Here is a 112,208-nt window from a genome sequence, read left to right on the forward strand (position 1 = left end):
CAGGCCCACGGAGCCGGGCGCCATTAACGGCGGCATGATGGGCAGGGACGGGGAACTGACCAGCCCTGTCATTACCGTCGACGTTGAGGACATCGACGCTACGCTGAAGACAGTCGAGCAGCTGGGCGGTTCCGTGGTGAAGGCCAAGGAAACCATTCCGGGCATGGGCCACTACGCCTACTTCAGGGACACCGAGGGAAACATCCTGGGGCTCTGGGAGAACCTCCCGGCCGACGCCGGCGGCGCTACGGGCTGACCTGCTCCTCGCCGAAGCGGCCGCGGGCCTCCACCGGGATCAGCGGTTTCTGGGCGCGGATCCTGAGCTCCTGCACCGCCCAGGTGTTGCCGTCGGGGTCGCTGAACCCGAAGAAGGTGCCGCCGTCACGCTCGTCGAAAACGGTGATCTCGCTTGCTTCCACGCCCCGGCTGAGCAACTCGTCGCGCGCGGCCTGGGCGTCCGCCACCACCAGCTGCAGGCCGCGCATGGAGCCCGGCGCCATCTCGTTCTGCGAGGGCAGGTCCCCGATGACGATCGAACACCCCGAGCCGGGTGGCGTCAGCTGGACCACGTGCATGTGCTCGTTCTGCGTGTCGTGGTCCAGGTTGAAGCCGACCTTGTCCCGGTAGAACTCCACCGCCCGGCCGATGTCGCTTACGGGCAGCACAACCACTTCGAGGGTCCAGTCCAAGGCACGTTCCTTTCAACGATTCAACGGCACGAATGATCTGCAACCCGGTCCCGGGCGCCGTAGCAAGCTTGCCCTGCCCGGACACGCCTTGGCTAGTATCTGGGCTGGAACCGGGGCGCATGGAACCGGGGCGCCGGCACCTGGGCGACACCCGGCCGTCACGGCATCCCGTTCCCCAGCCACAGCGCCAGGACCGCCAGCGGAAGCGCGAGGACAACCACCGCGGCGCCGGCAACCGCAAACCCGCCCCAGCGCACGCGCAGGTTCAGGCTCTGCAGCCGCTCGTGCCACAGGAGCGTGGCGAGCGATGCCCACGGCGAAATGAGCGGACCCAGGTTCACGCCGATCAGGAGCGCGCCCAGCCTCAGCGGCGATCCGGCCGCGGGCTCCAGGGCCAGGTAGGCGGGGAGGTTGTTGGCGATGTTGGCGGAACCGGCGCCCAGTGCCGCGAGGCGCAGCAGGTCCGGAAACGTCTCGCCGGCCCCGGCGGCGGGTGCCAGGGCCTGGGTGAGGCCGTGCGCGTGCAGCGTCTCGACCACCATGAAGAGCCCGGCGGTCAGCATCAGCGGGCGCCACGGCAGCATCGACCAGCGCAGGGCTGACGGCCGCCGCACCACGAATATGGCCAGCAGGAACCCGGCCGCAAGGGCGGCAGGAATCGCGACGGGGACACCGGAAACCAGCGCCGGAAGCAGCACGACCAAGGTGCCGGCCGATGCCCGGAGCAGCGTCCGGTCGCGTGCCGCGTGGACAGGCTGCGGCCCGTAGCGGCCCCGCAGGTCCCGGCGGAAGGCCAGCCACAGCAGCAGTGACGGCACCACAACACCGACGGCGGCAGGCGCCCACATCAGTTTGGCGAATTCCAGCGGGCTGAGGGACATGCTCGACTGCGCCAGCAGGTTGGAGAGGTTGGAAACCGGCAGGAACAGGGACGCGGTGTTGGCCAGCCACACGGTGCTCAGGGCAAACGGCAGGGGCGGGATCCTCGCGTGGACGGCGAGCAGCACCACCACGGGAGTCACCAGCACCGCGGTGGTATCGAGCGACAGAAAGGCCGTGGCGATGGCGGACAGGGCAAGCACAAAGAGCCACAGCAGGAAGACGCTGCCCCGGCCCAGCGCCGAAACGCGGTCCGCCAGCACACGGAAGAGTCCCGCATCATCAACCAGCTCCGTGACGAGGGTCATCGCCACCACGAAGGCCAGGATGGGGGCCGTGCGTCCCGCCAACGAGCCGAACGCGGGCCACGGCAGCAGGCCGGCGGCAAGGCAGCCGGCCCCGGCAAGCAGCATGCCGCCCGGCAGCAGGTAGCTCCGCACATTCTTCGGTATTCGCAGGGGTGCCACCGCCCAATCTTCGCACCGAACGCTATCGGGGCAACCACGCAGCCCGAGACGGTAAGTTGGTACCCATGAAGTACGCCCAGTCAGTCCTGGACCTCATCGGCAACACCCCCCTCATCAAGCTCAACCATGTCACGGAGGGCATCAAAGCCACCGTCCTGGTGAAGCTGGAATACGTGAACCCCGGCGGATCCATCAAGGACCGTATCGCGGCGAAGATGGTCGAGGAAGCCGAGCGCGACGGCAAGCTCAAGCCAGGCGGCACCATCATCGAGCCCACCTCCGGCAACACCGGCGTGGGCCTGGCCCTGGTGGCGCAGCAAAAGGGCTACAAATGCATTTTCGTGGTCCCGGACAAGGTGGGTGAGGACAAGCGCGCTGTCCTGGCGGCCTACGGTGCCCAAGTGGTGGTGACGCCCACCGCCGTCGAACCTGACAGCCCGCAGAGCTACTACGGCGTGTCCGACCGCCTGGTCACCGAGATCCCCGGCGCGTACAAGCCGGACCAGTTCTCCAATCCCGCCGCGCCGCTGAGCCATTACGAAACCACCGGCCCCGAGATCTGGCGGGACACCGACGGCAAGGTGACGCACTGCGTCATCGGGGCCGGCACGGGCGGCACCATCACAGGTACCGGCCGGTACCTCAAGGAGGTGTCGGCGGACCGTCCGGAGTCCGACGGCGGCCGGGTCAAGATCATCGGGGCCGACCCCGAAGGCTCCGTCTATTCAGGCGGCACCGGCCGCCCGTACTTCGTCGAGGGCGTGGGCGAGGACATGTGGCCGGCCAACTACGACAAGACCGTCCCGGACCAGGTCCTGGCCGTCAGCGACGCCGACTCCTTCGAGATGACCCGGCGGCTGGCCCGCGAGGAGGGCCTGCTGGTGGGCGGCTCCTCCGGCATGGCCGTGGTGGCAGCCCTGCGCACCGCACGGGACCTGCCCGAGGACGCGGTGGTGGTGGTGATCCTGCCCGACTCCGGCCGCGGCTACCTCGCCAAAATCTTCAACGACCAGTGGATGCGCTCCTACGGCTTCCTCTCCGGCGGCGAGGAAGCCTCCGTGGGCGAGGTCATCAAGTTCAAGACGGGCGAACTGCCGGATCTGGTGCACATCCACCCGAACGAGACCGTCCGTGACGTCATCAACATCATGAATGAGTTCGGTGTCAGCCACATCCCTGTCCTCTCCGCGGAGCCGCCCGTGGTGATGGGTGAAGTCCTGGGGGCCGTCGATGAACGGACCCTGACGGCCAAGCTGTTCCGCGGCGAGGCCAGGCTCACGGACAAGATCGCCGAGCACATGGGGGAGAAGCTGCCGGTGATCGGCTCGCTCGAAACCATCTCCGCCGCCCGCGAGCTGCTTTCCGACGTCGACACCGTGATGGTGACATTCGTCGGCGCGCCCATAGGCATCCTGACCCGCCACGACCTGCTCGCCTACCTCAGCCACTGATCAAGGAGCACCATGTCTGAAGAGAACCAAGGATTCAACACCCGCGCCGTGCACGCCGGCCAGGCCTTCGAGCCGCGCACCGGAGCCGTTGTTCCGCCCCTGCACTTCAGCTCGACCTATGCCCAGGACGGCATCGGAAATCTGCGGGACGGCTACGAGTACGGCCGCGGCGGCAACCCCACCCGCGACGCCCTGCAGGAACAGCTGGCGGCGCTCGAGCGCGGTACGCACGCCTACTCCTTCAGCTCGGGGCTCGCGGCCGAGGACTCCCTGATCCGTGCCCTGATGCGCCCCGGCGACCACATCGTGCTCGGCAACGACGCCTACGGCGGCACCTACCGGCTGATCAGCCGCGTGCTTGGTGAGTGGGGGATCGGCAACACCCCAGTGGACATGTCCGATCTCGACGCCGTTCAGGCAGCGGTTGCCGCCAACAGGACCCGCTTTGTCTGGGTGGAGACCCCATCCAACCCGATGATGAAGATCACCGCCATCGAGGCGCTCGCCAAGGTGGCGCACGACGCCGGGGCCCTTCTGATCGTAGACAACACCTTTGCGTCGCCCTACCTGCAGACCCCGCTCGACCTGGGTGCCGACGTCGTGGTGCACTCCACCACCAAGTACATCGGTGGCCACTCCGACGTGGTGGGCGGTGCGATCGTGGTCAAGGACGCCGGTCTGGCCGAGAAGATCGGCTTCGTGCAGTTCGCCGTCGGTGCCGTCTCCGGCCCGATGGACGCCTTCCTCACCACGCGCGGGCTCAAGACCCTGGGCGTGCGAATGGACCGGCACAGCGACAACGCCCAGGCCGTGGCCGAATGGCTCCTGGAACGCCCCGAGGTGGAGGCCGTCCTGTACCCGGGTCTGCCCTCGCACCCGGGCCACGAGCTGGCGAAGAAGCAGATGAAGAAGTTCGGCGGCATGATCTCCGTGCAGTTTAGAGGCGGCGAGGCCGCTGCGCGGAAGGTGGCCGAGTCGACGTCGGTGTTCACCCTGGCGGAATCCCTCGGCGGCATCGAGTCGCTGATGAACTATCCGTCCGAGATGACGCACGCCTCGGTCAAGGGGACCGAGCTGGCCGTCCCCGTGAACCTGATTCGGCTCTCCTGCGGCATCGAGGACGTTGAGGACCTCATCGCCGACCTTGAGCAAGCATTCACGCACATCCAGTGACGGCCGCTTTTCCTTCAACCTCTATTAGTGGTTTTTTGTGCTCGTGTCTAGTCAAGCTGAATAAGTCCAACGATTTTGACAATCCCTGGCGTTGGCTACATGATTCATCTGGATTTGAGAAATGTTCGATTGGAATCATGACTCGAGTTCCTGAAATTCACTTACAAAACAAATGGGGAAAAATGAAAAAGCTTGTTGCTTCTTTGTCGTCAATCGCTATTGTCGGCACGGCACTCACTGCGGGTGCGGTTGCGTTGGCGGCTCCCGCAAATGCCACTGCAATGTACCGTTGCCCGAACTCCAACGTGTGCGTCTACATTGAGCGGAATTTTCAGGGCGGTATCCAAGCAATCTCTGGCTACACGCAATACCAGACCTTGGCTTCGGGGTTTGTGGACAACACGGGTAGCTGGGTGAACGCCAATAACGGAACGTCCGAACGCCTGATCGACTTCCTGCCGGGTGGGGCGCTCCAGACCATCCAGGTTCTCCCCGCGAATTGGGTCGAGTCCAATCTCGACACGGTTGGCGGAACGAACCGGGCAAACGCCGTGGGTTGGGCTAACTGACGTGGTGCAGGGGGGGGGGGGGGCCGCAGGTGCGGGCTCCCCTGCCTGTTAGGTTGCCCGGACCCATGCGGCTGAGAATCGGCCAAGCGAGATTGTGAGTACCGTGAAGAGCGCAGTTTTGGCAGGCGTCATGATGATTGCAGTGTTGACTTCGGGGTGCGCGCCATCCGCCGACGGGGCACCTGACGAACGGCCGGCCTCGTCAGCGGCCCTCCTGCCACAGGCAAGCGCTGATACCCGATACAGGGCCATGGCTAAGGAGCTGAGCGGGCCCGACGTTGCGGCCGAGAAGTTCAGGCTGCAGACCACGGCTGCCTGCATGAAGTCGAAGGGATTCCACTTCGAGGCAGAAGAGCCCGTTGGAATAGACCTCCTTGAAGCGGCTGGCGTGCCAGAGATTGTGGCAGCCGGGGAGGGCCGCTACGCCTATAAGCAACTCGTCCCAAATCCGGCGCGGGCGGCGCTTCGTGCCCGGGTCGAAAAGGAAGCCACGGAGGCCTATCAGGGGGCGTTGACCGGAGCAGCTGGGATGGGGAATCTTGTTCAGGTGAGGCTCGGCCGCACCACGGCGGGCATGCCTGGAGAAGGGTGTCAGGCCGATGGTTACGTCGCTACCTACGGCACCCTTGAGGACGGCATTAGGGCAGGTGGATTGGCAACATCGGAACTCCTTAAAGCAGCTGCCCCCGCAGGCCGATCTCCCAAACTCGAGGAATTCAACAGCGCGTGGTTGGCGTGCATGGCACAGGGTGGGATCACGAAGTATCGGAGTCCGGGGCAGGCGATGGCGGGGGCTATGAAAGGGCCGGTGACTGATGAAACTGTGGATTTGCCATCCGCGGATCGAAAGTGCCGCCAATCGACCGGCTACGAAGAAAAGGTCTGGAAGATACTGGACTCCTATCTGGTTCCGCTTATTGGTCCAGCTGAAAAGGAATTCAAGAGAATACTCCAAATACGCCAGAATGCCAAAAAATGACGCCGGATCCGCGTCATCGAATCTCCTTTCATCGCGAAGGGTGTGAATTCTCATGATGGGGAAGGGCGTAGGTCGATTCTGGACGAAGTATTGGATTTTACGCATTTAAAGGATGCCTAAGTACTCGGACGCTGGAGGATGCGGCAGCCCTAGCTTTCTTCAAGAAAGTCAGCTAGGGTCGCAGCATGGCACTCCGCTCCGACTGGTCCCAGCGCAACTGCAGCATGGCCCGCGGCCTCGACATTTTCGGCGACCCATGGGGCATGCTGGTGCTCCGTGAGGTGTTCTTCGGCAACGGCCGGTTCGACGCCATGAAGGCGCGCCTGCAGGTGGCTGATTCCGTCCTCACCCGGCGGCTTGCGTCCCTGGTGGAGTCCGGCCTCCTGGCAAAACAGCCCTATGACGACGGCGGACGCACCCGCCATGAGTATGTCCTCACCGCCAAAGGGGAGGACGCCCTGCCGGTGCTCAACGCCGTCGTGATCTGGTCCGAAAAGCATCTGCACGCGCCATCCGAGCAGGCCCACATGTACGTGGTCCATGCAGCGTGCGGACAACGCACGTCGTCCGCGGACACCTGCACTGAATGCGGTGAACGGCTCACGGCGGAGAACACCAGCTGGCACAGCCTGACCCGCAGCGAAGAGCCGCTCCCGCTGGCCACAGCGCCTCTGCAACCCGACACCAAGACCAACCGCGTTCAAAGCGGCGAAGACGAAGGAACAGCCGCATGACCACCCCCGAGGACCCCGGAGTTTTTGTCCAGATATCGCGCCCTGAAGGGCCTTTAGAGGACGATATCTGGACAAAAACTCAAGAGGGAGGGACGAGGACTCCGGCGGAAGGGGCTGGCAAGAGGACCCTGGAGGAGGGGCCGAAGCAGCGGCGCCGGCTGCATCCCGCGTGGGCCGTGGCGGCGGTGGCGTTCCTGGCGCTCGTCGGGGCCGCCGGGTTCCGTGCCGCGCCCGGTGTGCTCATGGTGCCGCTGCAGCAGGAGTTCGGCTGGTCCACCACGGTCCTGTCGTCCGCGGTGAGCATCAACCTGGTGCTGTTCGGCCTCACGGCCCCGTTTGCCGCAGCCCTCATGGAAAGGTTCGGCATCCGGGCCGTCACCGCCGTCGCGCTCGGGCTGATCGGCGCCGGCAGCGCACTGACCGTCCTGGTCAACCAGTCCTGGCAGATCCTCCTCACCTGGGGCCTGCTCATCGGGCTGGGCACCGGTTCCATGGCACTGGTGTTCGCGGCCACCATCGCCAACACCTGGTTCGCCAAGAGCCGGGGCCTCGTGATCGGCATCCTCACCGCCGGCAGCGCCGCCGGCCAGCTGGTCTTCCTCCCGTTCATCGCGGTGCTCGCCCAGGACCCGGGCTGGCGGCAGGCCTCGCTGCTCATCGCGGCCGGGGCGCTGGCCGTGGTTCCGCTGGTGCTGAAGTTCCTGAAAAACTCACCGGCCGACGTCGGGGCGTTGCCTTACGGGGCAGAAGAACCGCCCGGCGCGGCCGACGGTAAGACAGAGGCCGACGGGATTACGGTCGCCGGGCAGCCCGCCGGGGCTGCCGAACCCCGCCGCAACGCCGCCGTCCGGGCACTGCAAGTACTCAGGAGCGCCAGCAGGAACCGTACCTTCTGGGCGCTCGCCGCCGGGTTCGCCATCTGCGGCGCCACCACCAACGGGCTGATCGGCACCCACTTCATCCCGTCCGCCCACGACCACGGCATGCCGGAAACGACGGCGGCCGGCCTGCTCGCCGTCGTCGGAATTTTCGACATTCTGGGCACTATCGCTTCCGGCTGGCTGACCGACAGGTTCAACCCCCGGATCCTGCTGGCCGTGTACTACCAGTTCCGCGGGATCGGGCTCCTGGTGCTGCCCCTGCTGCTCGGCTCCTCGGTCCAGCCCAGCATGATCCTGTTCGTGGTGATCTACGGCCTGGACTGGGTGGCCACGGTTCCGCCCACGGCCGCCATCTGCCGCCAGGTGTTCGGCGCCGACGGCAGCGTGGTGTTCGGCTGGGTCTTCGCGGCGCACCAGCTCGGTGCAGCCGCAGCCGCACTGGCGGCCGGGGCCATCCGGGACGCCACTGGCCACTACACCTACGCTTGGCTCGGCGCCGCCGCGATGTGCACCATCGCCGCGGTCATCAGCGCCACCATCCGCAAAGACGCCGGGCGACGGAAGTCCGCAGCGGTGGCAGTGGCTTCAGTAGACTGAGCGGGGCGCCCTCGGGCGCGGCTCTTGCGGCGGAACGCGCTACGCGTCCCCGCAGGAACGTTGCCGGACTACAGCTTGGGGGGACACTGAATGGCACTGCTTACTGCCCGGACTATGGTGGTGTTCCTGTTCTCGCCGAAAACCATCGGCACGGCCCTCGGCGCCGAAAACCTCGACCTGCAGACGCCGGTCCCGTGGATCATGGCGTCCAGCGCCGGGGTGTTCTGCGCTCTGGCGGTCAGGGTGTGCTGGCTCGTGGTCCTCCGCCGCGACGCGGTTGCGGAGCTGGCGGAATGAGCACCGCACTGGTCACCGGCGTCGGGCGCCTCGCCGGAATCGGCGCGGGCATCGCCCGGCAGCTGGCCGCTGACGGCTGGGACCTGGTGCTGACCTACTGGCAGGACTACGACGCCCGGATGCCCTGGGGAATCCAGCCGGACGACGTCGGCCGGCTCACCGCCGAACTGGAGGCCGCCGGCTCCGGGGTGGTGGCGCTGCCCGCCGATTTCCAGGACCCGGGGGCCGTGGACCGGCTGATGGCGGAGGCGGCAGCGCAGGCAGGGACGTTGCGCGCGTTGGTGCTCAGCCACGCCGAATCCGTCGACTCGGGGATTCTGGACACCACCGTCGAAAGCTTCGAGCGGCACTTCGCCGTGAACACGCGGGCCAGCTGGCAGCTGATTCGCGCCTTTGCGCAGCAAGTACCGGACGACGGCGGAGCGGTCGTCGCGCTCACCAGTGACCACACAGCGTTCAACCTGCCCTACGGTGCGTCCAAGGGGGCACTCGACCGGATTGTCATCGCCGCGGCGCGCGAGCTCGGACCGCTGGGCATCAGCGCCAATGTGCTGAACCCCGGGCCCGTGGACACGGGCTGGATGGATGGCCCGCTTCGTGAAGAGCTGGCCCGGCGCCAGCCTGGCGGGCGGCTGGGCACCCCGGCTGACGTCGCAGGAACCGTGGCCTTCCTGCTGTCCCCGGCGGGCCGCTGGGTGTCCGGGCAGCTCATTAAGGTCGACGGCGGGTTCTCAGCCTGACGCTTTCGGCGCACCCTTGGGGCGGGCCAGGTCCCGGCCATGGGATCTGCGTCTTGCCCGCTAGAACGATGTAGTGCCGCGCATCCGGCGGGGCCGGCCATCCGGGTCCACCACGAGGCGGTTTGCAGCGCCTGCCCAGAGACGCTGAAGGGGCGGCACCGGCTCAGGAGTGTGGTGGCGCACCTGACCCTTGGGACGGGGCGCGCGGCGGCCTGTTGCGTGCCAACGGTCCAGCGCGCCAGCCGCGGCGTTCCAGAGTTTCAGCCCGGCCGCCGGGGCTTGGAGCTGAGGATCATCCTCGTCCAGGCCCAGGTGTTCGGCCCAGAGCTGGAGCCGCAGCCGGTAGGCCAACGGCCGGGAAGCGCCGGAAACCGCGTTTGCCCCTTGCCCAGTGTCTGCAGTGGGCGGTTCCGGAGGAGTGGCAGTGGTGTCGATGACGGCGCAGGTGAGCTCGCTGTCGGTGGTCCAGGATCGACGGTTGAAGTTGTCCGATCCGCAGGTGAACCAAGCGTCGTCGATGATGCAGATCTTGGCATGCACATAGATCGGAGTCCCGGCACGGTTTTCCAGATCAAACACCCCGACCCTGTCGGGCGCAACCCGCCGCATCCTGCTGATGGCACGGATCTGCCCGACCCGCTTGGGCGGCCCGCCGAGAATGCCGTCAGAGTCCGGGTAGCGCGGCACGACGGCGATCACGTTCAACTCGGGGTTGCGTTCGAGGGCCGTTGCGATGCCGGCTGCGACCTCTTCAGACCACAGGTACTGGTCCTCGATGTAGATCAGTGAGCGGGCCCGGGCGAAGGCTTTCGTGTAGGCCCGGGCGATGCTCCGCTCACCGCCAGGTGCGAACGGGAACGGCGGATGCTTCATACCGTAGGTACGCAGCAGCTGCACGGCGTGAGGTCCCGCAGGCGGCGGGGGCGGCGCAGCGGCCGGAAGCGGTTCGGGGTGCCGGGGCATATCGGCCAGACGCTGCAGCAGCATCCGGTACGGTGTGCGGCGGTCCAGGGGATGGGGGTCATTCCACCGTTCGGCGAACAACTCCAGCACATCTGCCACGACCGGGCCACGGAGTTCGAGGGAAGCATCGTGCCACGGCGGTGTTTTTCCGTACCGGGAATCCATGGCCACCGCCTGCGGGTCCCCTTCGTGATCAGCATCGTCCCGGCGGCTGTGGGAAAGATCGATCCCGCCCACGAACGCGACGTCCCGCGACGGGTCGTTCCGCCGGCGGATGACGACCATTTTCTGGTGGTGGCAGCCGAAGAGGCGCACCCGCTGGTCCAGCAGCACCTCCCCGCCGGCGTCGTTGATCTGGCGGCTGAGGAGCTCGTTGGACCGCCAGCTCATTGGTGCCGACACGCGCTCGCCGTGGGAACGCCAAATCAGGCCGCGCACTTCCACTCCGGCCCGGGCCAACCGCGCCAGCAACTCACCGATCGTCGGTCCATCCGCCGTCAGCCGCTCGTCGGCATCGCCTCGCCAGTCGGTGAACCACACGCGGTCTCCCGGATCCAGGGCCGACAGCTCCTCAAGCAACCGGGCGAAGTAGGTGGCCCCGTGAATGAGGGGCCGCACGAGGTTGCCTTCCGACCACGACGGCGATCCGGCACCGCCGGCGTGCACGTCGGTTGCGGCATTTCCCCGCTCAGCGCCACTCAAGAACCAGGCGCCGGTACTGCTGTCCACTCGGTGGTCCCCGGTCCTTACTGGGGCCGGGGGATCGTCAGCGTCAGCCATGTGCCCAGTATGCTCCCGGCCATGCGGCCGGGGCGAGAGCTAGACAGCGCCTCAGCGGAACGCCGGCAGCCCGGTGATGTGCTGGCCGAGGATCAGGGTGTGCACCTCGTCCGTGCCTTCGTAGGTGCGCACGGACTCGAGGTTGGCGGCGTGCCGAAGGGGAGAGTAGTCCAGCGTGATGCCGTTGCCGCCAAGGATGGTCCGGGCTTCCCGCGCCACCTTGATGGCCTCGCGGACGTTGTTCAGCTTGGCCAGCGAGATCTGCTCCGGGCGGAGATGGCCGGCGTCCTTGAGCCGGCCCAGGTGCAGGGCGAGCATGGTGCCCTTCTGGACCTCGAGCAGCATGTTGACGAGCTTCTCCTGCGTCAGCTGGTACCCGGCCAGCGGCTTGCCGAACTGCAGGCGCTCCATCGAATACCGCAGCGCCGCCTCATAGGAATCGCGGGCCGCGCCCATGGCGCCCCAGGCGATGCCGTACCTGGCCTCGTTGAGGCAGCTGAAGGGGCCGCTCAGTCCCCGGGCACCCGGCAGCAGTGCCTCCGGACCCAGCCGGACGCCGTCGAACGTCACATCGCACTGGATGGAGGCGCGCATGGACAGCTTCCGCCCGATCGCCGTGGCGGTGACGCCCGCCGTGCCGGCGGGCACGAGGAAGCCGCGGACGCCGTCGTCGGTCCTCGCCCACGCCACCATCACGTCGGCCACGGAGGCGAGCCCGATCCAGCGTTTGGCGCCGTCCAGGACCCAGCCGGCGTCCTCTCCGGTTCCATCCGGCTGCGCTGTGGTGGTCATCGACGACGGGTCCGAGCCCGCCGTCGGTTCGGTCAGCGCGAAGCAGCCGATCACCTCGCCGGCGGCCATCCGGGGGAGCCACTCCTCCTTCTGGTCCTCCGAGCCCCATTTGTGGATGGCGGTCATCGCCAGCGACCCCTGGACCGAGACGAACGTGCGGATTCCGGAGTCGCCGGCCTCCAGCTCCATGGCGGCCAGGCCGTACTCGACGGCGGACCGGCCGGGGCAGCCGTAGCCCTCCAGATGCATGCCCAGGACGCCCAACTCACCCAGTTGCGCTGGCAGGTGCATGGGGAAGGCACCCTCCTCGTACCAGTCGGCGATGTCGGGGCGGATCTGCTGGTTGGTGAAGTCCCGGATCCGCTGCCGCAGGGCCAGTTCATCGGGAGTCAGCAGGGAGTCCAGGGCGAGGACATCCGAGGGGTCCGGGAGACCGTACTCGGCCGTGGCTTCCGCAGGATCAAGGGCGTCGTTGCTCATTGCAGCATCCTACGTGCCGAGGCCCACACGCCGAGGGATCCCGTGCCGCCGCCGGCCGGTGCTTTACCGGTGCGAGGGAACCCGCGTCCCGCCGAGGAAGTACTCCCGGGTTGACGGCAGGAACCGGCAGACCGCGGCCAGCACCACGCCGAGGGCCAGCAGCACCACGCCGCTGACGAAGGCCCCGCCCACACCAAGGATCTGCGTGTTCCCGTAGGCCGGGTCCCACATCTGCGCTGCAGAGATAAAGAACGCCGCGGTCAGCAGCAGGGCCCCGAGCAGCGGGAGGAGTCCGCGGAACCACAGGTTGCGGGCGGACACGCGCAGGGTGTCCCGGAAGTACCAGGCGCAGGCGAAGCCGGTGAGGGCGTAGTAGAACGCGATGAACAGGCTGATGGAGCTGATGGAATCGGACAACAGGTTCTCGCTGAGGAAGCTCATGGCCACGTAGTACACGACGGCCGCCGTGCCCATCACCTGGGTGGAGAAGCCGGGAGTCTGGTTGCGCTCGTGGACTTCCCCGAACTTCGGGGGGAGGGCCCGGTGCACGCCCATGGACAGGGTGCCGCGGGCGGTGGGCAGGATGGTGGTCTGGGTGGAGGACAGCACGGACGCGAGCACCGCCACCACGATCAGCCAGCCCCACGGACCCAGCACCACGTCCTTCATCGCCAGGAACACGTCGTCCTGGTTGTCGGCGTTGGCCAGGCCGATTCCCTCCGTCCCCACCGACGCGTACATCATCACGAGCAGCGCCACCGAGACGTAGATGGCCACCAGCACGAAGGCCGAGATGACGGCCCCGCGGCCCGGGGTGGTGGCGGGGTTCTCCGTCTCCTCGTTGACCGCCAGGCAGGTGTCCCAGCCCCAGTAGATGAACAGGGCAAGCAGGATGCCGTGGACCACGGCGCCGGGATCGGCGAACGCCCCGGCCGGGTTGAACCATTCGACGTCGAACGGCTGGCCCGCCGGTGCCCCTCCGGTCAGGCCCGCGATCCTGGCAATAATGGCCACGGCGAAGATGCCCAGCGAGATGTACTGGATGTACGTCAGGGTCCGCTGGACGTGCTCGCCCAGCCGGATCCCGCGGTAGTTCACGAGGGTCATGAAGGCGATGAAAACGACGCCGGTGGCCGTCACCACCGCCTTGTTCCCCGCCAGGGACCCGTCGCCTACGAGAAGCCAGAGGTACTGGCCCGCCACCTGCGCCAGGTTCGCCAGGACCACGACGCCGGCCAGGGCCACGCCCCAGCCGCCCAGCCATCCCGCCCACGGGCCGAAAGCACGGCGGGCCCAGATGAACGTGGTGCCGCAGTCCGGCATGGCGCTGTTCAGTTCCCGGAAGGCGTACGCGATGAACAGGACCGGAATGAAGCCCAGGACCAGGATCAGCGGGGTGTAGTCGCCGTTGACGGCCACGATGAGGCCGAGCGTCGCGGCCAGCGAGTACACCGGTGCAGTGGAGGCAAGGCCCAGCATCACGGAGTCGCCAAGGTCAAGGATCCCGGCGCGGAGGCCCTTGCCGGGGACGGCACCGCCGGGCTGGCCCCCGGTGCCGCCGCCCGCCGTCGTCGTTCCTGTCCTCATAGCGCTATACCTGCCTTGTTCGCGGTGGCCTGGGCCGCCTGGACGCTCAGCGGCGTCGGCGCGTCAATGGTGTTCGGGACGAAGCGGCAGAAATAGTCGGTCACGGGCCCGTCCGACTCGCGGATGCCGCAGCCCACCGATTCGCCGTCCACCACCCACAGGCCCAGGACCGGATGGTTGCCGTCGAAGTCGGGGAGGGAATGGTACTGCTGGAAGCACCAGCCCTCCCGGCCGTATCCGCCCGGCTTCTCCAGGCTGATGCCCTCCGCATGGATCCTGATGTTGTCACCCTCACGGCCGTGCAGCGGCTTGGCCACCCACTCCCGAAGCGGGCCCGGATCATTGAGGTAGGCGGGAAGCAGGTTCGGATGGTCCGGGTAGAGGTGCCACAGGGCGGCCAGGAGCGCCTTGTTGGACAGCAGCATTTTCCAGGCCGGCTCCACCCAGCGCGGATTCTGCGAGCGCTGGAGCAGGCGGTGGCCGAACGGTTCCTTCATCATCAGCTCCCACGGGTAGAGCTTGAAGATGGTGCTGATCACGAAGTTGTCCATGTCCACGAAGCGGTTCAGGTTTGGGTCCCAGCCGATGTCCGACATGTTGATGCCGATGGTGGTCCACCCGGCCTGGCCGGCGACGTCCCGCATGTAGGCGGCCGTCATCCAGTCCTCACCCGATTCCTCAGCCTCGGAGTGGGCCACGTGCAGCGTGCTCATTCCCGTGCGGTACTGCAGCTTCTTCCACTGCCGGATGAGCGCCTCGTGGATCCCGTTCCACTGGTCCTTCTCCGGGAAGACGTCCTGCAGCCAGAACCACTGGGCCACGGCCGCCTCGATCAGGCCGGTGGGCGTATCAGCGTTGTACTCGAGCATCTTGGCCGCGCCGCCCTGGCCGTCATAGATGAAATCGAAGCGGCCGTAGATGTCCTGGTCCCCGGCCTGCAGCGACTCGGCGGCCAGTTCCAGCGCCTGCGGGCCGATGCCGATGGGGCCCATGGCGCCTGTGGCCAGGAACTTTGCGGCCTCCAGGCACATCCTGTGCATGTCCTCGGCCGTGACCTCCAGCGCCTCCACCTCGTCCATGGTGAATTCGTAGTAGGCGGACTCGTTCCAGTACTCGATCTTCTTGCCGCCGGGCAGGGTGGTGGTGGAGAACACCAGGCCCTGCTCTTCGATCTTCTGCTTCCAGTCCGGCCGGGGCTCCGAAAGTAACCGCTTCACGCCTAGCCTCCCGTGCTTCCGCCCTTGGAGCTGCTGCCGAAGCCGCCCCTGCTGACGGTGCCGCCCTTGCTGCTGTAGCCCGTGGACGTCTTGGCCCCCTGCGGCACCGTCCTGGTGAAGTTCGGATAGGCCGTCCTGTTCTGGCCGATGCCCGGAACGCTGGCCCCGCGCGCGTAGAAGTACCAGGCGTAGAGGCCCCCGCCGCGCCCGGCCGAGCTGTTGCACTGGGTGTCCTCGACGCGCTCGCCCGTCTCTTCGTTGAAGCAGACCTGGGCGTAGTCGGGGTCCTGCTCATTGCTGGCCACGATCGCGGTGATGGTGCCGGCCAGGAGGGCGGTGACGCCGAGGCCCACCACCACCGTGCGGCGCTGCGACCGCTTCTTCCGAGCCGCCGCATCGCGCTCGCGGTCACGGGCAAAGGGGTCGAAGACGGGGGCGGGCTGGGGGAAGCCGGGCTGGGTCCGGGTACCCTCAGGCGGGGTTGCCTTGCCCGGTTTTTCCTTGCCCGGCTCTCCGGGGCCCCCCTGCCCCGGCGTGCCCTGCCCCGGCGTGCCCTTCCCCGGAATGCCCGGGGTCAGCAGTTCGGGGTGGAGCTCCGGCTTGGGCACCTGCCAGGGCGGCGGCTTGGCGCGACCGCGGGAGGCGTCGTCGCCGGAGCTGCCGTCGTTCCCGCCGGTCACGCCGTCGTTCCGGGCCCCGTCAGCGTCCTTGCTCGGGTCCTTCTCCGGGTCCATGGTTCCCCTTGCTGCTCCATGCTGTTCGCTGCGGTGCTGTTGGCTGCGGTGCTGTTGGTGGCCGGAACGCGTGGCTGTACCGGCTGTCCGTCCGGCCGTTGAATACTGCAGCAAGCCTAGTGGCTGGAGGGTGCTGCGGTGAACAAATTTCCACGTTCAGGCTCCCGCCGAAAAGCGCAAAAGCGCTGGTCAGGCCGAGAACCTAGACTGGTGCCATGCACACAGCCACTGTTCTCGCCGTTTGCCGGGTCCACCAACTCCTTCCCGACGAGGGAAGCGTGGGCGTCACCGCCATCGACAAGCGCCCTGTGGACGGTCCGGTGAAGGTGCACAAGCTTGGTTTGCACGGTGACGTCCAGGCCAGCCGCATCCACCACGGGGGAGAGGACCAGGCGCTCTACGCCTATTCCCAGGCCGACGCCGACTACTGGATCGGGGAGTTGCAGCGCGAACTGCCGCCGGGGATCTTCGGCGAGAACCTGCGCGTCGCCGGGATCGAAACCACGGGCGCCGTCATCGGCGAACGCTGGCGGATCGGGCTGGATGTTGAGGTTGAGGTCACCTCGCCGCGGGTTCCCTGTGCGACGTTCCAGCGGCGCATGGACGAGATCCAGTGGGTCAAGCGCTTCACCGAGGCCGGCCGGGTGGGCGCGTACCTGCGCGTCATCAAGACCGGCTCGGTGCAGGCAGGCGACCACATCCACCGCCTTTTCGTGCCCAAGCATGGAGTGACGATCGGCCGCTGGTTCAGCGAGCCCGACGTCGATGCCATCGAGGCCCTGCGCGACGCGGAAGCCGATGGCGAAATCCGCCTGCAGCCTGAGTACCACGACCGGTTCGAGAAGATGCTCCGCGGCGTCGGCGGCTAGCACGCAGGAGTTGGCCCGGCGGCCAGCGCCGGCGGCCCTGCCGCATTTCTGCACTGCTTTCAGCAGCCCACGGTGCCCCTGAGACCGCGCGGACGGTGGACCGCTTCGGCGGAAACCGGGGCAAAAATGCCGCGTGTGCGCAAGCTCACCGCCCGTGCCGGGCCCTCGGTTCGTCGGCATGCGGGGTCATGCCCTACACTGGAAACATCCCCCACTCCGGAAATCCCTTATTCCTGCCCAATTTTTGAGGCAGGACTGGCAAGTGTTGGGGCCCGCAAATGTGATGCGGGCAGTTTCATAGGGAGAGCCGGCTGAAGAAAACGCTGTACAGACTGCTGGGATAGCAGCCAAGAGATGCAGTGCGAAGTCCTGCCATGGGATCGCGAAAGCGCCGGACTTCGACGTGACCGGCCGGTCAATGAATGCCCGGCGCCTACGGCACATGTACTGCGGCTCCGCTCACCTCGGGTTGTGCCGCCTGGCCCCCTATGGATGAGGAACATTTCCCTATGCCCGAAAATCACGACGACGCCCAGAACACCGAAGCCGCAGAGGCGACCGCCGAAACCGCCAAGGTTGAATTCACCGAGGCTGCCGTCCCCGCAGCCGAGCCCGCAGCCCCCGCTGCAGCCGAGCCCGCCGAGGCCGCGGCCCCCGCTGCAGCCGAGCCGGATGAAGAAGGCGTGAAGTTCGCCGATCTCGGTATCGACGGCCGCGTGCTGGCCGCACTGCAGGACGTCGGCTACGAAAAGCCTTCCCCGATTCAGGCAGCAACCATCCCGCTGCTGCTCGAAGGCCGCGACGTCGTGGGCCTCGCCCAGACCGGTACCGGTAAGACTGCAGCATTCGCAGTACCGGCACTGTCCCGCCTGGCCGAGCTCCACGACCTCAACGGCCCGTCCCGCAAGACGCAGGCCCTGGTTCTCGCTCCCACCCGCGAGCTGGCGCTCCAGGTTGCCGAGGCCTTCACCTCGTACGCCAAGCACATCGATGACTTCACCGTCCTCCCCGTCTACGGCGGCTCCGCCTACGGCCCCCAGCTCGCCGGCCTGCGCCGCGGCGCCCAGGTTGTTGTTGGCACCCCCGGCCGCGTGATCGACCACATCGCCAAGGGCTCCCTGGACCTCTCCGAACTGCAGTACCTGGTGCTGGACGAGGCCGACGAGATGCTGCGCATGGGTTTTGCGGAAGACGTCGAGCAGATCTTCCAGCAGACCCCGGAATCCCGCCAGGTGGCGCTCTTCTCGGCCACCATGCCGAGCCAGATCCGCCGCATGTCCAAGCAGTACCTGAACAACCCTGCCGAGATCTCCGTGAAGTCCAAGACCTCCACGGGCACCAACATCAAGCAGCGGTACCTGCAGGTCATGGGCCCGCACAAGCTCGACGCGATGACCCGCATCCTCGAAGTGGAAGAGTTCGATGGCGTCATCGCCTTCGTCCGGACCAAGATGGCCACCGAGGACCTCGCCGACAAGTTGAAGTCCCGCGGCTTCCAGGCTGCCGCCATCAACGGCGACATCCCGCAGCAGCAGCGTGAACGCACAGTTGACGCGCTGAAGGAAGGCCGGATCGACATCCTGGTCGCCACCGACGTTGCCGCCCGCGGCCTCGACGTCGAGCGCATCAGCCACGTGGTCAACTACGACATCCCGCATGACACCGAGTCCTACGTGCACCGCATCGGCAGGACCGGCCGTGCAGGCCGCGCCGGCGATGCCATCCTGTTCATGACGCCGCGGGAGAAGTACCTGCTGCGCGCCATCGAAAAGGCCACCCGCCAGACGGTGGAGCAGATGCACCTGCCCACCGCCGAGACGGTCAACTCGCTGCGCCTGGGCAAGTTCGCCGAGCGCATCACTGAGACCCTGGAATCCGAGGACGTCTCGATGTTCCGCGATCTCATCGCCTCCTACGAGGAAGAGCACAAGGTGCCGGCGGCAGAAATCGCCGCGGCACTGGCAGTCATGGCGCAGGGCGGCCAGCCGCTCCTGGTCAAGGAACTGCCCGCAGCTCCCGAGTACCAGAAGCGCGAACGGTCCAAGGACGGCTTCGGCTCCCGCGGCCCGACCCGTGCACTGACCGAGGGCAACGCGACCTACCGGATCGCCGTCGGACGCCGCCAGCGCGTCATGCCGGGATCCATCGTGGGCGCCATCGCCAACGAAGGGGGCATTTCGTCGTCGCAGATCGGTGGCATCGACATCCGCTCGGACCACTCCCTGGTGGAGCTGCCGGCTGACCTCAGCCAGGAGCAGCTGCGCGCCCTGTCCCGCACCCGGATCGGCGGCGAGCTGATCCACCTCGAGCTGGACTCCGGACGCCGCCCGTCGGGTGACCGCGGCGATCGTGGTGACCGCGGCGACCGCGGTGGCTACCAGGGCGCCCGTGGCGGCAACTTCAAGGGCGGCGGCGGCTTCAAGAAGGAATTCCGGAAGAACGACGGCGAGCGTTCCTCCGCTGACCGCGGCGGCCGTTCGTACAGCGAGCGTTCCGAGCGCAGCTTCGGCGGCGACAGCGGTTCCAGCCGCGGCCAGGCCAGCGATTCCCGCTTCGGCGGCCACGGCGACGGCGCACGCAAGCCGCGCCACGGCAACGAGGGCGGACACCGCGACTTCAACCGCAAGGGCAAGTGGTAATCACCTCACCGCGACAATCCGTGTGAGGAATGACGCTACGGTGAATTCCGCATCCGATTAGAAACAGGCCGGCTGATCATCAGCCGGCCTGTTTCTGTTAAGGCTGTCCGCCCTGCCGTATGTAGGCTTCGTCACATCTGCGTCCTGGACGGTCCGAGAGGGGTATCCAAAAGGGCCCCCGTGCCCCCTCCAGGCCTGTATTTCCGGGCTTTTTCGGCCAAGGGAACCCCGCTCAGCCGCCGATTTGTTGAGTGCGAAATCTTCCGGTAGAGTATTTACTCGTTGCCCCCCTAGCTCAGTGGTAGAGCGCGTTCTTGGTAAGAACGAGGTCACCGGATCGATTCCGGTGGGGGGCTCGGAATGAGGGCCTGTGTCAAGGCGGTCTTGACCGGCTTGACACAGGTTTTTCTCATTCGTGGCGGTGTAGCTCAGTTGGTTAGAGCGCACGACTCATAATCGTGAGGTCGGGAGATCGAGCCTCCCCACCGCTACAGAATCTGCAGGCCAGAGGCATTCAGCCCCTGGCCTGCTTTTGTTTTTGGCCAAGGGCCCCATGCGCCCCAAGGCCAAGCCGTCGTGGGGCACTTTGGGGGAGTCGGCGCCGTAATAACGACGGCGGCCGGCGTGTCCCGTGTCAAAGTGCCCCATTTCGGACTTGCCTGCCCGGTCCGGGCCTAAGCCCTGGTGACGCTGATGCGCACGTTCGGGCAGGAGTCTGCCCAGCGGACCAGGGCCGCCTTCTCGGCGCTGTCCACCCGCAGGCCCCAGCGGATCTTCACGGCGATCCAGTTGCCGATGTATTCGCACTTATTCGCCGGCGGCATCCATGCCTCTGGGCCCTTGGCCTGCTTGGCGGAGTTCAGCGCCGCCGTCTGTGCGTTCAGGGACCGGCCGTCGCCGAGGTCGTTATAGAACGCCACGCGGCGCGCCTGTGACCAGTAGCGGGCGCCGGAGCCCCACGCCTCGTGGACAGGGACCGTGTGGTCGATCTCCACGGCGGACGCAAGGGTGTGCGTGCGATTGTCCCATCTGGTGACCCAGCGGCCCGTGCGCACAGTGCACCGGCGTGCGGTGGTGTACGTGGCGGCCACCTTCGCCTCCTGCAGCAGGACCTCGGCCCGGGTGTTCTGGCAGTCATGGTTGGTATCGAGCCAGGTGCCGAAGTAGCGGGTCCGGTCGTAGCCCATGTTGTTCTCCGGGGACACCGTGAGGGCGCGGGCAGCGGTGCGCAGCGGCGCGGAATAGAGGCTTGCGGCCTCGGCGGGGACTGCCAGCCCGGTGAGCAGCAGGCCTGCGGCCACGGCGGTGGCGGACAGCGAACGGACCCAGAGGCCGGACGTGACGGTCGCCGTGATGGCGGCCATCCGGCGTCGTGCCTGCTTGAACGCGCCGGCCTGCCTGGACGGCCCAGCCTGCCCGAACGGCGCGGCGTTCGGGTCTGTGTAATTGGACGTGCCTAACGGCATGCTTCCCCCATGGTTCCTGAAACGGTATGAATTTGCTTGATGCGTCAACCAGCATGCCAGCCGGAACAGGGGAGGACCGGATCCTTGATGAGGTCTTGATGCAATCCTGTGGGAACGCTGCGGCTGGACCCGGAACCGGCGGAACCGTTGTGTTCCGGGGCGGCTGGAACCTAAGGTCGGACTGCACAACCAAGGCAAACAGGCAGGCGGACAACCAGGAGCCGGCATGGCCAGACTGAAGTACCTGGGACTCATGTCCCTTGACGGTTACATCGCGGACCGGGACGGCAACTTCGACTGGGCCGAGCCGGACGCCGAGGTGCATTCCTTCGTCAACGAGCTGATGCGGCCGGCGGGAACACAGCTGCTCGGACGCCGGATGTACGAGGTGATGGCGGTCTGGGACCATCCTGAGGACTTCGGCGAGATACCCGGCTACGTCCGGGACTTCGCGGACATCTGGAAGGCAGCGGACAAGGTGGTCTTCTCCCGCACCCTGCAGGATGTGAGCACCGCCCGGACCAGGATCGAGCGGGATTTCGACGCCGACACCGTCGGGCGGCTCAAGGCCGAGGCCAGCCGGGACCTGGTGATAGGTGGCGCCGACCTTGCCGGGGAGGCCATCCGGGCGGGACTGGTGGACGAGTTCCAGATGCTCCTCTCGCCCGTGGCAGTGGGCGGCGGCAAGAGCTTCCTTCCGGATGACGTCCGTCTGCGGCTTGAGCTGCTCGAGGAGCGCCGGTTCGGCAACGGCACGGTCTTCCTCCGCTACGCCAACCGGACGTGATGGCCCGGCCGAGGCATGGGTTTGGGACACAATGGGGGCATGACCCGCATCGCAATCATCGGCGGCCACGGCAAAGTGGCCCTGCAACTGTCGGCACTCCTCACGGAACAGGGGCACAGCGTCACGTCCTTCATCCGCAACCCGGACCATGCGGCGGACGTCGCCGCCACCGGGGCATCGCCGTCGGTCCTCGACGTTGAAAACTCGACGACGGCGGAGATCGCCGCCGCGCTCCGGAACCACGACGCCGTGGTCTGGTCAGCCGGCGCCGGGGGAGGGAACCCGGCCCGCACGTATGCCGTGGACAGGGACGCCGCCATCCGTTCCATGGACGCGGCAGCGGAGGCCGGCGCCGGGCGCTATGTGATGGTGTCCTACTTCGGCGCCGGCCCGGACCACGGGGTCCCCGAAGGGCACAGCTTCCATGCCTACGCCGAGGCTAAGGCCGCCGCCGACGAGTACCTCCGCAGCACCCAGCTCCAGTGGACCGTCCTGGGGCCGGGAACGCTTACCGAGGGGCCGGGGAATGGGCTGGTCGATGTGAATCCCGCGGACGCCAGCTCAGGCACGCAGACGTCGCGCGCCAACGTCGCCTTGGTCGCCGCCGCGGTGCTGGACCGGCCTGGAACCGCCGGCAGGACCATCGAATTCCGCGACGGCACCCAGCCGGTGGCGGCGGCACTGAACGCCCTGCAGTAACCCGCCGGAATAGGTTTGCGCTTGTCTCGGGTTACGGGTCAGGCCGGGACGTTGAGCTCCAGGTCCAGGGTGTTCGTCTCCACGTAGTCCAGGGCCCGCCGGACTGCGCCCACGGTGACGATTGAATCGCCCAGCGGTGAGACCGCCACCCGCGGCGGGGTGGCCGTGAAGTCCGGCAGCCGCGCAGCAATGGGCTCGAGCAGGACGCCGGCAGAGTTGGCCACGGCCCCGCCGATCACCACGAGCTCGGGGTTGATCACGGTAGCCACCGAGCCGATCACCCGCGCCATCCTGTCGGCCAGCCGGTCCAGGATCTTCAGGGCCTCCGAATCACCCGCGGCGGCAGCAGCAAAGACGTGCTCCGCCTCGGCCCCCGTGGCTGCATGCTCGCGGAGGGACGTTTCCGCGTTGCCCTCCAGCGCCTCCGCGGCCCAGGCCCGCGCCAGTGTTGCGATGCCGTAGGTGTCCCCCACGCCCTCCACCAGGTCCAGGTATGCGAGCTCGCCCGCGCCGCCTCCGCTGCCGTGCAGCAGGCGGCCGTCCTCGATGACGCCGGAACCGAAGCGCTCACTCGCCAGGATCACGACGACGTCGTCCACGCCGGCCGCCGCGCCCCGCCACCGGTCGCCGAGGGCGGCGAGGTTGGCGTCATTCTCCAGCAGCACCGTCCACCCGTGCAGCTCATGCAGCGCAGACTTCAGGCCGAGGTCGAACAGCCCCCAGAAATGCTGGGCCGCCAGGATGTTGCCGTTCCGGTCCACCGGGGCGGCGATGCCGGCGCACACGGCCAGCACGGCATCAGGGGAGGCGCCCACACCGTGCAGGGCCATGGTGGCGGCCCGGTCAATGACGGCGACCCGTTCTTCGGCGGACATGTCCTCAATCTCAAATGGCTGGCTGGCACGCCCCAGCGCCTTGCCGCGAAGATCGGACACCACCACTGTCGCCTTGGAGAAGCCCACGTCCATTCCCAGCACGTAGCCCGCACGCTCATTGAGTTCGAACCGCCTGGCGGGCCGCCCCTTCTGGTATCCGCCAAAGGCACGCTGGTTCTCCAGTTCGGTGATCCACCCGCGCTCCATGAGGTCCTCGCACACGGAGAGGGCGGTGGCCCGGGTGAGGCCGGTGGCCTGGATGACCTCGGTAACCGTCACCGCACCCGAGGCGCGCATGAAATCCAGGACCGCCCCGGCGCTCACTCGGCGCAGCAGCTGGGGCGTGGCCGCCGTCATCTCGGACATGCTGTTGACCTCCTTGTGCTCTGCCCCACATAATACTTGAGGAACTAAATTTAGAGTCCATATAAATTGATCCCGTGGGCCGGACGGCCGCCGGCGCCGGGATTCTCCTTCCAGCTTTTTCCTCAGCCCTTTTGCAAAGGAGCAACTGTGAACAGCCCTTCGACGCACCAACCCCGGTATCTACAACGCCGCGCCACCGGCAGGCACTCCCCGGCCTCCGAGCTGTGAGCGCGAGTCCGCTCAGCCGGCGCGCGCTGTTCAAGGCCGCCGGGTTGGCTGGCGCGGCAGCCGTCCTTCCGCTGGCGGGCTGCGGTGCCGTGCCCAGCAGCCAAAACGGCGTCACGACGCTGCGCTTCATGCAGAACAAGCCCGAGGTGGTGGCCTACTTCAACCAGGTGATCAAGGACTTCGAGGCGCTCAACCCGGACATCCGCGTCATCCAGGACTTCAATGAGGGCAACTTCGTGCCCGGCCTGGTCCGCAACGACCCGCCGGATGTCGTGACCCGCGGCTTCGTGCAGGCCAGCGCCGACTTTGTCCGCAAGGGCGTGTTCGCTGACCTTTCAGACCATCCGGCCGCAGCCACGATCGATCCCAAGGTCCAGGCCCTGGTCAGCTCGTGGGGACAGTACAACGGGCACGAGATCAGCGCCCTTCCGTTCTCCCTGGCAGCCGCCGGGGTCATCTACAACCGCGACATCTTCGAGGCGCAGGGCGTGTCCGTCCCCCGCACGTGGAACGAGTTCGCCGCGGCCTGCGGGAAGTTCCAGTCCGCCGGCATCACCCCCATCTACGGCACGTTCAAGGACAGCTGGACCCTCGGCCAGGGCATGTTCGACTACCTCGCCGGCGGCTCCCTGGACGTCGCTGGCTTCTTCGCGAAGCTCACCGCCAAGGGCGCCGCCATCAGCGAAGACGCCAAGGAATCGTTCACCAGCAACTTCAGCCCGGTCCTGCCCAAGATGCTCGAGCTGGCCGCCTTCTCGCAGAAGGGCGCCACGAGCAAGAACTACGCCGACGGCAACGCCGCATTCGCCAAGGGCCAGGCGGCCATGTACCTGCAGGGCCCGTGGGCACTGTCCCAGCTGGTGGCCGCCAACAAGGACGTCCGGCTCGGCAGCTTCCCGCTGCCCGTCACGAACAACACCGCCGACACCAAGGCCCGGGTCAACGTGGACATGGCTCTGTCCATCACCCGCAACACGCCCAACATGGCCGCGGCACGCCGGTTCGTCAGCTACCTGCTGGACCCCTCCGTGGTGAACGCCTACAACGAAAAGAACGCGGCGTTCTCGCCGCTCAAGGAAGCTCCCGCCGTCGAAAATCCCCAGATCACCGGCCTCGCCGCCTCCGTCCGGGAGGGGCGGTACTACCAGGGGGCAACCACCTACTTCCCGCCGTCGGTACCGCTGTACAACTACATCCAGTCCTTCGTGTACGGCAAGAACGGCCGGCAGTTCCTTTCCGCCCTCGACGACGAATGGCGCCGGGTGGCCGAGCGCACCGCGGTCTGACCCGCCCGAATCCAGGAGCCCCCATGACGACAACCACAGAGACGGCGCAGGCAGCCCCGCCCGCAGCCGCAACCGTTTCCCCTAAAGCACCGCAGCTCACCGGCAGGTCCAAGAACAAGATCGATCCCGCGTACTACTGGATGGTGGTGCCGGTCCTGGCACTGTTCGCCTTCTTCATCACGCTGCCGGCACTCGTGGGCGTGTTCTTCAGCCTGACGAACTACGCCGGCTACGGCGACTGGAAGTTCATCGGACTGTCCAACTACGTCAACATCTTCAAAGACCCCGCCATCCTGCAGTCCTACATCTTCACGTTCGTGTTCGCCCTGACCACCACCGTGGTGGTCAATGTCGTGGCACTGGCGATCGCCCTCGGCCTGAACGCCAGGATCAAGTGGCGCTCCGGCATCCGCACCGTCTTTTTCATCCCCATGGTGCTCTCGGCCCTGGTGGTGTCCTTCGTGTTCAACTACCTGTTCTCCAACACCCTGCCGGTGATCGCGGACAGCCTCGGCGTGACACCACTGGCCACGAGCATCCTGGCCAATGAGAACTACGCCTGGCTTGCCATCGTGCTGGTCACGGTCTGGCAGGCGGCACCCGGCGCCACCATCATCTACCTGGCCGGGCTGCAGAGCGTACCGTCCGACGTGTATGAAGCCGCGGACCTCGACGGCGCCGGCACCTTCCGGCAGTTCGCCAGCCTGACGTTGCCGCTCATCCTCGGGTACCTCGTCATCAACGTGATCCTCGGCTTCAAGGGCTTCCTCGGTACCTACGAGATCATCGTGGGCCTTACCGGCGGCGGCCCCGGCATGGCCACCCAGTCCGTGGCCATGCGCATCTTCTCCGGCTTCACCGGCGGGGACTACTCGTACCAGATGGCGAATGCGGTCATCTACTTCCTGATCACCCTGCTGATCTCCGTCATCCAGCTGCGCCTCATCCAGCGCCGGGGGGTTTCACTCTAATGACAGCTCTTCCACTGACCAACCGCCGCCCTTCCAGCGACGCAGCCAGCCCGCTTGGCCGGAAAAACCGCTCCGGCCGGGAAGGCTACAAGATCAACTGGTGGCTCACCGCGCTGATGCTGGCGGCCTCCCTGACCGTGCTGCTCCCGCTGTACTTCACCGTGGCCATGGCACTGAAGGCCCCGGACCAGATCGGTACGGGCACGGGACTGGAATGGCCCAGCCCGGTGAACTGGGAAAACTTCGGCGCCGCCTACATGGCAACGAACTTCCCGCGGGCGTTTATGTCGACGGCGTTCGTCACCGTCCTCAGCGTGCTTGGTTCGCTGGCTTGCAGCTCGCTCGTGGCCTATGCCATCGCGAGGAACTGGAACCGGAAGTTCTTCCGCGGCTCCTTCGTGTACCTGCTGTCGGCCATGTTCATCCCGTTCCCGGTGATCATCCTGCCGCTTATCAAGCAGACGGCACTCCTCGGCCTGGACAACCCGGGCGGAGTGGTGTTCCTGCACGTGCTGGGCGGCATCTCGTTCAACACGCTGCTGTACATCGCCTTCGTCCGCTCCATCCCCGTGGAGCTGGAGGAATCGGCCCGGCTCGACGGCGCCACCACCTGGCAGGTGTTCCGCAAGATCATCTTCCCGCTGCTGGCCCCCATGAACGCCACCGTGGGCATCTTCGCCTTCCTCGGCTCCTGGAACGACTTCCTGCTGCCGCAGATGATGATCGCCGACCCCGCCCTGCAGACCCTTCCCGTGGTGCAGATGCTCTTCCAGGGGGAGTTCAACACCAACTACAGCCTCGCGTTCGCCTCCTACCTGATGGCCATGGCACCCACCTTGGTGGTTTACATCCTCGCCCAGCGTTGGGTACTGTCCGGAGTCATGCGCGGGGCCGTCAAGTAGACCCATCAAACCAGTCCAGCAACAACCCCAACCACAAGAAAAGGATCATCCCTTGTCCACCACCGCCACGCTGGCAACCCTTTCCGATTCCGACCGTCTGGCCGATCCGAACTGGTGGCGCCAGGCGTCCGTCTACCAGATCTACCCCCGCAGCTTTGCCGACTCGAACGGCGACGGCCTGGGCGACATCAAGGGCATCACGGCCAAGGTCCCGTACCTGAAGGCGCTCGGAATCGACGCCGTCTGGCTCAGCCCGTTCTACCCCTCGGCGCTCGCCGACGGCGGCTACGACGTGGACGACTACCGCAACGTGGACCCGAAGCTCGGCACGCTGGAGGACTTCGACGAGATGGCCGCCGCCCTCCACGCCGCCGGCATCAAGCTGATCGCGGACATCGTCCCGAACCACTCCTCGGACCGGCACGAATGGTTCAAGGAAGCCCTCGCCTCCCCGAAGGGTTCACCGGCCCGGGACCGCTACATCTTCCGTGACGGCAAGGGCCCCAACGGCGAGCTCCCGCCGTCGGACTGGGACTCCGTCTTCGGCGGCCCCGCCTGGGAGCGCATCACCGAACCGGACGGGACCCCCGGCCAGTGGTACATGCACATCTTCGCCAAGGAACAGCCCGACCTGAACTGGGCCAACCGGGAAATCCGCGACGACTTCCTCAAGACCCTGCGCTTCTGGTCGGACCGCGGCGTCGACGGCTTCCGCGTTGACGTGGCGCACGCGCTCACCAAGGACCTCACCGAACCGCTGCTGTCCAAGCTGGAACTGAGCGCCGCCAACACCGGCACGGACGGGTTCGACGACGGGTCGCACCCGTTCTGGGACCGCGACGAAGTGCACGAGGTCTACGCCGAGTGGCGCGAGGTCTTCAACGAGTACAACCCGCCGCGCACCGCCGTCGCCGAGGCCTGGGTGCACGCCACGCGCCGGGCCCGCTACGCCAGCCCCGAGGGCCTGGGCCAGGCGTTCAACTTCGACCTCCTGCAGGCGGACTTCGACGCCGAGGAGTTCCACGAGATCATCACCCGCAACCTGGCAGAGGCCGCCGCCACCGGCGCCTCCTCCACCTGGGTCTTCTCCAACCACGACGTCGTCCGGCACGCCACCCGCTACGGCCTGCCGAAGGGCTCCAAGGGCAAGCACGCCAAGGGACAGGACGGCAAGGACTGGCTGCTGGCCGGCGGTCCAGCGGAGGAACTCGACGTGGATCTCGGCCAGCGCCGTGCCCGTGCCGCCACGCTCCTGATGCTTGCGCTGCCGGGTTCCGCCTACCTGTACCAGGGCGAGGAACTGGGCCTGCAGGAAGTGGCCGACATCCCCGAAGCCGAAAGGCAGGACCCGTCGTTCTTCCGCAACAGGGGAGTGGAAGTGGGCCGCGACGGCTGCCGTGTGCCGCTGCCGTGGTCCGTGGAAGGCACGTCCTTCGGGTTCGGCGACGGCGGCGCGCACCTGCCGCAGCCCGAGTGGTTCAGCACCTACGCGGTTGAGGCGCAGGACGGCACCCAGGGCTCCACGCTGGAGCTCTACCGCACGGCGCTGAAGCTCCGCCGCGAGCTGCAGGCTGCCGAAGAGCTGGAATGGATCGAAACCGGGAACCCGGACGTCCTGCACTTCAGCCGTCCGGGAGGGTGGCAGTCCGTGACCAACTTCGGGGACACCGCCGTCGACCTTCCCGCGGGCACCGTGCTGGTGAGCAGCGCCCCGCTGCAAGACGGGAAGCTGCCGGCCAACACCACGGCCTGGCTGCGCTGATCCGCACTGAATACCCGCCGCTGGCGGCCCCGGGCCTGACTGGACGGGGTGCCGCCAGCGACTCGTTAAACACCCGGCCGCCGGGGCTCTGTGCGGGGCCCGGAACAAATGAAAGAGTGATGCCATGACTGAACAGACTGCAGCACCCTACGGCCGGCTGCTCTACGGCTGCATGGGCCTGGGCGGGGACTGGTCGACCGAACCCCACGAAATCACCGACGTCGAGGCCGCGGCAGAGGCCATCGATGCGGCGCTGGACATCGGCGTCACGCTCTTTGACCACGCCGACATCTACCGGCACGGAAAGGCCGAGACGGTCTTCGGCGAGGTCCTGGCCGGCACGAGCGGCCTGCGCGAACGCATCCAGCTGCAGACCAAGTGCGGGATCAGGCTGAACGAGCGGGGGCTGGAGACACACTACGACCTGAGCGCGGACGCCATTACGGAGCGCGTGAACGGCAGCCTCGAGCGCCTGCGCACCGATTACGTGGACATCCTCCTGCTGCACCGCCCGGATCCCCTGATGGACCCAGCGGAGGTGGCCGCCGCCGTCGGGAAGCTGATGGCGGAAGGCAAGGTGCGGGCGCTGGGCGTGTCCAACATGTCCGCCGCCCAGATCGAGTTCCTGCAGGACAGCCTCGAGACCCCGGTGGTGGCCAACCAGCTCGAGCTCAGCCTGCTCAAGCGCGACTGGCTGGAGAGCACCGTCCTGGTGAACCATCCCGATGCCCACAGCTACAGCTTTCCGCACGGGACGCTGGAGTACTGCGCCCGGCAGGGGATCACGCTGCAGGCCTACGGCGCCCTGGCCCGCGGCCACTACACCGGCAACCCGCCCGAACGGCCCACGCCGGCCGAGAGCGCCACGGCCGCGCTGCTGGCGGAGATGGCCCGGGAGAAGGACACCACGGTGGAGGCTGTGCTGCTGGGGTGGCTGATGAAGCACCCTGCCGGGATCGCGCCGGTCATCGGGTCCGCCAACCCGGACAGAATCCGTGCCTGTGCCGGGGCCGCCCGCGCGGCCCAGACCATGACCCGGGCCGAGTGGTACCGGCTGTGGGTCACGGCCAGGGGAAGCAACATCCCTTAAACCAAAGTGGGGCCGCAGCTGTTGCCGTTACGAGGCTTCAAAACGACAACAACTGCGACCCCGTTTGGTGTGGACAACCCTAGAGCGGGGCGATCTCCGAGTACGTGGAGGCATCACCCTTCAGGGCCTGGCTCTGCTTGCCGTCCACGCCCACCGGGATGTCCCCGGCAATGGTGACTCGGTTGAGCTTGCGCGGCTGGCCGTCGTAGTTGTCCGGGGCGTAGTGCTGGGTGATCCGGTTGTCGAAGAGCACCAGCTGGTTGGGCTCCCAGTTCACCCGGACCACGTTCTCAGGACGTGTCACGTAGGCCTGGAGCAGGCGGATGATGTCCTTCGATTCGGTGTTGGACAGGCCGACGATCCGCAGGCGCTGCGCGAAGCCTCCAATGAACAGACCGCGCTCGCCGGTCAGCGGGTGAACGCGCACCACGGGGTGGGCGGTCTCGAACTTCAGCCGGGTGAATTCCTTGCGGCGCTCGTCGGCGTTGGCGTGCTCCAGGTTCTTGGGCACCGAGTAGTCGTAATCATTGGTGTGGATGGCCCAGAGGGTGTCGGCGAAGTTCCGCAGCTCGTCCGGAAGATCGGCGTAGGCGCCGGCGGAGGAGGCGATCAGCGTCTCGCCGCCGTAGGCCGGCAGGTCGATGCTGCGCAGCGTGGACGCCTGTGGCGGGTTGACCACGAACGTGACATCGGTGTGCCAGTTGTTGGCCGAACCGTTCTCGCTGTCCACCGGCAGGACGTTCTCCTCGCCTTCCACGGACGCCACGGTGGGGTGCGCCTTGGTGAGCGGGCCGAAGTGGCTGGCGAACTTCACCTGAGCCTCGTCGGAGAGGATGTTGGCCTCGCGGAACACCAGGGCCTTGTGCTCGTTGAGGGCCGCGCGGATCTCCGCAACGGTCTCTGCGGACAGGTCGCCGCTGAGGTCCAGGCCCCGGATCTCGGCGCCGATGCGGGAGCCCAGCTTGGAGAATTCGAGCTTTGTTTCGGTAATGACAGTCATCGTTCTTTCCTCACTTAGTGCGTTGCTTTGGATCGGTCGGTTACTTGGAAGCCGTCAGGAGTCCGTTGAACTCGTTGGTGTACAGCTTTTTGGTGTCCAGATCGGACTTGATGATGCCCGCGGACTTCAGGTACTCCTCCCAGCGGGTGAAGTCCTCGTCCTTGATCTCGCCCTTGGCAGGGACGCCCACGCTCTTCCAGTACTGCAGGGCGGCGGGGTTCTCATTGCGGCCGCGTTCCTTCAGGATCTTGGTGAGCCGGGCAACGACGTCCTTGCGGGGCGTGGCCCGCTCCCATTCGATGGCCTTGGCCACGCCCGTGGTGAAGGTCCGGACGGTGTTGGGGTTCTTGGCGATGAAGTCATCCCGGAACACGTAGGGTCCGCCGGCAAACGCGCCGAACAGCTCGTAGTCGCTGAAGACGGACCGCAGCCCGCCGTTGGCGACGGCCTTGTCCTGCAGGATGCCGCCCAGGGCGCCGGCGTCAACCTGGCCGCGGCGGATGGCTTCCTCGGTGTCGTTCGGCGGAACCACCACGAGCTGGACCTGCTTGATCTCGTCCGCGCTCAGGCCGTTCTTGCGGAGGTAGGTGTTGATGACGGCCTCGGAGTGGGCGCCGAGGGTGTTCACTGCGATCTTCTTGCCGATGAAGTCCCGGGCTGTCCTGATCGGGCTGTCCTCCTTCACGTAGAAGCCGTTGAAGGTTTTGCTGTCCTCGCCGTAGTAGTTGATGACGGCCTTCACCGGGGCGCCGGCCTCCACGAGTTTCACCACGGCCCCGGCGAACGCGCCGCCGAAGTCTGTCTGGCCCGTCGCTGCGGACTGGATGTCCTGTGGGCCGCTGATGGTGTTGCCCACCCAGTTCAGTTTGACGTCGCCCAGATAGCCGAGGTCCTGCGCCAGCTCGGGAAGGGTGACGCTGTTGGCCCAGCCCTGGTAGCGGAGCTCCTTGACTTCATTGGCGCCGGAAGCTCCCGCGCCGCCCGTGTCATCACCGGCGGCGCTCCCGCCGCAGCCGGACACCGTCAGGGCGATGACGACGGCGGCCGCAGCACTCAGGATGGTCAGGTGTCGTTTCATTGGGGGTTCCTTCAGGGGTTGGTTGGCTGGTTCGCCAGGTTCACTCCGGCCGCTGCAACGGCCGATGGATCGATGTAAGCGCACTCGGAGGACGCAGAAAAGTGCCGGGGTCACGGCGGGAAACCGTTGGAAATCCGCGGAAATACGGCGCAACAACGGGTCATGAGGCGCACCGTTGCGGGCAGTGAATCCGTGTGACAGGCGGCATCAGGGCTCCCCGCCGAGCAGGGTACACTGCCCCTTTTGTTCGTATTGGTCTGCCCCGCGGGGCAGATCTGCGTCGCGCATACGGGCGCGCGCCCGATACGGTAGAACCATGACGTCTACTTCCACAGCCGAGATCACCCGGCACGAACGCAATATCCCCGCCGAGATCGCCCGGTCGTGGCTGCTTGTCAACGCAATGAAAACCGAGCTTTTCGACCAGTCCGCCGTGTCCCGCGCGGACTCGATCATCCTCGACATCGAAGACGCCGTTGACCCCTCGCAGAAGGACGTTGCCCGCGAGAACGTGGTGAACTGGCTCGCCGGCGGAGGCCAGGCCTGGGTGCGGATCAACGACGCCACCAGCAAGTTCTGGGCCGACGACCTCGCGGGCCTGCGCGGCACGCCGGGGCTGCTCGGCGTCATGCTGGCCAAGACCGAATCGGCTGACCAGGTCACCGAGTCCTTCCACCGGATGGACGGCAAGACGCCGGTCGTCCCGCTCGTGGAATCCGCGCTCGGCATCGAGGAAGCCAACCACATCGCCAAGGCCCAGGGCGCCTTCCGCCTGGCCTTCGGCTCCGGCGACTTCCGCCGCGACACCGGCATGGCGAACACCCAGGAGGCCATGGCCTACCCGCGGGCCAAGCTCGTCGTCGCCAGCCGCGTCGGCAACCTGCCGGGCCCCATCGACGGGCCCACCGTGGGCACCAACCACCCGATCCTGCGCGAGCAGACCGGAGTCACGGTGATGATGGGCATGACCGGAAAGCTCTGCCTGGCCATCGACCAGACCAGCGTCATCAACGAGGTCATCAGCCCCACGCCGTCGGACGTTGCCTGGGCCACCGACTTCATGAACGACTTCGAAGCCAACGGCCGCGTCATCCGTGACGGCTCGGACCTGCCCCGCCTGGGCCGTGCAGAGAAGATCATGAAGCTCGCGGTAGCGTTCGGCGTGCAGCCCGCGCTGTAAGCGCCAGCAGCATCACCAGGAGACCCCGTGACCGATACCCGCTATCTGGTGCACGGGGTCTTCTGGGATGGGCCGCCGTCCGTTTCCGCAGTGTCCGACGGCGGCAGGCCGGTTTTGCGTCTCCAGCACCATTCAGGCGGGTTCAGTGAGATGACGCTCGACGCCGGCACCCGGCTCGGGTTCCGGGTGGCGGACGGCGCCAGGCACTGCCTCGGCCACACCAGGGTTTTCTCGGCTACCGAGCGGCGGCACGTGACGTGCCCGGACAGTGCCCGCGCGGTCCGGGGCAGCCAGTGCGAGACCTGCCAGTTCGCGGACGACACCCGGCTGATCCACGACTTCCACCGCGGGGGCGTGTCCCGGCGGGCCTGCGGGACTACCTGATGCAGCCGCACTGGCTGTACGTCGCCACGTTCGCCAACGGTGCCAGCAAGATCGGCACGGCCTCGCAGCCGCGCAAATGGAACCGGCTCGCTGAGCAGGGTGCGGTGGTTGCCCGGTATGTCGCCCTGGCGGAGGACGGGCGGGCGGTGCGCGTCCTGGAGGACCTGGCCACGAGCGAAGCGGGCCTTGCCCAGCAGGTGCGCGGCGCGGCGAAGGCCGCCGCCCTCACGGACCCGCTGCCCGGCGTCGAGCTTGACCTCCTCAACCGGCGCCGGGCGGAGGACGTCCGGACCCTGCTGGCGGGCACCGCCGTCGGGGGTTTTGCCATTGTGGACGAACAGTGGATCCGCCCAGCCCAGGCCGCGGAGCTGTGCGCCGCGGCCTCCCGGCACGCGTACCCGCACGGGATGCACGGCGGAAGCCACGGCTTCACCCTCACGGCACTGTGCGGCAGCCACGGCCTTGCCAGCCTGGACGGCTCGGAGCTGGACTTCGTGGTGAACCTCGGGCTGTTGAAGGGGCGGCTGGTGGAACCGGGGGAGTACGCCTCGGAGGTGCCGGCGGTGCAGCCACCCCTCTTCTAAGGAGGCCCTTGAATGGGGGCGCACAGCCTCACTGGGTAAACTGGCACGGTGCTGCACGAATTCTGGGTCACCGCGCCCAAGTCCTACAAAATCCTGGTCTTCACCGCGATGGGCCTCATCGCCGTCGGCCTCATCCTCAACATCGCGGGCAACGTCACCGCCAACCAGGGGCTCATGATCGGGTCCCTGCCGGTGATCGGCCTGGGCCTCGTGCTGCACATGGTGGGCCTGGTGGTCCGCGGCCAGAGTGTACGGAAGAACATCCGCAAGTAGGAAACCCTTGCGCGTGCCCCGATAGGCTTGAACCCATGACTATCAATCCGGACCTGCAGGGCCGAAGCTACCCTGCCGCAGAGGTGTATGACGTTGGCCGCGAGAAAATCCGCGAGTTCGCCCGCGCCGTCAAGGCCACCCACCCCGCCCACTTCGATGTTGACGCCGCACAGGGTCTGGGCCACCCCGACCTCGTGGCCCCGCCCACTTTTGCGATCATCATCGCCCAGCGCGCCGACGCCCAGCTGATCGAGGATCCGGAGGCGGGCATCGACTTCTCCCGCGTCGTCCATGCCGACCAGCGCTTCACCCACCACCGCCCCATCTTTGCCGGCGACCGGCTCGTCGCCGAATTGCACGTCGACGGCGTGCGCGCCATGGGCGGCGGTGCCATGATCACCACGCGCAGCGAGATTTTCCTACTGACGGACGGGAACGGGCGCGAGCCGGTATCCACCACCAAGTCATCCATCCTGGTCCGCGGAGAGGGACAGTAGCCATGAGCCCCACATTCGAAGAACTCAGCGTCGGCCAGGACATCGGCAGCCGCAGCATCGAGGTGACCCGGCAGGACCTGGTCAAGTATGCCGGCGCGTCGGGCGACTTCAACCCCATCCACTGGAACGAGGCCTTCGCCACGGGCGTCGAGCTTCCCGGCGTCATCGCCCACGGCATGTTCACCATGGGTGCCGCCGTGCAGCTGGTCAGTGACTGGGCCGGTGACCCGGCCGCCGTCGTCGATTACCAGACGCGTTTCACCAAGCCGGTGCTGGTCACCGACACCACGGGGACCGGCGACGCCGGTGCCGTGATCGACGTCAGCGGCGCAGTCGGCGCGCTCGATGCCGAAGCGCGCACCGCGCGCGTTGACCTCACCGTGGTGTCCGACGGCCAGAAGGTGCTCATGAAGGCCCAGGCCCTCGTCCGGTTGTCGTGACGTGATGCTGTCTTGAGCTCCACCGCCGTCCAGGCGCGGGAAGTCGCCCTGTGGCGCAACGCGGTCGTCGTGGCCTATGCCGCCAGCGGGCTCGCCTTCGCATCCTGGGTCTCCCGCCTCCCCGCGATCCGCGACGGTCTCCACCTCACGCCCGGCACGGTGGGACTGCTCCTGCTGTGCATGACCGCCGGGTCCTTCCTCTCGGTCTCCGCGTCGGGGCTGATCGTGCTCCGGCTCGGATCCCGGCGGACCATCCGGACCGGCAGCATCATGGTGGGGTGCGGCCTTATCCTGGCCGGCTTCGGCACATCCGTCCTGTCCAGCCCGGTGGCCGTTGCCGCGGGCCTGGCCGTCGTCGGGCTGGGCACGGCCAGCTGGAACACGGCGTCCAACGTGGAGGGCGCCGCCGTCGAACGCGCCATCGGCCGACACATCATGCCCCGGCTGCACGGCTCGTTCAGCCTGGGCACGGTTGCCGGGGCCGGGCTTGGTGCCTGGGCGGCAGGCACCGGCGTGCCCGTCCTCTGGCACCTCGCCGCTGCCGGGCTGGTCGTCGCCGGTTCGGTGACGACGGCGGCACGCTGGTTCCGTGCCGACGTCACGCCGGCGGAACGTACGGCACCGTACCGGCCCGACAACTTCGAGGACCCATCCACCGGGCCGATCCCTCTTGTCCGCCCCGGCAACGGCGGCGGCGAGGCCCCGCTGAACAACAAGCGCAAGATCGCCCAGGCTTGGCGGGACCGGCGGACCCTGCTCCTCGGCGTCATGGTGCTGGGCCTGGCGCTGGCCGAGGGCGCCGCGGGGGACTGGGTGGCACTGGCCCTGGCGGACGGACACCACCAGTCGGATGCGGCGGGCGCCGCAGGGTACGGGCTATTTGTCACATTCATGACGATCGGCCGGTTTCTTGGGACAGTGGTGCTCGACCGGTTCGGCCGGGTCCCGGTGATGCGGTGGTGCTCGGCCATGGCCGTTGTTGGGCTGGCGCTGTTTGTGTTCGCCCCTGTCCCGTGGCTGGCCTACGCCGCCCTGGCCGTTTGGGGACTCGGCGCCTCGTTGGGTTTCCCGGTGGGCATGTCCGCCGCGGCTGACGACCCCGCCAAGGCCGCCGCCCGCGTGTCCGTGGTGTCCACGATCGGGTACGGGGCGTTCCTGTGCGGCCCGCCACTGCTGGGGCTGCTGGCTGAGCACGTAGGGATCCTGCACTCGCTGCTGGCCGTGATGGCCGTGCTGGTGGCAAGCTTCCTGCTGTCCCCGGTGGCCCGCAAGCTTCCCTGATTTCCCCTGCTTCTGTTCCCGATAGGCTGGACTGGTGACCTCCCCAATGCTTTCCGATCTGACCACGGCCGCCGTCGGCGGTCCCGCCGGCACCTACGTCGAGGCCCGCACCGAGGCCGAGATCATCGAGGCGGTGCGTGCCGCGGACGCCGCCGGCGAGCAACTGCTCATCATCGGCGGCGGCTCGAACCTGCTGATTTCCGACGACGGGTTCCCCGGTACCGTCCTGAAGATCGCCTCCGAGGGGTTCACCGTCAGCGCGGAGGACTCCTGCGGCGGCGTTTCCGTGGTGGTTCAGGCGGGCCACAACTGGGACGCGCTGGTGGAGCATGCCGTGCTCCACGCCTGGTCCGGAATTGAGGCGCTGTCCGGGATTCCCGGCGCCACCGGCGCCACTCCGGTGCAGAATGTCGGCGCGTACGGTTCGGACGTCTCGCAGACCATCGCCGCGGTCCGGACCTGGGACCGGGAGCGCAACGCGGTCAAGACCTTCACCAACTCGGAGCTTAAGTTCGGGTACCGGGATTCGGTCCTCAAGCAGACCACCGTTGACGGGTCCCCCCGCTATGTGGTGCTGACTGTTGAATTCCAGCTGCCGCTGGGCCGCATGAGCGCACCCATCCGATACGCCGAGCTGGCGCGGGTCCTCGGGGTCGAGCAGGGCCAGCGGGCCTACTCGAACGACGTCCGCCGCGAGGTCCTGCGGCTGCGTGCCTCCAAGGGCATGGTGCTGGACCCGGCCGACCGCGACACGTACTCCACGGGTTCGTTCTTCACCAACCCGATCGTGCCGTCTTCCGTGGCAGACGGACTGCCCGAAAACGCACCCCGGTACCCGGGCGGCTCCGACGGGCTGATCAAGCTGTCCGCGGCCTGGCTGATCGACCACGCCGGCTTCGGCAAGGGCTTCGGGCTGGGGGAGGGCAGCGTCTCCGGCGGCCGGGCCTCGCTGTCCACCAAGCACACGCTGGCCATCACCAACCGCGGCTCGGCCAGCGCCGCCGACATGGTGGCGATCGCGCGCGAGGTTAGGGCCGGCGTCGTCGGACGTTTTGGCATCGAACTGCATCCCGAGCCGCTCCTGGTCGGCCTCACGCTCTAGCGAGTGTCTGGCCACGCCACGACCGGCCCTTAGCCGCACGACCGGCCCCGGCCGGTCTTGCGGGGCTTGGCCGGTTCTGTGGCGCGGGAGCGCGGGCCCGCAACCGTCAGGACGCCAAGAACCTCTCGTACCGCTCCGCGGCACGTCGAAAACCAGCGAGTGCCGCCGGGCCCAGAGGCTTCGTATCGTCGAAGGGGACGGGCACGACGGCGGCCGTCCGGCCATTCCCTTGCCTCACCCAGGTGCCGGTCACCTCGCCGCCGGCCACGATGGCCTTCTTGAACACCCCGTTGCCGCCCGGGACGATCTTCTGCGCGTGTTCGGGCGGCAGCACGATGCTCCGATCTGTGTAGCCGAGAACGAACTCGTCGAACCCCGGCAGGGCAAGGACCGTGCGCTGCCCGGGCACACCGTCGTCCAGCAATGCGGCGGCTTCGGGGGACAGCCAGAACTGGGTTCCGTCGTGCTCCAATTCGACCAACTCGCCGCTCACCTCCGGCAGGGCCCGCCGGACTTCGGTCAACGGAATGCTGGACCACCAGGCGAAGTCGCGCAGCGTAGCGGGTCCGTGCCCTCTCAGATACCGCAGCAGCAGCTCAGCGATCCCCTCCTCACGGCCCGGATGGCGTGAGGACCTGATCCAACGGTCGAACGCAACGAACTTCTGCTGGTTGCCGTCCAGCGGCCCGGGCACCAGGGAGGCACTCTGGCACAGCATCCACAGCAGGTGGATCCCGCGCTGGGCCTTGGTGGCCTGCCCGGCGGCTTCGAAGGCCGCGAACAGCTCCGCCCGGCTCGCTGCACGTCCGACGTCAACCACGCCGAGGGCTATTTCGCGGCATTTCTCCACGTCGTCGCTGGTGATTTCCAGTTGCCTGTGCCGCCCTGCCGTGCCCTGGACCATGCGGGCGGTGGTGATGTTCAGGATCCACTGCAGATCCTCGGGCGCCAGCAGGTGCAGTGTCCCTCGCATGGGCCACGACCTGACGACCGCACCGTCGTCCAAAGCCCTGCGGACATCGCTCAGTCCCGTGCCGGGAACCCGGACACCCACCGCCCACAGCGCCGACTGGAGATCCTGTGCCTGCATCGCGCCCATCCCGCGGACGGCCTCCGGCACGCCGCCGAACCCGGACCCCACAAGCCCCTGCGACGCCAGCCGCAGCCGGCCCATCACCTTCGATGAAACCCGGGTCTTCACCGCCGCTGCCATGAGCCCATCCTAGGACGTTCCGGATTGATGCAGGACCGGCCTCGCCCCGCATTACCGGCCTCACCCCGCATTACCGGCCCGGGCGGGGCCGCTCCTGCGGCTAAGGGCCGGTTTCGATTTACTCCGCCCGCTGGTCCTGCGGCCAAGAGCGAATCGGAACGCGGTCCGGGGGCGACTTGTCCACATAGGGCAAGTCATGCCTGTCCCCGGGTCCATCGCAGGGAGAACCTTGAAGCATGCGGCGAGAGGAACTCCATGTGGCTATCGAAGCGCGGTGGCCAACCGGACCTGTGGCTTCGACCCGGCAGCTTGCGGAGGCAGGCATAGACGACAGGCTTCTGACCGGAGCGGTCAGAAAAGGTGTCCTGTTAAGGCTCCGCCGCGGCGCTTATGTACGCAACTCACACTGGAGCCAGCTCAAGCCTTGGGAGCGGGACGGCCTCAGGATCCAGGCCCACTATGAAACTACCGGCGGCGCATGCCGCTACAGCCACGTCAGCGCAGCCCGGCTTCATGCCTGCAGCGTCTGGAACTGCGGGCCACAGGTCCAGTGACAACCGGCTATTCACACTCGAGGACTAGAACCGGCCCGGACGTGAAGACGCATCTTTTCGCGCTCGACGACTCCGAGATCGGCACCCTCCAGCTGGCTGATGGGAGGGAAATCTACGTGAGCCTGGAACGCACAGTCCTCGACTGCGCCCGGCTGCTGAGGCTCAATGAAGCAGCCGTAATCGGTGACCATGCGCTGCCGAACGGCGCGGACTTGCCCGGGATGCGGCAGATGCTGGAGCAAAGCAGCATCAAGCGGGGCAGCCGCCGAGCGCTGACCCTGTTGGATGCCCTTGACGCCCGATCGGAATCCGCCGGAGAGACGCGCACGCGGCTGCTTCGACGAGAGGTTGGCATCGACGGCTTCGAACCGCAGTACGAGCTGCGCACACCGGCTGGACTGTTCCGTGCAGACTTCGCAGACCCGTCACGGCGGGTCATCATCGAGTTCGACGGTCAGGGAAAGTACAGCGACTTCGTGCCGACCGACGAGGTGCTGCTGGCCGAACGCGTCCGCGAGAACGCCCTGACCGAGGAAGGATGGATATTCGTGCGCCTGCAGTGGCCGCATCTTGCTTCTCCCGCTGACGTCAAGCGGCGGGTCCTGGCCGCGACCACACGGGCGCGGATACAATACCGGCCCCGCACCGCATGAGCGGCCGGGCCCATGAAACAGCGGGCGGGGCCGGTCGTGCGGGGCAGGGCCGGTTGACTAGGTCGAAGCCTGGTTACAGCGTGCCGGTGGCAATGTTGAGCATGCGGCGCAGCGGCTCGGCGGCACCCCACAGAAGCTGGTCGCCGACGGTGAAGGCGCTGATGTACTGCGGGCCCATTTCGAGCTTGCGGATACGTCCCACCGGAATGGTCAGCGTTCCCGAAGCAGCCACGGGGGTCAGGTCGGCCATCGAGGCTTCCTTGGAGTTGGGCACCACCTTGGCCCACTCGTTGTCCTCGTCGAGCAGCTTCTCGATTTCGGCAACGGAAAGGTCCTCGCGCAGCTTCAGGGTGAGCGCCTGGGAGTGGGAACGCATGGCCCCGATCCGCACGCAAAGGCCGTCCATGATCACGTGGTTCTCATCCGAGGTGCCCAGGATCTTGTTGGTCTCGACGCCGGCCTTCCACTCTTCCTTGGACTGGCCGTTGCCGAGGTCGGCATCGATCCAGGGGATGAGGGAGCCGGCCAGCGGCACACCGAACTGGGTGGCGTCGACGCCGTTGCGCTGGTGGGCCAGCACCTTGCGGTCGATGTCCAGGATGGCCGACGCCGGGTCGTTCAGTTCCGTGCTGACCTCAGCACTGAGGGTGCCGAACTGGCTGAGCAGCTCGCGCATGTGCCGCGCGCCGCCGCCGGAGGCGGCCTGGTAGGTCATGGACGTGCCCCATTCGACGAGGCCGTTCTTGAAGAGGCCGCCAAGGCCCATGAGCATGCAGGAGACGGTGCAGTTGCCGCCGATGAAGTCCTTGACGCCGTTGGCGAGGCCCTTGTCGATAACGTCTCGGTTGATGGGGTCAAGCACGATGATCGAGTCATCGTTCATGCGCAGCGTGGAGGCGGCGTCGATCCACAGGCCATCCCAGCCCCGGCTGCGCAGCTCGCCGTGAACCTGCTTGGTGTAGTCCCCGCCCTGGGCGGTGACAATAATCGGCAGCTTCGCCAGGGTCTCGACGTCGAACGCGTCCTCGAGCTTACCGGCGCCATCAGCGAAGGACGGGGCGGCACCTCCCGCGTTTGAGGTGGAGAAAAATACCGGGTTGATGCTGGCGAAGTCGCCCTCGTCCTGCATGCGCTGCATCAGGACGGAGCCGACCATGCCGCGCCAACCGACCAGTCCAACGGACGGAGTAGCTGCTGTAGTCATTTAGCCAGTTTATCTTTGGATCAGGCGGGCCGCAGTCGGTTACGTCACGGCCCCTGGCACGCTCGACGCAAAGACGTCAGTCGACGGGCCGCGGACGGTTCAGCGCCCGGCGTGGCCTCTCGGCCTTGCGCTCCCGGAAATAGCCAGCCCAGGCGGCCAGGAAAGGAAAAAGACAGGCCGGGAACACCCACCGTATCCGGCGCGGGAGTAGCCCACCACCTCGCCGGCCTCGGCCCGGCGGTTATGCAGCTGCTCGGGAGACGGCCGTGACGGCACGTAGCCGCGGTCCTGTGGCGCTGTGCTTACCCACTGTTGAGGTCTATTCCACGGGCCGAGGCAGGCTGCGGGCCCGGCGCAGCCTCTCGGCCTTGCGCTCCTTGGCATACGCGGACCACGCCGCCAAGGGAACGAAAACCCCGACAGGCACAACCCACCAGACCTCGCCCAGGATGCCCCAGGTGCCGTCGAGTGCGATTCGGACAATGCCGTAGACGATCGCGCCCGTGAACAGCGAGGCAAGAACCGCCAGGAAGAGCAACCCGGCGGAGCTGTTGACGGGTTTCACGAGGCCGTGGCCGTCGTCTTTGCGCACGCCATATTCGTCCGGCGTGTAGCCCACGGTCTCCCCGTTCTCGGCGCGGCGATAGATCAGCTTGCCGTCGGGGGCCTGTGACGGAACGTAGCCCGGCTCCTGCGGGACACCCTCGCTACGCCTCGCCACGGGCATCCTCAATCGCTGCCAGCAGCCCAGCGTCATCCAGGCCTGCGGTTTCTGCCACCTCGTCCTTATCGAAATCAGGAACGCCGGTGGTCCACGAGGTCTCTTCACGGCGGATCAGGAGGTGCTGTTCGGAAGCCAGGGTCTTCAAAACCAGATATGCGGAGCCGCCAGGGTTTTGTTCGACATGCTGGCGTACCACCCGGAGCGTCGCCTCCGCCGATGAAATGGCGGGATCCTGGGCGAAGACGAACCATGTGCCTAGGAGCCGGGGCTGGAGCATCAGCGAAACACCGGGTGCTTCCAGCAGTGCCACGTTGTCCATCGATTCGCCGGTAAGAAGCGAGATTTCCGTCCACCGGGTCGCTTGGCCCAGCGCCGTTGCGACCGCAGCAGCCACGCCCTTTACGCCAAGATCACCGTCGTCATCCACCGCAGCCAAGTCACGTGCCAGCAGCGACGAGGCTCCAGCGGTGGACAGGGTGACGTCGTCGATCATCTCTTCGGCGCGGAAGACGCTGACTGAACGGTCACGGGCAGGGCCCTCAAAAACGTTCAGCAGGTAGGCGAACTCGCCCACGCCGAAGCCGATGACGTCGACGCCGAGGCGGGGTTCCTGCTGGGTGGGGTCCTGAACAGTCATGCTTGTCTCCTAATCGCCGAATCCAAAGAACTTGCCCACGGACTTGCCCGCATCAACCAAGTTATCCTTCGTGTCGCTGACGAACTTTCCGGGGTCCTTCACGGCGTTGACCACTCCTTCGCCGATGTCCTTGCCGACGCTGCTGATGGTGTCCCAGTTCTCGTACACCGCAATGCCGACGCTGGCCACCTGGCAGACCGTCCCGGCAGGTGGCGGCAGGAAGCACCCGACACCCAAGAGACCTTTACCCGCGCTGGCCAACCCACCCTTTACGTCGCCGTCGGCAAAGCTCTTCACCGAGTCATAAGCGCTGAAGCCGACGCCGGCCCAGCCAAGTCCGCGGGCGAGGCCCGACTTGCCCAGCCACTCGAGCTTGGTGCCGGCGCCAAGCCAGGGCTTCTCCTCCAGGACAGGGCCCAACTTGGAAAGAACGCCAATGTGCTTGTTCAGGTTCTTCAGGGACGCAATGTCGGTGGCCTTGTCGATCAGCCCGAGTCCGCGGTTGGCGGATGCAGACCCCTTAAGCAGGTCGTCCAGGGCGGAGTTACCGAGCAGCCGGTGCGCCGCGAAGCCGGGCCCGCCAATGCGGTGACGTCCTTGCAGGAACGACTTGATGAAATCCGCCCGCTGGTTCTTGAGCACCCAGCCGTACTGGCTGAGGTGTTTGGCCAGGGTAAACGGGGCCTTGATGAACTTATGCAGGGTCATGCCTGCCTTGAGCGCTCCGACTCCTCCGAGCAGCACACCGCCCAGTACGCCTGGCAGCGAAGAGCCGGGATCGCCAAGGGTGACGGGGCCGCCGCCGGAGCCCGGGGCGGCATCGCTGGCCTTCACCTGTTCGTTGGCGTTCTCCAGCAGCTTCCGGGACTCATCCTTCAGGGCGCGGGCGGTCCGCTGGATGAGGGCACGGTGGTTGCCGTTCCAGTCCGAGCGGAACTGGGTGGCGTCATTGCCCTTCCACGAAGGGTTGTTGTTGATCTGGTTGGTCAGCTGCGACGACGTCTGCAGCAGTGTGTCGGAAACCTTTCCGAACTGCTGCGCAAGTGTGCGAAGCTGCGCGACGTCGGCGCCCCACAAATTACCTGTCACTGCCGCATCATCCCCCAAATCCTGACCGCCCCGGACGGAGACGGTTGCTGCTAAGTCCAGCCATCACTCTAGTTCGGGCCCAGGTGCGCCGCGATGGGCAGCACTCCCCATCCGGACGCTACTGGCGGTCGGGCTCCTCCAGCAGCGCATTCTTGCGGGCGCGCAGCGCAAAGAAGGCGCCGAAGGCGAATACCTGTGTCACCACCACCAGCACGATGATGCCCCCGATCTTGTTGCCGCCCAGGATCATGGTCAGACCAACAACCGCGGACAGCAGTGCCAGCAGCGGCAGCAGCATGTAGCCGAGCACAAAGAGGGTTTCGGGTTTACGCAGCATCTTCTAACCTTCCGAGCGGTTCCACTGGGTGAACCGGTAGCGGGTGCCGTTGGCCCCCGTGAGCCAGCCGTCGGAGGGCACGGACGTGCCTGCCACCCAGCCGTCGCCGAGCTCCGGGGCGTACGTGTCGCCGTCGGCATCCACATCGATGGTGGTGACCACCGCAACGTTGGCCAGGCCCGTGGACTCCTTGAAAATTTCGCCGCCGCCGAGGATCCAGACTGCTTCGCAGCCCGGGGCGAACTGTGATTCCAGCAGGGCGTCATCAAGGGACTTAACGACGACGGCGCCCTCCGCCTCGGGCGTGCTGCCCCAGTTTTCCTGCCGGGTGATGACGATGTTGGTCCGGTTGGGCAGCGGACGGTACTTCGCCGGGAAGGAGAGCCAGGTCTTGCGGCCCATGATGACGGGGTGGCCGGTGGTGACCGTGGTGAAGTGCTTCAGGTCCTCGGGCAGGTTCCACGGCATGTCGCCGTCCTTGCCGATGACGCCCGCGGGGGTCTGTGCCCACACGAGCCCGATTCCGGACATCCCTGCGGCGATGTCTTCGCTGAAAGCCTGCCCGTCCATAGTGCCCTCCGTGCTCATACGGCGATCGGCGCCTTGATTGTGGGGTGGTGCCGGTAGCCCACCACTTCGAAGTCGTCCAGGGTGTAGTCGAAGATCGACGCCGGCTTGCGGGTGATCTTCAGCTGCGGGTACTCGTACGGCTCCCGGTCCAGCTGCTTCAGGACCTGGTCCATGTGGTTGTCGTAGATGTGCACGTCGCCGCCGGTCCAGACAAACTCGCCGGGCTCGAGGCCTGTCTGCTGCGCCAGCATGCAGGTCAGCAGCGAGTAGGAGGCGATGTTGAACGGCACGCCCAGGAACATGTCCGCTGAGCGCTGGTAGAGCTGGCAGGAGAGCTTGCCATCCGCGACGTAGAACTGGAAGAACGCGTGGCAGGGCGGCAGTGCCATGTCCTTGAGCTCGCTCACGTTCCAGGCCGAGACGATGTGCCGGCGCGAGTCCGGGTTCGACTTCAGGCTCTCCACGAGTTCGGCGATCTGGTCGATGTGACCGCCGTCAGGGCTGGGCCAGCTCCGCCATTGAACGCCGTAGACCGGCCCGAGTTCACCCTCGGCATCGGCCCACTCGTTCCAGATGGTGACGCCCTGGTCTTGCATCCACTTCACGTTGGAGTCGCCGCGGAGGAACCACAGCAGCTCGACGGCGACGGACTTGAAGTGCACCCGTTTGGTGGTGATCAGCGGGAAGCTTTCGCCCAGATCAAAGCGGATCTGGCGGCCGAAAACGCTGCTGGTTCCGGTGCCGGTGCGGTCTGATTTGTGCGTGCCGTTGGCCATGACGTCGCGCAGAAGGTCTTCATAGGGCGTTGGGGTGCTCACCTGTCCAGTCTATTCGACCGCCCTATTCGAACGAGCCATGGCCGCGGCGGCGCTGGAGACCAACACGGACCAGAGCAAGAAGCTCCTCGTCGGGCAGTCCCGCCTTGGACCGGGAAGCGCCATGGACGGCAGCTCAAACTGTATTGGCAGCAGACCCCCAGATGATGGCCAAGCGCCTGCTTCGCGGCGCCATCTTTGTATCAAGTATTTGATAGCCGGGCTGGGAGCGAACTAGTCGTCGAAGGGCTTGAACTGCTCGACGGACACGATTCTGCTCCTGCTGCCGTGCGCCACGTGGCAGATGATCATTTCCCCCGGGGCGAGGTACGGGTCCGCCACCGGCAGCAGTCCCTTGAGCCGAGGCGTCATATAGCGGGCAAGCTGGCCCAGCACTGTGGGGAGGGCCGGCCGATGGGTGCACAGCACCACCGCGCGCTGCTTGTCGAACAATGCGTCGACGACGGCGGCCGTCTTTTTCGGATTCCGGGCATGCCGGTGCTCGGTCAGGGCGTCCACCAGTTTCACCTTGGCGTCCGAGGACTTGACATAGGGGGCGATGGTGGCCACACAGCGCAGCCACGGGCTGCTGACCACGCGCAGCGGTTTCCACGCTTTCAGCAGCCGGTGCACTGCTTGCGCCTGGCGGATGCCGGTGGCAGCCAGAGGGCGTTCCCCCTCCGCCTTGGTCCACGAGGATCGTGGCTTGGCCTTGGCATGGCGCACGACGACGAGCGGCCAGGTCTGCAGTTCCCTGCGGGCATGCGCCGCGGCCAGGTATTCCAGCGGCGCCCGGTCCGAGGGGTTGGACAGCAGTTCGGCCGCACGCTCCGGGGCGCACCACATGACGCTGTCCACCTCCTTGCCGTCGGGCCGCAGGGAATTGCCGGTCACCTCGACGGCCCAGTAGTGCACAACCTTCAGCCCGGCGGAGACGTGGTAGTGGATGGGCGGAAGCGGGATGCCGAGGGCCGCCACGAGGCCGATCTCCTCCTCGACCTCGCGGACGGCGCACTCGGGCACCGTTTCGCCGGAATCAAGCTTGCCCTTGGGCCAGGACCAGTCGTCGTACCGCGGCCGGTGTATCAGGAGGACTTCCAGCTGGTCCTTCTTGACGCGCCAAGGCAGGGCGCCGGCGGCCGTGACGGCTACCGGCTCGCCCGGGTGATCGGTCTGATCCGCTATGGGTGAGTCGCTGCTCTTCAAAGGCCGGGTTCCTACCGCCGGACGACGGCGCGTTGCCGGGAGCGTGATGCCAGGAGCCAGGACTGGACGTCGTCAAGCTTGCGGCCGTCGGCGCCGATGTGGTGGCGGGTCCACTCGCCGTCACTGTCCAGGTGCCAGCTGGACGTTTCGGGGTCCATGTACCGGCGCAGCAGGTCCAGGACGTAGGCGGTGTCCTCGCCGCCGGACAGCTGCACCAGCGCCTCCACCCTGCGGTCCAGGTTGCGGTGCATCATGTCCGCCGAGCCGATGTACACCACGGGGTCGCCGCCGTTGCTGAACGCGAACACGCGCGAGTGCTCAAGGAAGCGGCCCAGGATGGAGCGGACCGTGATGTTCTCGCTGAGCCCGGGGATGCCGGGGCGCAGCGAGCAAATGCCGCGGACAATGACGTCCACCTTCACGCCGGCCTGCGAAGCACGGTACAGGGAATCGATGATGGACTCATCCACCATGGAGTTGACCTTGATCTGCACCCGCGCGGGAATGCCTGCCCGGGCGTTGCGGATCTCGCCTTCGATCCTGTCAATCAGGCCCGAACGCACGGAGCGCGGCGCCACCAGGAGCCGCTTGAACGTGGACTTGGGGGCGTAGCCGGACAGCTGGTTGAACAGCTTGGTGAGGTCCTCGCCCACCTGCTCGTTGGCGGTCAGGAGGCCCAGGTCCTCGTAGTAGCGCGCGGTCCGCGGGTGGTAGTTGCCGGTTCCGATGTGGCAGTAGCGGCGGAGGCCGTCCACCTCCTGGCGGACCACGAGGGAGAGCTTGCAGTGGGTCTTCAGGCCCACGATGCCGTAGACCACATGGACGCCGGCCTGCTCGAGCTTGCGGGCCCAGGAGATGTTGGCCTGCTCGTCGAAACGGGCCTTGATCTCCACGAGGGCCAGCACCTGCTTGCCCGCCTCTGCGGCATCGATGAGGGCGTCCACGATGGGGGAGTCGCCGGAGGTCCGGTACAGGGTCTGCTTGATGGCCTGCACCTTGGGATCCGCCGCCGCCTGTTCCAGGAATGCCTGGACGGATGTGGAGAACGAATCGTACGGGTGGTGCAGCAGGATGTCCCGGCGGCGCATGGCGGCGAACACGTTCGCGGCCTTGGATGTCTCGGACTCGTTAAGGTACCGGGACGTGTGGGGCACGTGCTTGGGGTAGTGCAGGTCGGCACGGTCGATGCCGGCGATCACGGACAAACCGCGCAGGTCGAGAGGCGCCGGAACGGAGTAGACCTCCGACTCGTCCACGCCGAGCTCGCGGATCAGCAGTGCCCGGATGTTCGGGTTGATGTCGTTGGTGACCTCGAGCCGGACGGGCGGGCCGAACCGGCGGCGCAGCAGTTCCTTCTCCAGCGCCTGCAGGAGGTTCTCGGCGTCGTCCTCCTCCACCTCGACGTCCTCGTTGCGGGTGACGCGGAAGGTGTGGTGCTCCAGGACCTCCATGCCGGCGAAGAGCTGGTCCAGGTGGACGGCGATGACTTCCTCGAGGGCGATGAAGCGGGCCACGCGGCCGGGCACCGAACCTGCCCGGGGCCCGTCTATGGAGATCAGGCGGGGCAGCTGGTCCGGCACCTTGACGCGGGCGAAGAGCTCCTTGTCGCTGACCGGGTTCCGCACCACCACTGCAAGGTTCAGCGAAAGGCCCGAAATGTACGGGAAGGGGTGGGCAGGGTCCACGGCCAGCGGGGTGAGGATGGGGAACACCTTCTCCGCGAACATGGCGCTGAGCCGGTGCCGGGCGTCGTCGTCGAGCTCGTCCCAGTGCATGAGGTGGATGTGCTCGTAGGCCAGGGCCGGCCGGATCTGCTCGGCGTAGACCTGGGCGTGCCGCTGCTGCAGGCGGTGGGCCGCCTCGCCGATCTGTTCCAGGACCTGGACGGGGCTCAGCCCGGCGGGAGAGGGAACGGCGAGCCCGGTGGCGATGCGGCGCTTCAGGCCGGCCACCCGGACCATGAAGAATTCGTCGAGGTTGGAGGCGAAGATGGACAGGAAGCTGACGCGTTCCAGCAGGTACAGGTCGGGATCTTCGGCGAGTTCGAGGACGCGGGCGTTGAACGCGAGCCAGCTCAGTTCGCGGTCCAGGAACCGGTCCGGGCTGATCTCACCCTCAGGTTCCAGGATGGCTGCGAACTCGGGGATGTCGATCCGGTCCTGCGTGGCGCGGGACGCCGGCACTTCGGAGGAACCGAACCGGGCGCGCACAGGGGCCGCCTTGATTTCGGTGGTGGCTGTTCCGGCGGATTCCGGTTGCATGCGCTCTCCTTGAGTACTGGCGGGTTTAGTTTCAACCTTACAAGCATTAACCCGTCCGGGACCCGAAGATTTCGGGCCGGCGGCACGCGGGCCGGAGGGTGCGATCAGCGTCCCTGGAGCGGCCCGTACATGACGTCCATGTCCCAGCGCGTGAAGCCCAGCCGCCGGTACAGCGAGACGGCCGGGGTGTTGTCCGCATCGGTGTACAGCATGACGGCGTGCAGGCCCTGCTGCTGGAGGTGCCGGATCCCGGCGATGGTCAGTGCCTTGCCCAAGCCCATGCCCTGCGCGGCCGGCGTAACGCCCACCACGTACACCTCGCCGATGGCCGGGTGCGTTCCGTGCTGCGGATGCACCTTGGTCCAGTGGTAGCCGAGGAGCCGCCCGTCCCGGTCCTCGGCCAGGAGGAACCCTGCGGGGTCGAACCAGGCCTCGTCCATCCGGGCCTGCAGGTCTGCCCTGGTGAGGGAGCCCTGCTCCGGGTGGTGCGCGAAAGCCTGCCGGTTGGCCTCGAGCCAGGCCTCCTCATCCTTGCCCGGCACGAAGGCGCGGATCGAGACCCCCTCCGGAAGGCCGGCGTCGGGCAGGTCAGCGGCGGCGGTGGTGAGCCGCATCTTCCACAGCTCCCGGATCGGTCCGTAGCCGTACCGGGCTGCCAGGTCCGCTGCTGCCTCATGGTTGCCGTGCGACCAGGCCTTAAGCCCGTCCAGGCCGCGGGAGGACTTGAGGGTGCCCACGAGCCGGTCCGCCACGCCTTGGTTCCGGTAGCTGGGGTGCACAGCGATTTCCACCACGCCTGTCCCGTCCGGCTCCTCGACGACGACGGCGAAACCGGCCAGGTCCTGTGCGGTGGCCGGGTCCGACTGTTCGTCGGGGGCGTAGAGGGCAAGGGTCAGCAGCGTGTGGGGGCCAGTGTCCGCCGCGCGCATGGTCACGAGGGTCTGTTCGGAAATGGGGGGATTGCCGTCCGATTCCTCGGCCGCGGCCAGCAGGGTGCGGACATCCCGCAGCAGCTCGTCATCCACACCGCCCTTGATGACAAGGACAGGCCATTTCTCGGGGTGTGCTGGACTCATGCTGTAAGGCTATACGGACGCCGCCCGGGCGTGCCCGATTTGGAACAGGCCGTGGCGCCACGTATAGTCGTTACCTCAGCCGGCAATCATGCAGGTTGTGAGGGGGATCCACCACTGGGGTGGCCTCGATACGTTCGACCCGTATGTCCTCCACTTAGTAGCAGTAATGCAGAACGGCCCGGCTCTGGTGAGCCGGGCCGTTCTGCATTTTGCATTGGGTTCGTGCCGAAGCCCGAGGTGCTCGGCCGGGGGCTACGCCTCGGTGAGCTCGTCCTCCTGCTGGCGGATCAGCGTGAGCCGGTAGCCCACGTTGCGCACCGTGCTGATGAGGTTCTCGTGGTCGGCGCCCAGCTTGGCGCGCAGCCGCCGGACGTGGACGTCCACGGTCCTGGTGCCGCCGTAGTAGTCGTAGCCCCACACTTCCGTGAGGAGCTGCTGCCGCGTGAACACCCGGCCCGGGTGCTGCGCGAGGTACTTCAGGAGTTCGAATTCCTTGAAGGTCAGGTTCAGTGCCGCGCCGTTGACGCGCGCCGTATAGCTCGCCTCGTCAATTACGACGCCGGCAGCCCGAATTTCGGACGGAGCCTCCTCCTGCTCCGGTACAGCCCGGGCGACGCAGAGGCGGATCCGCGCCTCCACCTCGGCGGGGCCCGCCGAGTCGAGCACGATGTCATCGACGGCCCAGGCGGAGGAAACGGCCGCCATGCCGCCCTCGGTGAGGATCAGCACCAGCGGTGCGCTGAGGCCGGTGGCCTTCAGGAGCTGGGTCAGGGAGCGGGCGCCCACGAGGTCTTTGCGCGCGTCCAAAAGGACGATGTCGCAGGGGTCTGTCTCCAGCAGCGCGGTGGGCTCCGCGGGCAGGATGTGCACCCGGTGATTCAGGAGCTCCAGGGCAGGCAAAATGTCCACCGATGACCCGGTGCTGTTGGTCAGTAACAGGATGTGCGACATTATTCCTCCAAGGGGCTGTCCGCGCATCGTCGGGCGACTGAGCTGATGTCTGAGTATACCCAACGGCCCCCGGACCGACACTGATGGGCCGCACCCGCGTGCCTTGTTTACGACATATGGCGTTCATATAGGGCAGGATTGAAACCGTCAGGGGGCCGAGCCCTGCCCGTCAACGGCACAGCCAGGATGAGGTCGCAGCAGATTTGAGTGCAGAGTCCGAGATGAGTACGCCACGGCCTGCCCGGGAGGTGGTCGCTCCGGCCGCTGAAGGCCGGACGCTCCAGTCGTGGAGCATCGGAGTCGTTGGCCTGGCGGGCCTTGCCACGCTGGTGGCCAGTGTCTTCCGGACACCGGATGTCCTTCTCGCGGTGGCCGTGCTTTTTGCCCTGGGGATCGGTGTCGGCTGGCCGCATTACCTGGATATCCCTGCCAAGAAAACCCTCGCCGCCGTGATCGGCCTGTCCGGGGCCGGCTCGGCCGTAGCAGCAACCTTCGCGGCCGCCCCCGGCTACCTCAACTGGACGCCCGGCTTCATCGCCCTGGGTGTCACCGCCGTCTTCCTCGTCCAGCTGCTGCGCGGCACCGGTCAGGCGCAGCGCCTCGAGTCGACGCTTGGCTGCAGCGTGGGGGTCCTGCTGTCCTGCCTGGGGGCGGGCTGGATCGCCGGTGCCAGGTTCAACGGTGTCAAGGAGATGGTGCTGGTGGCTGGCATCAGCGCCGCCGTCGCACTGCTCACCGGCCTCATCCGGTGGCCGGACCGGATTATTGCGCCCCTCGGCATCACCCTGGCCGGACTGGCGGGGCCGCTGGCCGGACTGGTGTTCTCCGACATTGCCGTGCTGCCCGCTGCCGTGTTCGGCGTGGTTGTGGGGGCAGTCCTGGTCAGTTTCCGCCGGCTGGTGACCCTTCGCGGGGCTCCGCTGAACTTTCCGGCCGCCCTGGGCATGGGGTTGGCGCCCATCGCGGCGGTCGGTTCGCTCGCCTACTTCATAGACAAACTACTCATCTCCTGACGGGTTAGGATGGCATCATGTCCGTACTTGCATTTGAAATCTTCTTCCTTGTCCTGCTCGGCGTAGCCAGCCTGTCCATGGCCTGGTTTGCCGGTTTTGTTGTCTACCGGCTGTTCAAAGGCCAGCGGTAAACCCCTGCTTAGCGGTTTCGAGAGGTAGCGGCTGTGCCTATTGAAATTCCTACGGACCTGACCCCCGAACTGGTTCCCCTCTCCTGGCTCATTGGTGAGTGGGAGGGCCGAGGCCGGCTCGGGGCCGGTGATGAAGGTTCGGAGCACTTCCTGCAGCATGTCTCCTTCACCCATAACGGTCAGCCGTACCTGCAGTACCGTGCGGAAAGCTGGCTGACCGACGAGGACGGCACCAAGCTCCGGCCTCTGACTGTTGAGACCGGTTTTTGGGCCTTGGAGCGCAAGCAGCTGGAGGCCGACAGCGGCCCCGGCCTCATTCCCGGGGACATCGTGCCCGTGCTGAAAAGCGCCGACGAGGTGGAGGCCCTCCGCAACAAGGATGGCGGCTTCGACATCTCGGTCTCCATCAGCCACCCCGGCGGCATCTCTGAGCTGTACTACGGGCAGATCAAGGGGCCGCAGATCCAGCTCAGCACCGACATGGTGATGCGCGGCAGCCATTCCAAGGAATACAGTGCGGCCACCAGGATCTTCGGGCTGGTAGACGGCAACCTGCTCTGGCGCTGGGACGTGGCCACCGGCAGCCCTTCGGCCGGCGGCACTGTCTCGGAGGCCGGCAACGGGCTCGAGGCGCACGCCTCGGCGTTCCTGAAAAAGGTCTCCTGACCGCAGGCGCCGTGCTGTTCGGTGCCCTGTGTTTCGCCTGCTCTGTTCGCCGGCGCTCCCTTCGGCTACCTTGGCCTCAGGTCCCATAACCTGAGTCCGCAGCAACCCGATGGAGTGTCCAATGGACGAGACCCAGCCCCCGGCTGACTACAGCGACCTCAAAGCCGTCTACTTTAACGGCACGCTCAAGCGTTCGCCGGAGAAGTCCAACACCGAGGGCCTGATCACGGTGAGCCGGCTGATCATGGAGAAGCAGGGTGTGGCCACGAGGGTCATCCGTACCGTTGACCACGACGTCGCCAGCGGCGTGTACCCGGACATGCGCGAGCACGGCTGGGCCACCGATGAATGGCCGGAGCTGTATCCGGCCGTCAGGGAAGCGGACATCGTAGTGGTGGCCGGACCCATCTGGCTGGGTGACAACTCCTCGCAGACCAAGAAGCTCATCGAGCGGCTCTACGCGCACTCAGGCCAGCTCAACGAGAAGGGCCAGTGGGCCTATTACCCGAAGGTGGGCGGCTGTCTGATCACCGGCAACGAGGACGGCATCAAGCACTGTTCCATGAACGTCCTTTACAGCCTGCAGCACATCGGCTTCAGCATCCCGCCGCAGGCCGACGCCGGCTGGATCGGTCCCGTCGGACCCGGACCCAGCTACCTGGATGAGGGCTCGGGCGGCCCGGAAAGCGACTTCACGAACCGGAACACCACGTTCATGACGTGGAACCTCCTGCACCTGGCCCGGACGCTCAAGGACGCCGGCGGAATTCCTGCCTACGGCAACCTTCCGGAAGAATGGAAGGCCGGAACCAAATTCGGTTTCGAAAACCCGGAATACCGCTAGGTGGCCGGAATACCCTCCCAGCCAAGGACGTTCCCCTTCATATGACTACCAAGAGCCCTCTGTTGTCGCGCCCTGGCGCCGTTGAAGCGGGCGGCGCCGACGCCGGCGTCGCGTCCCACTACGGCGAGCCCCTCCGGGAGCAGCGTGCCCTGGCGTCCGGAGCCGCCGTCGTCGATCTTTCCCACCGCGGCGTGGTGACGGTCACCGGACCGGACCGCCTGAGCTGGCTCAACACGCTGTCCTCCCAGCAGGTCACCAATCTCCAGCCCGGCGAGTCCAGCGAGCTGCTGTTGCTCAGTGTGCAGGGACGCATCGAGTTCGATGCCCGCGTAGTGGACGACGGCGGGACCACCTGGCTGATTGTCGAGGCGGCCGAAGCCGGTCCTCTGTCGGAGTGGCTGACCAGGATGAAGTTCATGCTCCGGGTCGAGGTGGCAGACGTCTCGGCTGACTGGGCAGTGGTGGGATCCACCAAGGCAGTGCCCGAATGGTCCGGCCTGGTGGTGTGGCAGGATCCCTGGCCGCACGTCGGGGCAGGCGGCTACTCCTACGCCGTTGTCCCGGAGGACAGCCACCCCGGCGCCGAACGCCCGTGGTTCGAATACCTTGTGCCCGCCGCCGAGCTCGAGCAGACGGTGGGGGAGCGCAAGCTCGCCGGCGTCCTCGCCGCCGAAGCCCTGCGCGTGGCTGCCTGGCGTCCGCGGCTCGGTGCAGAAACGGACGACAAGACCATTCCGCACGAACTGGACCTGCTCCGCACCGCCGTGCACCTGGCCAAGGGCTGCTACAAAGGCCAGGAGACGATCGCGCGCGTCCACAACCTTGGCCACCCGCCGCGGCGCCTCGTGTTCCTGCAGCTCGACGGCTCCCAGCACACCATGCCCGCCCCCGGCAGCGAAGTCCGGGTGGGGGAGCGCAAGGTGGGCACCGTGACGTCCGTGGCACAGCACTACGAGATGGGCCCCATCGCGCTGGCAGTCATCAAGCGTTCGGTCGCCCCGGATGAAATACTGACGGTAATGGACGGGGACGAACCGTACACAGCCGCGCAGGAAGTGATCGTGGCGCCCGACGCCGGACAGGTCGTCGGAAGGCAGACAGGATTCCTGAGGGGGACCCACAGATGACAGACTCCATTGCGCCCGACGCACACGCTTCTCAGCCCGCTTCGCAGCAGCCCGCTTCCCAGCGGCCCGCTTCGCAGCAGCCCGCTTCGCAGCAGCCCGCTTCCCAGGGGCCTGATGAGGAAACTCTTGCGCTGGCGCATACGCTCTTCGACGCCGCCCGGAACGGCGACACGGAGCTGCTGCGAAGCTATCTCAATGCCGGCGCTCCGGCCACGATGACCAACCACGCCGGCGACTCGCTGCTGATGCTCGCCGCCTACCACGGCCACGCCGAGACCGTTCAGCTCATCCTGCACCACGGCGGTGACGCCAACGCGGCCAACGACCGCGGGCAGACCCCGCTGGCCGGCGCGGTGTTCAAGGGCTACGCGGACGTCGCCAGGGCACTGGTTGACGCGGGAGCAGATCCCGACGCCGGCTCCCCGTCGGCGCGCGACGCCGCCAGGATGTTCGCCCGGGACGACATCCTGGAATTGCTGGGCTGAGCTTTTGGAGAATGTCACCAGGCCGTGGCCTGCACTCTGGTCCCTCGTCATCGGGTTCTTCATGATCCTGATCGACACCACCATCGTTTCGGTGGCCAACCCGCGCATCATGGAGGGGCTGGATACGGACATCAACGCCGTCATCTGGGTCACCAGCGCCTACCTGCTGGCGTACGCGGTGCCGCTGCTGATCACTGGCAGGCTGGGTGACAGGTTCGGGCCCAAACGGCTGTATCTGGCCGGCCTCGTGGTGTTCACCCTCGCGTCGCTGTGGTGCGGGCTGTCCGGCACCGTCGGGATGCTCATCGCTGCCCGTGTGCTGCAGGGCCTGGGCGCTGCGCTGATGGCCCCGCAGACCATGGCGGTCATTACCAGGATCTTCCCGCCTGACGGGCGCGGCGCCGCCATGGGCCTGTGGGGCGCCACCGCCGGTGTGGCCACGCTGGTTGGTCCGATCCTGGGCGGCGTCCTGGTGGACGGGCTTGGCTGGGAGTGGATCTTCTTCATCAACGTGCCCGTCGGGATCGTGGGCTTCGTACTTGCGTGGCGCTTCGTTCCGTCCCTCACCACCCACCCGCACAGGTTCGACATCCCCGGGGTGGCGCTCAGCGCCGTCGGCCTTTTCCTCCTTGTCTTCGGCATCCAGGAGGGCGAGACATACGACTGGGGCACTATCACCGGCCCGGTGACTGTGTGGGGTCTGATCATCAGCGGCATCGTGGTGCTGGCGCTTTTTGTCTGGTGGCAGGCAGCCAACAAGGGCGAGCCGCTGCTGCCGCTGGGCCTCTTCCGGGACCGCAACTTCTCGCTGGCGAACATCGGCATCACCACGGTGGGCTTCACCGTCACCGCGTTCGGGCTGCCGCTCATCTTCTACTACCAGATCGTGCGGGACATGACCCCCACGCAGTCCGCTCTGATGATGGCGCCGATGGCCCTGATTTCCGGCGGACTGGCGCCGCTCGTGGGCAAGATCATCGACCGGGTGAACCCGAAATTCATCACGTCCACCGGCCTGCTGCTGATGGCGGTGGCGCTGTTCTGGAACTCAGCCCTCATGCATCCGGACACGCCGGTGTGGCTGTTCCTGCTGCCCAGCGCGGTGCTCGGCTTCGCGAACGCAGGCATCTGGGCACCGCTGAGCTCCACCGCCACCCGCAACCTGCCCATGCGGCAGGCAGGGGCCGGCGCGGGCGTCTACAACACCACGCGGCAAATCGGTGCCGTCCTCGGCAGTGCCGCCATCGCCGTGCTCATGCAGGCCCGGCTCGCGGCGGAACTTCCGGCGGCACCCGGCGGGACGCCCGGGAGCGGCGGTGAGTCCGGCGGCTTCGGCGGCCAGCTGCCTCCGGCCCTCCATGACGGCTTCGCGACGGCGATGGGCCAGTCCATCATGCTGCCTGCAGCTGTGATCGTGCTCGGCGCCGCCGTGGCCCTGTTCTTCGCCAAGCCCAAGGCGGTCCAAGGCTGGGGCGGGCAGCGGCCCGCCGGCCAGGACGCGGAGGCGACGACACGCTAGCGCGTATGGCGGCTGGCCTCCCGGCGGCCTGCTGAGGCGGGAGGCCGCCGGTCCACCACGAGGCGGCCTCCGGCCTAGCCCAGCAGCACGCTGGTCTGGATGCCGCCGGTGGAAAAGCCCAGGCTGCGTGCCGTGGCCAGGGAGCCCTTGTTGCTGACGTCGGTGCGCCACTGCAGCGTCAGCCCGGAGGCCAGTGCTTCATGGGCGGCCACCGAGGCCGCGAGCGATCCGAGTCCGCGGCGGCGCCACTCGGGAGCTACCAGAACGCCCATGTGGGCCAGGATGCCTTCCCATTCGGAGTAGGCGCCGCAGGCCACGGGCACGCGCTGCCCCTCGTCGTCGTGGATGATGGTGTAGCGGTTCTCGAGGTCGGACAAGCCGACCTCATTCACGTCGTCGGGCGGGCACAGGCCCTCGAGTTCGATGGCCTCAGGGTTGCCGTGCGATACCGTCAGCTCCTCAGCGGGCTGCAGCAGCGGCAGGTCGTCGGCGAAGAAGAGTGCGGCCGAGCCCTGGCCATGGCCTCCGTGCTGGCGGGTGATGGTCAGCAGGGTGACATGCTGGGCCATCTCCTCGTCGGAAATGCCGGCCGCGGCGTCCAGCGCCCACTGCGGACCCACCAGGGCCGAGCTGCCGAACAGCCGCACGAACTCGACCGAGTGCGCGGCATCGTCAACCCTGGTGATCCGATCGCCGGTTTCCAGCGCGCGGGCGAAAGCGCCGTCGTCGAGCCCCAGGCGGCGCGCCCAGGCCAGCTGGATGATGGCGGCGGATCCGGGGTCAAGACTCATGATCCCAGCCTACCGATCCCTGCCGTCCGACTGGCGCTGCCAGGAACCGGCCCGGGGCCTCAGCCGAACAGGACGGCGGCCTCGTCGTAGCGGTGCTGCGGAACGGTCTTGAGCTTGCCCAGGGCTGCTTCGAAGCCCACGTGGTCAATGTCGGTGCCGCTCAGCGACACCATGGTGCCCCAGCGGCCCTCCACCACAGAGTCGACGGCGGCCATGCCCAGTCGGGTGGCCAGGACGCGGTCGAAAGCCGACGGCACGCCGCCGCGCTGGATGTGGCCCAGGATGGTGGCGCGGGTTTCGATTCCGGTCCGGGCTTCGATTTCCGGGGCCAGCTGGTCGGCGATCCCGCCCAGCCGGGGACGGCCGAAGGTGTCCAGACCGCGCTCGGAGTGCGGGCTTTCCATGTGCTCCGGAACGAACCCTTCGGCAACCACCACCAGCGGCGCACGGCCACGGTCGTGGGCCTCGGTCACCCATTTGGTGATCTGTTCGATGCTGGTCTTCTGTTCCGGAATAAGGATGGCGTGGGCGCCGGAGGCCATGCCGGCGTGCAGTGCGATCCAGCCGACGTGGCGGCCCATGACCTCGGCGATCATGCAGCGGTGGTGGGATTCGCCGGTGGTCCGCAGCCGGTCGATGGCCTCGGTGGCGATCTGCACGGCGGTGTCGAAGCCGAAGGTGTAGTCGGTGGCGTCGAGATCATTGTCCACGGTCTTGGGGACGCCGACGATCTTCAGGCCGGCGTCGGTGAGGCGCTTGGCGGCCGCGAGGGTTCCTTCGCCGCCGATGGCAATGATGGCGTCGATCCCCAGCCGTTCCATGTGGGCTTTGATGACGTCGGGTCCGCCGCCGTTCTCGAACGGGTTCGTCCGGGACGTGCCTAGGATGGTGCCGCCCTGCTTGGCAATACCGCGGACAAGGGTACGGGGAATGGGGATGATGTCACCCTCCACCACGCCGCGCCAGCCGTCGAGGAACCCCACGAATTCGTGGCCGTGGATGGCAATGCCTTTGAGGACGGCGCCGCGGATAACGGCGTTCAGTCCGGGGCAGTCGCCGCCGCTGGTGAGGATTCCGATTTTCATTTTCTTGGCTCAAATCCTGGTTCGAAGGTTTTACGGGCAGAGCGCCACGCTGAGCTCAATTAGAGATTCTAGTGGGGAGTGTGGGGTAGGACACAAACGATTACACCCCGAGGGGTCCGGATGCTGTCCCAGCACACTGGCGCGGCATGGGCCGGGACAGCACAGTGCCCCCGTTCCGGCGGGAGCGGGGGCACTGTATGAATGGACGACGGCGGTTGCCCGCCAAGGGCTCTACCGCCCTATGCCGCGCTTCGCGAGGAAGGACTCAAGGGCGATCGAGTTGTTCTGGTCCGGCAGGATCAGCCACGCCGCGAGATAGAAGACGATGGCCGGGCCCGGCAGCAGGCAGAACAGGAGAAATGCGATCCGGACGAATGCCACGTCCACGTTCAGCTTCCCGGCGATTCCGCCGCATACGCCGCCCAGCCAACGTTGCGGTCCGCGCTTCAGGCCAAGGCCCCTGACAATGCTGAAGAACTTTTCCATGGTTCAAGACTTCCCGTTTGTTGTCCTGTTGTCACGTTTTCGTGCTGAGAGCAGCCCGCCGATCACCAATGCCGCCCCGGCCCCGATCATCAGGCCGATCAGCACGTATGTCCCGTTCAGGACCACAATCCCCAGTTGGGAGATGACGATCAGGACGGCCAGGGCGAGGACCACCAGCCCCCAGACTATGGTGCCTACCCGGGCGGGCGCCTCGGCGGGTTCGTCCGTTCCCGTGGCGGACGGTTTGGGTAGTGGGTTTGTTTCCTGTGACGGATCAAAGCTGCCCATGTCAGTTTCCTTCCTGGATGGCGATGTTGCTCACGGTGCCGTCGATCTGGAGGATCAGGCGGGCGCCGGGCTTGTCCGAGTTGTAGCTGCTTTGCCGGGAGGTGATGCCGCCCCGGCTGTCCGTGCCCTCGTTCAGGTTGCCCAGGGTCATGTCGGCCCGGACATCCACGGGCACGGTGCGCGGGATGATGACCGTCACGTTGCTCGCCGTGGCGTCGAGGGGGATCACGACGTCGGTGCTCAGGGGCGGGTTCAGGTTCAGGCCGGTCAGGTCAACAGTTCCCCGGCCGCCGGTGATCTGGAAGCCCTGGCGGGCCTGTTCGATGGTGACGGGGTTCCAGTCCGCGTTCTGGAAGCGGAACCGGTCGCCGTTGGGTACGGCGCTGAAGATGCCGCCGACGATGAGCGCCACCACGGCGAAGAACCCGAGGATGCCCGAGGTCCTGCCACGCAGGCCGGATAGCAGGATGCCAAGGCCAAGGACCGCCGCGCCGGCTGCCCAGACCACAGCGTTGGCTGAATCGCCGAGCTCAATCACGTTGCCGGCGTCGAGCGCTTTGAGCGTTCCGCCGGCCAGCAGTGCCAGTCCGGCGGTGATCGCTACGGCCGGCGTGCCGGGGCCGCTGGGCCGCGGCTTGGGTACCGGTGCGGGCACCGGAACCGGAGCCGGCCGGCGCGGCGGACGGCCGCCGCCGTGGGAGGCAGTGGGGGCTGCAGAGCCATAAGGGGCTGCCTGGCCGTACGGACTAGCTGGGCTGTACGGGCTTGCCGGGCCGTATGAGGGGATGGCGTCCGGCGTCGGCGGCACGGTGTAGGGCTGGGCAGGTGTGTGGCTGCCGGCGGCGAAGGAGGACGGCGAGGTGGTGGATCCCGCCGGCGCGGTTGCCGGCGGGTTGCCGGGGGCTGCGTAGCCGTAGGCGGGCCGGCCTCCGGCGGCGCTGCCCATGGGCGTTGCGCTGCGGTTCTTGTTCCGCTGGGTCAGGAAGTAGATCAGGTAGATGATGCCGCCGATCCAGAACAGCGCCCAGAAGAAGCCGAAGCCGTCATGGCCCCATCCCCAGAAGCCGCCGCCAATGCCGGTAAGGCCGACGATCGAGGTGATGAGCGCGCCCGTCATGCCGGTGCTCCAGCGGCCGGCGCCCGCCTCCTGGGTGTGGATCCGGCCGTCGGGCTCAGGCAGCAGGGCCCAGCCGAGGCCGTACAGGAGGACGCCGATGCCGGCGAACAGCGTCAGCACGATGAAGATGCCGCGCACGATCAGCGGGTCGATGCCCATCCTTTCCGCGATGCCGCTCGAGACGCCGCCGATCCAGCGGTCGCGTCCCCGGTGTATGCCGTGGCTGCGGATCCAGTCGAAGAAGTTCAGCGGCTCGGCGGTGCGGCCGTAACCGGCCCCGTAAGCGGGGGCACCGTAGGCGGGTCCGGCATGGGCTCCGGCGTGTGTTCCGGAAGGGGTGAACAGCGGTTCCGTGGGATCCTCCGGCGGAGTGTGGCTGCCCGGCTCTGGGTGGTCCGGCCCTGCGTTTTCCTGAGCTGCGTCTTCCGGATGAGCGTTCTCCGGCCCGGCGTTTTCCGGTTCTGCAGGATGTTCCGCTTCCTGGCCGGTGCCGCCTTCGGACGGGGTTCCCGGCTGCTGGCCTTCATTGGGGGTGGGGTTCTGCGAGTTCATACCTCGATCTTGCCGTTCGCGCTGGTCAGTCCTCTATTGGGGAACACCCTGAACCGTCCCTGAGTTACCCCCGGTTCACCCTCATAACGGGCCTCGGGAACCCTGATCCGTGTTTGGATTGATGCATGACCACCGCCCCGATCCGCCCGCCTCTGGTCCGCAGCAGCGACCGCGTGATCGCCGGCGTCTGTTCCGGCCTGGCGGTCCATCTTGGCTGGCCGGTGCGCATGGTCCGGATCGGCATGGTGGTGGCCGCCTTCGCCGGCGGCGCGGGGCTGGCGTTCTATGCGTGGCTGTGGATCATGGTCCCAACCGCCGACGAGAACGCCAAGCGCAATGCCCGCCGCCCGGCGTCGCCCATTGCCCCCGCCGTGAGCCTGCCGCCCGTGACCTTGCAGGCCGGCCCGGCCCCCGTCCCTTCGCCAGGCACTGTCCCGTCAGCGGGCACTTTTTCTTCGCCTGCCTTCCCCCCGCCTGCGGGGGAGTACGACGACGGCGCCGCCTCCCAGCCCGCGGCGGCCACCGCAGCTCCCGGGGCGGGCACCTGGTTCCGGGTCCGGGGCATGCGCTACGGCAAGGAGATCCTGCTGGGCGCAGGACTCCTGCTAGTGGCCGCGATCATGATCGCCAGGCTGCTGGGTGTGGAGGTGCCCCTCGGCAGCCTGATCCCGGCGGCGGCCATACTCGGCGGCGCGGCGATTGCCTGGATGCAGCTGGATGAAACCCGCCGGGCCGGGCTGGTCGATAAAACCAAGGCGGACCAGGCCGGCGGCTGGGCGCGGTTGGCTGCGGGCCTGGCGCTTGTGGTGGCCGGCGTGCTGGTGATGGTCTCCGGGTCGGGCTCATGGCAGCAGACGTGGCTCGCGCTGCTCGCGTCCGTGGCCGTGCTGGGCGGCGTGGCGCTGGTGCTGCTGCCCTGGGGCCTGAAGTTCTGGCGCGATCTGGAAACCGAACGGGCAGGACGCGTGCGGGAGACCGAGAGGGCGGAGATCGCCGCACATCTGCATGACTCCGTCCTCCAGACCCTCGCGCTGATCCAGCGGCGGGCAGGCAACGAACACGACGTCGTCCGCCTGGCCCGGGCGCAGGAGCGCGAGCTGCGGGGGTGGCTCTTCAAGGACCCCGCCCGCGACGCCGGCCAGCTCTCGGACCGGATCAAGGCAGCCGCGGCCGAGGTTGAGGACGGACTGGGAAACGCCGTCGACGTCGTGACCGTGGGCGACACGGAGATGACCGAGCGCCACGAGGCCCTGGTCCAGGCCAGTCGCGAGGCCATGCTGAACGCAGCCCGCCACGGCGGCGGCCCCGTCTCCGTCTACCTTGAGGTGTCCGACGGCGGCGCGGAAGTCTTCGTCAAGGACCGCGGCCCCGGCTTCGAACTGGATACGGTCCCGCACGACAGGCTGGGTGTCCGTGAATCAATCATTGGCCGGATGAGACGCCACGGCGGCAACGCCGCCATCAACAGCGGACCCGACGGCACGGAGGTGCGCCTCAGGCTGCCTGCGGACGTCGCGGACAACGGGGAAGGGAAGTCATGAGCACATCAGCAGGGGCAGGCGCGGCGGGAAGAAGTGTGCGGGTGGTAATCGTCGATGACCACGCGATTTTCCGTTCCGGCCTGAAGGCTGACCTGGACCCGAGTGTGGTGGTGGTCGGCGAGGCCGGCACCGTGGAACAGGCCGTCGAGGTCATTGCAGCGGCACGGCCCGACGTCGTGCTGCTGGACGTGCACCTGCCCGGCGGCCGCGGCGGGGGAGGCCGGGAAGTCATCACCGGTTCCTCGGCACTGCTGGGAACAACCCGGTTCCTCGCCCTGAGCGTGTCCGACGCCGCCGAGGACGTGGTGGCTGTGATCCGCGCCGGGGCCCGCGGCTATGTTACGAAGACCATCTCCGGCGCGGAAATCACCGACGCCGTGTTCCGGGTGGCCGGCGGCGACGCCGTGTTCTCCCCGCGGCTGGCAGGCTTTGTCCTGGACGCCTTTGGCACTGCCCCGGCGGACATTGCCGACGACGAGCTGGACAAGCTCTCTGCCCGCGAACTCGAGGTGATGCGCCTGATCGCCCGCGGCTACAGCTACAAGGAGGTGGCCAAGGAGCTCTTCATCTCGATCAAGACCGTCGAAACCCACGTCTCCGCCGTGCTTCGGAAGCTGCAGCTGTCGAGCCGCCACGAACTGACCAAGTGGGCCGCCGAACGCCGCCTCCTCTAGCCCAAACGCTCGATCACTACCTGCCGCTTTTCCCCAAACGCTCGATCACTACCTGCCCCTTTTCCAACGCGTCCTCAGTTCCTGCAAACGCTCCCGCACCAAAAAGTTTGGTGCGGGAGCGTTTGAAGATTTCCTGCAGGAACTGAGAGAGGATCCATGACTTTGCTGCAGGAGCTGATGGAGCGTTTGGAACTATTGCCCCGTGCCTGGTTACTGAGCCTTGCCGAGGAACTCCTGCAGGCGGCCGACGCCGGTGGCAAGGTCGTCGTCACCCAGGGCGTAGGAGAGCCGCAGGAAGCCGGACGGGCCAAAGGCTTCACCGGGAACCACGGCGACCTCCACCTCGTCCAGGATCAGCGCGGCCAGCGCGGCCGAGGTCTCCGGGCGGACCGTACCGTTCGCCGTCGGGAACTCCTTACCCAGCAGCGCGCGGACGTCAGCGTACACATAAAAGGCGCCCTTCGGCGTCGGGCATTCAACGCCCTCGATGGCGTTGAGCCCGTCCACGATGGCCTTCCGGCGGCGGTCGAAGGCGACCTTCATCTCATCCACCGCTGTAAGCGGGCCGGAGACGGCTGCCAGGGCGGCAATCTGCGGGATGTTGGACACGTTGGAGGTGGCGTGCGACTGCAGGTTGGTGGCGGCCTTGATGACGTCGGCGGGCCCGATCATCCAGCCCACGCGCCAGCCCGTCATCGCATAGGTCTTGGCAACACCGTTGAGGATCACTACCTTGTCGCCCAGTTCGGGGGCGGCGGTGGCGATGGAAGTGAACGGAACGCCGTCGTACGTCAGGTGCTCGTAGATCTCGTCTGTGACCACCCACAGGCCCTTGGCGGCAGCCCACTTGCCGATCTCTGCGACCTGCTCGGGCGAGTAGACGGAGCCGGTGGGGTTCGACGGCGAGACGAACAGGAGGATCTTCGTGCGGTCCGTGACGGCTGCTTCGAGCTGCTCGACGGTCACCAGGTAGTCCTGCTCCGGGCCGGCAAAGACTTCCACCGGGACGCCCCCGGCGAGGCGGATGGCCTCGGGGTAGGTGGTCCAGAACGGCGTGGGGACAATCACTTCGTCGCCCGGATCCACGAGGGTGGCGAACGTGTTGTAGACAGCCTGCTTGCCGCCGTTGGTGACCAGCACCTGGGACGGGTCGGCCTTGTAGCCGGAGTCCCGGAACGTCTTCTCGGCGATGGCCTTCTTCAGCTCGGGCAGGCCGCCGGCGGGGGAGTAGCGGTGGTACTTCGGCTGGCTGGCGGCGTCGATTGCGGCCTGGACGATGTAGTCCGGAGTGGGGAAATCGGGTTCGCCCGCGCCGAAGCCAATCACCGGCCGGCCGGCCGCCTTCAGCGCCTTGGCCTTGGCGTCGACAGCCAGTGTGGCGGATTCGGCAATGGCGGAAATGCGTTGGGAAACGCGGGCGGAAGACATGGCGGGTCCGTTCTTCGCTTGCAGCTGGTGAGCTGAATGGTGGATTTCGACGGAATCTACTCTATGCTGTTCACCGGATCGTTCGAGGTGGAACACGGATTTGTGACTGCGGTGCGGCGCGGATTCAAAAGCCGAAAACGGTCCGAAATGAGGCTGGTTCGACGTAAGCGCAGTTGTTGCGTAGACTGGTTCTCCGGTGTTGAAAACACGGATGATGACGTGCGCCCCAGATGGCCTTGGGGAAAGTGCGGCCTCCATGGTTTTTGATCCATAGGGTAGTGGCGCAATTGGTAGCGCAGCGGTCTCCAAAACCGCAGGTTGCAGGTTCGAGTCCTGTCTGCCCTGCGCAGGCTGTTCCGGCGAAAGCCGGAGCAAGCGCAGCAAACAAAGGTTCAGTTCAGAGCCGGGTAATCCGACTTGCGAGGATGAGTGAGGAACAGGTGACCGAAACAGCTGCAAGCAGCTCCAAGGGCCGCCCCGCAAAGAAGGCCGCCAAGGCCGGCTTCTTCGCTCGCATCGCACTCTTCATCCGCCAGGTCATTGGCGAACTGAAGAAGGTCGTCGCCCCCACCCGCAAGGAACTGATCAACTACACGCTCGTGGTGCTCGTATTCGTAGTCATCATGATGGTGGTCGTCACTCTGCTGGACCTGGCGTTCGGCACCGCGGTGAGCTGGGTCTTCAGCGGTACAGGCGCCACGGACCGCTAAGGCGATCGGTCCGCAGACTGCGCGGACTCCGGCCGGAAACGGCAAGGAGTTGCGGGGTGTGCGGAATTGAGCCATTTAAATAGGCAATTAGGCAATGAGGAAGCAGGAGACCAAGTGTCTGAGCAGGAGCTCGAGGTAACTGAGACTGAGCTGGATGAAACCCAGAACCCCGCGGCTGAGTCCGCTGAGGGCTCCGAGGTTGAGTCTGCTGCGCCCGATTCCGAAGGCGACGCCGATTTTGAAGACGACGCTGACGCTTCCGATGAGGACGACACCGACGCCGACGACGTGACCGGAGAGGCCGCCGAGGAAGGCGCCGAAGGGACCGACGTCCTGGCCGCTGCTGCCGCCCAGGCCACCGACCCGGCCGAAGAGTTCAAGTCCAAGCTGCGCCGCCAAGAGGGTGACTGGTACGTCATCCACTCCTACGCCGGCTACGAAAACCGCGTCAAGGCCAACCTTGAAACCCGCATCCAGACCCTGGACATGGAAGATTACATCTTCGAAATCCAGGTGCCGATGGAAGAAGTCGTTGAGATCAAGAACGCTCAGCGCAAGGTCATCAACCGCGTCCGCATTCCCGGCTACGTGCTGGTCCGCATGGACCTGACCGACGCCTCGTGGGGCGCCGTCCGCCACACCCCGGGTGTCACCGGATTTGTGGGCAACGCCCACAACCCCGTGCCGCTGCGCCTGGATGAGGTCTTCTCCATGCTCGCCCCGGTCTTCGAAGAGGAGCAGGCGGAGAAGGGCAAGCCCGCCAAGCAGGCTGCCGCTCCGGTCAACGTCGACTTCGAGGTCGGCGAGTCGGTCATCGTGAAGGAAGGCCCGTTCGAGACCCTTCCCGCCACGATTTCCGAGATCAAGGTGGATTCCCAGACCCTCGTGGTGCTGGTGTCCATCTTCGAACGCGAGACCCCGGTCACGCTGGCCTTCAACCAGGTCACCAAGATCTAGCCGATCACCCCAGAATTCGTTCCGGAGCGGCCCGCTTTAGCAGTTCCGGAACGGCCGACCGCCTCGCCATGGCGGTCAACCACCTGAGGCACGCTCCTGTGTCCCAGGACGCATTTGAGAGAAGGACCCTACATTGGCTCCCAAGAAGAAGGTCACCGGCCTCATCAAGCTGCAGATCCAGGCAGGTGCCGCTAACCCGGCTCCGCCGATCGGTCCTGCGCTTGGCCAGCACGGTGTCAACATCATGGAATTCTGCAAGGCGTACAACGCCGCGACGGAAGCCCAGCGCGGCAACGTTATTCCTGTTGAAATCACCGTTTACGAAGACCGTTCGTTCACGTTCATCACCAAGACCCCGCCGGCTGCAGAGCTCATCAAGAAGGCTGCAGGCGTCGCCAAGGGTTCGGCTACCCCGCACACCGTCAAGGTTGCCAAGCTGACCCAGGCCCAGGTCAACGAGATCGCCTCCACCAAGATGGAAGACCTCAACGCCACCAGCCTCGAAGGCGCAGCGAAGATCATCGCCGGCACCGCCCGCTCCATGGGCATCACCGTCGAGGGTTAATTCCCGCCCGCTGATGCGGCGACGGATCCGGGAAACCGGAAACGACGCCGGGCAGCACCGCCGGAAAACCGGCACCACTGAAACATTGAAATGCCGCTAGTTCCGACACGGATAAAACCGCCGGACTCGCGGCTGTGGCAGGGCCCAGCGCGGTCCGCAGACCACAACTGCACAAGGAGAAAAAGCAGCATGGCAAAGCGCAGCAAAGCATATGAGGCAGCCGCCGCTAAGATCGACGCGGAGAAGTTCTACGCGCCGTTCGAGGCCGTAACCCTCGCCAAGGACACCAACCCGTCCAAGTTCGACGCCACCGTTGAGGTTGCCTTCCGCCTGGGCGTTGACCCCCGCAAGGCCGACCAGATGGTCCGCGGCACCGTCAACCTGCCCCACGGCACCGGCAAGACCGCCCGCGTCCTGGTGTTCGCCACGGGCGAGAAGGCCGAAGCAGCAATCGCTGCCGGAGCCGACTTCGTTGGTTCCGACGACCTGATCGAAAAGATCGCCGGCGGCTGGACCGACTTCGACGCAGCCGTTGCCACCCCTGACCTCATGGGCAAGGTTGGCCGCCTCGGTAAGGTCCTGGGTCCGCGTAACCTGATGCCGAACCCGAAGACCGGCACCGTCACCCCCGACGTCACCAAGGCTGTCAACGACATCAAGGGCGGCAAGATCGACTTCCGCGTCGACAAGCACTCCAACCTGCACTTCATCATCGGCAAGGTTTCCTTCGACGCCGTCAAGCTGGCCGAGAACTACGCCGCCGCCCTCGAAGAGGTGCTCCGCCTGAAGCCGTCCGCTTCCAAGGGCCGCTACATCCAGAAGGCAACGGTTGCCACCACGTTCGGTCCGGGCATCTCCGTTGACCCCAACGTCACCAAGGTTCTCATCGAGGCGTAAGCTTCCTGAACCCACGGCCGGATATCCGGCCGGCACCAAAGGACCGTCCGGCATTTGCCGGGCGGTCCTTTTGCATTGCCCGTGGCGCGTTTCGCGGCCGGCGAGGTTCGCAGCCTTAAGTACGACGGCGGGACTCCAGTCAGGCGCGCGGGCTCCGCTCTGGAGGGGGCTCTGTCGGCCGCAGGGCGTTGCGGTTAGGCTGATCCGGTGACGACGCCCTCCTACCGGATCGAGCCGCTGTTCCTGCCCGCGTCTCTTGACGCTCCCGACGCCACAGACTTCCACGAGTTCAGCGACCTCAGCGACGCCGTGGTGCTGGAGACCTGGGGCAATCTGGACCGGGCAGCGCCCCGCAGGGCCAGGCTGGAGGGGTGGCGGGACGACGACTACGCGAAGCTGCGGCTCTTCTTCGTGCGGCTGGACGGCCGCATGGTGGCGAGGTCCTGGGTGAGGCTTACCCAGAAGGAAAACCTGCAGGACGCGTTCGTCCGGGTGGACGTCCTCAACGAGTTCAGCGGCCGCGGCATCGGCCAGGCACTCCTGCGGCACGCAGAGGCGCTGGCAGCGGAGGACGGACGCAGCACCCTGCAGAGTTTTACCGAGCACGCACCCGGCTTCGATCCGGACGGTACGGGGATGTTGAAGCCCGGAACGGGCACCGGCGGAGTCCCGGCCGCGGCACGCGGCGTACGGTTCGCCGTGGCGGCCGGCTACACCCTCGAACAGGTGACGCGTTTCAGCGCACTGGACATGCCGCCGTCGGACGGTGTCCTGGACGTGCTGGAACGGGAGGCAGCCGGCATCGCCGGGGACGGGTACGAGATCCTCGGCTGGACGGACCGCTGCCCGGATGAGCACGTGGAGCAGATGGCAGTGCTCATGTCGCGGATGAGCACGGATACCCCGGCCGGCGCGCTGCACTACGACGCCGAGGTGTGGGACGCCCGTCGTGTCCGGCACGTCGAGGACGAGTGGAAGCGTACGGGCCTGGAGTCACTGGTGGCAGTCGCCCGGCACAAGGGGAGCGGTGAGCTGGCCGCCTACTCGGTGCTGCAGCACACGGACGAAAAACCATGGCTGGCCGAACAGGACGACACCCTGGTGGCCAAGGCGCACCGCGGGCACCGGCTGGGGATGCTGGTGAAAGTGCTCAACCTCCGGCGCCTGCAGCACGAGCATCCCGAAGTGGAACGGGTCCTCACGTTCAACGCTGCCGAGAATGACCACATGCTGGCCATCAACGTGGCCTTGGGATTCCGTCCGGCCGGGTACGACGGTGAGTGGCAGCGCCGGCGCTAACCGGCATATGCTGACCACGGATACACCGGGACTCAAGCCCGCAGCCTTGCAGGCGAGCGGCGGAAACGGCTGGGGATGATGGCAATAGAGGTGCGGATCGAGCGGCTGTATATTCCGGACTCCGTGGACGCTGCCGACGCAGCGGATTTCCTTGCCGCGGTGGAGGTGGGGCGCAAGGTCCGGATGGATACCTGGGGCAGTGACGACCTCGCCTACACTCCGCTGGAAAAGCTCCTTGAACTGGACGACCCCTACGAGCGCCAGGTAATCCTCGTGGCAAAGGTCGACGGCGACATCGTGGGCACCGTGGACATTGCCCTTCCCCTCGCCGACAACCTGGACCTTGCCGAGTTCACCCTGGACATCCTCCCCGAGTACCAGCGCCAGGGCGTGGGCAGGCAGCTGCTGGAAGCCGCCGAGCACTTCGCCCGGAACGAGGGCCGCACCATGATCCTGGTGGACACCAACCACCCCGGGGCTTCCCTGCACGAATTCGCGCCCGAGCAGCTGGTGCCCGGTTCCGGGCAGGGCTACGTGCCGCTGGGCAGCCGCGAGGTGGATTTCGCCCAGCGCACCGGCTACACGCTGCAGCACATTGAGCAGTTCAGCTCCTGCGCGCTGCCGCTGGACAGCAAGCTGGTGGCGGAGCTCGAAGCGGAGGCCCAGGAAGCCAACAACGGCCGCTACCGGCTGCACCACTGGACCGACCGCTGCCCGGAGCGCTGGCTGGAATCGGTGGCTGCCCTCGAAAACCAGGCCGGCGGTGACGCCGGACCGGTCGAGGGAACCGATGACATAGTCTTCGACGCGCGGATCCTGCGGGAAGCGGAGGAAGTGACCATCGGCCAGGGACGGCGGACGGTGGTGACCGCCGTCGAACATATCGCCACGGAGACGCTCGTGGGACTGACCACCATCAGCGTCCTGGCACAGCGGCAGGACGTCGTCTTCCAAGACGATACCGTGGTGCTGCAGGCACACCGGGGCAACAAGCTCGGCCTGCTCATCAAGGTGGCAAACATGGAGCGCCTCACCGAGCAGTTCCCTGCTGCGCGGGTGATCTACACGTGGAACGCGCCGGAAAACCGGTATCTGCTCACGGTCAACCACCAGCTTGGGTTCACGACGGCGGGAGTCACCGGGATCTGGCAGAAGGAACTGCCGGACCTGGGACCCAGCAGGAGCTAGCCGATTTGGTTATCCGCTGAATCGTCCCGTAAGCTTGAACTACCAAAGACCGTCGGTTGTTGGATTCCCACTCTTTCGAGCTCAGCTCAACTCTGCAGTTGTGTGCGGAAGGGCCAGTGGGTTTCCAGACGAAGGACCCTGAACATAGGGCGGCCGGCGCAGGTGAACGAAGCAAAGTTCCGCTGTTTGAACAGCGTTGAGCCAAGCCCCGTGCATCTGCGCGGGGCGTTTTTAGTTTTTAGCTCACCTGAGCGGGGACCCGGAACACCGGCACTATCCCCGGAAGGAGGGTTATGGCAACGCCTACCAAGGTTTCAGCAGTAGCTGAGATCACTAACGATTTCAAGGAATCGAACGCCGCTGTCCTGACCGAATACCGTGGGCTCACCGTTGCACAGCTCAAGCAGCTGCGTGTTTCTCTCGGCCAGGACACCAAGTTCGCGGTCGTCAAGAACACCCTGACCGCCATTGCAGCCAAGGAAGCTGGTGTCGAAGCATTCGACGGCCAGCTCGCCGGCCCGACTGCAATCGCGTTCATCAAGGGTGACGCAGTTGCAGCTGCCAAGAGCCTGACGGATTTTGCCAAGGCTAACAAGCAGCTGGTCATCAAGACCGGTTACTTCGAGGGCAAGGCACTGAACGCCAGCGAAGTTGCTGCCCTGGCAGCACTCGAGTCCCGCGAGCTGCAGCTCGCCAAGGTTGCAGGCATCCTCAAGGCCCCTGCTGCCGCTGCTGCACGCATCATCGACGCACTGCGCCTCAAGCTTGAAGAAGAGAACGGTGCTCCGGCTGAAGCCGCAGCTCCCGCCGCTGAAGAAGCTCCGGCCGCAGAAGCAGCAGAGGCTCCGGCCGAAGCCGCTGCCGAAGAGAACTAACTCTCTCCCAAAAAGACTCCCGGTGGAACGGACGGCATTCAGCCCCCGGCCACCTTTATAGGAAGGACGCCAACCATGGCGAAGCTCAGCAACGAAGAGCTCATTGAAGCTTTCAAGGAACTGACCATCATCGAGCTCTCCGAGTTCGTCAAGCTCTTCGAAGAGACCTTCGAAGTTACCGCAGCTGCTGTTGCTGTTGCCGGCCCCGCCGGTGGCGCCGCCGCTGAAGAAGCTGAAGAGAAGACTGACTTCGACGTCATCCTCGAAGCTGCTGGCGACAAGAAGATCGCAGTGATCAAGGAAGTTCGCGCCATCACCTCCCTCGGCCTCAAGGAAGCCAAGGACCTGGTTGACAGCGCTCCCAAGGCTGTTCTCGAAGGCGCCACCAAGGAAGCTGCCGAGAAGGCAAAGGCTCAGCTCGAAGAAGCTGGCGCCACCGTTACCCTCAAGTAACACTGCTTTTCCAGGAATCCCCTTCCACTCCGGTGGGCGGGGATTCCTGCATTTAACAGCTTCGGGGGCCCACGCCCGCAGGGTTCCCTGGCAGGGGAGCCGCGCCGGCGAGGGTCCCAGCCTGAGCTTGCGAGGGCAGGGGAGCCGGCGCGGACTTGCGAGGCTAGGGTGCGGGTGGGGAGGGTTCGCTGATGTCCGCGAGTACGGAGCCGAGGGCCGAGACCAGGGCATCGGCGTCGACGAAGGCACTGTAGCCGTGCTGGCCGGCACCCATGGAAATCCGTTTGCCGGCGATGGTCCGGTCCGCGTAGACGGGCCAGGCCGTGGTGCTGCCGAGCGGCGTGATGGTGCCGCGCTCATAGCCGGTCGCTTCGAGCGCCACGTGGGCCGCCGGGAGCGAGAGCTTGTTGACGCCTACCAGGCTGCGCAGCTTGGGCCACGAGATCTGGCGGTCGCCCGGGATGAGGGCGAACAGGAAGCTGCCGTCCTTATGCTTCACCACGAGGGACTTGACGATGTCCGCCGGGCTGATGCCGAGGATCTCCGCAGCCTCCTCGAGGCTGTGGGCCGCCAGGCGTTCGACGAGCTGGACGTCAAGGCCACGCGCCGCGGCGTCGGCAAGGAACCGCTCCCTGCCGCTCACCAGTCCCTGCCCTCTATCACTAATCACGGAACAGCAGGAGAGCCTCGCCCTGGCCGCCGCCTCCACAGAGAGAGACGGCCGCCTTGCCCCCGCCGCGCCGCTTCAGTTCATGCGCCGCGTGCAGTGCCAGCCGTGCCCCGGATGCTCCGATGGGGTGGCCCAGCGCAATGGCCCCGCCGTGGATATTGCACTGCTCCAGCGGGTAGTCCAAGTCCTTCAGCGACTGCACAGCCACGGAACCGAACGCCTCGTTGATTTCGATGAAGTCCAGGTCCGCGGTGCTCCAGCCGGCCCGGTTTAATGCGTTCCGGATGGCGTTGGAGGGCTGGGAGTGCAGGGAGTTGTCCGGCCCGGCCACCTGCCCGGGCTTGCCCACAACAGCCAGGTATTCCAGACCGTTCTCCTCCGCGAACTTCCGCGAGGTCAGCACCAGGGCGGAGGCGCCGTCGGACAGGGGAGAGGAGTTGCCTGCTGTAATGGTGCCGTCGGTAACGAATGCGGCCCGCAGGCCGGCCAGGGACTCCACCCTGGTGTCCGGCCGGACGCCCTCGTCCGTGGATACCACCACGGGGTCACCCTTGCGTTGCTTGACGCTGATCGGCGAGATCTCGTCGTCGAAAACGCCGTTCTTCGAGGCGATCGCGGCGCGCTGGTGGGAGTTGGCGGCCACGTTGTCCTGTGCGGTCCGGTCAATGCCGAGAGTCAGGTTCTTGGATTCGGTGGACAGGCCCATGGACTGGCCGTCGAAAGCATCTGTCAGTCCGTCGTGTGCCGCAACGTCCAGCGCCTGGACGGTGCCATAGTTCCAGCCCTGGCGGGAGCCGGGGAGGACGTGGGGCGCGCGCGTCATCGATTCCTGGCCGCCGGCGACGACGACTGTGGCGTCGCCGGCACGGATCATCCGCGCCGCGTCGATCACGGCCGTGAGCCCGGAGAGGCAGACCTTGTTGATGGTCACCGTGGGGACGTTCCAGCCGATGCCGGCGCCGATGGCGCTCTGGCGCGCCGGGTTCTGGCCGGCCCCTGCCTGCAGCACCTGGCCCATGATGACGGCGTCCACCCGATCGGCTTCCAGCCCGCTCGCCGCGATGGCCGCCTTGATGGCGTGCGCTCCGAGTTCGACGGCGGTGAAGCTCGCCAGTTGCCCGTTCAGCCGGCCCTGCGGTGTGCGCGCGCCGGACAGGATGACAACGTCGCTGTTGTCCGCGGAGTTGCTCATGGATATTCTCTTCCGTCTTTTGGTCGATGGTTGGCCTAAGGGTATCGTGAGCCCGGTCACCTATCCATTCAACGCCGGGAAGGCGCGGTGCATTCCGGTTAGGTGCCCGTGGCAACGGTGCTTGCTTTCTGCTGGCAAGTGGGGTAGACACGCGTGGGGTTTTGCCGTATCGTAGATATTTGCGTCTTCCCTGTTTACCTTCAGCCTTCATATAGCGGTGGGCTTAGCCTGTTAGCTGTTCCATCAATGTGCCGTGAACAACGTCACCAGCATGGGCAGAACCAGGTTCCGGGTCATATAGCGGAACCGGATGGTAGCACTGCGGAGTCACTTCGCAGGGTGAAAAGCGGGGGAGATCTGAAAACGCCTGAAGGTCTGTGGAAGGATCCCTCTTGGTCGCCTCGAGCACCTCTAATAACGAAACCGCTAACACGGCAAGCACCGATGGTGCGACTCGCCGGCTCTCATTCGCAAAGATTCACGAACCTCTTGACGTTCCGAATCTGCTTGCCCTGCAGACGGACAGCTTCGACTGGCTGGTCGGAAACGAACGCTGGCAGGCCCGCGTTGCGAAGGCCGTCGAAGAAGGCGACCTGAGCGTCGCCACCACCTCCGGTCTTTCCGACATCTTCGAAGAGATCTCCCCGATTGAGGACTTCCAGGGCACCATGTCCCTGAGCTTCTCCGATCCGGAGTTCGCTGACCCGAAGTACACCATGGCTGAATGCAAGGACCGGGACGCTACGTACTCGGCACCGCTGTACGTCAAGGCCGAATTCATGAACAACAACACGGGCGAAATCAAGCAGCAGACCGTGTTCATGGGTGACTTCCCGCTGATGACCGAGAAGGGCACCTTCGTCGTCAACGGCACCGAGCGTGTCGTCGTTTCCCAGCTGGTCCGTTCCCCGGGCGCCTACTTTGAGCGCGCCGCTGACAAGACCAGCGACAAGGACATCTTTACCGCAAAGATCATTCCGTCCCGCGGCGCCTGGTTCGAGCTCGAGATCGACAAGCGCGACCAGGTCGGCGTGCGCCTCGACCGCAAGCGCAAGCAGTCGGTCACGGTGCTGCTGAAGGCCCTCGGCTGGACCGAAGGTCAGATCCTCGAGGAGTTCGGCCAGTACGACTCCATGCGTGCAACGCTGGAGAAGGACGCCACCGAAACCCGCGAAGACGCCCTGCTGGACATCTACCGCAAGCTGCGTCCGGGCGAGCCGCCCACAGTCGAGGCTGCCCAGTCCCTGCTGGACAACCTGTACTTCAACTCCAAGCGCTACGATCTGGCCAAGGTTGGCCGCTACAAGATCAACCGCAAGCTTGGCATCGACCGCTCCCTTGGTGACAAGGAAGCCTCGGTCCTGCACGTTGAAGACATCGTGGCCATGATCAAGTTCCTCGTCGCGCTGCACGCCGGCGAGAAGACCATCATGGGCAAGCGCGACGGCGAAGACCACGAGCTGCGCGTCGAGATCGATGACATCGACCATTTCGGCAACCGCCGCATCCGCGCCGTGGGCGAGCTCATCGAGAACCAGGTCCGCACCGGCCTGTCCCGCATGGAGCGCGTCGTCCGCGAACGCATGACTACCCAGGACGTCGAGGCCATCACGCCGCAGACCCTGATCAACATCCGTCCCGTGGTGGCAGCCATCAAGGAGTTCTTCGGAACCTCCCAGCTGTCCCAGTTCATGGACCAGAACAACCCGCTCTCGGGTCTGACCCACAAGCGCCGCCTGTCCGCGCTGGGCCCGGGCGGTTTGTCCCGTGACCGTGCAGGCATGGAAGTTCGAGACGTTCACCCGTCCCACTACGGACGTATGTGCCCCATCGAAACCCCTGAAGGCCCGAACATTGGTCTGATCGGTTCGCTGGCGTCCTACGGCCGCATCAACCCGTTCGGTTTCATCGAGACGCCGTACCGGCTGGTCAAGGACGGCGTCGTCTCCGACGACGTCCAGTACCTGACGGCTGACGACGAGGCAGAGGTCCTGATCGCACAGGCCAACGCTCCGCTCGACGAGAACAAGCGCTTCGCTGAAGAAACCGTCCTGGTCCGTGCCCGCGGTGGTGGAGGCGAGCCCGTGCTGGTTCCCGCCGCCGACGTTCAGTTCATGGACGTTTCCCCGCGCCAGATGGTGTCTGTGGCAACCGCCCTGATCCCGTTCCTCGAGCACGACGACGCCAACCGTGCACTCATGGGTGCCAACATGCAGCGCCAGGCTGTGCCGCTGGTCCGTTCCGAGGCCCCGTTCGTGGGTACCGGCATGGAGCGCGCCGCCGCTGTCGACGCCGGTGACGTCACCATCGCCAAGAAGGCCGGTGTGGTTACCGAGGTCTCCGCCGAGCTCGTCGTCATGCTCAACGACGACGGCACGGAAACCAACTACCGCATCAACAAGTTCGCCCGCTCCAACCAGGGCAACTGCTACAACAACCGTGTTCTGGTGAACGAAGGCCAGCGCCTGGAAGTTGGCGGCATCATCGCCGACGGCCCGGCAACCGACCAGGGCGAGCTCGCCCTCGGTAAGAACCTCCTCGTGGCATTCATGTCATGGGAAGGCCACAACTTCGAGGACGCCATCATCCTCTCGCAGCGCATCGTTGCCGAGGACGTTCTTTCCTCCATCCACATCGAGGAGCACGAGATCGATGCCCGCGACACCAAGCTTGGTGCCGAGGAAATCACCCGTGACATCCCCAACGTGTCCGAGGAAGTCCTGGCAGGCCTGGACGAGCGCGGCATCATCCACATCGGTGCCGAGGTTGAAGCCGGCGACATCCTGGTCGGAAAGGTCACCCCGAAGGGTGAAACCGAACTGACTCCGGAAGAGCGCCTGCTCCGCGCGATCTTCGGTGAGAAGTCCCGCGAAGTCCGCGACACCTCCCTGAAGGTTCCGCACGGCGAGTCCGGCACCGTCATCGGCGTCCGCGTCTTCGACCGCGACAACGACGACGAGCTGCCCCCGGGCGTCAACCAGCTGGTCCGCGTCTACGTGGCTGCCAAGCGCAAGATCACCGACGGCGACAAGCTCGCCGGCCGCCACGGCAACAAGGGTGTCATCTCCAAGATCCTCCCGATCGAGGACATGCCCTTCCTTGCCGATGGTACTCCCGTTGACATCGTCCTGAACCCGCTGGGTGTTCCGGGCCGTATGAACGTCGGTCAGGTGCTGGAAACGCACCTCGGCTGGGTTGCCAAGACGGGTTGGAAGATCGAAGGCGAGCCGGAGTGGGCCAAGCAGCTGCCGAACCTGCCGCGTGAGAGTGGCCAGACCACTGTTGCAACGCCGGTCTTCGACGGCGCCCGCGAAGAGGAAATCACGGGCCTGCTCGACTCCACCAACGTGACCCGCGACGGCGATCGCCTGATCGACTCCTCGGGCAAGACGCGCCTGTTCGACGGCCGCTCCGGCGAGCCGTTCCCGGATCCGATCTCGGTCGGCTACATGTACATCCTGAAGCTCCACCACCTGGTGGACGACAAGATCCACGCCCGCTCCACCGGCCCGTACTCCATGATCACGCAGCAGCCGCTGGGTGGTAAGGCACAGTTCGGTGGCCAGCGCTTCGGTGAAATGGAAGTGTGGGCGCTCGAAGCTTACGGCGCCGCCTACACGCTCCAGGAACTGCTCACGATCAAGTCCGATGACATCCACGGCCGCGTGAAGGTCTACGAGGCGATCGTCAAGGGCGAGAACATCCCCGAGCCGGGTGTTCCCGAATCCTTCAAGGTGTTGATCAAGGAAATGCAGTCGCTGTGCCTGAACGTGGAAGTGCTTTCCACGGACGGAACCACAATTGAAATGCGTGACTCTGATGACGCAGTCTTCACGGCTGCGGAAGAACTGGGCATCGATCTGTCTCGTGCAGAGCCCAGTTCCGTAGAAGAGGTCTAGCAGGGGTCCCGACGGCGGGTGGCCACCACCCGCCGCCGGCCCCTCGGCCCTTCCCGCAACCAAGACTTCAGAATTTAGAGAACAAGAGAGAACAGGGACCATATGTCCAGCGAATCCTCCTTCGGCCTCATGCAGATCGGCCTCGCCACCGCGGAAGACATCCGCGGCTGGTCGTACGGCGAGGTTAAGAAGCCGGAAACCATCAACTACCGCACGCTCAAGCCCGAGAAGGACGGCCTCTTCTGCGAGAAGATCTTCGGCCCGTCCCGTGACTGGGAATGCTACTGCGGCAAGTACAAGCGCGTGCGCTTCAAGGGCATCATCTGTGAGCGGTGTGGCGTCGAGGTCACCCGTGCCAAGGTGCGCCGTGAGCGCATGGGCCACATCGAACTGGCTGCTCCCGTAACCCACATCTGGTACTTCAAGGGTGTTCCGTCCCGCCTGGGCTACCTCCTTGACCTGGCTCCGAAGGACCTCGAAAAGGTCATCTACTTCGCCGCCTACATGATCACCAGCGTCGACGAGGAAAACCGCCACGCGGAACTGCCCAACCTGCAGGTTGAGCATGACGTCGAGAAGAAGCAGCTGATCGACAACCGCGACTCCGACATCGCCGCGATCGCCCGCGACCTTGAGAACGAGCTTGCCCGTCTCGAGGGCGAGGGTGCCAAGGCTGCCGACAAGAAGAAGGCACGCGACTCCGCAGACCGCCAGATGGCGAACGTCCGCAAGCGCGCCGACGCCGAGATCGAGCGCCTCGAGCAGGTCTGGGACCGCTTCAAGAACCTGAAGGTCGCCGACCTCGAAGGTGACGAGGGCCTCTACCGCGAACTGCGTGACCGCTACGGCATGTACTTCGAGGGTTCCATGGGTGCCGAGGCCATCAAGAAGCGCCTTGAGAACTTCGACATGCAGGCTGAGTCCGACAACCTGCGCGACATCATCGCCAACGGCAAGGGCCAGCGCAAGACCCGCGCCCTGAAGCGCCTGAAGGTGGTCAACGCGTTCCTGACCACCAACAACAGCCCGCTCGGCATGGTGCTGGACGCCGTCCCGGTGATCCCGCCGGAACTGCGCCCGATGGTCCAGCTGGACGGTGGCCGCTTCGCGACCTCCGACCTCAACGACCTCTACCGCCGCGTGATCAACCGCAACAACCGACTGAAGCGACTGCTTGACCTGGGTGCTCCGGAGATCATCGTCAACAACGAGAAGCGCATGCTTCAGGAAGCTGTTGACAGCCTCTTCGACAACGGCCGCCGTGGCCGTCCGGTCACCGGACCGGGCAACCGTCCGCTGAAGTCCCTGAGCGACATGCTCAAGGGCAAGCAGGGCCGCTTCCGCCAGAACCTGCTCGGCAAGCGCGTCGACTACTCCGGCCGTTCGGTCATCGTCGTCGGCCCGCAGCTGAAGCTGCACCAGTGTGGCCTGCCCAAGCAGATGGCGCTGGAGCTCTTCAAGCCGTTCGTGATGAAGCGCCTGGTTGACCTCAACCACGCCCAGAACATCAAGTCGGCCAAGCGCATGGTCGAGCGTTACCGTCCGCAGGTCTGGGACGTGCTGGAAGAGATCATCACCGAACACCCGGTGCTGCTCAACCGTGCACCTACCCTGCACCGCCTCGGCATCCAGGCATTCGAGCCGCAGCTTGTTGAAGGCAAGGCCATCCAGCTCCACCCGCTGGTTTGTGGCGCGTTCAACGCTGACTTCGACGGCGACCAGATGGCAGTCCACCTGCCGCTGAGCCCCGAAGCCCAGGCTGAGGCACGCATCCTGATGCTGTCGTCCAACAACATCCTGAAGCCGTCCGACGGCCGTCCGGTGACCCTGCCTTCGCAGGATATGATCATCGGCCTCTACCACCTGACCACCAAGCGTGTCGGTTCAGCTGGTGAAGGCCGGGTCTTCGGCTCCGTGTCCGAAGCCATCATGGCGTTCGACGCGCACGAGCTGCACCTGAACTCCCAGGTCAAGATCCGTCTTGAGGGCTTTGTTCCTTACGCCGGCTGGGAAGCTCCCGAAGGCTGGGAGCAGGGCCAGCCCGCACTGGTGGACACCTCCCTGGGCCAGGTCCTCTTCAACGAGACCCTGCCCGAGGACTACCCGTGGGTTGAGGCTGTTGCCGACAAGGGCGAGCTGTCCCGGATCGTCAACGACCTCGCGGAGCGCTACCCGAAGGTTGTCACGGCCGCAACGCTGGACAACCTGAAGGACGCTGGTTTCTACTGGGCCACCCGCTCGGGCGTCACCGTCGCCATCTCCGACATCGAGGTTCCGGAGTCCAAGCCGGCCATCCTTGCCGGTTACGAGGAGCGGGCCGCCAAGATCCAGGGACAGTACGACAAGGGCCTGATCGACGACGACGAGCGTCGCCAGGAACTGATCGAGATCTGGAACAAGGCGACCAACGAGATTGCCCAGGCGATGCGTGACAGCCTGTCGCCGATGAACACCATCAACCGCATGGTGTCCTCCGGTGCACGTGGTAACTGGATGCAGGTCCGCCAGATCGCGGGTATCCGTGGCCTGGTCGCCAACCCGAAGGGTGAAATCATCCCGCGTCCGATCAAGTCCTCCTACCGTGAGGGCCTGTCGGTGCTGGAATACTTCATCGCGACGCACGGTGCACGTAAGGGTCTTGCCGACACCGCGCTGCGTACCGCCAACTCGGGTTACCTGACCCGTCGTCTGGTGGACGTTTCGCAGGACGTCATCGTCCGTGAAGAGGACTGCGGCACCGAGCGCGGCCTCGTCACCCCGATCGCCGTGGCTGATGCCAACGGTGAGCTGACCCTGGACGAGAACGTCGAGAACAGCGCCTACGCCCGTACGCTGGCTGTTGACGTCGTCGACTCCAAGGGCAACGTCCTGGCTCCGGCCGGCACCGACTGCGGCGACGTCGTGATCGCTGAGCTGTTCGCAGCCGGCATCACCGAGGTCAAGGTCCGCTCCGTGCTTACCTGTGAGTCCAGCGTTGGAACCTGTGCCCTGTGCTACGGCCGTTCGCTGGCCACCGGCAAGACCGTGGACATCGGTGAAGCTGTGGGCATCATCGCCGCACAGTCCATCGGTGAACCCGGTACCCAGCTGACCATGCGTACGTTCCACACCGGTGGTGCTGTCTCCGCCAGCGGTGGCGACGACATCACCCAGGGTCTGCCCCGTATCCAGGAGCTCTTCGAAGCCCGTACCCCGAAGGGTGTGGCGCCGATTGCGGAAGCGGCCGGCCGCATCACCATCGAGGAATCCGAGCGCCAGATGCGCCTGGTGATCACTCCGGACGACGGTTCCGAAGAGATCGCCTACCCGGTCCTGCGCCGGTCGCGCCTCCTGATCGAGGACGGCCAGCACGTCACGGTGGGCCAGAAGCTCATCAACGGCCCGGTCGACCCGAAGCAGGTCCTGCGCATCATGGGCCCGCGTGCCGCACAGAAGTTCCTCGTGGACGAAGTGCAGGGCGTGTACCGCAGCCAGGGCATTGGCATCCACGACAAGCACGTGGAAGTCATCGTCCGCCAGATGCTGCGCCGCGTCACGGTCATCGAATCCGGCGACTCCGACCTGCTCCCCGGTGAGCTGGCCGAGCGCAGCCGCTTCGAGGACGCCAACCGCCGTGTTGTATCCGAGGGCAAGACGCCGGCTTCCGGCCGTCCCGAGCTCATGGGTATCACCAAGGCATCGCTGGCCACCGAGTCCTGGCTGTCCGCAGCTTCCTTCCAGGAGACCACCCGCGTCCTGACGCAGGCGGCCATGGAAGGCAAGAGCGATCCGCTGCTCGGCCTCAAGGAGAACGTCATCATCGGTAAGCTGATCCCGGCCGGCACGGGCCTCCCGCGCTACACCGAGATCACGGTGGAGCCGACTGAAGAAGCAAAGGCCAACCTGTTCACCGGCCCGAGCGCATTCAGCGACTTCTCCTACGACACGCTGGGCGGCGACGGAGCTCCTGAGTTCCACGCCATCCCGCTGGACGACTACGACCTCGGAAACGACTTCCGCTGAAAGTAGTCGCTACGCGAAGGAAGGACCCCGCACTCACTGAGTGCGGGGTCCTTCCCCGTTGGCGCCCTACACCCGATTAAGGCTCCAGATCAAGCCATGCTAGACTTTGTGTAATTGTTCTGTGTGGCAGTGGATGAAGGCCGCCGCAGCATCATTTCGGTTTTGTTCTCATGATGCTGGGTGGAGCCTGTTTCCGGGTTGCGGGCTACGTGCGCAACGAATGCCGCACTTTTGCACGCCCACGGACCCTTTCGGATCCGCAGCCGCAGGGACAACGCCAAAGCTCTCACGCAACACAGGCTGTCGCCTGGCGCGGGGCAGAGATCAACCAACGGAGAACACGAAAGTGCCTACGATTAACCAGCTGGTCCGCAAGGGCCGCACGCCGAAGGTCAAAAAGACCAAGGCTCCCGCGCTGAACGGCAGCCCGATGCGCCGCGGTGTTTGCACCCGCGTTTACACCACCACCCCGAAGAAGCCGAACTCGGCTCTCCGTAAGGTTGCACGTGTGCGCCTCAACGGTGGTATCGAAGTTACCGCCTACATCCCCGGTGTTGGCCACAACCTCCAGGAGCACTCCATTGTGCTCGTCCGTGGTGGTCGTGTGAAGGACCTTCCCGGTGTCCGCTACAAGATCGTCCGTGGTGCCCTCGATACCCAGGGTGTGAAGAACCGTAAGCAGGCGCGCAGCCGCTACGGCGCAAAGATGGAGAAGAAGTAATATGCCTCGCAAGGGTCCGGCCCCGAAGCGGCCGCTCGTATCAGATCCCGTCTACGGCTCCCCGCTGGTTACCCAGCTGATCAACAAGGTGCTGGTTGACGGCAAGAAGTCCACCGCAGAGCGCATCGTCTACGGTGCTCTCGAAGGTGCACGCGCCAAGTCCGGCGGCGACCCCGTTGCAGCCCTCAAGAAGGCCATGGACAACGTCAAGCCTTCCCTCGAGGTCCGCTCCCGCCGTGTCGGTGGCGCCACCTACCAGGTTCCGGTTGAGGTCAAGCCGGGCCGCTCCACCGCCCTCGCCCTGCGTTGGCTGGTCGGCTACTCCAAGGCCCGCCGCGAAAAGACGATGACCGAGCGTCTCCAGAACGAAATCCTGGATGCCTCGAACGGTCTCGGTGCCGCTGTGAAGCGTCGCGAAGACACCCACAAGATGGCCGAGTCCAACAAGGCCTTCGCCCACTACCGCTGGTAAAACTTCCCGTACGCCGCCGGCTCCACCGAGCCGGCGGCGAACGCGTAGTCCATCCGAAAGGGAGACACCGTGGCACAGGACGTGCTTACAGACCTTAGTAAGGTCCGCAACATCGGCATCATGGCCCACATCGATGCCGGCAAGACCACCACCACCGAGCGCATTCTGTTCTACACAGGTGTGAACCACAAGATTGGCGAAACGCACGACGGCGCTTCGACCACTGACTGGATGGAACAGGAAAAGGAACGCGGCATCACCATCACGTCTGCCGCCGTGACCTGCTTCTGGGAAAACAACCAGATCAACATCATCGACACCCCGGGCCACGTGGACTTCACGGTTGAGGTTGAGCGCTCCCTGCGCGTCCTCGACGGTGCAGTTGCCGTCTTCGATGGCAAGGAAGGCGTTGAGCCGCAGTCTGAGACCGTTTGGCGCCAGGCTGACAAGTACAACGTTCCGCGCATCTGCTTCGTCAACAAGATGGACAAGCTCGGCGCTGACTTCTACTTCACCGTAGACACCATCATCAGCCGCCTGGGTGCCAAGCCGCTGGTCATGCAGCTGCCCATCGGTGCCGAGAACGACTTCATCGGCGTCGTGGACCTGCTTTACATGCGCGCACTGGTGTGGCCCGGCGATGCCAAGGGCGACGTGACCATGGGCGCCAAGTACGAAATCCGCGAGATCCCGGAAGACCTCAAGGCCAAGGCCGAGGAATACCGTTCGACCCTCGTGGAGACCGTTGCAGAGGCCTCCGAAGAACTCATGGAGAAGTACCTCGAGGGTGAAGAACTCACCATCGACGAACTCAAGGCCGGCATCCGCAAGATGACGATCAACTCCGAGCTCTACCCGGTGTTCTGCGGTTCCGCGTTCAAGAACCGTGGCGTTCAGCCGATGCTCGATGCAGTCGTCGACTACCTGCCGAACCCGCTCGACGTCCCGCCGATGATCGGTCACGATCCCCGCGACGAAGAGAAGGAACTGACCCGCAAGCCGTCCGCGGAAGAGCCGTTCTCCGCTCTGGCGTTCAAGATTGCTGCGCACCCGTTCTTCGGCCAGCTCACCTTCATCCGCGTGTACTCCGGTCACGTGGAAGCAGGCGCACAGGTGGTTAACTCCACCAAGGGCAAGAAGGAGCGCATCGGCAAGCTGTTCCAGATGCACGCCAACAAGGAAATGCCTGTTGAGGGCGCCACCGCCGGCCACATCTACGCAGCGATCGGTCTGAAGGACACCACCACGGGCGACACCCTGTGCGACTCCAGCAACCAGATCGTCCTCGAGTCCATGAGCTTCCCGGAGCCCGTGATCTCGGTTGCCATCGAACCCAACACCAAGGGTGACCAGGAGAAGCTCTCCACGGCCATCCAGAAGCTCTCCGCTGAGGACCCGACCTTCCAGGTCTCCCTCAACGAAGACACCGGCCAGACCATCATCGCCGGCATGGGCGAGCTCCACCTGGACATCCTGGTGGACCGCATGCGCCGCGAGTTCAAGGTCGAGGCCAATGTTGGCAAGCCGCAGGTTGCTTACCGCGAAACCATCAAGCGTGCCGTTGAGCGTCACGACTACACGCACAAGAAGCAGACCGGTGGTTCCGGCCAGTTCGCAAAGATCCAGATCGCGATCGAGCCGCTGGACACTGCGGAAGGCGAGCTGTACGAGTTCGAGAACAAGGTCACCGGTGGCCGCGTTCCCCGCGAGTACATCCCGTCGGTCGACGCCGGCATCCAGGACGCACTGAACGACGGTGTCCTGGCCGGTTACCCGGTTGTTGGCATCAAGGCAACGCTGATCGACGGCGCCTACCACGATGTTGACTCTTCGGAAATGGCGTTCAAGATCGCCGGCCGTATGGCTTTCAAGGAAGCCGCACGCAAGGCGAACCCTGTTCTGCTCGAACCGCTGATGGATGTTGAGGTCCGCACCCCTGAGGAATACATGGGTGAAGTTATCGGTGACCTCAACTCCCGCCGTGGCCAGATGCAGTCCATGGAGGATGCCCAGGGCGTCAAGGTTGTCCGCGCACACGTACCGCTGTCCGGCATGTTCGGCTACATCGGTGACCTACGCTCGAAGACCCAGGGCCGCGCTGTGTACTCCATGACGTTCAACAGCTACGCCGAGGTCCCGAAGGCAGTTGCCGACGAGATCATCCAGAAGTCCCGCGGCGAATAGTCCCCAGGACTGTCCACGCGACAAGCTGCGAAAAACCCGGTGCGTTTCCCCTGCGGAACACACTTAGTGCGGATGGCCGGAACGCTGGTTCCGGCCCGGTTCCGGCCATCAGCACGAACAGGCTCTAGGCACTAGTATTAGTTCCTGAATCTGCAATTTCACCAATCCAAAGCCCCCAAGTAGACTTACTGGAGTTTCTGCCGCGATAAGCGCGGTCGAAGGTAAGCCATTTGAAAAACGTTCTAGGAGGAACCTGTGGCAAAGGCAAAGTTCGAGCGGACTAAGCCGCACGTTAACATCGGTACCATCGGTCACGTTGACCACGGTAAGACGACGTTGACGGCCGCCATTTCCAAGGTGCTGTACGACAAGTACCCGACTCTCAACGAGAAGCGTGACTTCGCGTCGATCGACTCTGCTCCGGAAGAGCGTCAGCGCGGCATTACCATCAACATCTCCCACGTTGAGTACCAGACCGAGAAGCGCCACTACGCACACGTAGACGCTCCGGGTCACGCTGACTACATCAAGAACATGATCACCGGTGCTGCTCAGATGGACGGCGCAATCCTCGTGGTTGCCGCTACTGACGGTCCGATGGCTCAGACCCGCGAGCACGTTCTGCTCGCCCGCCAGGTTGGTGTTCCCTACCTGCTGGTCGCGCTGAACAAGGCAGACATGGTTGACGACGAGGAACTCCTCGACCTCGTTGAAATGGAAGTTCGTGAGCTCCTGAGCTCGCAGGGCTTCGATGGCGACGAAGCACCCGTTGTCCGCGTTTCCGGCCTCAAGGCCCTGGAAGGCGACCCGGAGTGGGTCAAGTCCGTTGAGGACCTGATGGCTGCTGTCGACGAGTCCGTTCCGGACCCCGTACGTGACCGCGACAAGCCGTTCCTGATGCCGATCGAAGACGTCTTCACGATCACCGGCCGTGGCACCGTTGTTACGGGCCGCGCCGAGCGTGGAACCCTCGCCATCAACTCCGAGGTCGAGATCGTCGGCATCCGCCCGGTCCAGAAGACCACGGTTACCGGTATCGAGATGTTCCACAAGCAGCTCGACGAAGCATGGGCCGGCGAGAACTGTGGCCTGCTGCTCCGCGGTCTGAAGCGCGACGACGTCGAGCGTGGCCAGGTTGTCGTCAAGCCGGGTTCCATCACCCCGCACACCGACTTCGAGGCTAACGTCTACATCCTCTCCAAGGACGAAGGCGGACGTCACAACCCGTTCTACTCGAACTACCGCCCGCAGTTCTACTTCCGTACGACGGACGTGACCGGCGTTATCACCCTGCCGGAAGGCACTGAAATGGTTATGCCCGGTGACAACACCGAGATGACCGTTGCGCTGATCCAGCCGATCGCTATGGAAGAGGGCCTCGGCTTCGCTATCCGTGAAGGCGGCCGCACCGTTGGTTCGGGACGTGTCACCAAGATCATCAAGTAACTCTTGTTGATTGCAGGCCTAACGGCCTGATCTTCGAAAACAGCCCCGCTGCTACTCGCAGCGGGGCTGTTTTTGTGTCGGCGGCCCACCTTTGCCGAGGGTGCCCCTGATAGGGTTAGTGCTCGCGACAGATACGTGGCAAAGAGGGAGCATCATGGGTTGGCTTATTTTCCTGCTGGTGGTTGCCGCCGTAGTGGTGGGCGTTGTCTGGACGAAGAAGCACTTCCGCCACGAGATTGAACGCGCCAAGCGCATCAACCGGGCGAACAAGAACCAGTAGGTCCGACGGGAACCAGTCCGCAGTGCGTCACGCTGCGCGTGGCCGTGCCCGGGTGAGTGCCTGCAGCCAATAAAAGGACTTCTTGGGCGTCCGCTTCAGGGTCTCGAAATCCACGTGCACCAGGCCGAAGCGCTGTGAGTACCCGGCGGCCCACTCGAAGTTGTCCATGAGCGTCCAGACAAAGTAGCCGAGAAGCTGCACGTCGTGCGCGATGCCGCCGGGCGACGTGGCGTTCACCGCCTGGTCCAGGTGGTGTGCCAGGTAATCGATCCGACGCGAGTCCGCGATCGGGCCGGTGACGTGCTCGGGTTCCGGAAAGCTTGCGCCGCTCTCGGTGATGTATATCGGCGGCAAAGCATCCCCGTACCTGTCCTTGAGCTCCCGCAGCAGGATGCCCAGGAGGTCCGGGGCCACCGGCCACCCGAATCCGGTGGTGGCATATTCGGGAAAGGCCGCAAAGTGGAACGGTACCCGCGCCATGGCCTGTGCGTTGCCCGTTGGTGTCTCCGGCGGGCCATGTCCCGCGGCCACACGGACCGGGTAGTAGTAGTTCACCCCGTAGAAGTCGAGTGGCTGGCTGATCAGGCGGAGGTCGTCGTCGGACGTCCGGGATAAGAACCTGAACCAGGGGCGTGCGGCAAGCGGCGGTGCAGGGTAGCGTCCCAGGAGGATGGGATCGGCGTACACGCGGTTGAGGACAAGGTCGCAGACCTTGGCCAACACCCCGTCCGCCAGCCGCCGGGTCGCAGGGCGCACGGGGGAGTGCAGGTTGGTGACGCCGATGGTCCCGGTCACGCCGGCGGCGCGCAGGGCCTGTACCGCGAGCCCGTGGCCGAGCAGCTGGTGGTGGACCGATGGCAGCGCCTTGAACAGCAGGTCGCGGCCTGGCGCATGGACGCCAAGGGCATAGCCGTTCAGCGTGACGGATACGGGTTCGTTGAGCGTGACCCACTGCGCCACCCGGTCACCGAGCCGCTTGCCGGCAGCGGCCGCGTACTCCGCGAAGCGCCCGGCCGTAGCACGGTTCATCCATCCGCCGCTGTGCTCAAGGGGCAGCGGAGTATCCCAGTGGTAAAGCGTGGCCATGGGGGAGATGCCGGCCGCCAGCAGCAGGTCAACCAGCCGGTCGTAGAAGTCCAGGCCCCGCGGGTTGGCGGCGCCACGGCCCTCCGGATGGATCCTGGGCCAGGAGATCGAGAAGCGGTACGAGTCGATGCCGAGCTCGCGCATGAGGGCAACGTCCTCCGGAACACGGTTATAGTGGTCACAGGCCACCGCCGGCGAATGCCCGTCGAGAATGTTGCCGGGCTTCGCCGCAAAGGCATCCCAGCCCGACGGCCCGCGGCCATCCGCAGCGAGGGCGCCCTCGATCTGGAAGGCGGCGGCAGCAACACCGAGCGTGAAATCCGGGCGCAGGCGTCCGGCGAGGTTTTCCACCCAAGCGGAATTGCCGGCGTCGGCGTTCTGCACGGCCATCCACCCATCATCCAACCGGAGACTCGGGGCGGCAATGGCGGCCCCGGTTGCGGAGCCGGGCCGGAGGGACCGGCGGCTGAAAAGGCCCGATTCGCATCCTCGGACAAATTCCGGCATACTAGTTGAGTTGTTCAAGCGCTTCTTCGCGTCCCGATCCGGATAATGCCGGGTGTCAGGGTCCAGGTCGAAGCCCAAACATAACCCACCCCCAAGGAAATGCGGGCTCGTGCGTCTTGCACAGCGCGACACGCCCGACCGCGGGGGTCGGGTGCGCCGGCAGGTTGAGGAACCCGGATTCATCCGGATTCAGCTTGTGCGGCGGATGGTAGTCACGACTTCAAATGCTTCGGCAGCCATACAACACGCAAGTAAACAGAGCAGCAATTACTGAAAGAGAGTCAGGCGACATGGCGGGACAAAAAATCCGCATCCGGCTGAAGTCATACGACCACGAGGTCATTGACGTTTCAGCACGGAAGATCGTTGAGACGGTCACGCGCGCAGGCGCAACGGTAGTCGGCCCGGTGCCGCTGCCCACGGAGAAGAACGTGTACTGCGTTATCCGCTCTCCCCACAAGTACAAGGACAGCCGCGAGCACTTTGAAATGCGCACGCACAAGCGTCTGATCGACATCATCGACCCCACGCCCAAGGCTGTTGACTCGCTCATGCGTCTCGACCTGCCGGCCGACGTGAACATCGAAATCAAGCTGTAGGGAGGTGCTGAGAGACTATGACCGCAACCCGTAACGTAAAGGGCCTGCTGGGCACGAAGCTCGGCATGACCCAGGTCTGGGACGAGAACAACAAGCTCATCCCCGTCACTGTTGTCCAGGCTGACTCGAACGTCATCACCCAGCTGCGCAACGCAGAGACTGATGGCTACGTCGCCGTTCAGATCGGCTACGGCCAGATCGATCCCCGCAAGGTCACCAAGCCGCTGGCTGGTCACTTTGAAAAGGCAGGCGTCACGCCTCGCCGTCACGTCGTCGAACTCCGTACCGCAGATGCTGCTGAGTACGAGCTGGGCCAGGAGCTCTCCGTAGAGGTCTTCGAAGCCGGCCAGAAGATCGACGTCGTTGGCACCACCAAGGGTAAGGGCTTCGCCGGTGTTATGAAGCGTCACGGCTTCCACGGCGTTGGAGCTTCCCACGGTGCCCACAAGAACCACCGTAAGCCCGGTTCTATCGGTGGAGCATCCACCCCGAGCCGCGTCTTCAAGGGCATGAAAATGGCCGGCCGCATGGGCGCCGTTCGTCACACCACGCTGAACCTCACGGTCCACGCGGTTGACGTCGAGAAGTCGCTGCTCCTGATCAAGGGCGCCGTTCCCGGTGCCCGCGGCCAGGTCGTACTCGTACGCACCGCCGTGAAGGGAGCCTAGTTCAATGGCTAACACTGTCAAGGTTGACCTGCCTGCAGAGATCTTCGACGTTCAGACCAACGTGCCGCTGCTGCACCAGGTCGTCGTTGCCCAGCTCGCTGCTGCTCGCCAGGGCACCCACAAGACCAAGACCCGCGCCGAAGTTTCCGGTGCAGGCCGCAAGCCGTTCAAGCAGAAGGGTACCGGCCGCGCCCGTCAGGGTTCGATCCGCGCTCCTCACATGACCGGCGGTGGCGTCGTCCACGGGCCCACCCCGCGTGACTACAGCCAGCGGACCCCCAAGAAGATGATTGCTGCTGCCCTGCGCGGCGCTCTCTCTGACCGCGCCCGCAACGGCCGCGTCCACGTCGTTTCTGAACTGGTTGCCGGCGACAAGCCGTCCTCCAAGGCAGCACTGGCAGTCCTGCGCGGAGTTTCCGAGCGCAAGAACCTGCTGGTCGTCATCGAGCGTGCGAACGACGTTGCTGCACTGTCCGTGCGCAACCTCGCCGAAGTTCACGTCCTGTACGTGGACCAGCTGAACACCTACGACGTGCTCGTTTCCGACGACGTAGTCTTCACCAAGGCTGCCTACGAAGCATTCGTTGCTGACAAGGCTGCAAAGAACGAGGAGGATGCCAAGTGAGCGCAGCCACCATCAAAGACCCGCGCGATGTTGTGCTTGCACCCGTCGTCTCGGAAAAGAGCTACGGCCTGATCGACGAGGGCAAGTACACCTTCCTGGTGGACCCCCGCTCGAACAAGACCGAGATCAAGCTGGCCGTGGAGAAGATCTTCTCCGTCAAGGTCGAATCGATCAACACCATCAACCGTGCCGGTAAGCGCAAGCGCACCAAATTCGGATGGGGCACCCGCAAGAGCACCAAGCGTGCCATTGTGACCCTCAAAGAAGGCACTATCGACATCTTCGGCGGTCCGCTCGCGTAGCGGAGACCACTTTAACGAGGAAATGAATTATGGGAATCCGTAAATACAAGCCGACTACGCCGGGCCGCCGCGGCTCGAGCGTAGCTGACTTCACCGAAATCACGCGGTCGACGCCGGAAAAGTCGTTGGTACGTCCGCTGCCCAAGAAGGGCGGCCGTAACAACACCGGTAAGATCACCACCCGTCACAAGGGTGGTGGACACAAGCGCCAGTACCGTCTGATCGACTTCCGTCGGCACGACAAGGACGGCGTCAACGCCCGCGTTGCCGAAATCGAGTACGATCCGAACCGCACGGCTCGCATCGCCCTCCTGCACTACGTTGATGGCACCAAGCGCTACATCATCGCCCCGAACAAGCTCTCCCAGGGCGACTTCGTGGAAGCCGGCGCCAACGCTGACATCAAGCCTGGCAACAACCTGCCCCTGCGCAACATCCCCGTGGGTACTGTTATCCACGCGGTTGAGCTGCGCCCGGGCGGCGGTGCCAAGATGGCCCGTTCCGCCGGTGCTTCTGTTCAGCTCGTCGCCAAGGAAGGCCGCTTCGCCCAGCTGCGTCTGCCCTCCGGCGAAATCCGCAACGTTGACGTGCGCTGCCGCGCCACGATCGGCGAGGTCGGCAACGCCGAGCAGTCGAACATCAACTGGGGCAAGGCCGGCCGTATGCGGTGGAAGGGCGTTCGCCCGACCGTCCGTGGTGTCGCCATGAACCCGGTTGACCACCCGCACGGTGGTGGTGAAGGTAAGACCTCCGGTGGTCGTCACCCGGTCAACCCGAACGGTAAGCCTGAAGGCCGTACCCGCCGTCCCAACAAAGAGAGCGACAAGCTTATTGTTCGTCGCCGTCGTACTGGCAAGAACAAGCGATAGGAGCCTGGACACATGCCACGCAGCCTGAAAAAAGGTCCTTTCGTTGACCAGCACCTCTTTGTGAAGGTCGCAAGGGAAAACGAAAAGGGCACCAAGAACGTCATCAAGACCTGGTCCCGCCGCTCGATGATCATCCCCGACATGCTCGGGCACACGATCGCCGTGCACGACGGACGCAAGCACATCCCGGTGTTTGTCACCGAGTCGATGGTCGGGCACAAGCTCGGCGAATTCGCTCCCACGCGGACATTCCGCGGCCATGTCAAGGACGACCGTAAGGGCAAGCGCCGCTAGGCGCCTGCACTTACGTCAAAGACGAGAGAAGGAAAGCAATGGAAGCCAAGGCAATTGCGCGCCACATCCGCGTAACGCCTATGAAGGCCCGGCGCGTCGTCAACCTTGTTCGTGGAAAGCAAGCGAACGAGGCTCTGGCAATTCTGAAGTTTGCCCCCCAGGCAGCTTCGGAGCCGGTATTCAAGGTAGTTCAGTCGGCAATCTCCAACGCCCGCGTCCTCGCGGACCGCGACGGTGTTGCGTTCGACGAAGGTGACCTCATCATCAGCGAAGCGTTTGTTGATGAAGGCCCGACCATGAAGCGGTTCCAGCCGCGTGCTCAGGGTCGTGCATTTCAGATCAAGAAGCGCACCAGCCACATCACCGTGGTAGTCGCTACCCCGGAGAAAGAGGAGGCTCGCTAAGTGGGACAGAAAGTAAACCCGCACGGGTTCCGACTCGGCATCACCACCGATCACGTATCGCACTGGTTCGCTGACAGCACCAAGTCCGGTCAGCGGTACAAGGACTTCGTTCGCGAAGACATCCGTATCCGCCAGCTCATGTCCACGGGCATGGAGCGCGCCGGTATCGCCAAGGTTGAGATCGAGCGCACCCGTGACCGTGTCCGCGTGGACATCCACACGGCACGTCCGGGCATCGTCATCGGCCGCCGCGGCGCCGAGGCAGACCGCATCCGTGGCGAGCTCGAAAAGCTCACCGGCAAGCAGGTTCAGCTGAACATCCTCGAGGTCAAGAACCCCGAGATGGAAGCCCAGCTTGTTGCCCAGGGTGTTGCAGAACAGCTGACTTCCCGCGTGGCATTCCGCCGTGCGATGAAGAAGGCCATGCAGTCCGCACAGCGTGCCGGTGCCAAGGGTATCCGTATCGCTTGCTCGGGCCGTCTGGGTGGCGCAGAAATGTCCCGCTCGGAGTTCTACCGCGAAGGCCGTGTGCCCCTGCACACCCTCCGCGCGAACATCGACTACGGCTTCTACGAAGCCAAGACCACCTTCGGCCGCATCGGCGTGAAGGTCTGGATCTACAAGGGTGACGTCACCTCCAAGGAACTGGCTCAGCAGGCAGCTGCTGCTCCGTCCCGTGGCCGCTCCGGCGACCGTCCGGGCCGCCCGGGTGGCGCTGACCGTGGTGACCGCCGCCGTCGTAACGACCGTCCGGCAGCCGACGCAGCTCCTGCTGCTGCAGCTCCGGCAGCCGAGGCAGCAGCACCGGCACAGGCAGCAGAAGGAGGACAGGCTTAAATGCTTATCCCACGTCGAGTCAAGCACCGTAAGCAGCACCACCCGGGTCGTTCCGGCGCTGCCACGGGCGGCACCAAGGTCTCCTTCGGTGAGTACGGCATCCAGGCTCTGAGCCCGGCATACGTCACGAACCGTCAGATCGAGTCTGCCCGTATCGCGATGACCCGCCACATCAAGCGTGGCGGTAAGGTCTGGATCAACATCTACCCGGACCGTCCGCTGACCAAGAAGCCTGCCGAAACCCGCATGGGTTCCGGTAAGGGTTCGCCGGAGTGGTGGGTCGCCAACGTCAAGCCGGGTCGGGTTCTCTTCGAACTCTCCGGTGTCAATGAAGAGGTAGCTCGCGAGGCCCTGCGCCTGGCAATCCACAAGCTGCCGTTGAAGGCACGCATTGTGCGTCGCGAAGGTGGTGAGTAGAAATGGCAGTAGGGTCGAAGGATCTCGCACCCGCACAGCTGGACGGTTTCGACAACGAGCGTCTCGTTGAAGAACTCCGCAAGTCCAAGGAAGAGCTGTTCAACCTGCGTTTCCAGTCCGCCACCGGACAGCTGGAGAACCACGGTCGTCTGCGCGCGGTAAAGAAGGACATCGCACGCATCTACACCGTTCTCCGTGAGCGCGAGCTGGGCATTCGTGCCGAGGTTGCCGCACCGGTTGTGGAAGCCAAGGAAGAAAAGAAGTCCAAGAAGTCTGCAGCTAAGAAGGCTGAAAAGCCGGCCGAGGCTGAGACCGAGGAGGACGCCAAGTGAGTGAAAAGGACGAGAACGTGACGGAAACTGCTACGGCAGCTACGGCTGGGCAGCGCGGTTACCGTAAGACGCGTCGCGGCTACGTGGTCTCTGACAAGATGGACAAGACCATCGTTGTTCAGGTTGAAGACCGCGTGAAGCACGCCCTGTACGGCAAGGTCATCCGCCGCACCTCCAAGGTCAAGGCACACGACGAGCAGAACACCGCCGGCATCGGCGACCTGGTTGTCATCGCCGAGACCCGCCCGCTGTCCGCCACCAAGAACTGGCGGCTCGTGGAGATCCTCGAGAAGGCTAAGTAACACCTGCAGCATCGCTGCTTCAGCAGCTGCGCCGGTAACCCCCGTTCCCTTTGGGAGCGGGGGTTTCCGCGTTAAGCGGGGAGTTTCCGTCACACCGCGCAGGTTTTATGGAATGCGTACGACGGCGGCGACCCGGCTTTCCGGGGGAGTGCTGCGGCAGGCGGGCCAAAAGGCTGCCGTGCGTGACGCCGTCGTGCTTTAAGGGGGAGCCCCGTACGTTGCGGGGGAGCGGCGGGAGGTGATATGGAGGCTGGCCCAAACTGTGCTAAGATTTTGAGTTTGTATGGCGCCTGTTGTGCGCCTACAGCAAACCTCGTAAACAATCGTGCCACGGCATAGTGCCCCCTTGCGCCTTCATGGGCTTGGGAAGCAACTGTTTGTGGCACGGGCGTTTAGGCCTGGTCTGGCAAAATCCAGTCAGGTCAAGAGACACCCCGATCAACCGTTCCGCAAGGCTCATTCCGTAGCAAGTTATTCGGTCTGAGAACCGGCGCGACGCAAGGAGTAAATAGTGATTCAGCAGGAGTCGCGACTCAAGGTTGCCGACAACACGGGTGCTAAGGAAATCCTTACCATTCGCGTTCTCGGTGGATCTGGCCGTCGCTACGCAGGCATTGGCGACGTCATCGTCGCAACCGTCAAGGATGCAATTCCGGGCGGCAACGTAAAGAAGGGCGACGTCGTCAAGGCTGTCATCGTCCGTACCAAGAAGGAACGCCGCCGTGCGGATGGTTCCTACATCAAGTTTGACGAGAACGCAGCCGTCATCCTGAAGAACGACGGTGACCCCCGCGGTACCCGTATCTTCGGACCGGTTGGTCGTGAACTCCGTGACAAGAAGTTCATGAAGATCGTTTCTCTGGCTCCGGAGGTGCTCTAGTCCATGGCTAAGATCAAGAAGGGTGACCTGGTACAGGTCATCACTGGCGCCAAGGCTGAGCGCGGCGGCGACCGTGGCAAGCAGGGCAAGGTCCTGCGTGTGTTCCCGGACACCAACCGCGTGCTGGTTGAAGGTATCAACCGCGTAACCAAGCACACCAAGGTCGGACAGTCGCAGCGCGGCACCAAGACCGGCGGCATCGAGGTTGTCGAGGCACCCATCCACGTTTCCAACGTGGCTCTGGTTGACCCGTCCACCAAGAAGCCGACCCGCGTTGGTTTCCGCCTCGACACCGTAGAGAAGGACGGCGTCAAGAAGACCGTCCGCATCCGCGTGGCCAAGAGCTCCGGGAAGGACATCTAATGACTGAGACTCTCGAGACTCCGGCAACGAAGATCGTTCCTCGTCTGAAGACCAAGTACGCCGATTCCATCAAGAGCTCGCTTCTTGAGGAATTCAAGTACGAGAACGTGAACCAGGTTCCCCGTCTGGTCAAGGTTGTAGTGAACATGGGTGTTGGAGATGCCGCCAAGGACTCCAAGCTGATCGACGGCGCTGTCCGCGACCTCACCCTGATCACCGGCCAGAAGCCGCAGGTCACCAAGGCCCGCAAGTCGATCGCACAGTTCAAGCTGCGCGAAGGCATGCCCATTGGTGCACACGCTACCCTGCGTGGCGACCGCATGTGGGAATTCGTGGACCGTCTGGTCACGCTGGCCCTGCCCCGTATCCGCGACTTCCGCGGCCTCAGCGGCAAGCAGTTCGACGGCAACGGCAACTACACCTTCGGTCTGACCGAGCAGGTTATGTTCCACGAGATCGACCAGGACTCCATCGACCGCACCCGCGGTATGGACATCACGGTTGTGACCACCGCCAAGACCGACGACGAAGGCCGCGCGCTGCTCAAGGCGCTTGGTTTCCCGTTCAAAACCGAAGCTTAATTAACTACGTAAAAGGTCCGGCCGCCGCGGTGTTGAACCACGACGGCGGAAACCGTTACGAGGAAGGGCAAGTGCCCAAATGACTATGACAGATCCTGTCGCAGATATGCTTACGCGCCTGCGTAACGCAAACTCGGCATACCACGACTCCGTGTCTATGCCTTACAGCAAGCTCAAGGCTCGCGTTGCTGACATCCTCAAGGCCGAAGGTTTCATCGCCGGCTGGAAGGAAGAGGACGCTGAAGTCGGCAAGAAGCTGACCCTCGAGCTCAAGTTCGGTCCGAACCGCGAGCGTTCAATCGCGGGTGTCCGTCGCATCTCCAAGCCGGGTCTCCGCGTTTACGCGAAGTCCACCAACCTGCCGCACGTGCTGGGTGGCCTGGGTATCGCAATTCTGTCCACCTCTTCCGGCCTCCTGACTGACAAGCAGGCCGGCAAGAAGGGCGTGGGCGGCGAAGTCCTCGCTTACGTCTGGTAACGGGAAAGGAAGAGAATAATGTCACGTATTGGACGTCTCCCCATCACCGTTCCTGCCGGCGTTGAGGTCAAGGTTGACGGCTCTGTCGTCAGCGTCAAGGGTTCCAAGGGCGAGCTGAGCCACACTGTGGCCAGCCCGATCGAGGTTGCGCTGGAAGACAGCACCCTGACCGTCACCCGCCCGAACGACGAGCGCGCCTCCCGCTCGCTCCACGGCCTGACCCGCACCCTGATCGCCAACATGATCCAGGGCGTCACCGCAGGCTACGAGAAGAAGCTCGAAATCGTCGGCACCGGTTACCGTGTTCAGGCCAAGGGTTCTGACCTTGAGTTCGCTCTCGGCTACAGCCACCCGGTCAGCGTTTCGGCTCCGGCCGGCATCACCTTTGCAGTAGAGGGACCGACCAAGCTCTCTGTCTCAGGCATCAACAAGCAGCAGGTCGGCGAGGTTGCTGCCAACATTCGCAAGCTGCGCAAGCCTGACCCGTACAAGGGCAAGGGCATCCGCTACGCGGGCGAAGTCATCCGCCGCAAGGTCGGAAAGGCTGGTAAGTAACCATGGCCATCGCCATTAACAAGAAGCGTACGAACAAGAGCAAGTCTGCTTCGCGCAGTCGCCGCCAGCTTCGTATCCGCAAGCGCATCTCCGGAACGGCTGTACGTCCCCGCCTGGTCGTCAACCGCTCCGCACGCCACGTATTTGTCCAGGTTGTCGACGACACCATTGGCCAGACCGTAGCGAGCGCGTCCACTCTGGAAGCTGACCTTCGTGCATTCGACGGTGACAAGACTGCCAAGGCCAAGCGCGTTGGCGAGCTCGTCGCCGAGCGTGCCAAGGCTGCCGGCGTCGAAGCTGTTGTCTTCGACCGTGGTGGTAACAAGTACCACGGCCGGATTGCAGCCGTCGCTGACGGTGCACGCGAAGGTGGGCTGTCACTGTGACCGAAGCAAACAAGGAAAAGGACACTGTGTCTGCAGAAGAGAAGGCGACCGAAGCCGCAGCTGCTGAGACCACTGCCCCCGCTACCGAGGACCGCCGTGGTGGCGCCCGTCGCGGCGAGCGTGGCGACCGTGGCCAGGGCCGCGGCGACCGTGGTGGCCGTGGCGGCCGCGACGGCGGACGTGAAGCCGAGAAGAACCAGTTCATCGAGCGCGTTGTAACCATCAACCGCGTATCCAAGGTCGTCAAGGGTGGTCGTCGCTTCAGCTTCACCGCACTCGTCGTCGTTGGTGACGGTAACGGCCTGGTCGGCGTCGGTTACGGTAAGGCCAAGGAAGTTCCCGCTGCTATCGCCAAGGGCGTTGAAGAGGCCAAGAAGTCCTTCTTCCGCGTTCCCCGCGTTGGCAACTCCATCCCTCACCGCGTTCAGGGTGAAGCCGCCGCTGGCGTCGTAATGCTGCGTCCGGCTTCCGCCGGTACCGGTGTTATCGCCGGTGGTCCGGTCCGTGCGGTACTGGAGTGCGTGGGCATCCACGACATCCTCTCCAAGTCGCTCGGTTCCTCCAACGCCATCAACATCGTTCACGCGACCGTTGACGCCCTGAAGCGCCTCGAAGAGCCGGCAGCCGTGGCAGCACGCCGTGGCCTGCCGCTCGACGAGATCGCTCCGCCGGCACTGGTGAAGGCTCTGATGAACCAGAAGGCAGGAGTCTAAGTCATGGCTAAGAACCTGATTCCCTCCGACGCCAAGTTGGAGATCACCCAGATTAAGGGCGTCATTGGCGCCAAGCAGAACCAGCGCGACACCCTGCGGTCCCTCGGCCTGAAGCGGATCGGACACACCGTTGTCCGCACCGCCGACGCCGTGACCGTGGGAATGCTCAACACGGTTCCGCACCTCGTGAATGTTGAGGAGGCGAAGTAATGGCAGAGAAGAACACGTCCGAGACCGCAGCTGCTGAGAAGCAGAGCGCTCTGAAGGTTCACCACCTGCGTCCCGCCCCTGGTGCCAAGACCGCCAAGACCCGTGTTGGTCGTGGTGAAGGCTCCAAGGGTAAGACCGCCGGTCGCGGTACCAAGGGTACGAAGGCCCGCTACCAGGTAAAGGCTGGCTTTGCCGGCGGCCAGCTGCCGCTGCACATGCGCCTGCCGAAGCTGCGCGGCTTTAAGAACCCGTTCCGGGTTGAGTTCCAGGTTGTGAACCTGGAGAAGCTCAACGAGCTGTTCCCGGAAGGTGGCACTGTCACCGTGGAGGACCTGGTTGCAAAGGGTGCCGTTCGCAAGAACCAGCCCGTGAAGGTGCTTGGCACCGGCGACATCACCGTCAAGGTTGACGTCACCGCCCACGCCTTCTCAGCCAGCGCGACTGAAAAGATCGCTGCAGCCGGCGGCAGCACCACCGCGCTCTAAGGGATTCCTTCCCGGAGCCGGTGGGCAATTGCCCGCTGCGCAAACTCCCGGCACGGGGGCCGAGGCCCCTGTGCCGGGAGTTTTTTCATACCCCTTGGGTCTTCCGGATTGTTCGCATGCCGCAATCACCGGTTAGACTCGGTTGTTGGGTTTATCGACCTGCATCACGTGACCTATTAATTACTGAGGAGGACGCTTGCTAAGCGCATTCGGCCGGGCGTTTCGAACGCCTGATCTGCGACGCAAGTTGTTGTTCACGCTGGGAATCATCACAATCTTCCGCTTGGGAGCCTTTATCCCCTCGCCCGGTGTGAGCTACCAGAATGTCCAGCAATGCTTGTCGAACGGTCAGACCCAGGGCGGGATCTACCAGCTCGTCAATCTTTTCAGCGGCGGTGCACTGCTGCAGGTCTCCATCTTCGCCCTGGGCATCATGCCGTACATCACGGCGAGCATCATTGTGCAGCTGCTGCGTGTGGTCATCCCGCGGTTCCAGCAGCTGTACGAAGAGGGCGCCTCCGGGCAGTCCAAGCTGACGCAGTACACGCGGTACCTGACCATCGCGCTTGGCCTGCTGAACGCCACGACGCTGGTGTCGCTGGCCCGTTCCGGCCAGCTGCTGCCCGGCTGTAACCTTCCGATCATCCCGGACCAGAGCGTCATCACCACGATCCTCATCGTCATCACGCTGACGGCCGGCACCGGCCTCATCATGTGGATGGGTGAGCTCGTGACCGAGAAGGGCGTCGGCAACGGCATGTCGCTGCTGATCTTCACGGCCATCGCCGCCGGCTTCCCAACGTCGCTGGGCGCCATCTGGTCCGCGCAGGGCCCGGGCACGTTCTTCATCGTCATCATCATCGGCCTGCTGACAGTTGCCCTGGTGGTCTTCGTGGAGCAGTCCCAGCGCCGCATCCCGGTGCAGTACGCCAAGAGGATGATCGGCCGCCGCACTGTGGGCGGAACCAGCACGTACATTCCCATCAAGGTGAACATGGCCGGCGTCATTCCCGTCATCTTCGCTTCCTCGATGCTCTACCTGCCGGCGTTGATCTCGCAGTTCAACCAGCCGAAGGCGGGGGAGTCCATCCAGCCGTGGGTTGAGTGGATCAACAACAACCTGACCCGTGGTGACCACCCCATTTACATGGCGCTGTACTTCGCCATGATTGTGTTCTTTACCTACTTCTATGTCGCGATCACCTTCAACCCTGAAGAGGTCAGCGACAACATGAAGAAATACGGCGGCTTCATTCCGGGTATCCGTGCCGGCAAGCCGACCGCGGATTACCTGCAGTACGTCCTGTCGCGGATCACGCTGCCCGGAGCCTTCTACCTTGGCTTCGTGGCACTGATCCCGCTGGTGGCGCTCGTGCTGATCAACGCAAACCAGAACTTCCCGTTCGGTGGCACCTCGATCCTGATCATGGTGGGCGTTGGCCTGGAAACCGTCAAGCAAATTGACGCGCAGCTACAGCAGCGTCACTACGAAGGGCTATTGCGATGACCAGAATGTTGATTATCGGACCACCGGGTTCGGGCAAGGGCACGCAGGCGGAACGCATCTCGGAACGCCTCGGCGTTGTTGCGATCTCCACCGGCGACATCTTCCGCGCCAACGTCAAGGGCGAGACGCCGCTCGGCGTTGAAGCCAAGAAGTACATGGACAACGGCGACTTCGTGCCGGACAGCGTGACCAACAAGATGGTCCGCGACCGTCTCAGCGAAGCCGACGTCGAGGACGGCTTCCTGCTGGACGGCTACCCCCGCACCACCGCCCAGGTTGACTACCTGGACCAGATCCTGGCCGACGGCGACCAGAAGCTGGACGTCGTCCTGCAGCTCACCGCCGACGACGAGGAGCTCGTCTCCCGTCTGCTGGGCCGCGCGAAGGAAACCGGACGCAGTGACGACAACGAAGCCGTCATCCGTCACCGCCTCGACCTGTACCACGAGCAGACCGAGGCTGTCGTGGCCAAGTATGCCGAACGCGGCATCCTGACCCAGGTTGACGGCATCGGCCAGATCGACGAGGTCACCGACCGCGTCATGCAGGCCATCAAAGAGGCTCAGGCCGCCTGAAATTAGTTCCAACGCTGCGAGGCTCCTCCCGGACCATGGGGAGGGGCCTCCGGCTTTTAGCCCCGGCCGTTCGGTTCCATATCCGGAAACCTGCCAGGCAGGGGCACATTGAGAGGAAACACCGCTGATGGCATTCGGCCAGCCACGGATTGAATACAAGACCAACGCCCAGATGCGCACCATGCACGAGGCCGGGCTCGTCCTGAGCCGTGCCCTCGACGCGGCCGTGGCCGCGGCAGCTCCGGGCGTCACCACCCGGCAGCTGGATGAGGTCTTCGCTGCGGTGCTGCTGGAGGCGGGCGCCAAGTCCAACTTCCTGGGCTACCACGGCTTCCCCGCCACCATCTGCACGTCCGTCAACGAGGAAGTGGTCCACGGCATCCCCGGCGAGAAGGTCCTGCAGGACGGGGACATCATCTCGATCGACGGCGGCTGCATCGTCAACGGCTGGCACTCCGACTCTGCCCGGACCGTCATCGTGGGAACGCCGGACCCTGAGGACCAGCGCCTCTCCGACGTCACCGAGACGGCCATGTGGCACGGCATCGCCGGGCTGGCCAAGGGCAAGTTCGTAGGTGACATCGGCGCGGCCATTGACGACTATGTCTCCTCCGTGCCGGGCAAGCCCCTGGGCATCCTCGAGGACTATGTGGGCCACGGCATCGGCTCCGAAATGCACATGGCCCCCGATGTGCTGAACTACCGCACCAGCCACCGCGGCCCGAAGATCCGTCCCGGCCTGTGCCTGGCCATCGAGCCGATGCTGGTCCGCGGCGGCATCGAGACGGCCGTGCTGGAGGACGACTGGACAGTTGTCACCACCGACGGCAAGCGCTCCTGCCAGTGGGAGCACTCCGTGGCTGTGCACGAGAAGGGCATCTGGGTCCTGTCGGCGCCCGACGGCGGCGCAGCCCGGCTCGCACCCCTCGGCGTGGTGCCGGTCCCCATTCCGTGACGACGCGCTTTTAGCCGGGCGACGCGCTTTTAGCCGGGCGACGCGCTTTTAGCCGGGCGACACGCAAAATCCCTGGCGACACTTGAATTCCGGTGTCGCCGGGGATTTTGCGCGTCATGGGGACGTATCTGCGTCGCCGTGTCAGGTCGCGGGGCAGAATGGGAGCCATGGGAGCCATGGGAGCAGGCAACGGAGCGAACGAAGCAGCCGGGGCGCGGGGCAAGATTACCGATGTGCCGGGCGTGCGCGTGGGGCACCAGCAGAAGCACGACGGCGGGTGGCTGAGTGGGGTGACGGTGGTCCTGCCCCCTGCGGGGACAGTCGGTTCGGTGGACGTCCGCGGGGGAGGGCCCGGAACCCATGAGACCGACGCGCTCGATCCCACCACCCTGGTGCGCACCGTGGACGCCGTGGTGCTTACCGGCGGTAGCGCCTACGGTCTGGCGACCGCGCACGGTGTCCAGCGCTGGTGCGAGGAACAGGGCCGCGGCTTCGCCGTGACGGGAGGTGTGGTGCCCATCGTTCCGGCCGCCGCCATATTCGACCTCGGCCGCGGCGGCGACTTCAGGGCGCGTCCGGACGCAGAGATGGGCTATGCGGCGGCAGCGTCCGCCGGGGCTCAAGCGGAAGGGCACGACGTCGAACGCGGCAACGTGGGTGCCGGCACCGGAGCCGTCATCGGACGGGGGAAGTACAAAGGGGGAGTAGGCACAGCGTCGGTCACCCTGGAGAGCATCTCCACAGGCGGACCGGTCGTTGTAGGTGCGTTAGCGGTGGTCAATGCGCTCGGCCTTCCGCTGGTTCCGGAAGCGTCGGGTGGGCCTGGCACACCCGAGCAGCGGGTTTCGGCCGGTGGGACGGAACCTGGCCCACCTCTCAACACCACGCTCGTCGTAGTCGCCACGAATGCCGTGCTGGATGTGGCCGAGTGCAATCGGACCGCCTCGGCTGCCCACGCGGGGCTGGCGCGGGCGCTGAATCCGAGCCACACCCTGGCCGACGGGGACACCGTGTTCTGCCTAGCCACCGGAGGCCGGGAGCTGGACAGGAGCACGGAAGCTGCCCGGCAGGTAAGTCTTATTACCCTGCAGAGTGCGGCAGCCGACGTCGTACGTTTGGCCATCCTGGACGGGGTCAGCAGCGCCCAGCCGGTGACAACCCCTGCCGGCGAATTTGGTGCATACCCGGGCAATATGCGCTAACATGGCTGGATTTAACTTTCCGGGCCTAATGCCGTAGAGTTGCATGTTGGTTGTCTGCCCTGCCACGCCCATTTGCGGCCGGAGGGCGACGGTCAATCAAATCAAAAACGTCCGCAGTCTTTCATGGTGCAAACCCGAAGGCTGTGGCAAACAACAGTTAGCGGAGGATATGGCCAAGAAGGACGGGGTCATTGAGATCGAGGGCGTAGTGACTGAGGCGCTGCCCAACGCGATGTTTCGCGTTGAGCTCACCAACAAGCACGTGGTCCTCGCACACATCTCTGGGAAGATGCGCCAGCACTACATCAGGATCCTTCCTGAGGACCGCGTAGTGGTGGAGCTGAGCCCTTATGACCTGACACGTGGTCGTATCGTCTACCGCTACAAGTAAACGTTGGGTGGCCAGGCAATTGCCTAAGGCCGCTCCAACGGCCCAACTGCTATCACGCAAAGGAACGCCATGAAGGTCAAGCCGAGCGTCAAGCAGATCTGCGAAAAGTGCAAAGTGATCCGCCGTAACGGCCGGGTCATGGTGATCTGCGAGAACCCGCGCCACAAGCAGCGCCAGGGCTAATTCCCGTCAGGGAATCCCTGGGTTGCTAACCCACGCAAGTAAATAAAGGCAGCACAAGCTGAACTGGGACATTGAGCTAGAAAGAGTCCGGACAGCTAACCCCCGGTCGGAGGCTGGGGCCGCACTGAAAGTGCGGGTGTACTGCCTACGACCTCCGGTTTATTCAAGGAGTACCGCCACTATGGCTCGTCTCGCTGGCGTAGACATTCCCCGCGAAAAGCGGTTGGAAATTGCGCTTACTTACATCTACGGCGTGGGCAAGACCCGTGCACACGAAACCCTGGCTGCCACCGGCATCAGCGCTGACGTTCGGGTCAAGGACCTGACGGACGCGCAGCTGGTAGAGCTGCGTGACTACATTGAAGGCAACTACAAGGTTGAGGGTGACCTTCGCCGCGAAGTGGCAGCAGATATCCGCCGCAAGGTTGAAATCGGCAGCTACGAAGGCCTGCGTCACCGCAAGGGCCTGCCCGTACGCGGTCAGCGTACGAAGACCAACGCTCGTACCCGCAAGGGCCCGAAGCGTACCGTCGCCGGCAAGAAGAAGGCCCGCTAAACCGCATTTGCCTGACGGCAATGTGGGTTCAGCAAGGCCTTCCCCCAAATAACTTTCTGTAGGAGAAGAAATGCCCCCGAAGACTCGTGGCGCGGTTCGCAAGCCGCGTAAGAAGGACAAGAAGAATATCGCGCTTGGCCAGGCGCACATCAAGAGCACGTTCAACAACACCATCGTGTCCATCACGGACCCGACCGGTGCTGTGATCTCCTGGGCTTCCGCCGGTGAGGTTGGATTCAAGGGCTCGCGTAAGTCCACCCCGTTCGCTGCGCAGATGGCTGCCGAAGCCGCCGCCAAGCGTGCACAGGAGCACGGCCTGAAGAAGGTTGACGTGTTCGTCAAGGGACCGGGTTCCGGACGCGAAACCGCCATCCGTTCGCTGCAGGCTGCCGGCCTCGAGGTTGGCTCCATCCAGGACGTCACCCCCGCCGCGCACAACGGCTGCCGTCCGCCGAAGCGCCGCCGCGTCTAAGTACTTTCCGTGCACCGGAGCTTGCCCGGACCCGTTTCGGGTCCGGGCAAGCCCAGCGCGTTAAGTCCTCAGACCGATTTTCCACCACCTGTGTTGCGTCATATAGCGGATGCTCGCCGAAAGGAAACCTAAGTGCTCATTGCACAGCGCCCCACCCTCTCCGAAGAGGTCGTCTCCGAAAACCGCTCCCGGTTCATCATTGAACCGCTGGAGCCGGGCTTCGGTTACACCCTCGGAAACTCCCTCCGCCGTACCCTGCTCTCCTCCATCCCCGGTGCCGCTGTAACCAGCATCCGGATCGATGGCGTGCTGCACGAGTTCACGACGGTTCCGGGTGTCAAGGAAGATGTCACCGAGATCATCCTCAACATCAAGAACCTTTCCGTGTCTTCCGAGCACGACGAGCCGGTTGTTGCTTACCTGCGCAAGCAGGGCCCCGGAGTCGTCACCGCCGCGGACATCGCTCCGCCGGCCGGCGTCGAGTTCCACAACCCGGATCTGCACATTGCCACGCTGAACTCGAAGGGCAAGTTCGAACTCGAACTGACCATCGAGCGCGGCCGCGGCTACGTTTCGGCAGCTCAGAACAAGTCCGGCGACGCAGAGATCGGCCGCATTCCGGTTGACTCCATCTACTCGCCGGTGCTGAAGGTTACTTTCCGCGTGGAAGCCACCCGTGTTGAGCAGCGCACCGACTTCGACAAGCTCATTGTCGACGTCGAGACCAAGCAGGCCATCGCCCCGCGCGATGCCGTTGCTTCCGCTGGCACGACCCTGGTGGAACTGTTCGGTCTGGCCCGCGAGCTGAACACCGCAGCTGAGGGTATCGAAATCGGCCCGTCGCCGACGGATGCTGCCCTGGCAGCAGACATGGCTCTGCCGATCGAGGATCTGGACCTCACCGTTCGTTCCTACAACTGCCTCAAGCGTGAGGGCATCCACACCGTGGGTGAACTCGTTGCCCGCTCCGAGGCTGACCTGATGGACATCCGCAACTTTGGTGCGAAGTCCATCGATGAGGTCAAGGCAAAGCTGGTTGAACTGGGCCTGTCCCTGAAGGACTCCCCTCCCGGTTTCGACCTGGCAGCCCGCGCCGCAGCCATCGAAGAGGACGACGCCGCGTTCAGCGACGACGAGCTCTAACAAGCAGATCTTGGCCGAGGGGCTGGTCCGCACCGTGTTGTGCGCAGCCTCCCGGCTTCCATATGAGGAGAAATAACTATGCCTACCCCCACTAAGGGTCCGCGCCTCGGAGGCGGCCCGGCTCACGAGCGTCTGATGCTCGCGAACCTGGCTTCCGCACTGTTCGAGCACAAGCGGATCACCACCACGGTCACCAAGGCCAAGCGCCTGAAGCCGTACGCAGAGCGCCTGGTCACCTTCGCCAAGCGTGGCGACCTCGCTTCCCGCCGCCGCGTTCTCGGCCTGATCAGCAACAAGGGCGTCGTCCACGAGCTGTTCACCGACATCGCCCAGGCTGTGGAGAACCGCAACGGCGGCTACACCCGCATCACCAAGATCGGCAACCGTAAGGGCGACAACGCTCCCATGGCTGTCATCGAGCTGGTTCTCGACCCGGTTTCCGCCAAGCAGGCTGTTGTAGCCGAGGCCACCCAGGCCGCTGCCGCTGCTGCTCCGGCCGCCGAGGAAGCTCCCGAGGCAGAGGTCGTTGAGACCGAAGCTGCAACCGAAGAGGCTCCCGCCGCTGAGGAAGCTGCTGCTGAGGAAGCTCCGGCTGAAGAGGCTGCTGCTGAAGAGGCTCCGGCCGAGGAAGCTGCCGCTGACGAGGCTGCTGCCGACGAGGCCAAGGACGCGAAGTAATTCGCTAAATCCTTCGCATAGACTTAAGTCTATGAACCACCAAAAACCCGCTGCCCCCGTTTTGGGGGGCGGCGGGTTTTTGCGTATCCGGCTGGATCTGGCGTACGACGGCGGCCCGTTCAGCGGCTGGGCAGTGCAGCCAGGATTGCGTACCGTTCAAGGAGTCCTGGAGGGCGCGCTGGAGCTATTGCTCCGCCGGCCCATACGCGTCACGGTGGCCGGGCGTACCGATGCCGGCGTGCACGCCCGCGGCCAGGTGGTCCACCTCGACCTGACGGAAGCCGAGTGGGTGGGACTGAGCCGTGGCGCGGCAGTCGATCCCGCCGTCGCACTTTTGCGCCGGCTGAGGGGAGCGCTCAGCCGGGGTCTGGGGGACCAGACCGGCGCCATCGTCGTCCACCACGCTGCGGTTGCTCCTGAAGGCTTTGACGCCCGGTTCTCCGCGCTGTGGCGCCGCTACAGTTACCGGATCGGGGACGGCCCGGAGAAGTGGGATCCGCTCGGCCGGTATGACACGCTCTGGCACAAGGCCCCCTTGGACGTGGACCTGCTCAACGAGGGCGCGGGGAAGTTGCTGGGCCTGCACAACTTCCTGAGTTTCTGCAAGCCTCGGGAAGGCTCCACGACGGTCCGTGAGCTGCAGCGATTCGAATTCTCCCGCGGGCAGGACGGCGTCATTGTTGCCACGGTCCAGGCCGATGCGTTCTGCCACAACATGGTGCGCGCCCTGGTGGGGTCGGCGCTGTACGTGGGGGAGGGACAGGAGCGGCCGGAGTGGCTGCACGAGCGCCTGCTGGCACGGAAGCGGGATGCACGTTCCGTCCTGGCCGCGCCGCACCCCCTGGTGTTCGAGGAAGTGGCCTACCCCTCCGACGGCGAACTGCTCGCGCGGGCTGAGCTGACGCGGGCGCTGCGGGAGTAATACGCTGCCCCACTGCTGCCCCGCGATCTTGTGTTGGGGGCGTTGAGGGTCGCGCGTCATTTCCGGGCGCGCGGCTAGTAGTCTGAGACGCAGTCTTTAGTCATGCGGTCCTTACAGGGGGTAAGGGATGAATGATCGTCGCGTCGTTGTCGTCATCGACAGGGATGAGGAAGTCCGGTCCGTGTTGCGGGCCACGCTCGGGGAGGCCGGGTTCGAGGTGCACTGCGCTGCCACCGGCGAATCCGGGGTGGCGTTGGTGCGTGCCAGGCAGCCGGACACTGTCACGCTTGACCTGGCGCTTCCGGACACCGACGGCTACGACGTGCTGCGCCGGATCCGGGAGTTCAGCCACACATACATCCTGATCATCACCGCGCGGAGCGGCCTTCGGGCCACCTTGCGGGGCTTCGATGCCGGGGCTGACGACTATATGGTCAAGCCCGTCCGGCCACGGGAGCTCCGGGCCCGAGTGGACGGCATGCTTCGCCGGCCCCGGCAGCTTACGGTGCCACCGATTGTCACACCGCGGGAGCCGCCCCAGGTGTCCCCGCGGCTGCGGGGCTCTGTCCCGCCGGCGCGGAACCTGCGGCCGGTCAAAACACCCGCGTTGGCGGCGCCCCGACTGCAGGACTCTGTCCCGCCAGCCGCACAGGACCTCGCCGCAGCGCCGGGCTACGCGAACAGCTACGAGCACAAGGGACTGGAGCTCGATTACGCGGCGCGGGCAGCCACTATCGGCGGCCGCACCCTGCAGCTGACCCGCACCGAGTTCGACCTGCTGCACATCCTGTTGCAGCGCGGCACGGGCGTGGTCACCAAGACTGAACTCGTCGGTCTTCTGGGCCTCGTGAAGCGGAAGTCAGGTCCGGATGGCGGCGCAGCCGACTCGCGGGACCCCGGCCGGATCATCGAAACCCACGTTGGCAACCTGCGCCGTAAGCTGGGGGACGACGCGAGGAAACCACGCTGGCTGAAGACGGTCCGCGGGTCCGGCTACACCTTGGCGTAGAGCTATAAGGCCGCGCCTCGGATGCGCCCCTTCAAACGGGGGACACGCCGAAAAGTTACAAGAAAATAACAAGGCGCCGGGCGCACAGTTGGAACATGAAATCACTAGCAAGCGACGACGTCGTCGCAGTCCGTGGCGTTCTTACCGATACGCATCCGGTTGATTTCTATGCGCTTGGCGTCGCGGGGGCGATTGACCGTTTGGCCCTCCCGCTGCGCGAGCGAGGGATCACCGTGCACCTTGAGGCGCCCCACCATGGAATGGAAGTGGACAGGAAGTCCGCCACGCTGCTCTACCGGGCCGCGCAGGAGCTCCTGAGCAACATCCATAAATATGCGGAGGCGTCCTCCGTGACTGTCCGGCTGTGCTGTGTCTGCCGCTCCGGGGACAACCACGCCATCCAGCTTCGCGTGACGGATGACGGCGGGGGCTTCGATGTCGAGGCCGCCACCCACGGCAGGCACTCGGGCATGGGACTGCGCCTCATGCGCCTGGCCGTGACTTCCGCGGGCGGCAGGATGGCGGTCGAGTCCTCACCCTCGATAGGAACGTCTGTCACCGTGACCTTGCCGCTGGACTAGCGGGTCGCGAGATTGGCGCGCCGGTTTCCGCTGCGGGGACGCGCCGGTCTACGCTGCAGGGAATGGTGCCCAATCGGGCAAAGGATCTACTGGCAGCGGTATTTCCGGGCCATTGAGGGAGTCGGGAGAGCCCGGCGGTTCTTGGCAGTCTTGCAGCTCCTGCCAATCTTGGCCGGGTGGCAGTTTCCGCCGGTCTTGGCCGTTCAGCAGTTCTGGCCAGGTGGGTGGTTCCCAGTCCTGGTACTCGGCCTTGTAGGTCCGTCCCATGGGTGAGGTCCAGCCCGGTGGGGTGGCGCGGGTGGCGCCGACTGGTTGCCAAGCCGTACAGTGTTTGAGTTTGTGGTGTTTGGGGCAGGGTTGGCCGAGGTTGGCGACGCCGGTGCCGCCGCCGTCGGCCCAGGCGAGGATGTGGTCGGCGTCGTTGTCCAGGGAGTGGTTGTTGCAGCTCGGGAACGTGCACTTGGCGTCGCGGAGCCGCAACCACTGACGCATCGGTTTGGTCAGCCGGTAGCTGGTGCGTCCGATCTCCAACGGTGCCCCGTCGCGCGGGTCAACAAGCACCCGGTGGAAAGAGGTTGCGCCCTCGGCGACGAGCCGGCGGGCCATGGACGGCGGGATCGGCCCGTACCCATCGAGTGTGGCTGGCTCATCGGACAGGCCAAGCAGGGAGAACACCGGCACCGTGACTAGGACCTGCGCCGCCGGCGACGGCGCTTCGCCATCAGCGAGCACTTCACCGGGCAGGATTGCACCGCAGGTGGCATCACCAATCCGCCCACCCGTAGCCAGTACGTCGCCAGCCCGGGCGCCACGGGCTGGTACATCACCTGCCGGGACGGAATCGGCGGGAAGGAGACCTGCGGCAAAGAATGCTGCGGCCAGGTCGGCCGGCGCACGGCCGTCAACCCGTTGGCCTGGGCCGAGGACCCACGCGGCGAACGCGTCGACGCGGAGCTGGGTCAAGGTCCTGGTTTCGGCCGGGCCCTGCACAGCGCGGGCGGCGGCGGTGGCGCGGTTCCAGATCCCGGCGGCCTGGTCCGCGGGCAGGTACGCCGACAGCCAGGCCATGCCGTCCCGGTCCGGGGTGTATTCCAGCCGCCTGTCCTCCACACACTTGTGGTGGCGTTTTTCGATGCTGTCCTGATGATGCCGTTCCCGCCAATACCTGGCCTTGGCCCGGAACCTTGCCGGTGTCAGTTCCCCGGCCGGGCAACCCCGCGCAAACCCGGGAGCGTCGTGGTCGAGGAAGTGGGTCTCAAAAGCCGCAGTGGCCTCCGGGTCCAGCCCGTCGGTTTCGTCGCACATGATCCGAGCGTGCTGCCACGAAATGCTTCCCGCCCGCAGCGCCGCCAGTGTCACCGGCAGTTGCGTTCCCAGCATGCTTGCTTCAACCAGCAACCGTGAGGCCGTGCCCTCGCTGACGGTCAACGCGCCGGCCACCTCCGCCGTCACCGATATCTGCCGGACGGCAGAGTCCTGCGGGCTTGCAAGTGGGGGCGCCATGGCCGCGTCCGCCGTGGTGTATCCAGTGGCAAGGTGCACCTTTACGGCCGCAAGCTGGGCTTCCATCCCGGCCACCCCGGTCAGGCCGTCCAGGTATGCAGTCGCCTGCTCTCCAAGCGGGTCCAAGCGATCCGGCACCGCATCCGCCCCTGCCGGATCCTTACCCGCCGGGCTAATCTCAGCGGTCCTGCGGAGCTCGGCGGCCAGCCCCAAGGCAGAGGCACTAATAGCCTCCAGCGCCTCAGCAGCAGCCACCCCGTTATCCATACCGAGAGCATGCCACGCGCCCATAACAAAAACGACGCAGATCTATGCCTATGTGGAAAACGGAACTGTGGAAAACGGAAGTGTGGAAAACGAAGCTGTGGAAAACCTGTGCCGCTGGGAAGGGATCATGGTGTGAAAAACCACTCTGCCCCACCCGGCGTCAGACTTCGGGCGTCCCTTCGGCTGGCAGCGTGAGGGTGAAGGTGGTGCCCGCGCCGGGTTTGCTGTCGCAGGAGATGGCACCGCCGTGCCGCTCCACGATGGTCTTGGTGATGGACAGGCCCAGCCCCACGCCCGGAATGGCCGCCTGGCGTGCGGCTTGGGTGCGGAAGAACCGGGTGAAGATGCGCGATGTTTCCTCTTCGCTGATACCCATGCCCGTGTCCTGGACCTTCAGCTGCACCCAGGAGTCACTGCGCCGCGCACTCACGGTGACTTTGCCGCCGTCGGGAGAGTATTTGATGGCATTGGACACCAGGTTGTCCAGAGCCTGGCCGATGCGGAGCGGGTCGGCGTGGGCCCACAGCGGCGCCGGGACGTCGGTGGTGAGGGAGACGTGGCTGGCGTCCGCCTGGGCCTGGACCGAGCCGATGCTGTTCTCGATCAGGCCCGCGAGGTCGGTCCGGCGGGGATGCACGGCCAGAACGGCGGACGCCGACACCAGAAGTTCGGAGACGAGGGACAGCAGCCGCTCGGCATTGCGCTGCACCACTTCGAGCCGGTGCACGGAGTCGGGGGACAGGCTGTCCGCTTCATCCAGCACCAGGTCCACATTGCCCAGGACTGACATCAGGGGGCTGCGGAACTCGTGGGAGACGTTGGAGATCAGCTCTTCCTTGGCAGAGAGTGCCTCGACCAAGCCCGTGACATCGGTGTAGACGATGACCGCCCCACTGAACCCGCCGTCGTCGTTCTTGATAATCCGTGCAGCCGTGGAGACGGCCCTTTGCGTGGATCCCTCGCCCAGCCACACCAGATAGTCGGCGAAAGTCTCGCCGGCAACGGCCCGGCGGATGGGGCGCTTGTCCAGCGGCAGCGGGGTCACCCGGTCCCGGCCGAACATGAGCTGCTCCGCTTCCAGCGGCTGCTCCATGCCGGCGGGCGCCGCGGCCTGCCTGAAGGTTTTCTGCTGGTCGTTGACCAGCACCTTCTGGCCGTCGGCGTCCACGGCCACAATCCCGACGTCGGTGGTGTCCAGGATGGTCTTCAGCAGCCGCTCGCGGTCCTTGCTCTCCACGAGCAGTTCGCGCAGTTCGGCGTCCTTCTTTTCCAGGCGCTGGCGCTGCAGCCGAACATTGGCACCGGCGAACCTGATGGCCACCGAGACTGCCAGCATCATTAGCGGCAGCAGAATTGCGGTGGCAATGTCCGAAGGTGAAATTTTGGGAAACTTTTGCACCAGCGTGGGAATGCCGATGAGGACGGTACCGAAAAAGCTCAGGAATATGGTGGTGCGCGGGTAGTTGTCGGAGCTGGAAAGCCAGATCACCGGGAATATCGCCAGAACTCCGAGTCCGGCCACCGCTGGAACCGCGCCGTTGCGTGCCAGTCCGATGACCACCATGTCGAGGATTGGAATTAGCAGGTAGGCGTTGGGCGGCAGCCGTTCCCAGGGAACCAGAAAGCAGCCTAGAAACGTGGCAACCATCATGACGATGGCTGCGATAAAGACGGGGCTCTCGATCAGCGTGGGCCACACCGCCGGCGCCGCGATCGCCAGCGCACCAAGAATAAGGGTTACCGGGAGTTGGCAGAG

At 65.5% G+C, this 112,208-nt stretch carries 116 protein-coding genes, 3 tRNA genes and 1 pseudogene (2 of these 120 cut by a window edge); 86 read left to right on the forward strand and 34 right to left on the reverse strand.

Annotated features, from left to right (window positions below):
- Positions 1-256 carry the 3' portion of a VOC family protein gene (locus tag ACFTSA_RS02290; RefSeq protein ID WP_377949292.1) on the forward strand. It extends 149 nt beyond the left edge of the window, so only the last 256 of its 405 coding nucleotides appear in the window; its start codon lies beyond the left edge, outside the window; its stop codon occupies positions 254-256.
- On the opposite strand, the gene ACFTSA_RS02295 is transcribed toward ACFTSA_RS02290, so the two are convergent.
- Entirely contained in the window at positions 246-689 is a 444-nt protein-coding gene (locus ACFTSA_RS02295; RefSeq protein ID WP_331571622.1) for a VOC family protein, read from the reverse strand. The two genes, ACFTSA_RS02290 and ACFTSA_RS02295, sit on opposite strands and share 11 nt — an antisense overlap.
- 158 nt (positions 690-847) lie before the next feature.
- Complete coding sequence (locus tag ACFTSA_RS02300; RefSeq protein WP_377949813.1) at positions 848-1,981, reverse strand: SLC13 family permease; 1,134 nt, start codon at positions 1,979-1,981, stop codon at positions 848-850.
- 119 nt (positions 1,982-2,100) lie between these two features.
- Here ACFTSA_RS02300 and ACFTSA_RS02305 point away from each other — a divergent pair, with 119 nt between their 5' ends.
- From ACFTSA_RS02305 to ACFTSA_RS02340, 8 genes are all read left to right on the forward strand, one after another.
- Entirely contained in the window at positions 2,101-3,486 is a 1,386-nt protein-coding gene (locus ACFTSA_RS02305; RefSeq protein WP_377949295.1) for a cystathionine beta-synthase, read from the forward strand.
- A 12-nt stretch (positions 3,487-3,498) separates the two neighbouring features.
- Complete coding sequence (locus tag ACFTSA_RS02310; RefSeq protein WP_377949298.1) at positions 3,499-4,659, forward strand: cystathionine gamma-synthase; 1,161 nt, start codon at positions 3,499-3,501, stop codon at positions 4,657-4,659.
- 137 nt (positions 4,660-4,796) lie between these two features.
- On the forward strand, positions 4,797-5,228 hold the full coding sequence (locus ACFTSA_RS02315; protein WP_377949301.1) for a peptidase inhibitor family I36 protein: 432 nt from the start codon (positions 4,797-4,799) through the stop codon (positions 5,226-5,228).
- A 250-nt stretch (positions 5,229-5,478) separates the two neighbouring features.
- Entirely contained in the window at positions 5,479-6,207 is a 729-nt protein-coding gene (locus ACFTSA_RS02320; protein ID WP_377949302.1) for a hypothetical protein, read from the forward strand.
- A 185-nt stretch (positions 6,208-6,392) separates the two neighbouring features.
- Complete coding sequence (locus ACFTSA_RS02325) at positions 6,393-6,941, forward strand: winged helix-turn-helix transcriptional regulator (protein ID WP_377949304.1); 549 nt, start codon at positions 6,393-6,395, stop codon at positions 6,939-6,941.
- Positions 6,938-8,419, forward strand: a complete 1,482-nt coding sequence (locus ACFTSA_RS02330) for an MFS transporter (protein WP_377949307.1) — start codon at positions 6,938-6,940, stop codon at positions 8,417-8,419. The genes ACFTSA_RS02325 and ACFTSA_RS02330 overlap by 4 nt, the downstream gene beginning before the upstream one ends.
- Before the next feature lie 90 nt (positions 8,420-8,509).
- The gene (locus ACFTSA_RS02335) at positions 8,510-8,716 is read left to right on the forward strand and encodes a hypothetical protein (RefSeq protein ID WP_377949310.1); all 207 of its coding nucleotides are present in this window, start codon (positions 8,510-8,512) and stop codon (positions 8,714-8,716) included.
- Positions 8,713-9,456, forward strand: a complete 744-nt coding sequence (locus tag ACFTSA_RS02340; protein WP_377949312.1) for an SDR family oxidoreductase — start codon at positions 8,713-8,715, stop codon at positions 9,454-9,456. The genes ACFTSA_RS02335 and ACFTSA_RS02340 overlap by 4 nt, the downstream gene beginning before the upstream one ends.
- 60 nt (positions 9,457-9,516) lie before the next feature.
- On the opposite strand, the gene ACFTSA_RS02345 is transcribed toward ACFTSA_RS02340, so the two are convergent.
- From ACFTSA_RS02345 to ACFTSA_RS02365, 5 genes are all read right to left on the reverse strand, one after another.
- Positions 9,517-11,199 carry a phospholipase D family protein gene (locus ACFTSA_RS02345; protein WP_377949315.1) on the reverse strand — a complete coding sequence of 561 codons (1,683 nt, stop codon included), beginning with the start codon at positions 11,197-11,199 and terminating at the stop codon, positions 9,517-9,519.
- A gap of 51 nt (positions 11,200-11,250) precedes the next feature.
- Positions 11,251-12,471: an acyl-CoA dehydrogenase family protein gene (locus tag ACFTSA_RS02350; RefSeq protein WP_377949317.1), complete on the reverse strand. Its 1,221-nt coding sequence runs from the start codon at positions 12,469-12,471 to the stop codon at positions 11,251-11,253.
- Positions 12,472-12,534: 63 nt separating this feature from the next.
- Positions 12,535-14,058 carry an APC family permease gene (locus tag ACFTSA_RS02355; protein ID WP_377949319.1) on the reverse strand — a complete coding sequence of 508 codons (1,524 nt, stop codon included), beginning with the start codon at positions 14,056-14,058 and terminating at the stop codon, positions 12,535-12,537.
- Positions 14,055-15,275 (reverse strand): glutathionylspermidine synthase family protein, encoded by a 1,221-nt coding sequence (locus ACFTSA_RS02360; RefSeq protein WP_377949320.1) that lies wholly within the window; start codon positions 15,273-15,275, stop codon positions 14,055-14,057. Before ACFTSA_RS02360 ends, ACFTSA_RS02355 begins: the two co-directional genes overlap by 4 nt.
- A 2-nt stretch (positions 15,276-15,277) precedes the next feature.
- Positions 15,278-16,009 carry a Tat pathway signal protein gene (locus ACFTSA_RS02365; protein ID WP_377949321.1) on the reverse strand — a complete coding sequence of 244 codons (732 nt, stop codon included), beginning with the start codon at positions 16,007-16,009 and terminating at the stop codon, positions 15,278-15,280.
- Positions 16,010-16,224: 215 nt separating this feature from the next.
- Here ACFTSA_RS02365 and ACFTSA_RS02370 point away from each other — a divergent pair, with 215 nt between their 5' ends.
- From ACFTSA_RS02370 to ACFTSA_RS02385, 4 genes are all read left to right on the forward strand, one after another.
- Entirely contained in the window at positions 16,225-16,878 is a 654-nt protein-coding gene (locus ACFTSA_RS02370) for an MOSC domain-containing protein (protein WP_377949323.1), read from the forward strand.
- 509 nt (positions 16,879-17,387) lie between these two features.
- Positions 17,388-19,517, forward strand: a complete 2,130-nt coding sequence (locus ACFTSA_RS02375; RefSeq protein WP_377949325.1) for a DEAD/DEAH box helicase — start codon at positions 17,388-17,390, stop codon at positions 19,515-19,517.
- Positions 19,518-19,801: 284 nt separating this feature from the next.
- Positions 19,802-19,873: transfer RNA gene (locus tag ACFTSA_RS02380), tRNA-Thr, on the forward strand.
- A 61-nt stretch (positions 19,874-19,934) separates the two neighbouring features.
- A tRNA-Met gene (locus ACFTSA_RS02385) sits at positions 19,935-20,008 on the forward strand.
- Positions 20,009-20,191: 183 nt separating this feature from the next.
- On the opposite strand, the gene ACFTSA_RS02390 is transcribed toward ACFTSA_RS02385, so the two are convergent.
- Entirely contained in the window at positions 20,192-20,983 is a 792-nt protein-coding gene (locus ACFTSA_RS02390; protein ID WP_377949327.1) for an HNH endonuclease family protein, read from the reverse strand.
- A 226-nt stretch (positions 20,984-21,209) separates the two neighbouring features.
- On the opposite strand from ACFTSA_RS02390, the gene ACFTSA_RS02395 reads away from it, so the two are divergent.
- Together ACFTSA_RS02395 and ACFTSA_RS02400 are read left to right on the forward strand one after the other, a co-directional pair.
- Complete coding sequence (locus ACFTSA_RS02395) at positions 21,210-21,770, forward strand: dihydrofolate reductase family protein (RefSeq protein WP_377949328.1); 561 nt, start codon at positions 21,210-21,212, stop codon at positions 21,768-21,770.
- A 39-nt stretch (positions 21,771-21,809) separates the two neighbouring features.
- The gene (locus ACFTSA_RS02400) at positions 21,810-22,469 is read left to right on the forward strand and encodes an NAD(P)H-binding protein (protein WP_377949330.1); all 660 of its coding nucleotides are present in this window, start codon (positions 21,810-21,812) and stop codon (positions 22,467-22,469) included.
- Between the two features lie 38 nt (positions 22,470-22,507).
- Here the strand turns inward: ACFTSA_RS02400 and ACFTSA_RS02405 are convergent, their stop codons facing one another.
- The gene (locus tag ACFTSA_RS02405) at positions 22,508-23,710 is read right to left on the reverse strand and encodes an ROK family protein (RefSeq protein ID WP_377949333.1); all 1,203 of its coding nucleotides are present in this window, start codon (positions 23,708-23,710) and stop codon (positions 22,508-22,510) included.
- A gap of 224 nt (positions 23,711-23,934) precedes the next feature.
- Here ACFTSA_RS02405 and ACFTSA_RS02410 point away from each other — a divergent pair, with 224 nt between their 5' ends.
- The 5 genes from ACFTSA_RS02410 (at position 23,935) to ACFTSA_RS02430 (ending at position 29,949) form a co-directional block, all read left to right on the forward strand.
- Entirely contained in the window at positions 23,935-25,224 is a 1,290-nt protein-coding gene (locus tag ACFTSA_RS02410; protein ID WP_377949335.1) for an ABC transporter substrate-binding protein, read from the forward strand.
- A gap of 23 nt (positions 25,225-25,247) precedes the next feature.
- Entirely contained in the window at positions 25,248-26,195 is a 948-nt protein-coding gene (locus tag ACFTSA_RS02415) for a carbohydrate ABC transporter permease (protein WP_377949337.1), read from the forward strand.
- On the forward strand, positions 26,195-27,097 hold the full coding sequence (locus ACFTSA_RS02420; protein WP_377949339.1) for a carbohydrate ABC transporter permease: 903 nt from the start codon (positions 26,195-26,197) through the stop codon (positions 27,095-27,097). Before ACFTSA_RS02415 ends, ACFTSA_RS02420 begins: the two co-directional genes overlap by 1 nt.
- Before the next feature lie 52 nt (positions 27,098-27,149).
- A complete protein-coding gene (locus tag ACFTSA_RS02425; protein ID WP_377949341.1) occupies positions 27,150-28,859 on the forward strand; it encodes a glycoside hydrolase family 13 protein in 1,710 nt (569 codons plus the stop codon).
- A gap of 124 nt (positions 28,860-28,983) precedes the next feature.
- On the forward strand, positions 28,984-29,949 hold the full coding sequence (locus tag ACFTSA_RS02430) for an aldo/keto reductase family oxidoreductase (RefSeq protein ID WP_377949342.1): 966 nt from the start codon (positions 28,984-28,986) through the stop codon (positions 29,947-29,949).
- 79 nt (positions 29,950-30,028) lie between these two features.
- Here the strand turns inward: ACFTSA_RS02430 and ACFTSA_RS02435 are convergent, their stop codons facing one another.
- Together ACFTSA_RS02435 and ACFTSA_RS02440 are read right to left on the reverse strand one after the other, a co-directional pair.
- On the reverse strand, positions 30,029-30,949 hold the full coding sequence (locus tag ACFTSA_RS02435; RefSeq protein WP_377949344.1) for a TauD/TfdA dioxygenase family protein: 921 nt from the start codon (positions 30,947-30,949) through the stop codon (positions 30,029-30,031).
- Positions 30,950-30,989: 40 nt separating this feature from the next.
- Positions 30,990-32,027, reverse strand: a complete 1,038-nt coding sequence (locus ACFTSA_RS02440) for an ABC transporter substrate-binding protein (RefSeq protein ID WP_377949346.1) — start codon at positions 32,025-32,027, stop codon at positions 30,990-30,992.
- Positions 32,028-32,343: 316 nt separating this feature from the next.
- Here ACFTSA_RS02440 and ACFTSA_RS02445 point away from each other — a divergent pair, with 316 nt between their 5' ends.
- The 7 genes and pseudogenes from ACFTSA_RS02445 (at position 32,344) to ACFTSA_RS02475 (ending at position 37,768) form a co-directional block, all read left to right on the forward strand.
- A complete protein-coding gene (locus ACFTSA_RS02445; RefSeq protein WP_377949347.1) occupies positions 32,344-33,207 on the forward strand; it encodes an HpcH/HpaI aldolase/citrate lyase family protein in 864 nt (287 codons plus the stop codon).
- A 27-nt stretch (positions 33,208-33,234) separates the two neighbouring features.
- Positions 33,235-34,175: pseudogene (locus tag ACFTSA_RS02450) on the forward strand (DUF2797 domain-containing protein).
- Positions 34,176-34,223: 48 nt separating this feature from the next.
- On the forward strand, positions 34,224-34,448 hold the full coding sequence (locus ACFTSA_RS02455; protein ID WP_377949349.1) for a DUF3188 domain-containing protein: 225 nt from the start codon (positions 34,224-34,226) through the stop codon (positions 34,446-34,448).
- Positions 34,449-34,483: 35 nt separating this feature from the next.
- Positions 34,484-34,945, forward strand: coding sequence for a MaoC family dehydratase N-terminal domain-containing protein (locus tag ACFTSA_RS02460; protein ID WP_377949350.1), 462 nt, complete (start codon positions 34,484-34,486; stop codon positions 34,943-34,945).
- Positions 34,946-34,947: 2 nt separating this feature from the next.
- On the forward strand, positions 34,948-35,385 hold the full coding sequence (locus ACFTSA_RS02465) for a MaoC family dehydratase (protein ID WP_377949352.1): 438 nt from the start codon (positions 34,948-34,950) through the stop codon (positions 35,383-35,385).
- Between the two features lie 12 nt (positions 35,386-35,397).
- Entirely contained in the window at positions 35,398-36,666 is a 1,269-nt protein-coding gene (locus ACFTSA_RS02470; RefSeq protein WP_377949354.1) for an MFS transporter, read from the forward strand.
- Positions 36,667-36,700: 34 nt separating this feature from the next.
- Positions 36,701-37,768 carry a UDP-N-acetylmuramate dehydrogenase gene (locus ACFTSA_RS02475; RefSeq protein WP_377949356.1) on the forward strand — a complete coding sequence of 356 codons (1,068 nt, stop codon included), beginning with the start codon at positions 36,701-36,703 and terminating at the stop codon, positions 37,766-37,768.
- A 106-nt stretch (positions 37,769-37,874) separates the two neighbouring features.
- On the opposite strand, the gene ACFTSA_RS02480 is transcribed toward ACFTSA_RS02475, so the two are convergent.
- On the reverse strand, positions 37,875-38,981 hold the full coding sequence (locus tag ACFTSA_RS02480; RefSeq protein ID WP_377949358.1) for a winged helix DNA-binding domain-containing protein: 1,107 nt from the start codon (positions 38,979-38,981) through the stop codon (positions 37,875-37,877).
- 236 nt (positions 38,982-39,217) lie between these two features.
- Between ACFTSA_RS02480 and ACFTSA_RS02485 the strand changes: the two genes are divergently transcribed.
- On the forward strand, positions 39,218-39,535 hold the full coding sequence (locus tag ACFTSA_RS02485; RefSeq protein ID WP_377949360.1) for a type IV toxin-antitoxin system AbiEi family antitoxin domain-containing protein: 318 nt from the start codon (positions 39,218-39,220) through the stop codon (positions 39,533-39,535).
- Between the two features lie 41 nt (positions 39,536-39,576).
- Positions 39,577-40,188: a hypothetical protein gene (locus ACFTSA_RS02490; RefSeq protein WP_377949361.1), complete on the forward strand. Its 612-nt coding sequence runs from the start codon at positions 39,577-39,579 to the stop codon at positions 40,186-40,188.
- Between the two features lie 73 nt (positions 40,189-40,261).
- On the opposite strand, the gene asd is transcribed toward ACFTSA_RS02490, so the two are convergent.
- The 11 genes from asd to ACFTSA_RS02545 all read right to left on the reverse strand — a co-directional run bounded on the left by asd (position 40,262) and on the right by ACFTSA_RS02545 (position 51,058).
- Positions 40,262-41,392 carry an aspartate-semialdehyde dehydrogenase gene (gene asd / locus ACFTSA_RS02495; protein ID WP_377949363.1) on the reverse strand — a complete coding sequence of 377 codons (1,131 nt, stop codon included), beginning with the start codon at positions 41,390-41,392 and terminating at the stop codon, positions 40,262-40,264.
- Positions 41,393-41,711: 319 nt separating this feature from the next.
- Positions 41,712-42,113 carry a hypothetical protein gene (locus tag ACFTSA_RS02500; RefSeq protein WP_377949365.1) on the reverse strand — a complete coding sequence of 134 codons (402 nt, stop codon included), beginning with the start codon at positions 42,111-42,113 and terminating at the stop codon, positions 41,712-41,714.
- Positions 42,100-42,753, reverse strand: coding sequence for a hypothetical protein (locus tag ACFTSA_RS02505; protein WP_377949368.1), 654 nt, complete (start codon positions 42,751-42,753; stop codon positions 42,100-42,102). Before ACFTSA_RS02505 ends, ACFTSA_RS02500 begins: the two co-directional genes overlap by 14 nt.
- A 9-nt stretch (positions 42,754-42,762) precedes the next feature.
- On the reverse strand, positions 42,763-43,842 hold the full coding sequence (locus tag ACFTSA_RS02510; protein ID WP_377949370.1) for a WXG100 family type VII secretion target: 1,080 nt from the start codon (positions 43,840-43,842) through the stop codon (positions 42,763-42,765).
- Between the two features lie 118 nt (positions 43,843-43,960).
- Entirely contained in the window at positions 43,961-44,179 is a 219-nt protein-coding gene (locus ACFTSA_RS02515; protein ID WP_377949371.1) for an NF038396 family protein, read from the reverse strand.
- Between the two features lie 3 nt (positions 44,180-44,182).
- A complete protein-coding gene (locus ACFTSA_RS02520) occupies positions 44,183-44,767 on the reverse strand; it encodes a dihydrofolate reductase (protein WP_377949372.1) in 585 nt (194 codons plus the stop codon).
- The gene (locus ACFTSA_RS02525; protein ID WP_377949375.1) at positions 44,764-45,567 is read right to left on the reverse strand and encodes a thymidylate synthase; all 804 of its coding nucleotides are present in this window, start codon (positions 45,565-45,567) and stop codon (positions 44,764-44,766) included. The genes ACFTSA_RS02520 and ACFTSA_RS02525 overlap by 4 nt, the downstream gene beginning before the upstream one ends.
- Positions 45,568-45,798: 231 nt before the next feature.
- Entirely contained in the window at positions 45,799-46,770 is a 972-nt protein-coding gene (locus ACFTSA_RS02530) for an NUDIX domain-containing protein (RefSeq protein WP_377949378.1), read from the reverse strand.
- A gap of 11 nt (positions 46,771-46,781) precedes the next feature.
- Entirely contained in the window at positions 46,782-49,031 is a 2,250-nt protein-coding gene (locus ACFTSA_RS02535) for an RNA degradosome polyphosphate kinase (RefSeq protein ID WP_377949379.1), read from the reverse strand.
- Between the two features lie 104 nt (positions 49,032-49,135).
- Positions 49,136-50,107: a mycothiol synthase gene (gene mshD, locus ACFTSA_RS02540; RefSeq protein ID WP_377949381.1), complete on the reverse strand. Its 972-nt coding sequence runs from the start codon at positions 50,105-50,107 to the stop codon at positions 49,136-49,138.
- A gap of 252 nt (positions 50,108-50,359) precedes the next feature.
- The gene (locus ACFTSA_RS02545) at positions 50,360-51,058 is read right to left on the reverse strand and encodes a winged-helix domain-containing protein (RefSeq protein ID WP_377949382.1); all 699 of its coding nucleotides are present in this window, start codon (positions 51,056-51,058) and stop codon (positions 50,360-50,362) included.
- A 221-nt stretch (positions 51,059-51,279) separates the two neighbouring features.
- Between ACFTSA_RS02545 and ACFTSA_RS02550 the strand changes: the two genes are divergently transcribed.
- The 6 genes from ACFTSA_RS02550 (at position 51,280) to ACFTSA_RS02575 (ending at position 56,843) form a co-directional block, all read left to right on the forward strand.
- Positions 51,280-52,071, forward strand: coding sequence for a permease (locus ACFTSA_RS02550; protein ID WP_377949384.1), 792 nt, complete (start codon positions 51,280-51,282; stop codon positions 52,069-52,071).
- A 164-nt stretch (positions 52,072-52,235) separates the two neighbouring features.
- The gene (locus ACFTSA_RS02555; protein WP_377949387.1) at positions 52,236-52,868 is read left to right on the forward strand and encodes an FABP family protein; all 633 of its coding nucleotides are present in this window, start codon (positions 52,236-52,238) and stop codon (positions 52,866-52,868) included.
- A gap of 121 nt (positions 52,869-52,989) precedes the next feature.
- A complete protein-coding gene (locus tag ACFTSA_RS02560; RefSeq protein WP_377949389.1) occupies positions 52,990-53,712 on the forward strand; it encodes a flavodoxin family protein in 723 nt (240 codons plus the stop codon).
- A 41-nt stretch (positions 53,713-53,753) separates the two neighbouring features.
- The gene (locus tag ACFTSA_RS02565) at positions 53,754-54,839 is read left to right on the forward strand and encodes a YgfZ/GcvT domain-containing protein (RefSeq protein ID WP_377949392.1); all 1,086 of its coding nucleotides are present in this window, start codon (positions 53,754-53,756) and stop codon (positions 54,837-54,839) included.
- Positions 54,836-55,324 carry an ankyrin repeat domain-containing protein gene (locus ACFTSA_RS02570; RefSeq protein ID WP_377949394.1) on the forward strand — a complete coding sequence of 163 codons (489 nt, stop codon included), beginning with the start codon at positions 54,836-54,838 and terminating at the stop codon, positions 55,322-55,324. Before ACFTSA_RS02565 ends, ACFTSA_RS02570 begins: the two co-directional genes overlap by 4 nt.
- A 4-nt stretch (positions 55,325-55,328) precedes the next feature.
- Positions 55,329-56,843: a DHA2 family efflux MFS transporter permease subunit gene (locus ACFTSA_RS02575; RefSeq protein ID WP_377949396.1), complete on the forward strand. Its 1,515-nt coding sequence runs from the start codon at positions 55,329-55,331 to the stop codon at positions 56,841-56,843.
- 74 nt (positions 56,844-56,917) lie between these two features.
- Here ACFTSA_RS02575 and ACFTSA_RS02580 read toward each other — a convergent pair whose 3' ends face one another.
- From ACFTSA_RS02580 to ACFTSA_RS02600, 5 genes are all read right to left on the reverse strand, one after another.
- Positions 56,918-57,634, reverse strand: coding sequence for a GNAT family N-acetyltransferase (locus tag ACFTSA_RS02580; RefSeq protein ID WP_377949398.1), 717 nt, complete (start codon positions 57,632-57,634; stop codon positions 56,918-56,920).
- Between the two features lie 59 nt (positions 57,635-57,693).
- Entirely contained in the window at positions 57,694-58,719 is a 1,026-nt protein-coding gene (locus tag ACFTSA_RS02585; RefSeq protein ID WP_354257737.1) for a 6-phosphofructokinase, read from the reverse strand.
- Positions 58,720-58,950: 231 nt separating this feature from the next.
- The gene (locus ACFTSA_RS02590; RefSeq protein ID WP_377949400.1) at positions 58,951-59,205 is read right to left on the reverse strand and encodes a PspC domain-containing protein; all 255 of its coding nucleotides are present in this window, start codon (positions 59,203-59,205) and stop codon (positions 58,951-58,953) included.
- 3 nt (positions 59,206-59,208) lie between these two features.
- Entirely contained in the window at positions 59,209-59,493 is a 285-nt protein-coding gene (locus ACFTSA_RS02595; RefSeq protein WP_377949402.1) for a hypothetical protein, read from the reverse strand.
- Position 59,494: 1 nt separating this feature from the next.
- The gene (locus tag ACFTSA_RS02600) at positions 59,495-61,162 is read right to left on the reverse strand and encodes a PspC domain-containing protein (protein WP_377949404.1); all 1,668 of its coding nucleotides are present in this window, start codon (positions 61,160-61,162) and stop codon (positions 59,495-59,497) included.
- 125 nt (positions 61,163-61,287) lie between these two features.
- On the opposite strand from ACFTSA_RS02600, the gene ACFTSA_RS02605 reads away from it, so the two are divergent.
- Both ACFTSA_RS02605 and ACFTSA_RS02610 read left to right on the forward strand, forming a co-directional pair.
- Entirely contained in the window at positions 61,288-62,703 is a 1,416-nt protein-coding gene (locus ACFTSA_RS02605) for a PspC domain-containing protein (RefSeq protein ID WP_377949405.1), read from the forward strand.
- Positions 62,700-63,377 (forward strand): LuxR C-terminal-related transcriptional regulator, encoded by a 678-nt coding sequence (locus tag ACFTSA_RS02610; protein ID WP_377949407.1) that lies wholly within the window; start codon positions 62,700-62,702, stop codon positions 63,375-63,377. Before ACFTSA_RS02605 ends, ACFTSA_RS02610 begins: the two co-directional genes overlap by 4 nt.
- 210 nt (positions 63,378-63,587) lie before the next feature.
- Here ACFTSA_RS02610 and ACFTSA_RS02615 read toward each other — a convergent pair whose 3' ends face one another.
- Positions 63,588-64,805, reverse strand: coding sequence for a pyridoxal phosphate-dependent aminotransferase (locus tag ACFTSA_RS02615; RefSeq protein WP_354257755.1), 1,218 nt, complete (start codon positions 64,803-64,805; stop codon positions 63,588-63,590).
- A 272-nt stretch (positions 64,806-65,077) separates the two neighbouring features.
- Here ACFTSA_RS02615 and ACFTSA_RS02620 point away from each other — a divergent pair.
- The 9 genes from ACFTSA_RS02620 to rplL all read left to right on the forward strand — a co-directional run bounded on the left by ACFTSA_RS02620 (position 65,078) and on the right by rplL (position 71,749).
- Positions 65,078-65,150: transfer RNA gene (locus tag ACFTSA_RS02620), tRNA-Trp, on the forward strand.
- Between the two features lie 80 nt (positions 65,151-65,230).
- On the forward strand, positions 65,231-65,515 hold the full coding sequence (gene secE / locus ACFTSA_RS02625) for a preprotein translocase subunit SecE (protein WP_377949410.1): 285 nt from the start codon (positions 65,231-65,233) through the stop codon (positions 65,513-65,515).
- 114 nt (positions 65,516-65,629) lie between these two features.
- Positions 65,630-66,472 carry a transcription termination/antitermination protein NusG gene (gene nusG / locus ACFTSA_RS02630; protein WP_377949412.1) on the forward strand — a complete coding sequence of 281 codons (843 nt, stop codon included), beginning with the start codon at positions 65,630-65,632 and terminating at the stop codon, positions 66,470-66,472.
- A gap of 133 nt (positions 66,473-66,605) precedes the next feature.
- A complete protein-coding gene (rplK, locus tag ACFTSA_RS02635; RefSeq protein WP_003803853.1) occupies positions 66,606-67,037 on the forward strand; it encodes a 50S ribosomal protein L11 in 432 nt (143 codons plus the stop codon).
- 189 nt (positions 67,038-67,226) lie between these two features.
- Positions 67,227-67,934 (forward strand): 50S ribosomal protein L1, encoded by a 708-nt coding sequence (rplA, locus tag ACFTSA_RS02640; protein WP_331572376.1) that lies wholly within the window; start codon positions 67,227-67,229, stop codon positions 67,932-67,934.
- Positions 67,935-68,141: 207 nt separating this feature from the next.
- On the forward strand, positions 68,142-69,233 hold the full coding sequence (locus ACFTSA_RS02645; protein WP_377949414.1) for a GNAT family N-acetyltransferase: 1,092 nt from the start codon (positions 68,142-68,144) through the stop codon (positions 69,231-69,233).
- A 78-nt stretch (positions 69,234-69,311) separates the two neighbouring features.
- Complete coding sequence (locus tag ACFTSA_RS02650) at positions 69,312-70,421, forward strand: GNAT family N-acetyltransferase (RefSeq protein ID WP_377949815.1); 1,110 nt, start codon at positions 69,312-69,314, stop codon at positions 70,419-70,421.
- Between the two features lie 293 nt (positions 70,422-70,714).
- A complete protein-coding gene (gene rplJ / locus ACFTSA_RS02655) occupies positions 70,715-71,296 on the forward strand; it encodes a 50S ribosomal protein L10 (RefSeq protein ID WP_377949417.1) in 582 nt (193 codons plus the stop codon).
- Positions 71,297-71,371: 75 nt separating this feature from the next.
- Positions 71,372-71,749 (forward strand): 50S ribosomal protein L7/L12, encoded by a 378-nt coding sequence (gene rplL, locus ACFTSA_RS02660; RefSeq protein WP_003803837.1) that lies wholly within the window; start codon positions 71,372-71,374, stop codon positions 71,747-71,749.
- Positions 71,750-71,912: 163 nt separating this feature from the next.
- Here rplL and ACFTSA_RS02665 read toward each other — a convergent pair whose 3' ends face one another.
- Positions 71,913-72,392: an aminoacyl-tRNA deacylase gene (locus tag ACFTSA_RS02665; protein WP_377949420.1), complete on the reverse strand. Its 480-nt coding sequence runs from the start codon at positions 72,390-72,392 to the stop codon at positions 71,913-71,915.
- Positions 72,393-72,411: 19 nt separating this feature from the next.
- Entirely contained in the window at positions 72,412-73,611 is a 1,200-nt protein-coding gene (locus tag ACFTSA_RS02670; protein ID WP_377949422.1) for an acetyl-CoA C-acetyltransferase, read from the reverse strand.
- Positions 73,612-74,003: 392 nt separating this feature from the next.
- On the opposite strand from ACFTSA_RS02670, the gene rpoB reads away from it, so the two are divergent.
- The 7 genes from rpoB (at position 74,004) to ACFTSA_RS02705 (ending at position 86,615) form a co-directional block, all read left to right on the forward strand.
- Complete coding sequence (gene rpoB / locus ACFTSA_RS02675; protein WP_377949424.1) at positions 74,004-77,510, forward strand: DNA-directed RNA polymerase subunit beta; 3,507 nt, start codon at positions 74,004-74,006, stop codon at positions 77,508-77,510.
- Between the two features lie 102 nt (positions 77,511-77,612).
- The gene (locus ACFTSA_RS02680) at positions 77,613-81,512 is read left to right on the forward strand and encodes a DNA-directed RNA polymerase subunit beta' (RefSeq protein ID WP_377949426.1); all 3,900 of its coding nucleotides are present in this window, start codon (positions 77,613-77,615) and stop codon (positions 81,510-81,512) included.
- A 346-nt stretch (positions 81,513-81,858) separates the two neighbouring features.
- Positions 81,859-82,233, forward strand: coding sequence for a 30S ribosomal protein S12 (gene rpsL, locus ACFTSA_RS02685; protein ID WP_018773658.1), 375 nt, complete (start codon positions 81,859-81,861; stop codon positions 82,231-82,233).
- A 1-nt stretch (position 82,234) separates the two neighbouring features.
- Entirely contained in the window at positions 82,235-82,705 is a 471-nt protein-coding gene (gene rpsG, locus ACFTSA_RS02690) for a 30S ribosomal protein S7 (RefSeq protein WP_003803829.1), read from the forward strand.
- Positions 82,706-82,774: 69 nt separating this feature from the next.
- The gene (fusA, locus tag ACFTSA_RS02695; RefSeq protein WP_377949429.1) at positions 82,775-84,889 is read left to right on the forward strand and encodes an elongation factor G; all 2,115 of its coding nucleotides are present in this window, start codon (positions 82,775-82,777) and stop codon (positions 84,887-84,889) included.
- 255 nt (positions 84,890-85,144) lie between these two features.
- A complete protein-coding gene (gene tuf, locus ACFTSA_RS02700) occupies positions 85,145-86,335 on the forward strand; it encodes an elongation factor Tu (protein WP_003803827.1) in 1,191 nt (396 codons plus the stop codon).
- A 154-nt stretch (positions 86,336-86,489) separates the two neighbouring features.
- On the forward strand, positions 86,490-86,615 hold the full coding sequence (locus tag ACFTSA_RS02705; RefSeq protein ID WP_331572357.1) for a hypothetical protein: 126 nt from the start codon (positions 86,490-86,492) through the stop codon (positions 86,613-86,615).
- Between the two features lie 27 nt (positions 86,616-86,642).
- On the opposite strand, the gene ACFTSA_RS02710 is transcribed toward ACFTSA_RS02705, so the two are convergent.
- Positions 86,643-88,091: a GH1 family beta-glucosidase gene (locus ACFTSA_RS02710; protein ID WP_377949433.1), complete on the reverse strand. Its 1,449-nt coding sequence runs from the start codon at positions 88,089-88,091 to the stop codon at positions 86,643-86,645.
- A 407-nt stretch (positions 88,092-88,498) separates the two neighbouring features.
- On the opposite strand from ACFTSA_RS02710, the gene rpsJ reads away from it, so the two are divergent.
- From rpsJ to ACFTSA_RS02875, 33 genes are all read left to right on the forward strand, one after another.
- Positions 88,499-88,807, forward strand: a complete 309-nt coding sequence (rpsJ, locus tag ACFTSA_RS02715) for a 30S ribosomal protein S10 (RefSeq protein ID WP_003803825.1) — start codon at positions 88,499-88,501, stop codon at positions 88,805-88,807.
- A gap of 17 nt (positions 88,808-88,824) precedes the next feature.
- Complete coding sequence (rplC, locus tag ACFTSA_RS02720; protein ID WP_331572353.1) at positions 88,825-89,475, forward strand: 50S ribosomal protein L3; 651 nt, start codon at positions 88,825-88,827, stop codon at positions 89,473-89,475.
- A 4-nt stretch (positions 89,476-89,479) separates the two neighbouring features.
- Entirely contained in the window at positions 89,480-90,100 is a 621-nt protein-coding gene (rplD, locus tag ACFTSA_RS02725) for a 50S ribosomal protein L4 (protein ID WP_003803809.1), read from the forward strand.
- Complete coding sequence (rplW, locus tag ACFTSA_RS02730) at positions 90,097-90,402, forward strand: 50S ribosomal protein L23 (RefSeq protein WP_003803807.1); 306 nt, start codon at positions 90,097-90,099, stop codon at positions 90,400-90,402. Before rplD ends, rplW begins: the two co-directional genes overlap by 4 nt.
- Before the next feature lie 29 nt (positions 90,403-90,431).
- Entirely contained in the window at positions 90,432-91,271 is an 840-nt protein-coding gene (rplB, locus tag ACFTSA_RS02735; RefSeq protein ID WP_003803804.1) for a 50S ribosomal protein L2, read from the forward strand.
- A 12-nt stretch (positions 91,272-91,283) separates the two neighbouring features.
- Positions 91,284-91,565, forward strand: a complete 282-nt coding sequence (gene rpsS / locus ACFTSA_RS02740; RefSeq protein WP_003803803.1) for a 30S ribosomal protein S19 — start codon at positions 91,284-91,286, stop codon at positions 91,563-91,565.
- Between the two features lie 38 nt (positions 91,566-91,603).
- Positions 91,604-91,969, forward strand: coding sequence for a 50S ribosomal protein L22 (gene rplV, locus ACFTSA_RS02745; protein ID WP_003803798.1), 366 nt, complete (start codon positions 91,604-91,606; stop codon positions 91,967-91,969).
- The gene (gene rpsC / locus ACFTSA_RS02750) at positions 91,970-92,806 is read left to right on the forward strand and encodes a 30S ribosomal protein S3 (protein ID WP_003803796.1); all 837 of its coding nucleotides are present in this window, start codon (positions 91,970-91,972) and stop codon (positions 92,804-92,806) included.
- A complete protein-coding gene (gene rplP / locus ACFTSA_RS02755; protein ID WP_003803795.1) occupies positions 92,807-93,223 on the forward strand; it encodes a 50S ribosomal protein L16 in 417 nt (138 codons plus the stop codon).
- A gap of 2 nt (positions 93,224-93,225) precedes the next feature.
- Positions 93,226-93,555 (forward strand): 50S ribosomal protein L29, encoded by a 330-nt coding sequence (gene rpmC / locus ACFTSA_RS02760; RefSeq protein ID WP_003803792.1) that lies wholly within the window; start codon positions 93,226-93,228, stop codon positions 93,553-93,555.
- On the forward strand, positions 93,552-93,857 hold the full coding sequence (gene rpsQ, locus ACFTSA_RS02765; protein WP_377949441.1) for a 30S ribosomal protein S17: 306 nt from the start codon (positions 93,552-93,554) through the stop codon (positions 93,855-93,857). The genes rpmC and rpsQ overlap by 4 nt, the downstream gene beginning before the upstream one ends.
- 511 nt (positions 93,858-94,368) lie before the next feature.
- Positions 94,369-94,737 (forward strand): 50S ribosomal protein L14, encoded by a 369-nt coding sequence (rplN, locus tag ACFTSA_RS02770; RefSeq protein WP_003803789.1) that lies wholly within the window; start codon positions 94,369-94,371, stop codon positions 94,735-94,737.
- Between the two features lie 3 nt (positions 94,738-94,740).
- Positions 94,741-95,100, forward strand: coding sequence for a 50S ribosomal protein L24 (gene rplX / locus ACFTSA_RS02775; RefSeq protein ID WP_003803770.1), 360 nt, complete (start codon positions 94,741-94,743; stop codon positions 95,098-95,100).
- A complete protein-coding gene (rplE, locus tag ACFTSA_RS02780) occupies positions 95,100-95,681 on the forward strand; it encodes a 50S ribosomal protein L5 (RefSeq protein WP_331572343.1) in 582 nt (193 codons plus the stop codon). Before rplX ends, rplE begins: the two co-directional genes overlap by 1 nt.
- Before the next feature lie 79 nt (positions 95,682-95,760).
- Positions 95,761-96,159 carry a 30S ribosomal protein S8 gene (rpsH, locus tag ACFTSA_RS02785; protein WP_018769139.1) on the forward strand — a complete coding sequence of 133 codons (399 nt, stop codon included), beginning with the start codon at positions 95,761-95,763 and terminating at the stop codon, positions 96,157-96,159.
- An 18-nt stretch (positions 96,160-96,177) separates the two neighbouring features.
- On the forward strand, positions 96,178-96,714 hold the full coding sequence (gene rplF / locus ACFTSA_RS02790) for a 50S ribosomal protein L6 (RefSeq protein ID WP_003803764.1): 537 nt from the start codon (positions 96,178-96,180) through the stop codon (positions 96,712-96,714).
- Between the two features lie 2 nt (positions 96,715-96,716).
- Positions 96,717-97,100 (forward strand): 50S ribosomal protein L18, encoded by a 384-nt coding sequence (gene rplR / locus ACFTSA_RS02795; RefSeq protein ID WP_003803763.1) that lies wholly within the window; start codon positions 96,717-96,719, stop codon positions 97,098-97,100.
- Complete coding sequence (gene rpsE, locus ACFTSA_RS02800) at positions 97,097-97,813, forward strand: 30S ribosomal protein S5 (protein WP_306924872.1); 717 nt, start codon at positions 97,097-97,099, stop codon at positions 97,811-97,813. The genes rplR and rpsE overlap by 4 nt, the downstream gene beginning before the upstream one ends.
- A 3-nt stretch (positions 97,814-97,816) precedes the next feature.
- Positions 97,817-98,023, forward strand: coding sequence for a 50S ribosomal protein L30 (gene rpmD / locus ACFTSA_RS02805; protein ID WP_377949446.1), 207 nt, complete (start codon positions 97,817-97,819; stop codon positions 98,021-98,023).
- On the forward strand, positions 98,023-98,508 hold the full coding sequence (gene rplO, locus ACFTSA_RS02810) for a 50S ribosomal protein L15 (RefSeq protein WP_377949449.1): 486 nt from the start codon (positions 98,023-98,025) through the stop codon (positions 98,506-98,508). Before rpmD ends, rplO begins: the two co-directional genes overlap by 1 nt.
- Before the next feature lie 196 nt (positions 98,509-98,704).
- Positions 98,705-100,015, forward strand: coding sequence for a preprotein translocase subunit SecY (secY, locus tag ACFTSA_RS02815; protein WP_377949452.1), 1,311 nt, complete (start codon positions 98,705-98,707; stop codon positions 100,013-100,015).
- Positions 100,016-100,020: 5 nt separating this feature from the next.
- Complete coding sequence (locus ACFTSA_RS02820; RefSeq protein WP_331572399.1) at positions 100,021-100,590, forward strand: adenylate kinase; 570 nt, start codon at positions 100,021-100,023, stop codon at positions 100,588-100,590.
- Between the two features lie 127 nt (positions 100,591-100,717).
- Positions 100,718-101,545 (forward strand): type I methionyl aminopeptidase, encoded by an 828-nt coding sequence (gene map / locus ACFTSA_RS02825; RefSeq protein WP_377949454.1) that lies wholly within the window; start codon positions 100,718-100,720, stop codon positions 101,543-101,545.
- A 167-nt stretch (positions 101,546-101,712) separates the two neighbouring features.
- Positions 101,713-102,747 carry a P1 family peptidase gene (locus ACFTSA_RS02830; RefSeq protein ID WP_377949456.1) on the forward strand — a complete coding sequence of 345 codons (1,035 nt, stop codon included), beginning with the start codon at positions 101,713-101,715 and terminating at the stop codon, positions 102,745-102,747.
- A gap of 169 nt (positions 102,748-102,916) precedes the next feature.
- Positions 102,917-103,138 (forward strand): translation initiation factor IF-1, encoded by a 222-nt coding sequence (gene infA / locus ACFTSA_RS02835; RefSeq protein WP_011775571.1) that lies wholly within the window; start codon positions 102,917-102,919, stop codon positions 103,136-103,138.
- A 69-nt stretch (positions 103,139-103,207) separates the two neighbouring features.
- Positions 103,208-103,321: a 50S ribosomal protein L36 gene (gene rpmJ / locus ACFTSA_RS02840; protein ID WP_009358722.1), complete on the forward strand. Its 114-nt coding sequence runs from the start codon at positions 103,208-103,210 to the stop codon at positions 103,319-103,321.
- A gap of 181 nt (positions 103,322-103,502) precedes the next feature.
- Positions 103,503-103,877: a 30S ribosomal protein S13 gene (gene rpsM / locus ACFTSA_RS02845; RefSeq protein ID WP_003803743.1), complete on the forward strand. Its 375-nt coding sequence runs from the start codon at positions 103,503-103,505 to the stop codon at positions 103,875-103,877.
- A 70-nt stretch (positions 103,878-103,947) separates the two neighbouring features.
- Complete coding sequence (gene rpsK / locus ACFTSA_RS02850; protein ID WP_003803734.1) at positions 103,948-104,349, forward strand: 30S ribosomal protein S11; 402 nt, start codon at positions 103,948-103,950, stop codon at positions 104,347-104,349.
- A gap of 132 nt (positions 104,350-104,481) precedes the next feature.
- A complete protein-coding gene (locus ACFTSA_RS02855; protein WP_003803733.1) occupies positions 104,482-105,492 on the forward strand; it encodes a DNA-directed RNA polymerase subunit alpha in 1,011 nt (336 codons plus the stop codon).
- A 78-nt stretch (positions 105,493-105,570) separates the two neighbouring features.
- Positions 105,571-106,170: a 50S ribosomal protein L17 gene (gene rplQ, locus ACFTSA_RS02860; protein WP_377949459.1), complete on the forward strand. Its 600-nt coding sequence runs from the start codon at positions 105,571-105,573 to the stop codon at positions 106,168-106,170.
- 31 nt (positions 106,171-106,201) lie between these two features.
- Positions 106,202-107,092 (forward strand): tRNA pseudouridine(38-40) synthase TruA, encoded by an 891-nt coding sequence (gene truA / locus ACFTSA_RS02865; protein WP_377949462.1) that lies wholly within the window; start codon positions 106,202-106,204, stop codon positions 107,090-107,092.
- A 127-nt stretch (positions 107,093-107,219) separates the two neighbouring features.
- The gene (locus ACFTSA_RS02870) at positions 107,220-108,101 is read left to right on the forward strand and encodes a response regulator transcription factor (protein ID WP_377949464.1); all 882 of its coding nucleotides are present in this window, start codon (positions 107,220-107,222) and stop codon (positions 108,099-108,101) included.
- Positions 108,102-108,196: 95 nt separating this feature from the next.
- Positions 108,197-108,682: a sensor histidine kinase gene (locus ACFTSA_RS02875; RefSeq protein WP_377949466.1), complete on the forward strand. Its 486-nt coding sequence runs from the start codon at positions 108,197-108,199 to the stop codon at positions 108,680-108,682.
- A gap of 48 nt (positions 108,683-108,730) precedes the next feature.
- On the opposite strand, the gene ACFTSA_RS02880 is transcribed toward ACFTSA_RS02875, so the two are convergent.
- Positions 108,731-110,452 (reverse strand): DUF222 domain-containing protein, encoded by a 1,722-nt coding sequence (locus tag ACFTSA_RS02880; protein WP_377949468.1) that lies wholly within the window; start codon positions 110,450-110,452, stop codon positions 108,731-108,733.
- Positions 110,453-110,612: 160 nt separating this feature from the next.
- A protein-coding gene (locus ACFTSA_RS02885) for a sensor histidine kinase (RefSeq protein WP_377949469.1) crosses the window boundary here: on the reverse strand, positions 110,613-112,208 show its 3' portion. The gene runs 72 nt beyond the window's last position; 1,596 of the gene's 1,668 nt are visible here — the last part of the coding sequence; its start codon lies off the right edge, out of view; the stop codon is at positions 110,613-110,615.

It is taken from the genome of Arthrobacter sp. NPDC057013 (assembly GCF_042674585.1).
GTDB lineage: Bacteria > Actinomycetota > Actinomycetes > Actinomycetales > Micrococcaceae > Arthrobacter.

Excerpts from the sequence above, each read along its gene's own strand:
- ACFTSA_RS02300 (WP_377949813.1), bottom strand. The coding sequence starts at position 1,981 with ATGCTGCTTGCCGGGGCCGGCTGCCTTGCCGCCGGCCTGCTGCCGTGG.
- ACFTSA_RS02305 (WP_377949295.1), top strand. The coding sequence starts at position 2,101 with ATGAAGTACGCCCAGTCAGTCCTGGACCTCATCGGCAACACCCCCCTC.
- ACFTSA_RS02310 (WP_377949298.1), top strand. The coding sequence starts at position 3,499 with ATGTCTGAAGAGAACCAAGGATTCAACACCCGCGCCGTGCACGCCGGC.
- ACFTSA_RS02315 (WP_377949301.1), top strand. The coding sequence starts at position 4,797 with ATGACTCGAGTTCCTGAAATTCACTTACAAAACAAATGGGGAAAAATG.
- ACFTSA_RS02320 (WP_377949302.1), top strand. The coding sequence starts at position 5,479 with ATGGCTAAGGAGCTGAGCGGGCCCGACGTTGCGGCCGAGAAGTTCAGG.
- ACFTSA_RS02325 (WP_377949304.1), top strand. The coding sequence starts at position 6,393 with ATGGCACTCCGCTCCGACTGGTCCCAGCGCAACTGCAGCATGGCCCGC.
- ACFTSA_RS02330 (WP_377949307.1), top strand. The coding sequence starts at position 6,938 with ATGACCACCCCCGAGGACCCCGGAGTTTTTGTCCAGATATCGCGCCCT.
- ACFTSA_RS02335 (WP_377949310.1), top strand. The coding sequence starts at position 8,510 with ATGGCACTGCTTACTGCCCGGACTATGGTGGTGTTCCTGTTCTCGCCG.
- ACFTSA_RS02340 (WP_377949312.1), top strand. The coding sequence starts at position 8,713 with ATGAGCACCGCACTGGTCACCGGCGTCGGGCGCCTCGCCGGAATCGGC.
- ACFTSA_RS02345 (WP_377949315.1), bottom strand. The coding sequence starts at position 11,199 with ATGGCTGACGCTGACGATCCCCCGGCCCCAGTAAGGACCGGGGACCAC.
- ACFTSA_RS02350 (WP_377949317.1), bottom strand. The coding sequence starts at position 12,471 with ATGAGCAACGACGCCCTTGATCCTGCGGAAGCCACGGCCGAGTACGGT.
- ACFTSA_RS02355 (WP_377949319.1), bottom strand. The coding sequence starts at position 14,058 with ATGAGGACAGGAACGACGACGGCGGGCGGCGGCACCGGGGGCCAGCCC.
- ACFTSA_RS02365 (WP_377949321.1), bottom strand. The coding sequence starts at position 16,009 with ATGGACCCGGAGAAGGACCCGAGCAAGGACGCTGACGGGGCCCGGAAC.
- ACFTSA_RS02370 (WP_377949323.1), top strand. The coding sequence starts at position 16,225 with ATGCACACAGCCACTGTTCTCGCCGTTTGCCGGGTCCACCAACTCCTT.
- ACFTSA_RS02375 (WP_377949325.1), top strand. The coding sequence starts at position 17,388 with ATGCCCGAAAATCACGACGACGCCCAGAACACCGAAGCCGCAGAGGCG.
- ACFTSA_RS02390 (WP_377949327.1), bottom strand. The coding sequence starts at position 20,983 with ATGCCGTTAGGCACGTCCAATTACACAGACCCGAACGCCGCGCCGTTC.
- ACFTSA_RS02395 (WP_377949328.1), top strand. The coding sequence starts at position 21,210 with ATGGCCAGACTGAAGTACCTGGGACTCATGTCCCTTGACGGTTACATC.
- ACFTSA_RS02400 (WP_377949330.1), top strand. The coding sequence starts at position 21,810 with ATGACCCGCATCGCAATCATCGGCGGCCACGGCAAAGTGGCCCTGCAA.
- ACFTSA_RS02405 (WP_377949333.1), bottom strand. The coding sequence starts at position 23,710 with ATGTCCGAGATGACGGCGGCCACGCCCCAGCTGCTGCGCCGAGTGAGC.
- ACFTSA_RS02415 (WP_377949337.1), top strand. The coding sequence starts at position 25,248 with ATGACGACAACCACAGAGACGGCGCAGGCAGCCCCGCCCGCAGCCGCA.
- ACFTSA_RS02420 (WP_377949339.1), top strand. The coding sequence starts at position 26,195 with ATGACAGCTCTTCCACTGACCAACCGCCGCCCTTCCAGCGACGCAGCC.
- ACFTSA_RS02430 (WP_377949342.1), top strand. The coding sequence starts at position 28,984 with ATGACTGAACAGACTGCAGCACCCTACGGCCGGCTGCTCTACGGCTGC.
- ACFTSA_RS02435 (WP_377949344.1), bottom strand. The coding sequence starts at position 30,949 with ATGACTGTCATTACCGAAACAAAGCTCGAATTCTCCAAGCTGGGCTCC.
- ACFTSA_RS02440 (WP_377949346.1), bottom strand. The coding sequence starts at position 32,027 with ATGAAACGACACCTGACCATCCTGAGTGCTGCGGCCGCCGTCGTCATC.
- ACFTSA_RS02445 (WP_377949347.1), top strand. The coding sequence starts at position 32,344 with ATGACGTCTACTTCCACAGCCGAGATCACCCGGCACGAACGCAATATC.
- ACFTSA_RS02460 (WP_377949350.1), top strand. The coding sequence starts at position 34,484 with ATGACTATCAATCCGGACCTGCAGGGCCGAAGCTACCCTGCCGCAGAG.
- ACFTSA_RS02465 (WP_377949352.1), top strand. The coding sequence starts at position 34,948 with ATGAGCCCCACATTCGAAGAACTCAGCGTCGGCCAGGACATCGGCAGC.
- ACFTSA_RS02480 (WP_377949358.1), bottom strand. The coding sequence starts at position 38,981 with ATGGCAGCGGCGGTGAAGACCCGGGTTTCATCGAAGGTGATGGGCCGG.
- ACFTSA_RS02485 (WP_377949360.1), top strand. The coding sequence starts at position 39,218 with ATGCGGCGAGAGGAACTCCATGTGGCTATCGAAGCGCGGTGGCCAACC.
- asd (WP_377949363.1), bottom strand. The coding sequence starts at position 41,392 with ATGACTACAGCAGCTACTCCGTCCGTTGGACTGGTCGGTTGGCGCGGC.
- ACFTSA_RS02505 (WP_377949368.1), bottom strand. The coding sequence starts at position 42,753 with ATGACTGTTCAGGACCCCACCCAGCAGGAACCCCGCCTCGGCGTCGAC.
- ACFTSA_RS02515 (WP_377949371.1), bottom strand. The coding sequence starts at position 44,179 with ATGCTGCGTAAACCCGAAACCCTCTTTGTGCTCGGCTACATGCTGCTG.
- ACFTSA_RS02520 (WP_377949372.1), bottom strand. The coding sequence starts at position 44,767 with ATGAGCACGGAGGGCACTATGGACGGGCAGGCTTTCAGCGAAGACATC.
- ACFTSA_RS02535 (WP_377949379.1), bottom strand. The coding sequence starts at position 49,031 with ATGCAACCGGAATCCGCCGGAACAGCCACCACCGAAATCAAGGCGGCC.
- mshD (WP_377949381.1), bottom strand. The coding sequence starts at position 50,107 with ATGAGTCCAGCACACCCCGAGAAATGGCCTGTCCTTGTCATCAAGGGC.
- ACFTSA_RS02545 (WP_377949382.1), bottom strand. The coding sequence starts at position 51,058 with ATGTCGCACATCCTGTTACTGACCAACAGCACCGGGTCATCGGTGGAC.
- ACFTSA_RS02550 (WP_377949384.1), top strand. The coding sequence starts at position 51,280 with ATGAGTACGCCACGGCCTGCCCGGGAGGTGGTCGCTCCGGCCGCTGAA.
- ACFTSA_RS02560 (WP_377949389.1), top strand. The coding sequence starts at position 52,990 with ATGGACGAGACCCAGCCCCCGGCTGACTACAGCGACCTCAAAGCCGTC.
- ACFTSA_RS02565 (WP_377949392.1), top strand. The coding sequence starts at position 53,754 with ATGACTACCAAGAGCCCTCTGTTGTCGCGCCCTGGCGCCGTTGAAGCG.
- ACFTSA_RS02570 (WP_377949394.1), top strand. The coding sequence starts at position 54,836 with ATGACAGACTCCATTGCGCCCGACGCACACGCTTCTCAGCCCGCTTCG.
- ACFTSA_RS02580 (WP_377949398.1), bottom strand. The coding sequence starts at position 57,634 with ATGAGTCTTGACCCCGGATCCGCCGCCATCATCCAGCTGGCCTGGGCG.
- ACFTSA_RS02585 (WP_354257737.1), bottom strand. The coding sequence starts at position 58,719 with ATGAAAATCGGAATCCTCACCAGCGGCGGCGACTGCCCCGGACTGAAC.
- ACFTSA_RS02590 (WP_377949400.1), bottom strand. The coding sequence starts at position 59,205 with ATGGAAAAGTTCTTCAGCATTGTCAGGGGCCTTGGCCTGAAGCGCGGA.
- ACFTSA_RS02595 (WP_377949402.1), bottom strand. The coding sequence starts at position 59,493 with ATGGGCAGCTTTGATCCGTCACAGGAAACAAACCCACTACCCAAACCG.
- ACFTSA_RS02600 (WP_377949404.1), bottom strand. The coding sequence starts at position 61,162 with ATGAACTCGCAGAACCCCACCCCCAATGAAGGCCAGCAGCCGGGAACC.
- ACFTSA_RS02605 (WP_377949405.1), top strand. The coding sequence starts at position 61,288 with ATGACCACCGCCCCGATCCGCCCGCCTCTGGTCCGCAGCAGCGACCGC.
- ACFTSA_RS02610 (WP_377949407.1), top strand. The coding sequence starts at position 62,700 with ATGAGCACATCAGCAGGGGCAGGCGCGGCGGGAAGAAGTGTGCGGGTG.
- ACFTSA_RS02615 (WP_354257755.1), bottom strand. The coding sequence starts at position 64,805 with ATGTCTTCCGCCCGCGTTTCCCAACGCATTTCCGCCATTGCCGAATCC.
- secE (WP_377949410.1), top strand. The coding sequence starts at position 65,231 with ATGAGTGAGGAACAGGTGACCGAAACAGCTGCAAGCAGCTCCAAGGGC.
- rplA (WP_331572376.1), top strand. The coding sequence starts at position 67,227 with ATGGCAAAGCGCAGCAAAGCATATGAGGCAGCCGCCGCTAAGATCGAC.
- ACFTSA_RS02650 (WP_377949815.1), top strand. The coding sequence starts at position 69,312 with ATGGCAATAGAGGTGCGGATCGAGCGGCTGTATATTCCGGACTCCGTG.
- rplJ (WP_377949417.1), top strand. The coding sequence starts at position 70,715 with ATGGCAACGCCTACCAAGGTTTCAGCAGTAGCTGAGATCACTAACGAT.
- rplL (WP_003803837.1), top strand. The coding sequence starts at position 71,372 with ATGGCGAAGCTCAGCAACGAAGAGCTCATTGAAGCTTTCAAGGAACTG.
- ACFTSA_RS02670 (WP_377949422.1), bottom strand. The coding sequence starts at position 73,611 with ATGAGCAACTCCGCGGACAACAGCGACGTTGTCATCCTGTCCGGCGCG.
- ACFTSA_RS02680 (WP_377949426.1), top strand. The coding sequence starts at position 77,613 with ATGTCCAGCGAATCCTCCTTCGGCCTCATGCAGATCGGCCTCGCCACC.
- rpsG (WP_003803829.1), top strand. The coding sequence starts at position 82,235 with ATGCCTCGCAAGGGTCCGGCCCCGAAGCGGCCGCTCGTATCAGATCCC.
- ACFTSA_RS02705 (WP_331572357.1), top strand. The coding sequence starts at position 86,490 with ATGGGTTGGCTTATTTTCCTGCTGGTGGTTGCCGCCGTAGTGGTGGGC.
- ACFTSA_RS02710 (WP_377949433.1), bottom strand. The coding sequence starts at position 88,091 with ATGGCCGTGCAGAACGCCGACGCCGGCAATTCCGCTTGGGTGGAAAAC.
- rpsJ (WP_003803825.1), top strand. The coding sequence starts at position 88,499 with ATGGCGGGACAAAAAATCCGCATCCGGCTGAAGTCATACGACCACGAG.
- rplC (WP_331572353.1), top strand. The coding sequence starts at position 88,825 with ATGACCGCAACCCGTAACGTAAAGGGCCTGCTGGGCACGAAGCTCGGC.
- rplD (WP_003803809.1), top strand. The coding sequence starts at position 89,480 with ATGGCTAACACTGTCAAGGTTGACCTGCCTGCAGAGATCTTCGACGTT.
- rplB (WP_003803804.1), top strand. The coding sequence starts at position 90,432 with ATGGGAATCCGTAAATACAAGCCGACTACGCCGGGCCGCCGCGGCTCG.
- rpsS (WP_003803803.1), top strand. The coding sequence starts at position 91,284 with ATGCCACGCAGCCTGAAAAAAGGTCCTTTCGTTGACCAGCACCTCTTT.
- rplV (WP_003803798.1), top strand. The coding sequence starts at position 91,604 with ATGGAAGCCAAGGCAATTGCGCGCCACATCCGCGTAACGCCTATGAAG.
- rplP (WP_003803795.1), top strand. The coding sequence starts at position 92,807 with ATGCTTATCCCACGTCGAGTCAAGCACCGTAAGCAGCACCACCCGGGT.
- rpmC (WP_003803792.1), top strand. The coding sequence starts at position 93,226 with ATGGCAGTAGGGTCGAAGGATCTCGCACCCGCACAGCTGGACGGTTTC.
- rplX (WP_003803770.1), top strand. The coding sequence starts at position 94,741 with ATGGCTAAGATCAAGAAGGGTGACCTGGTACAGGTCATCACTGGCGCC.
- rplE (WP_331572343.1), top strand. The coding sequence starts at position 95,100 with ATGACTGAGACTCTCGAGACTCCGGCAACGAAGATCGTTCCTCGTCTG.
- rpsH (WP_018769139.1), top strand. The coding sequence starts at position 95,761 with ATGACTATGACAGATCCTGTCGCAGATATGCTTACGCGCCTGCGTAAC.
- rplF (WP_003803764.1), top strand. The coding sequence starts at position 96,178 with ATGTCACGTATTGGACGTCTCCCCATCACCGTTCCTGCCGGCGTTGAG.
- rplR (WP_003803763.1), top strand. The coding sequence starts at position 96,717 with ATGGCCATCGCCATTAACAAGAAGCGTACGAACAAGAGCAAGTCTGCT.
- rpmD (WP_377949446.1), top strand. The coding sequence starts at position 97,817 with ATGGCTAAGAACCTGATTCCCTCCGACGCCAAGTTGGAGATCACCCAG.
- rplO (WP_377949449.1), top strand. The coding sequence starts at position 98,023 with ATGGCAGAGAAGAACACGTCCGAGACCGCAGCTGCTGAGAAGCAGAGC.
- ACFTSA_RS02820 (WP_331572399.1), top strand. The coding sequence starts at position 100,021 with ATGTTGATTATCGGACCACCGGGTTCGGGCAAGGGCACGCAGGCGGAA.
- map (WP_377949454.1), top strand. The coding sequence starts at position 100,718 with ATGGCATTCGGCCAGCCACGGATTGAATACAAGACCAACGCCCAGATG.
- ACFTSA_RS02830 (WP_377949456.1), top strand. The coding sequence starts at position 101,713 with ATGGGAGCCATGGGAGCAGGCAACGGAGCGAACGAAGCAGCCGGGGCG.
- infA (WP_011775571.1), top strand. The coding sequence starts at position 102,917 with ATGGCCAAGAAGGACGGGGTCATTGAGATCGAGGGCGTAGTGACTGAG.
- rpmJ (WP_009358722.1), top strand. The coding sequence starts at position 103,208 with ATGAAGGTCAAGCCGAGCGTCAAGCAGATCTGCGAAAAGTGCAAAGTG.
- rpsM (WP_003803743.1), top strand. The coding sequence starts at position 103,503 with ATGGCTCGTCTCGCTGGCGTAGACATTCCCCGCGAAAAGCGGTTGGAA.
- rpsK (WP_003803734.1), top strand. The coding sequence starts at position 103,948 with ATGCCCCCGAAGACTCGTGGCGCGGTTCGCAAGCCGCGTAAGAAGGAC.
- rplQ (WP_377949459.1), top strand. The coding sequence starts at position 105,571 with ATGCCTACCCCCACTAAGGGTCCGCGCCTCGGAGGCGGCCCGGCTCAC.
- truA (WP_377949462.1), top strand. The coding sequence starts at position 106,202 with ATGAACCACCAAAAACCCGCTGCCCCCGTTTTGGGGGGCGGCGGGTTT.
- ACFTSA_RS02870 (WP_377949464.1), top strand. The coding sequence starts at position 107,220 with ATGAATGATCGTCGCGTCGTTGTCGTCATCGACAGGGATGAGGAAGTC.
- ACFTSA_RS02875 (WP_377949466.1), top strand. The coding sequence starts at position 108,197 with ATGAAATCACTAGCAAGCGACGACGTCGTCGCAGTCCGTGGCGTTCTT.
- ACFTSA_RS02880 (WP_377949468.1), bottom strand. The coding sequence starts at position 110,452 with ATGGATAACGGGGTGGCTGCTGCTGAGGCGCTGGAGGCTATTAGTGCC.